This is a genomic window from Janthinobacterium sp. SUN206 (genome assembly GCF_030587305.1).
Lineage (GTDB): Bacteria > Pseudomonadota > Gammaproteobacteria > Burkholderiales > Burkholderiaceae_D > Janthinobacterium > Janthinobacterium kumbetense.
The window spans coordinates 286,837-402,179 of sequence record NZ_JAPWIB010000001.1 but is presented as its reverse complement, the minus strand read 5'-3'; the positions used below and the strand labels follow the sequence as shown (position 1 = coordinate 402,179).

Here is a 115,343-nt window from a genome sequence, read left to right as displayed (position 1 = left end):
ATCGGCGGCAGCGTCGACGTCGATTCCGGCATCGTTTCCAGGAAGATGGAGGACAAGCAAAAGGACGTGGAGTTGATCCTGCGCAAAGGCTTTAACGATGCCGACGCGCAAGGCTTGCGCGCAAACTTCAACGATGGCAAGCGCTTCTCGACGAATCTGCAACTGTCCTTCCAGAAGATCGGGCATTACGATATTCCCGGCAACAGCAAGGCCGGCGCGTGCAACAGCCAGCTCTTCCCTGCAACCGGCGGTGTCAACACCTTCCTGGCCGACAGTTGCCAGAAGGAAGCGCGCATCCAGCAAATCTACAACAAGGCGTCGCAACCGTTTATCGACCAGTTCATGAAGGAAAATCCGGACTGGGCGGACGGTGATTTTTCCTTCTACACCAATAATCCCACCTCCGTCTGGCAGCGCAAGACCTACGTCAATCCGGCCAATCCAGCCTACGTACCGGGTACGCCGTCGATGACCCAGAGCAAGATCAACAAGGACGTCACCCCCGATTACCACGGCACCCTGGGCAACAGCCATGCCAGCAATGCCCACTTTGCCGTCGGCACCACCTACTTTTTCGACCAGGGCTACGTGGCCGTCAGCCTCGACTCCAAGGAAAGCGAGTATGGCGTGCCGGGCTTTTCCATGGAAAACAAGTCGTTCGGGGCGAATTATGACGAGGGGTTACCCGTCGGCGTCGTGATCAAGCAGGATAAATATGCGCTGGAAGCCCGGCTGTCCAGCCCCGTTGCGTATCTTGAAAGCGTGCAACTGCGCATGTCACGCCTGAACAATGCATCGGGAGAGCGCCTGGGTTCCACCAAGGCGAACGATTACCAGTTCGACACGAATCAAGCCGAGCTTCTGCTGGCGCACCGGCGCGCAGGCCCCTTGAGCGGCATGCTGGGCTTGAGCCACAAATCCCGGGATATCGCCGGCAGCGGGCCGCAGTTGTACCTTCCCGACGCGAGCACGGTCAGCCGCGCGCTGTTCCTCAAGGAAAGCCTCGATGTCGACTGGGCCACCTTCGACGCGGGCTTGCGCCATGAAAAAGTCGAGCACGATATCCGCAAGAGCGGCTTCAAGACGTCGAGGAATGCGAGCAACTCGACACTCGAGGACAAGTCGTTCAGCCTGAACAGCTATAGCCTGGGCGCCTCGGCCAAGCTGGGCCAGCTGTTCGGCGCGAAGCTGCGCTATGCCTCGTCGGAAAGAGCGCCCGACGTCAATGAATTATATGCAAGCAACCGCCACTATTCGATCATGACCCAGGAAGAAGGCAACCAGAACCTGAAGGCCGAGCGCGCGAAGAATACGGAACTCACCGGCCTGTTCGCCAACCGCGGCTTCCAGCTGTCGGCAACGTGCTACGTCATGAAGTACGAGAACTACCTCTACCTTGGCCACTCTGGCGCCCAGATGGCCAATCGCCTGCCCTTGAAGTACTGGAAGCAGACGGATACGACGGTGAGGGGCTTCGAGATCGACGCCTCCCAGGCCGTGCAGCTTGGCGGCTACGGAAAACTGAACCTGTCCGCATTTGCCGACCTCGTCAAGAACAAGGCGGACAACCCGGACAAGCTGCGCGCGCACAACGACGGCGCCTACCTGCCCAATATGCCCACCAACCGCTATGGCGCGAATATGCTGTGGGAAAACAAGGGGTGGAAAGCCCGGCTGTCCGGCACCCGCTACGACAAGCAAAAGTACCTGGGCAAGAGCGTCAGCGAGGAAGTGCCGCTCGACGGCTACACCATGGTGAACTTCCAGGTCAGCCGCGCCCTGCAGGTAGCCAATTCGCCGTTTGCAGGCATCGACGTGTTTATCAGCGGCAGCAACCTGCTCGATGCGGATGCCAGGCCGCACAATTCCCCACTGAAATACATCGCGCCCTTGCCGGGCCGTGGCTTTCAAGTTGGCTTGAGCGCCAGGCTTTAAGGCACGCTGCCGTTTCGCTCCCGCCGCACCAGCGCCAGCACGCTGTCGCCCCGGTTGCCGTCGCAGCAGACGGCCACGCCGTCCGTGAAATCGGGCGCCGTCAGCCGCGTCAGGACACTGCCCGGCGGCATTTCCAGCGCCAGCCGGGCGCCCCGCTCCCACGCCAGGCGTACGGTACTGGTCCACTGCACGCGCTGCGCCATGTTGGCGGCCAGGCTGTCGCGGATGCGGGCCGGGTCGAACAACGCGCGCGCCGCGCTGCTGCTCAGGTAGACGAGCGAGGGGCGTCGCACGGTCACGCCCTCAAAAGCGGCGGCCATGTCGAGCGCCGCGCCTTCCAGCAGCGGGCAATGCGACGGCACGCTGACGGCCAGGCGTTTGGCCTTGCTGGCGCCGTGCGCCAGGGCCAGCGCCATCACGGCTTGCAAGGCAGGCTCGCTGCCGGCAATGGCGATCTGGCGCGGCGCATTCAGGTTGGCGACATACACGGGATTCGCGGCGCCATGCACTTGTGCCAGCAACGATTCGAGTTGCGCCAGATCAAGTCCGATGATGGCCGCCATGCCGTAGCCGGCCGGATACGCCTGTTCCATCAACTCACCGCGCCGCGCCACCAGACGCACGGCATCCGCAAAATCGAGCGCGCCGGCGACGACGGCCGCCGCATACTCGCCGATGGAAAAGCCGGCCACCATGTCGGGCAGCGCGCCGCGCGCCGCCAGCGAACGCGCCATCGCCACGCCCGCGATCAGCAAGCACAGTTGCACGGCCCGCGTCGACGCCAGCGCTTCGGCCGTGTCCAGCGCCAGGGAATCTTGGCCCAGCACGTCAGCCGCTTCGGCCAGGGCCGCCGCCACGGCCGCATCGTCGGGCAGCGCATGCAGCATGCCGGGATATTGGGCGCCCTGGCCCGGAAAGGTAAACAATACGCTCATGCCTGCTCCCAGGGCGTGGCCGTCAGCACGGGACCGTGGTCCGTTTTCAGCAAGACCCTGCCCCGCCCCGCCGCCCATTCCGCATACGCAAAGCCGCCATGGCCCGTGTCGATTTGCAGATCCAGCCGGCACGCCGTGACCGTGGCGGCGATGGCGCGCAGGGCGTCGGCCTGCGCGGCGTCCGGCGGCGCGGCGATGCGCAGCACGAGATCGAGGTCGCTGTCGGCGCGCAGCACGCGCAAGCCGCTCGCCAGGGCGAAGCCCACGCCGCCCGTCGGGCCCCAGGCCCAGCCCGTGGCGTCGAGCAGCGGCGCCACCAGCCGCAGCGCATCGAGCGCAGTACAGTCAAAACCGGACGGCGGGGTGTGCGCCAGCTGCGCCAGCATTTCCGGCGTCACGCGGCGCAGAACGGCGGAAGACTCCACTTCGCACGCATGCCGTTCGCTGCGCAGCCGACCGCGCAAGCCCACGGGGATGCGTCCGGGCGCGCTGCTGGCGCGCCGCACCACCAGCGGCGCCGCCTGCAGCCAGGTTGCGTCGGCCCAGGCGGGCAAGCATGCGTCGTCCGGCAGGCCGGACACCCACAGCAAGTCATGCGCGCGCCTGGCGTCCATCAAGCCACCACCGCCTTGACGGCGAAGAACAGCAGCGATGGTCCCAGCAAGCAGCCCAGGCCCGTATGAAACGTGGCCACCAGCGCGCCATACGGCACCAGCTTGCGGTCGGTGGCGGCCAGGCCGGCCGACACGCCGCTGACGGTGCCGGCCAGGCCGCCGAAGACCATCGCCGAACGGGGCGTTTTCAGGCGCAAAAAGCGCGCAGCGGCGGGCGTGCCCACCATCACCAGGATGGCCTTGATGAGGCCTGCCGCGATACTGAGCGCCATGACGTCCGAGCTGGCGCCGATGGCCGCGCCCGTGACGGGGCCGACGATGTACGTGACGGCGCCGGCGCCGATGGTGGTCATGCTGACGGCGTCCGAATAGCCAAACGCGTAGGCGACGCCGGCGCCGACGAGGAAAGGCAGCACCACGCCCAGCAGCAGCGCCACGACGCCGATCAGGCCAGCCTTGCGCGCTTCCGTCGCCTGCACCTCGAAGGCCGTGGCGACGATGGCGAAGTCGCGCAGCATGGCGCCGCCCATCAGGCCGATGCCGCCGAACAGCGACAAATCGGCCAGGCCCTTGTGGCCGCCGCTATGCACGCCGCCCCAGTACGCGAGGCCCAGGCCGATCACGATGGCGATGGCCGAGCCGTGCACGCGGCCCAGGGTCAGGTATTTCGACAGCGTCACCGAGACAAGCATGATCAGGCCGACGAAGGCGAAGGCCGTCACCAGGCCATTGTGGATGGCGGCTTTTTCAAAGATTTCAAGCATGACGGTGCTCCTTCATCAGCATCGAGTCGGCTTGCACGCGGTCGGCTTCGGCGACAGCGATGGCAGCGGGGCTTTCCGACCGGTTAATCAACGAAATCACGGCGCCGCACACGAGCACGGAACCGATGGCGGCCAGCACGGCCACGGGCCCGCCGCGCAGGGCTGCGACCACGTCCTGCTGCGCCGCCATGGCCACCACCACGGGAATATACATGGCGCCCCAGTATTCGACGCCCCGCTCCGTCATCTGCGGCAGCCACGCGCGGCGCTGCATGTAGAGCCGGGCGCAGATCAAGAGCAGCATGGCGATGCCCACGCCGCCCACGTTGGTCTTGACGCCCATCAGCTGCCCGAGCAGGTCGCCCAGGAAGATGCCGAGCAAATGGCACAGTGCCAGCAATGCGGTTCCGTAAATGATCATGATTGTCTCCGTTATAGGAATAGGAATGACTTGATGTCTTCTCTGTTGTTGCACCTACCACTGCTGCCCCAGCACCTCCCTGACTCTTGCCGACGCCTGGCGGTGCGGCGCGCCCAGGCGGCTGGCCAGTCCCCGCTCCGGATCGGCGCGGATATCGGCCAGCGCCGCCTGCAGGCTGGCGCGCACTTGCGCCAGATCAAGCTCCGACGGCCCGTCCGGCTGCGCCACCCGCAAGGTTTGCCACAACAGGCCCAGGGTGGCGTAGTTCCTGATGTCGTAGGCCATGGGCGCGATGGTGGCGGCCAGCGCTTCGAGCGCTGCCACGGTGCGCAGGGTGATGCGCGCGGCCGACGCCTTGCCCATCGCGTGCACCATCACTTGCGGGTCGTCGAGCGCGATCAGCCGGTTGGCCTGGTAGCCGTGGGCGAGGAAGGCGCCCGACATGGCCTTGCCGACGATCAGGCCGATCACGGGATGGCCCGCCAGGCGCGCCTCGGCATACGCGCCCGCCGCGCCGGCCAGCGCCTGGTGGATGCCATACGCTTCTTCGCGCCTGCCGTAGGCCTGGCTGGCCACGTCGATGACGGCGACGATGGGCCGTTTCACCGCCAGGTCGCGGTCCTCGGCAAGCACCTGCTGCACGGCGCGCGCCAGCTGCCACGCCTCGACCAGGCCGATTTCACCCGTGCGGGCGCGCGTAAAACGGTTGTCCGGATCGGGCAGCACGGCGAGGTAGCGCGCCGCTTCGCCCGCCAGCGGCGCGTCGACCACTCGCACCGAGGGCGGATAGCCGTCCAGCGGCGCAGCGTTGTTCGTGAGTGCCGCCAGCCAGACGGCGCCGCGGCTCGTGTCGGTAATGGCGTTCATGCTGCTGCTCCTTTGCTGTAGATCAAACGTACGGCTTCCGGCGTGGCTTGCGGGCCGGCGTCGACTTGCGCCAGGCGGGCCAGGTAGCCTTCCGCCTGGTCGCTGCGGTGCTGCGCCGGCACGCCGCGCGCGAACAATGCAGCCACGGTGGCGCGCATCTGCGCCGTGTCGTCTTCCACATAGGCGTCGGCCAGGCCGCTCTTAAAACGCTGCTCGCCGCCCGTCAGGCTCCAGATGAAGGGCTTGTTGCGCGAGTCGAATTCGTCCACGCCCGCCTCCTGCTCGATCACGGCCGGGCCGTTGAGACCCAGGCGCGCCTCGCGCGTGACGACCAGGTAGCTGCACAGGCCCGCCGCGATCGACATGCCGCCGTAGCAGCCCACGGTGCCGGCCGTGATGCCGATCACGGGCTGGTAGCGGCGCAAGTCGACGATGGCCGCATGGATGTCGGCAATCGCTGCCAGACCCAGGTTGGCTTCCTGCAGGCGCACGCCGCCCGTTTCGAACAGGATCACGGCCCGCGTCGGCACGCCGTTGCGGTTGTCGCGCGCCGCCAGTTCCAGCGCGCCGGCGATCTTCGCGCCGCCCACTTCGCCCATGCTGCCGCCCTGGTAGGCGCCTTCGATGGCCAGCACCACGGCCGGCTGGCCGTCGAACAGGCCCTTGGCCACCACCACGCCGTCATCCGCCTGCGCCGTCACGCCTTGTTTCGGCAGCCAGGGCGAAGCGATGCCGCAGAACGGATCGAGCAGTTCGCGCATGCTGCCAGAGTCCAGCAAGGCCTTGGCCCGGCTGCGCGCCCCCCGCTCGATGAAGCTGTCGCGCTCCAGCAATTGTTGCAATGTGCTCATGCCGCCCTCCCCGCTTGCAATTCTTCGTACGCTTGCTCGATGCGCATGCGCACCACGCCCGGCGTGGCGCCGCAATCGTTGATGACGATGGCCGCCGCCGGCAGCGGCTCGCCGCCGAAGACGCGCTGCAACAGCGCATCCCACACGGCGCCCTTGCCATCGACGGAGGTGTTGACGACGATGCGGGTCACGCCATCGTCGCCCGGCTGCAGCAGCACTTCCAGGTCGCCCGAACCGACGACGCCGGCCAGGGCGCGCCCCGCCACCGCTGGCCCGGCCGGGAATGTATAGTCACGCGTTTCCATGCGCTTCTCCTTCTGTCAATCGATCGAGGAACAGGGTGGCCGCCAGCAAGTCCGCCGCGCCGCCCGGCGACACGCCGCGATCCAGCGCCACCGCTTCCAGCGCCAGCAGCGCCTCGGTGCCGGCAGCCGTGGCCGCGCCGCCGGCGGCCAGCACCCGCGCCGCACCCGTTTGCAGTGCCAGCAAGGCCGCCTCGCCGCCGCGCGACAGCACGCAGGTGTCGTCCAGGCAGCGGAGAATGGCCAGCAAGGCGTTCAGGCGCGCCGTCGTCTCGCTGTCGCCGCGCAAGCGCGAGGCGTGCAAAGCGGGCAGTCCCGCACCCGTCACCAGGGGGAAACCGGCGCGGGCCTGGCCCCGTGCACCATCGACCTGATACTGGCGGCACGCCAGCTCGCCCTTGTTGCCGGTGGCGCCAGGCGCGCCACGGTCGTGCAAGCGGGCCAGCGCGCCGGCCCGCGCCGCCACGGCTTGCGGCGCCAGCGACGCGCCGCGCGCGCCCTGCTGCGCCGCCGCCGTCACCAGCAGGCCCAGCGCCCAGATGGCGCCCCGGTGCGTGTTCACGCCACCCGTGGCTGCCAGCATCAGCGCTTCGCCGTCGCGGCCGATGGCGCCGATGCGCTGGCGCAGGTCGTCGTCATCGTCACTTTCCCAGCCTGCCTGCGCCATGGCGGCAAACACGGGCTGCAGCACGCAGGCCGAGTGGCACATCAGGGCCCAGTTCAAGTCGGCGTGGGCGCCACGGCTGCGCAAATCGACGAGGCCCGGTTTCGGCGTCAGGGTCACTTCATCGAGCAGCGCCTGCAGCACTTGGCGCGCCAGGGCCGCAGGGCGTACCTGCACCGGCACTGTCGTCATCATTGTGGTCATCATTGTCATCATTACCAGCTCCTGAATTTGGCGGGTGGTTGATACAGGCCGTCGGACCATTCGACCAGGTCGGCGATGCTTTTCGCGGCCAGCAGCGAGCGGCTGGCGGCACCGCGCTGCACGCCGATATCCTCGGGCAGCGCGATCAGGCCGTCGGCGCGCAGTTTCGCCGTCGTCTTCGGGTCGTGGCGCAAGCCGATGGGCGTCACGCCAGCCACCGCCGCCAGCATGGCCTTGCGTTCGTCGAGCGAACGGGCCTTGTACAGGTAGGCGATGCCCTCCTCCGTCAGCACGTGGGTGACGTCGTCGCCGTAGATCATCACGGGCGCCAGCGGCATGCCGCTGGCCTGGCCCACGGCCACGGCGTCGAGCGATTCGACGATGGTCGGCTGGCCGCCGTCCTGGAACGTTTCGACCATCTGCACCACCAGCTTCTTGCCGCGCGCGAGCGGATCGTCCGTCTCGATCAGGTCCAGCCAGGCGGGCGTCGGATGGCGCCGGCCGTGCGGATCGTGGCCCATGTTGGGCGCGCCGCCGAAACCGGCCAGGCGGCCGTTGGTGACGGTGGACGAGTTGCCCAAGCCATCCATCTGCAGGGTGGCGCCGATGAACAGGTCGACCGCATACTGGCCCGCCAGCTGGCACAGGGCGCGGTTCGAGCGCATGGAACCGTCGCGGCCCGTGAAGAACACGTCGGGCCGGGCGGCCGCATAACCTTCCATGCCCAGCTCCGCGCCGAAGCAGTGCACGCTCTCGACCCAGCCCGTCTCGATGGCGGGAATCAGGGTGGGATGCGGGTTGAGCACCCAGTTGCGGCAAATCTTGCCCTTCAAGCCCAGCTGCTCGCCGTAGGTGGGCAAAATCAGTTCGATGGCGGCCGTATTGAAACCGATGCCGTGATTGAGCGACTGCACCTGGTGTTTTTCATACACGCCGCGGATCGCCATCATGGCCATCAGCACGTGCACGGGCTTGATGACGCGCGGGTCGCGGGTAAACAAGGGTTCGATGAAGAACGGTTTGTCGGACTGCACGACGAAATCGATCCACGAGCCGGGCACGTCGACCCGCGGCAAGTCGCTCACGTCGTCGACGATCTGGTTCACCTGGGCGATGACGATACCGTCGCGGAAGGCGGCCGATTCGACCAGGGTGGGCGTGTCCTCGGTGCTGGGGCCCGTGTACAGATTGCCCTGGCGGTCGGCCATGTAGCCGGCCACCATGACGACGTTGGGCGTGAGGTCGACGAACAGGCGCGCATACAGTTCGATATACGTGTGGATGGCGCCCACTTCCAGCAAGCCATCCTGCAGGAATTGCGCGATGCGCAGGCTTTGCGTGCCGGCAAACGAAAAATCGAGCTTGCGGGCGATGCCCCGCTCGAACAAGTCGAGGTGCTCGGGCAGGCTGACGCTGGGCATGATCAGGTGCAGATGGTGGATCTTGTCGGGGTTGACCTGGGTCAACATGCGGGCGAGGAAGTCGGCCTGCTTCTGGTTATTGCCTTCAAGAACGACGCGGTCGCCCGGCGCAAGCAGCGCTTCGAGCACGGCGACCATGTCGCCCTGTTGCAGCACGGGGCCGCTCGCGTACTGGCGCACGGCTTCCAGGCGGCGGCGCTTCTCCGTGCGCCGCGTATCCCATTGTTTTTGCCGCTGCGCTGGCGCTGCTGTGGCGGTTGACATCATGCCTCCGGAATGAGCTATCGAACCCCGACGATAGAACGAAAGCGTCACCGCGACAATCAACCTGCTACCATGTTCATTACCTTGAAGTTAATGAACTGCCATAAAAGAGGCTAGCCATGGCCATCAATGAAGAAATCACCTTGAAAAAGCTGGAAGTGTTTCTCAGCTTTATGGAATTGAACAACCTGGCGCGGGTGGCCGATGCGCTGGGCCAGAGCACCGTCAGCGTGCACCGCGCCCTGCATTCGCTGGAAGACGGCTTGCGCTGCCCCCTGTTCAAGCGCGAGGGCCGCAGCCTGATCCCCCTGCATGCGGCCTACACCTTTGCCGAATCGGCGCGGCGCGCGCTGGCCGAGTGCGAGGAAGGCGTGCGCAAGGTGCGCGAAATGTCGGGCATCAACCCCGTGCGCCTGAAGATCGGCTCGCTGTATTCTCTGACCCTGCACTGCATCCCGCAACTGGTGATCGCCCTGAAACTGCGCCGGCCGGGCCTGGACATCGACCTGACCCTGGGGTCGAACCGCGAACTGCTGCAAAGCCTGGCCGATGGCAGGCTGGACGCCATCATCGTCGGCGTGCAGGAAGATGAGCAGCATGCGGGCCTGGTGGCCGTGCCCCTGTTCCAGGACGACATCTTCCTGGCCGCGCCGCTGGCTTCGCCCTATGCCGGGGCCGCTTCCGTGGACTTGCAGGCGTTGCGCGACGACAAATTCGTCACGCTCAACGAGGGTTTCGTCACCTCGCAAAGCTTCAACCATGCATTCGAGCTGGCCGGTTTCGTGCCCGACACGGCCATGCGCGTGGGTGACATCTTCTCCCTGATCAACCTGGTCAGCGGCGGCATCGGCTACAGCCTGCTGCCCGGCCGAGTCCGCGCCTTCAGCTCGCGCATCGAACTGCTGCCCCTGGACGCCCGCTACGGCTCGCACCAGCAGATTACCCTGCTGATGCTGAGCAGCCGCGAGCGCGACCCAAATCTGCTGGCGCTGGCGGCGGAGTGCAGGTTGTATGGGCGTGGCGAGCGCGCAACTGATAGCTGAAATGGAGTCGCACGTCGAAACGGTGGCACAGGAGCGCCGCGCTGCGATGCTGGGGCGCATGGAAAACGGGGCCACTTGCAATCTTCAACTGGGCAGCATCAGCTCAAGTTGGAAATTCTCCGTGCATATAGGTTTTCCAGAGATTGTCGATAAAGTCGATCTCGACTTTATCGTGACATGCCTGCGCAATCAAGCCCATGTCGTCCGACACATATCCAGCAAGGTCGGAATTTTCAGTGACTTGATACACTTTCTTGAATGCGATCTCCCTGATCTCCTTCACCAGGGCGCCCTCGGGTGGACAAGATGAGCTCACTTTTTCGTAGCTGGCACACCATGCGCCATCAAACTCAAAAGAGTCCCTGGCGCACAATGCAGCATCCCAGTCAGTATCTTTCTGAAAAATAGTCTCAAAAAAAATACTCTTATTTATTGTCGCTAAAATTTCGCTTACGGTCGTCATCTCGATATTTCGTATTCATCTGTGTGGATGCCATTCGGCGTTTCGTGAGCCTGCGCGCCAACGATTGTTATGACCTGACGCCAAAACGCCCGCAAGCAGGTCAACGCGCCCATTATAGGGACTGACATGGACTGCTCACGGGACTGGAGCACGGTAACATTAAATCGCGCTATCCCAAGGCGCCGACAGCCGCACGGCGCAGTTGATGAGACCCACCATCGAATACGTCTGCGGGAAATTCCCCCACATCTCCCCCGTCACCGGATGCGTGTCTTCCGACAGCAAGCCCAGGTGATTGCGCGCCATCAACATCGTCTCAAAAATTTTGCGCGCTTCGTCTTTCCTGCCGATGCGCGCCAGGGCGTCGATGCGCCAGAAGGTGCAGATGTTGAAGGCTGTTTCCGGTTTGCCGAAGTCGTCGGGCGCTTCATAGCGGCGCATGTAGGGGCCGTCGCACAGCGATGCTTCCAGCGCATCGACGGTGGCGATGAAACGGGGATCCATGGGGTCGATGAAGTTAACTTCCGCCATCAGCAGGACGGAGGCGTCCAGGTCGCGTCCGCCCAGGCTTTCCGCGAAGGCTAGGCGCTCTTCGCTCCACGCTTCGCGCAGCAGGCGTTCACGGATCAGCACGGCGCGGCTGTTCCAGTGGTCGGCCCGGTCGTCCAGCCCCAGCTTGTGCGCGACTTTCGCCAGGCGGTCGCAGGCGGCCCAGCTCATCAGCATCGACGAGGTGTGGACCCTCGCCCGCGTGCGCAGCTCCCACATGCCCGCGTCCGGCTCCGCATGCAGGCGGAAGGCCTGGTCGCCCACGGCTTCCAGCGCGGCAAACTCGGCTTTTCCCGCCCGGTGGAACAAGCGGTGGTCGAGGAAGGCCTGCGCCGCGCCTAATACAATGTTGCCGTAGACGTCGTGCTGGAAGTGTTCCTGCGCCTGGTTGCCTACGCGCACGGGGCCGTTGCCCCGGTAGCCGGGCAAGTGGTCGAGCATGGATTCGGGCAGTTGCTCTTCCAGGCCGATGCCGTACAGGGGCTGGATGTGGCCGCCTTTCGAGCGGGCGACGATATTCGTCAGCCAGCGCAGGTATTCCTCCATGGTGCCCACTTCCGACAGGCTGTTCAACGCGCGCACGACAAAGAAGGCGTCGCGCAGCCAGCAATAGCGGTAATCCCAGTTGCGGCTGCTGCCCGGCGCTTCCGGGATGCTGGTGGTCATGGCGGCGATGATGGCGCCCGTGTCTTCATATAAAGACAGTTTTAATGTGATGGCGGCGCGGATGACCACGTCCTGCCATTCCAGCGGCACGGCCAGGCGGCGCGTGTAGGTGCGCCAATAATTGATGGTTTCCTTTTCGAAGATGCGCGCCGTCTCGTCGATGCCGCCGGCCAGGGTTTCATCGGGACCGAGAAGGAAGTTGGCCGTGCCGCCCAGCACGAAATACGTTTCACTCAGCACATAGTTGAGCGACACATCGGTGTTCAGGCGCAAGGTCTGTTCCGGTCCCACGTAGCGGATGTGGTGGCTGCCCTGCGTGATCTGCGGCGCCAGTTTGCCCCAGTCGTAGCGGGGGCGCAGGCGCACCCGGATGCGCATGGCGTGGTCGAGCGGACGCACCCGGCGGATCAGCATCAGCGGGCGAAACATGCGGTCCCGGCTGAGGAATCGGGGCGCGAAATCCGTGATTTCCACGCCGCGCCCCTGCGTATCGTACAACCGCGTGCGCAGCACGGCCGTGTTCGGCTCGTAGACTTGCTCGCTGCGGGCGAAGTTTTCGATGTCGATGGCCCACACGCTGCCGTTTTCAGTGTCGTCCAGCAAGCGGTTGAAGACGGGATCGCCGTCGAAACGGGGCAGGCACGACCAGACGACCTGCCCCGCCTGGTCGATCAGGGCACTGAAGGCGCAATTGCCCACAACGCCGCAGTTGAGGGATGCTGGCGCGGACGCGCCGCCGGGGGTGTCATCAGCTTGTTCATTGGATATGGTCATCGGCTACTCCTTGAAAGGGGATACGGACGCGGCCAGCAGCGCGGCGCGCAAGGCGCGCGGACTGGCCAGGCGCAGGGTGGCGGCGCTGGGGCCGCTGCCCACTTTCACGCCCTGCCCGCCTGCTTGTTGGACATAGGCAAAGCCTGCCTCGTCGGTGGTGTCGTCGCCCGCGAACACGGGCCGGCGGCCGGCGAACGGGGCTTCCTGCATGAAGGCGGCGATAGCGCCGCCCTTGTCCGTGGCGGACGGCTTGGCTTCCAGGACCATTTTGCCATGCAATAGCAATACCCCCGGGCACGCTTGCACGGCCGCCGTCATTTCTTGCATGCACAGTTGCTCGAGTTCCGGCGCCAGCCGGTAATGCAGGGCCACGGCGCCCCGCTTCCGCTCCACCAGCAAGCCGGGGTGCATCGCCGCCAGCGCCTGCGCGCGCGCCAGCACGGGCGACACGTCGGGCGTGGCCGCCACGCTGAACGTGCCATCGGCGCCACGCCGCTCCACGCCATGCACGCCGGCCACCGGCAACACCAGGGGCGCCAGCATGGCGTCGATCTGCGTCACGGGACGCCCGGAAATGAGGGCCAGCGCGCCCCCATGGCGTTCGGCCAGCAGCGCCAGCGCCTCAATGACGCCCGCTTCCAGGCGCACGCCGTCGGGCGTGGGCGCCAGGTCGACCAGGGTGCCGTCGAAGTCGAGGAAAACGGCTGTGCCGGGCGTACCCAGCAGTTGCAGCAAGGCTGCGCTGTCGTCAGGGGTCTCGACCATCAAATCATCCCCTTGCGCCGCTTGATGCGGCTGTGGGCATCGATCTTGGTCATGACCTTGTCGCGCTGGCGCAAACGGGCCGCGTCCAGCAGCATGCGCCCGGCCCAGCGGTACACATTGAAATGTTTCACGCGGGCCCGCATGCTCTTCATGCGCTCGCGCTGTTCCACGGGCGGCATCACGAGGGCGCGGTACAGGGCGTCCGCGCCCTGCTCGATGTGATACGGGTTGATGATCAGCGCTTCGTGCAGCTCGCGCGCGGCGCCCGTGAATTGACTTAAAACAAGTACGCCCAGCTCGTCGTCGCGCGCGGCGATGAATTCCTTGGCCACCAGATTCATTCCGTCATGCAAGCTTGTCACCATGCACACTTCCGAGGCGCGGAAATAGCGCTGCAAATCGTCCTGGCCGTGGTGCTCGGCTTTCAGCAGGATGGGCACGTAATCTCCGCTGCCGAAACGGCGGTTGATGCGCTCGACCATCTTGCGCACCCTGGCGTCAAAACTCTGATATTCATCAAGCGAAGCGCGGCTGGGAGCGGCGATTTGCACGAAAGTAAAATTGCCCACCATGCCAGGCTGCTGTTCCAGCATGCGCTCGACGGCCTGGAAGCGCTCGACGATGCCTTTCGTGTAATCGAGGCGGTCCACGCCGATGCCCAGCAAGTGGTCATGTGCCACGCCCAGCTCGCTGCGGATCTGCGCGCGGCAGGTGGCCACGTCGGGCTGCGCCGGGTCGTCCTCGGGCCAGGCGATGGAAATCGGGTAATCCTCGACCTGCGTCATCTCGCCGCCATATGAAATGGTCGACGCTTCCGGCTCGATGCGGGTTTCCAGGTAGCGGTCCACCGTTTCGAGGAAATTCTTGCGGTGGAATGGCGTGTGGAAGCCGAGGATAGTGCTGCCCAGCAAGCCGTCGAGGATTTCCTCGCGCCAGGGGCAAATGCCGAACGATTCGGAATTCGGCCAGGGGATATGCCAGAACGTGATGATCGTCGCCTTCGGCAAGGCTTCGCGCACCATGCGCGGCAGCAAGGCGAAGTGGTAATCCTGCACCAGCACGACGGGGTTGTCCGTCTTCGCTTCGGCGATCACGGCGTCGGCGAAGCGGCGGTTGACCTTCACGTATTGCTCCCAGTCGGACGAGCGGAACACGGGGCGCACATGGGCGATATGGCACAGCGGCCACATGCCCTCATTGGCGAAACCATAATAATAGCCCTGCTCTTCCTCTTCCGTCAGCCATACGCGGCGCAAGGTATAGCTGGGATTGTCGGGCGGCACGGGTACGTGGTCGAGCTTATCCACCGTCTCGCGGTCGGCGGAACCGGCGCCATGCGCGATCCACGTGCCGGAACAGGCGCGCATCACGGCTTCCACGGCCGTCACCAGGCCGCTGGCGGGACGTTGGACGGCGATGCCGGTATCTGTTTTCGTGTGGATGTACGGTTCGCGGTTCGACACCACCAGCACCTGGTCGCCCTGCAAATCGGCTTCCAGCAAGGCGCGCAGCTTGTCCGGCGTCCAATCGGACGACCAGCCGTTGTCGCCCTGGCGTTCCAGGTGGTATTCCTGCAGCAATTCGCGCAAATCGCCGATCAGCGGCTGCATTTCCGGCGGCGGCGCGGGCGCGGCGGCGGGTGCGGCGGCGGCCACGGCTCCATTACTTTTCGGCAACAACTCGCCCCGCAGAATATCTTTCACGGCAGACAGCCAGCCGCGCCAGCTCAAATGGGCCACGAACACGGTCATCAGGGAAATCAGCACGGCCAGCACGGCCAGGAAGGCAAAGATGAAACGCTTGGTATCCGTATTGCGGCGCTCGACAAAGCTCATGTCCTGCACCAGCACCAGCCGTCCCAGCTGGGTAGCGTCCTGCATGACGGGGGTTTCGCTGAGGTGGACTTGGCCCTGCGGCAATTGCGCGAGGGATTTGTACAGGCCGCCCGTGGGAGGCGTGCTCCAGCAGCCGATGGAGCTTGGGTATTGCGCGGACTGGTACAGCAAGTGGCCTGCATTGTCGCAAAAGCCGATGGCGATCAGGCGTTCGTCGCGCGTGGCGCCCTGGAACAGTTCTTTGACGCGCGTGGCGTCTTGCGCTGGCAGGTATTCGGTGAGCGAGGGCCGGAGGGTTCCAGCGAGCAATTCTGCCCGGCTGTCGAGGTCGCGCACATACCAGCGCAGGGTGATGTTGTCGAGCAGGGGTACCACGATATAAGCAAACAATCCCAGCACCAGGGCCAGTGGCAGGATGAAGCGCAAGGACATTCGGAGTGATCGTACTATCATCGTTTTCCTTTGCAAAAACAAAAAGCATGGCAAGTATGACTATGTTTCCACTGCGGCGACGCCCGTTTGCTTTCCGTAGCGAAACGTCAACGTGGCATGGCGCAGCGCAGCAATTTCTTCCAGTATCCACCTTGACGCAGGTCTTATCCGTACGGCAACGCACGCCCCCGTTACGCCATCTGCCCGTAAAATACCGCTTCCGACATCCATTTCACTAAAAACAAGGAGTTTTCGCCTATGGATCTCAGCACGTTCCACTCGCTGATGGGAGGCCCGCTGCGCTCGGCGCTGACCGTGCTCGTTTCCGCCCTGCTCGTCACGGTGGTCGCCATCGGCGTGCACCGGGCCGGCATTGGTTTGCTGAAAAGGCTGGCCAATGGCCGCCCGTTCACCACCAACGCCACGCGCGTGGCCTTCCGCGCCAGCCAGCTGTGCGTGATCGTCTTCGGCCTGCGCATGGTGCTGGCCGGCGCGCCCGACGACACGCCGGGCTTGCTGGCCATGTCGCATCTCGCCAGCGTGGCGCTGATCATCGCGCTGACCTGGCTGGCCATGCAATGCATCCAGGCCCTGTCCATCACGATTTCCGAAGTCAACCCCGTCGACGTGGCCGACAACCTGCGCGCGCGCCGCCTGATCACGCAAGCCCGCGTGCTCACGCGCAGCGCGCACGCCATCGTCGTCATCCTGGGCCTGGCCTTCGTGCTGCTGACCTTGCCCGGCGCGCGGCAGATCGGCGCCAGCCTGCTCGCGTCGGCCGGCGTGGCGGGCCTGGTGGCCGGTATCGCCGCCCGTCCCGTGCTCGGCAATTTCATTGCTGGGCTGCAAATTGCGTTTTCGCAACCCATCCGCATCGACGACGTGCTGATCGTCAATGGCGAATGGGGCAAGGTCGAGGAAATCAAGGGCACGTATGTGGTCGTGCGCGTGTGGGACGAGCGCCGCCTGATCGTGCCGCTGCAATGGTTCATAGAAAATCCGTTCGAGAACTGGACGCACAGCTCGTCCACCCTGCTGGGCACGGTGTTCCTGTGGCTCGATTTCAGCATCCCGCTCGAACCGCTGCGCGCGGAACTGACGCGCATCTGCGAGTCCGCCGCGCAATGGGATGGCCGCGTCTGCACCGTGCAGGCGACGGATTCGAACGAGCGGGCCGTGCGCGTGCGCTTCCTCGTCAGTGCGGCAGATTCGGGCCTCGCTTTCGAGCTGCGCTGCATCGTGCGCGAGCAGATGCTGGCCTTTATCACGGCTAATTATCCGCATGGCTTGCCCCGCTTGCGCTCCACGCACGACCCCATCGAGCTGCACGCCATGCAGGCGCAGAACGACAGCGTGTCGCTGTACAAGGCGCAGCACAAGGCTTGAAAAACCTGCGGCGCGCTGCCCTCGCCCGCGCGCCGCTAGAATAAGGCGCATGAGCACCACCGCCTGGTTCATCCTGATCGGCTGCCTGATGCTGGCGCGCGGCCTGGGCGCCGACGGCATCGCGCGCCTGCCCTTGACCTCGGCCATGGCTTACCTGGGCGTGGGCCTGCTGCTGGGCCCCATGTTCCTCGGCCTGTTTGCCTTCGACCTGGTGCGGCAGGCGCCCCTGCTGGAAACCCTGACGGAAATCGCCGTCCTCATCTCCCTGTTTTCCGCCGGCGTCAAGATGCCCGTGCCGTTCAGCCTGGCGCGCTGGCTGCCGTCGCTGCGCCTGGCGTGGCTATCGATGGCCATTTCCGTGGCCCTGGTGGCGGCCTTTGCATGCCTGGTGCTGGGCCTGCCCCTGGGCGCGGGCGTGCTGCTGGGCGCCATCCTCGCGCCCACCGATCCCGTGCTGGCCACGGACGTGCAGCTGCGCCATGCGGGCGACAGCGAGCAATTGCGCTTCATCCTGACCAGCGAAGCGGGCATGAACGATGGCAGCGGCTTTCCTTTCGTCATGCTGGGCCTGGGATTGCTGGGCTTGCATGAGCTGGGTCCCCATGGCGCCACCTGGCTGTGGCGGGATCTGTTCTGGGCCAGCGCGGGCGCCATCTCCCTGGGCGCGGCCGGCGGCGCGCTGCTGGCCTGGCTGGCCTGGCAGGTGCGCGCCAAGGAACCGAAACACGCGATGCTGGACGACCTGGCGGCCCTGGGCCTGATCGCCTGCGTGTACGGCGTGGCGACCTGGCTGCACGCGTGGGGCTTTTTGGCCGTGTTCTTTGCCGGCGTGGCCCTGCGCCAGACGGAACTGCGGCTGGCCGGCGCGCCGAAAGACCGGCAAGGCTTGCTGCAAGCGGGGGAAACCCACGCCGCGTCCGCCGCCAGGCCGCACGACGGCGAGGTGACGCTGACGGTCAGCGGCGAATCGCTCGTCTTCAAGGAACACCTGGAACGCCTGTCCGAACTGACCCTGGTGCTGTTGCTGGGCGGCGCCGTCACGGCCGCCGCCTGGCGCTGGCAGGCGTGGAGCGTGGCGCTGTTCCTGCTGCTGGTGGCGCGCCCGGCCAGCGTGATGCTCGGCTTGCTCGCTTCGGGCACCAGCGTGCGCCTGCGCGGGCTGGCCGCCTGGTTCGGCGTGCGCGGCATCGGCTCGCTGTACTACCTCAGCTATGCCATCGCGCATGGCTTGCCGCGCGGCCTGGCGCGCGACCTGGCCGACATCACCCTGGTCGTCGTCATCCTCTCCATCGTCGCGCACGGCTTGACGGTCAAGCCCCTGCTGGAACGCTATTGGCGCAAATAGGCGCCGGCTATCCCCGTTTGTCATTGCTGCACAGCAATGTTTTGTCAATCGCCCCTATGTCGGGCGGAAATGTTGTTAAGATAATTAAAAATGGCAAAAGAGAGAATCAATGAAACGACGAAGCGTGCTGGGACTGGGCGTCTCACTGGCCCTGCTGCAAACGGGCTGCGCCACCGATCCGGCCAGGCTGGCGTGGGAAACGGAATTTGACGGCTTCATGCGCGATGGACTGGCCCGCACGGAAACGCCGGGCATGGGCGTGGCCGTGGTGCGCGGCGAACAGACCCTTTTCGCGCGCGGCTATGGCTGGGCCGACATCCAGGCCGGCAAGAAGGCCGACGCCAACACGGTGTTCCATGTCGCGTCCGTCAGCAAGCTCGTCACGGCCGCGGCCGTCATGATGCTGCTGGAACAGGGCGCCTTCCAGCTGGACGACAAGGTGGCGGCCTACCTGGACTTCCCGCTCATGCACCCGAAGTTTCCCGACGTGCCCATCACCTTTCGCCATCTGCTCAGCCACACCTCGGGCATTTCCGACGCCGTGTACGAAAAAACGACGGCGTTTGCCGTGCAGGGCGACCCGCGATTACCGCTGCGCGACTTCGTCAAGGGCTATCTGTCGCGCGGCGGCGCCTGGTACGACGCGGATGTGTCGTTTGCGGCACGGCCCGGCACGGAATGGCGCTACAGCAATGTCGGCATCGCCCTGCTCGGCTATCTGGTGGGCCGCGTGAACCCCGATGGCCTCGACGCCTTTACGCACGAGCACCTGTTCGAACCGCTGGGCATGGACCATACGGCGTGGAGCCTGGCCGGCTTGCCGCGGCGCGCCGTCGTCGCCCAGCCGTATGTGCACAAGGAGCCGGGCCTGCAAGTGCTGCCGCCCGTCGGCTATCCGGACTGGCCGGCGGGACTGCTGCGCAGCTCGGCGCATGACTTCGCCCGCTTCCTGGCCATTTTCAGCAATGGCGGCCGGGTCGATGGCCACCGCTACCTGCAAGATGCCACCCTGCAACTGTTTTTCGCCCCGCAAGCGGCCCCCGTCGTGCCCGCCGATTCATCCGTGCGCCAGGCCCTGGTGTGGCTGCTGCGCGACGTCGACGGCAAGCCGCTGGCCACGCACAGCGGCGGCGACCCGGGCGCCGCGTCCGTCGTCTGCGTCGACCGCGCCAGCAAGACGGCCGTGCTGGCCTTCGCCAACGTCAGCGCGGACAAGGAGTTTCGTTCATTCCAGAAAGAAGTCGTGCTGCGCCTGCTGGCCCATGGGGGCAGCGGCGCGCCGGCGGCAAAGAAAGCCTAGGCGCCGAACCAGCCGCGCAGTTTCTCGGCGGCCCGTTCCTTGACGTCGGCCGTGATGTAGGTGGCGACCGTGGCGACGGCCGCCGCCAGCACGGCCAGGTCATCCGCATAGCCGACGACGGGCGTGATGTCGGGAATCGCGTCGATGGGCGAAATGAAATAGCCGAGCGCGCCGTAGATGGCCGTCTTGGCCCACAGCGGCGTGTTCGGCTGCTGCGCCGCGTAGTACAGCCACAGGGCTTTCTCGATGACTTCGCGCCCCGCCGTCCTGGCAAACTTGACGACCTTGTCCCAGAAGCTGTCATCTGTGTATTTCTTTTCATACTGCTTGTCAGCCTGGGGGGCGTGGTCTTCTTCCAGATTCTTTTTTCTGCCAAACATCTGCTGCTCCTGTCTGCCGCGCACGGCGTTACGAATGCGCACCTTAGCATAACGGCGCGCCGGGCGCGCGGCGTGCAAGGTAAGCTATCGTCATGGAAATATCCGCCACCACCACGGCCCGCGCCGCCGGCCTGCGCTACACGGGCGACCACCAGCGCGGCATCGCCCGCCTGGGCAAGCCCGGCAAATTCCGCTACCGCGACGGGGACGGCCAGTTCCTGCGCGATGCCGCCGCGTTGACGCGCATCAAGGCACTGGCCATACCGCCCGCCTGGACGGACGTGTGGATCTGCCCGCACGCGACGGGACACCTGCAGGCGACGGGGCGCGATGCGCGGGGCCGCAAGCAATACCGCTACCATGCGCGCTGGCGCCAGGTGCGCGATGAAGTGAAATATGAGCGCATGCTCAGCTTTGGCCGCGCCCTGCCCGCCATCCGCGCCGCCGTCGCGCGCGGTATGCAGCTGCCCGGCTTGCCCCGTGAAAAAGTGCTGGCCACCATCGTGCACTTGCTGGAATTGACGATGATGCGCATCGGCAACGAAGAATATGCGCGCACCAATAAATCATTCGGCCTGACGACCCTGCGCACGCGCCACGTGCAGCTCGACGGCAGCGCCGTGGCCTTCCGCTTCAAGGGCAAGAGCGGCGTGCGCCACGATATCCGCCTGAGCGACCGGCGCCTGGCCAGGGTGCTGCAGCGCATGCGCGAGCTGCCGGGGCAGGAACTGTTTCAATATGTCGATGAGGATGGCGCGCGCCACGGCGTCGATTCGGGCGACGTCAACGATTACCTGCGCGCAGTGACGGGCGAAGACTACACGGCCAAGGATTTCCGCACCTGGTCCGGCACCCTGCTGGCCGCGCTGGCCCTGCAGGCGTTCGAGCAGGTCGATTCCGAGGCGCAAGCGAAGAAAAACATCGTGCAAGCGATCGAGTCGGTGGCAAAAAAACTGGGCAACACGCCGACGATCTGCCGCAAGTGCTATGTGCACCCGGCCGTGCTGGAATCGTATCTGGATGGTAGCTTATGGGAAGGCATGCGCGCGCGGGCGCGGCAGCAATTACAGGAAGACTTGCCGGCGCTGGCGCCGGAAGAAGCGGCCGTGCTGGCCTTGCTGCAGCAGCGCCTGCAGGCCTGACCCCATCAAGCCTGGCGGGCCGGCTGGGGCTGGCACTGGGCCGACAGGGTGAGGGCGTCGCTGCGGCAGACGGGCAAGGCGCCGTGGCCTGCATCGCGCGCCACGGGCGCCGGGGCGGCATCGTCCGTCCGCGCCTCGTCCGTATTCATCAAGGTGGCCGCCAGGGTCGAGAAAGTAAACAGGCAGATCAGCAGGAACGGCTTGTTCACGTGGATGGACTGGACTGGCTTTTGCATCGCATACTCCGTCGGACTGGTTGGCTGTTGCAGCATGAACATCATCATCGCGTGTTTCCGCAAGGCATACAATCAGACAGTTTCGACAAGATAAGTAGGACAGCGCTGACAGGCTCAGCCATAAAAACCCGTGTCGGCGGATTTGACACCGGCACCACCCCGCCTCAGCCAAACCCTTGTTTTTACAGCACATTTTGTACGGGAACGCTTCCTGCTTGACCTCTTGCCTGGGCACGCTTGGCGCCAGTCAACGGGGGAACGATCATGGGTTTTATCAAACAGGCGCTGCTGGCGCTGCTGCTCTGCGCCATGTCCGCCGCGCACGCCACCCACATCGGCTACACGGCAACCGCGCTGGGCGGCACGCAGTGGCGCTACGACTATACCGTCAGCAATACCACCCTGGGCGTGCCCATCGGGGAATTCACCTTGTTCTTCAGCGTGGGCCGGTATGCCAACCTGCACAAGGTTTCCACGGCGCCCGGCTGGGACGTGCTGCTGGTGCAGCCCGATCCCGCCATCCCCGCCAGCGGCTACCTCGACGCGCTGGCGCTGGCCGGCGGCATCAATCCCGGCGCCACGGCCACGGGCTTTTCCGTCACCTTCGACTACCTGGGCGCGGGCAGCCCCGGCGCCCAGCCGTTTTCCATCCTCGACCCCGTTTCCTTCATCGAACTCGACTCCGGCAGCACGCAGCCGGCCGCCATCGCCCTGCCCTCCACGCCCTGGCTGCTGCTGGCCGGCGTGCTGGCCATGCTGTGCCTGCGCCGCCGGCAGCTGGCCGCCGCCGTGCTGGCCCCATTGCTGACCCTGAGCCTGTGCGCCTGCGGCGGTTCGAACGATCCGACGCAGCCGCCTACGCCGAAAGTCATGCTGGCGGCGGATGCGGATACGCTGGGGCCGGACACGGCCGTGCCCCTGGCGGCCAGCGCGGACGCCGGCCAGGCTGCCGGCCCCTTCACGGTGACGGCACTGCGCAAGGTGGGCGAGCAGCGCATCAACCGCCGCACCTACGACTACACGTTCCGCATCAGCATCCGCAACAATGGCAGCGAAGCGGCAAGCAACGTGCGCGCCATCCTGGCCAGCGTGCCCGCCGGCGCCGGCATCGTGGACGACAGCGTGCTGGCCGGCGGCATCGACGCGGGCGCGACGGTCACTCCCGACGACACCATCACCCTGCGCATCGACCGCACGCGTCCGTTCGAGCTTGGCGGCCTGGCGTGGAACATCACGTCCGGCGCCAGCGTGGCCCTCGACCCCGTGCGTCCGGCGCAGGTGGTCAGCCTGCCGCTGGCCGAACTGGGCTTTCCCGCCGGCGCCGACAAGGTCGCGGCCAGCGGCGCCGTGACGGACGTGCTGCTGAAAGATGGCAGCCTGCGCTTTTCCACCCCGGGCGACACGGGCGAAGACCAGCACGCGCAGTTTTTTGTCACCAAGGGCAACATCGTCACCACCCTCGACCTGCTGATCCAGAGCGAGCTGCCGACCGCCCTGCAAGTGTATGTCGAGCCGCTCGAGAACGGCTCGCTGCCGCCCGCGCCGCCGAAGCTGGCCATCGGCGGCCTGGGGCCGAACAATACGCTGCAGCCCGGCGGCCTCTCCTTCCGCCTCGAGGGCGTGGCGCCGATGAACCTGCGCAACGACAGCGGCGGCTTCCTGGCGGCGCAGAGCGGCGCGCCGGTGGCCATCCATTCCTACTGGGTCTTTCATGCGGACACGGGCAGCTTCAGCATCAGCGCCACGGCCATGCAGCAGCTGCTGAACGTGCTGCCGGCCGGCGCGCTGCAGCTGCACCTGAATTTTGTCACGCAGGATGGCGAATTTGCCGTGTCGTACGCGCTCACCGTCATCAAGGCCGCCACCGTGCTGCAGGGCCAGATGCGCACGCCGGCAGGCGGCAACGCCAGCGGCCTGGCCGGCAAGAAAATCTTGCTCACTGGCTATAACTTCCACCTGCGCCGCGTGGCCGTGATCGACGCAGCGGGCGCCTTCCATTTCGACGGCGTCATTCCCGACACCTACCAGCTGACCCTGAACGACCTCGACCATCCGAATGTCGTCGGCATCAGCACGGCCATCTTCCCCACCAGCACCATCGTCAACGTCAGCATCACCTACCCGTATGCCGGCGTCCCCGGCTTGCAGGCGGCGACGGCGCCATGGACCGCCGCAGCCGTGACGCAGGATGGCGCCGCGCCGCCGGCGCGGCAAGCGGCGCAGGCCATGGCCGTGCCGGCGCCGGCCACGCCGCAGGCTGAGGACGAGGACGGCACGCAGTCCTTCACCGCCACCGCCGGCCCGCAAAACCAGACCGTCGTGCGGCCCTTCAGCTACACGGTACCGAAAGGCACGCAGGACGTGGGCGTGAAAATCACCGTCAGGACGGCGGAATATCCCACCTACACGACCCAGCAAAGCCAGTACAACGATACCTGGTCCTACGTCGTGGTCGGCTTGCCGGGCGTCGACCTGGCAAGCATGGGCGCCGTCAACCAGTCGCACTTCACGCAAGGCACCACCGTCAGGACGGAATGCGTGGATGTCAGCCAGCAAACCAGGACGGGGCCGCTCGTCATCACGGGCGCCGCCAGCGCTACGAATATCGGCGACAGCCTGCTGGCCACGCTCACCACGGTGGAACTGAGCCTGGCCTGCAAGGGCTTGAAGATCACGCGGGCGCGCTTGTTCCCCATCAATGCGGACCTGCATCCCGTGCTGCAGCCGCGCAATCTCACGCACAACCTCCCCGGCCCCTACGTGTCCGTGCCGCAAAACACGCCCGACCGGCACACCATCTCACTGGAAGTGCGCTATTCGCCGGAGCGGGTCAACTTGACCGAGGTGAATATCGGCATGTCGGCCGACGGCGCCAACCCGGCCTTCAGCACGGTCAATCTGCTCGACCAGGCCAACATCCGCGGCAAGGACAGGATCACCTTCCCGCGTCTGAGGCTGCCCGACTTCCCGGGGCCGAAAATCGACAGGAAAGCCGTGCTCACCGTCCGCCTGAAGGGACGCGTCGGCAATGCCAACGCCGTGTCGGATCCCGCGGAAGGGGGGCAAGTGGCGCTCAAGGGCGACACGGCGTTCATCCCGCTGTATCTTGCCCACAACGAAGCGGCGCTGGCGAAGCGGCGCTACGGGCCGCGCGATGACGGCGGCGATTCGTGGGCCACGCGCCTGACCATCGCCTGGCTGGCGGGAAAACCCTACCGTTTCAACGATATCAGCGGCCAGCACGTGACGCAGGAGGCGTCAGGCCGCTCCATCCTCGACCACGACGGCCACAGCGATGGGCAGCAGATCGACATGCGCTACGCGGATGGCGCGGGCGGCTATTCGGACGAGCTGGGCGGCCTGGGCAATGGCGCCGCCATTTTGCAGCTGATCAACGATGCGGAAGCGGAAGTGGCGGCCGGCTTGCCGAAAAAGCCGAAACTGGCCAGGCTGGGCGCGTGGATCACGGCCAACCGGGCCATGCTGACCCTGGAAGCGGGCGCCGCCAGCACGCGCGTCGTCTACATCGGCCACCGTTTCATCAAGCTGGCCCTCATCGACGGCTGTTTCGCCAGCCCGCCGCACGCGCGGATACCGGGCGTGCCGGTGTGGACCAAACCCCTCAAGGTGAGCATCGACCCGTCCCACTTGCACCACTGGCATCTAAGCATGACGGCCCATCCTTGAACAGCCGGGCGGCGCCCCGGGCGTGTTCAGGCAGGCAAGTCGGACAGTTCCAGCTCCGAAAACCCCGCCCGGCGCCGCGCTTCCAGGTTGAAAGGGCCGCGCAGGGTGGGCGCTTCGTAGCGCAGCGCAAGCTCCGCATAGGTGGCGCGCAATTCCAGCCCCCGCTGATCGCACAGGTAGCCGTACCAGCGGTTGCCGATCTCGACGTGCCCCACTTCATCGCGCAGGATGATGTCGAGGATGGCGGCGGCGGCCATGTCGCCCGCCTGCGCCAGCTTGGCGCGCAGCGGCGGAATCGCGTCCAGGCCCCGCGCTTCCAGGGTGCGCGGCACCAGCGCCATGCGCGCCAGCACGTCGCCGCGCGTCTTGTCGACCATTTCCCACAGGCTGTCGTGGCCGGGAAAGTCGCCATACGTGTGGCCCAGCACCTGCAGGTGCGCCTGCAGCATGGCGAAATGCGTCGCTTCCTCTTTCGCCACGCGCAGCCAGTCCGTGTAGTACTCGGCCGGCAAATCAGGGAAGCGCCACAAGGCGTCGAGCGCCAGGTTCATCGCATTGAATTCGATGTGCGCCAAAGCGTGAACGAGCATGGCGCGTCCTTCCGGCGTGATCATCGAGCGCCGTCCCACCAGGCGCGGCGGCACCAGTTCCGGACGCGCGGGCCGGCCCGGCACGGCGCCGGATGGCGCCAGCGGCGCCTTGACGTCCAGCGCCAGCCCGGCTGCGGCCATGGCCGCCACCATCGCCACCTTCGTCGCCGGGTCGGGTTCGAGCAGGCAAGCGAGCGCAAACGTGCGCAATTCCGCTGGCGCGGTGGAGGTCAAGGGAGATGGTTGCATGGGGCTGCTTTCTGGCGCGTTGCTTGGTAAGGCGCGCAGTGTATCAAATTGCCTGCCCCACGAGCCAGTCGGACAGCGCCTGCACTCTGGCTGGCAGCGGTGTGCGCGCGGCGTGCACGAGGTAATACGCCTGCGGGCTGGCCAGGTTGAATCCGCCGAACGGCAAGACCAGCTGACCGCTGGCCAGCCACGGTTGCACCAGCTGACGCCGGCCCATGGCCACGCCCGCGTGGTGGATGGCCGCCTGCGCGCACAGGTCGGCGCGGTCGAAGCGCAGGCTGCGCGCGGGCAAGTCCACGCCGGATGCCTGCCCGTCCAGCCACAGGCGCCACTCGGCATCGGGCGCGCAGGCGGGCCAGGCCAGGGTGTCGTGCAGCACCGTCGCGCCAGGCAAGTTGTGTGGCGCATCGAGCAAGCCGTGCTCGCGCGCATACTGCGGGCTGCAGACGGGCGCCAGCCATTCATCCATCAGCTTGCGCGACACGAGGCCGGGAAAGTGGCCGTCGCCATAGTGCAAAGCCAGGTCGACCTGGCCGGCGCGAAAGTCCACGCTGTCATTGCCCACACGCAAGTCAATCGACACGTCCGGATACTGTGCAGCGAAGCCCGCCAGGCGCGGCACCAGCCAGCATTGCGCGACCGACGGGCGCGCATGCACGGTGACGCTGCCCGCCAGCGCATCGCTGCCGGCAAGGGCCGCATGCAGGCTGTCCCAGCCCGTTTGCAGGGCCGCGAAGATGCGCTCGCCGTCTTGCGTCAGCCTGACCTGGCGCGTCAGGCGTTCGAACAAGCGCAGCCCCAGCCCCGCTTCCAGCCGCGCGATACGGTGACTGACGGCGCTGGGCGTGAGCGCCAGTTCCTGCGCCGCCAGCGCGAAACTGGCGTGGCGCGCCGCCACGAGAAAGGTGTGCAGGTTGGCGAACTGGCTGGCCGTGAGCGTGGCCCCAAGCGTGGCCCTGATCGGCGCGCCGGCCGGCATCAAGCGGCTCCGGCCGCCAGCAAGGCGCGGCCGCGCGCCACGTAGGCGGCCATCTCCTGCTCCGGCACCATGCTGCCGCCCGTGCCCCACACCAGATGCGTGGCCGTTTCCAGGTGCTGCTGGTATTGCGGCGCGGCCAGCACGGGCGGAATGCCGGCGAAACCGGCCACGGCGGACGGTTCCAAACGCAAGCCTTGCGTTTGCTCAAGCGTCGCCAGCAAGCGGTACAGTTCTTCATCCGTGACGGTGGCGTAGCCGTCGATCAGCCGCTGCATGGCGCGTCCGACGAAACCGGACGGGCGTCCCACGGCCAGGCCATCGGCGGCCGTGACATTGTCGATGCCGATTTCCTGCACGCTGATTCCCTCGTGCAAGCCCGTGTGCACGCCCAGCAGCATGCACGGCGAGTGGGTCGGTTCGACGAAGACGCAGTGGACGGCATCGCCAAAGGCCAGCTTCAAGCCGAAGGCCACGCCGCCGGGGCCGCCGCCCACGCCGCACGGCAAGTACACGAACAGGGGGTGCTGCGCATCGACCGCGACGCCGCTTGCGGCGAACTGGGCTTTCAGGCGCTGGCCCGCCACCGCGTAGCCGAGAAACAGGTCGTGCGAGTTTTCATCGTCGACGAAGTGGCAGGTCGGGTCGTTCTCCGCCTGCCTGCGCCCTGCTTCCACGGCCACGCTGTAGTCGGTCGCGTATTCGACGACGGTGACGCCGTGGCTGCGCAGCTTGTCCTTTTTCCATTGCCGCGCGTCGGCCGACATGTGCACGGTGGCGCGAAAGCCCAGTCGCGCGCTCATGATGCCGATCGACAAGCCCAGATTGCCCGTGGAGCCGACGGCGATCGCATACTGGCCAAAGAAGGCGCGCACGGCGTCGCTGGCCAGCACGCTGTAATCGTCGCCCTCCTTCAGCAAGCCGGCGTCGAGCGCCAGCGTTTCCGCGTGCTTCAGCACTTCATAGATGCCGCCGCGCGCCTTGATGGAACCGGAAATGGGCAAATGGCTATCCTGCTTGAGCCATAGCTGACCGCTCGTCATGCCTGACGCCAAACCCAGCGCCGCCTGCATGGCGGGCAGCGGCACGACGGGCGACTCGATGACGCCGCCGCTGGCCTGCGTTTCCGGAAACGCCTTGGCCAGATATGGCGCAAAGCGCGCCAGGCGCGCGCTGGCATCCGCCACATCGTCCGCCGTCAAGCCCACGTCGTGCAAGGCCTCGGCCGCCGGCGCAATGCGGGGATTGAACCAGCTCAAGGGCTGCAAGGCCATCAGTTCTGTAATCAGGGGAAATTTTTCGCACAGCGCGGCGATGGCGGAAGTGGGCAGCATGGCAACCTCGTGAAGGAACAAGCCATGATTAGACCGCATCCGGGCGCTGCTGGCAAAGGATGCTTGATCAGCCAACAGGTGACGGGAGATCACCTGTGATGCCGCAACAGAAAAAAAGGCTATTTACCAGGAGCGAGCGCCCTGGATTTTCTGCTGCTCAAGAACGATGCAATAAACACGGCTGGAAAACAGGCCAGCCACAGATAGCATCCGGCGCCGAATCCCAGCACCGCGTAAGAACCATTATCACTAGGAATTTCTTTAATGCCAAAGGTGGTCAGTGCCAGCACAAAGCCAAAAAAAACGGCCAGCATCGCGGCACTGGGCTTCTCTTTCGAAAAATACATGGCAAAAATAAGCAGCGGATTGGCAAACCAGGCAAAACTGCCGGCCAGCGGCCCTAGCCAGCCGAGCAATAACACGCCCCCGCCCAGCAAGACTTCGTGGGAGTCCACGATTGCCGTTAAAAACAGGGATGCCACATATGCAACAACGCTCAGGGACAGCACGATGGCGGCGGCATCTTCGCCGAGTATTTTTTGATATTTCACAGGTTTCCGATGGCACGAACGGGAGTAGCAGGACGACGATGAATTAACCAGGAAAAGTAATCCCCTTACGGCTTTAGCGGCACGGCGCCCACTTCATACCACACCCGCAAACCTCGCCATCGCACGCCTGTGCGGCAAACGCCGAAAACCGGACGCCATGCAGCATAACAAATTACCAAGAAGAAACATGCGTACATTGTCACAAGCACCTGGCCAGCGCCGATGCGGCGCATACGGCAGACGCCTTCCCCTCCCGCGTCGGCAACGGGAAGGCGCCATTGCTGTTAGAACTTCAGCTGCAGCCCCAGATCAATCGACCGGCCCTCGGCCAGCAAGGCTTGCAGCGCCCCGCCATTCGCCTTCAAGCCCGACAGGTACACGCCGCCCAGCGGGTCCGCGTAGGCGCGGTTGAACAGGTTGCTCACGCCCGCGCTCAGGCTGGCCATCTTGTTCAATGCCACGCTGCTGCGCAGGTTGACGAGGGCATAGCCGCCCGTTTCCGGTTCGAAGCGGCGCGCATCGACCTTGTCCTTGCGGGCCACGATCTTCGTTTCGATGCGGTTGCTCCAGGCGCCCAGCTTGTGCTCGACGGCCAGCAAGGCGCTGAACGGCATCATGCGGTACAGGTCGCCGCCATCGCTGCGCTTGCCCCGCGTATAAGCGGCATTGCCCGTCGCCATGAAACGGCCCCAGCGGGCACTGCTGGCCAGCGGCAGTTGCCACGCCACATTGGCGCCGTACAGCTTGGCGTCGTGGTTGGCAAAGCGCAGCAAGTTGCCATTCGCGCCCATTTTCATGTACGGATGGAAAGACGCCAGCACGTCGACATCGATGTAATTGTCGACCTTGCTGTAATAGGGGTTGACGCGCACGAACCAGCCCTCCTCGCCGCCGCCATGCCAATCGGCCGTCAATGCCGCCGTGTAAGCCGTCTCGGGCTTGAGGTCGATATTGCCCACATAGCCGTTGCCGTCGCCAAACCAGTTGGTCATGGTCATGGCCATCGAACCGCGGCCCCAGGAATAACGCTCGTACAGATTGGGCGAGCGCACCTTGCGCGCCAGCGCGAATTCGTAGCTGCTGGCCGCATCGGGCGTGAAAGTGGCTTGCGCCGAGGCATCGATATTCGTGTCGCGCTGGCTGCGGCTGCGCGCATTGAAAGCCTTGGCGGCCATCAGGTCCGGCATGTTCATCATGTTGGTGCCGTACGATTGCACGTCGCCCGTGTCCATGCGCACGGATTCGCCGCGCACGCCCAGCACGCTGGTCCAGCGCGCATCGTGGCGCGTTTCCAGTTCGCCAAACAGCACGGTGCGGTCGCGCTTGCCGTCATTGATGTTCAGGTAGGTGCGCGGACCCATCATCATGGAGCCGGGCACGGCCGGCCAGTAATCGTCGAGGCGGAAGCCGTGCCACTCCTGGCCCAGGCGCAACTCGCCCGCCGCCGTCGGCAAGCTGGCCATCAGCGCATAGCCCGTGTTGCGTCCATGTGTGAGCATCGGCATCGAGCCCTTGCGCTCGCTGCTGAAGAAGCCCATCTCGTGGTCCGTCTGCTGCCAGTAGGCGCGCGCGTCCAGCACGCCCCATCCGAATTCGCCCTTGTAAGCGAGATTGGCGAACTGGCCATGGTTATCCGTCATGTCCATGTACTGGTTGGGAAAACCCTGGTACGGGATGTGCTGCACGCCGGCGCGCAGGGTCAGCTGCTGGCCCTGGCCTTTCGCCGCCAGCACGATGGACTGGTTGATGCTCTCGAACATGCTGGCCAGCACCGTGTTGCCATGCCCGTCTTCATAGCTGTGGCCGCGCGTGTAAGCGCCGCTGTAGCCGACGCTCAAGGTGTCGCTGGCGGCCGACGCATTCACGCTGGTCGCCACGCTGTTGTTGACGCTGCGTCCCGAGACGGCAAAGCTGCCTTGCGACAGCAAGCCTGCACCGGGCTGGGCGAACACTGGCGCGTTCGACTGCACCTCGATGGTGCCGGCGATGCTGTCGCCGCCCGCGCTGACGGGCGTCACGCCCGCGATCAGGCGGATGCGCTGCACTTGTTGCGGATCAATGTAGGACAGCGGCGCATTCATATGATTGGCGCAGGCGGACGTCAGTTCCATGCCGTCGATGCGGATCTTGATACGGTCATCCGCGAAACCATTGACTACGGGCAAGCCGGACACGCCGCCACCTGCCGCCACGCTGTAGCCGGGCGTGCTCGACAGCATCAACGCCGTGTCGGCGGCAGGACGGTAGCCGTCGCCTATGGCCGTGACGATGACTTTCATTTCGGGCAACACAGTGGTGCCGGCTTCGCTACGCGTTTGCGCCACGGCAGGCATGGCGATGGCGAGGGAAATCAATAACGGTAAATGTTTCATGGTGCTGCTTTCAGTTTCTGTATGGGCAAGACGAACAGGCGCCAGCGCACGACAAGTGCGAGGCAAGGCCGTTCAGGGAAAGGACAGATCAGAAAGCGGCGGGCGGGCCACGGGGCTGGACGGGCGTCCAGGCGAACAATGGCGTGGCGGATTGGTAAAACAACTCGGGCAGCAAGCCCGTGATGAGTTCGCCGGAAGCGAGCACGAGGGAGGTGGGCGGTATCGCTAGGGTGTCGGCATGCATGCTGCAGCACGGGCAATCGCCCATGCGCATGCCGCCCTTGGCGGGATCGGGTGTGTCCGTGGACAATTTCACGGGCAGCATGTTCATGCCGCCCGCCACCGAGCAAATCTCGAAGCTGGGCACGGCCTGGCCGCTGGCGACCGTGAACGCGCGCGACAAGGTGGGGGCGAGCGCGGCCATGAGGATGGCGAGGCACGCGATCCACAGGACGACGACGGCGCGGCCTTGGCGAATAAACATGGCGGCATTATAGCGACCGCCCTGCCCTGCAGCCAGCCATGTGGTCAAAGAAACTTTACAAAGCGTCCAGTTTCTTGATCTCGGCCTGCAAGTCCTGTTCGCTGAGCGGCAAGTAGCCCTCTTCGCTATCTTGCTGGGCCAGAATGATGGCTTGTCCCTGCGGCGACAGGGCCAGCTGCAAGTACGCTTTCACCAGCGGATCGAGCCTATTCCTCGGCGCGCGGTTCACGTACAGCTGCACGGGCATGGTCAGCGGGTAATTGCCGGCGCGCACGGTGGCCTTGTCAGGACCGTAGTATGGCGCGCCCTTGGCCGCCGCCAGCGGCAGCACGCGCACCTGGTCCGAGATGGGCGCCGCATTGACCCAACCCAGCACGGCGATGCCATAGCGGTCGGCGGCCACGGCGCGGATCACGGCTTCGCGCGAGGCCAGCGCCTCGTACCTGGCGGCAAACGGACGCTTGCCGAAACGCGCATGGCGCAAGCCCGTGGCGAAGCCGCCATCGTCGCGCAAGCCGTAGGCGTGGATGCGGCGCGGCGCCCAATCCCCTGTCGCACCCAGCTGCGACCACAGGTTGGCGTCGCCTCCCGGCGCGCCTGCCGTGAATACCTGGCCCAGCTGCTCCATCGTCAAGCCCGCCAGCGGGTTGTCGCGGTGCACGTACACGGCGGGCGGCGTTTTGGCCGGCGGACGGGGACCGTGGCCGTTGTAGCCGATGCGCACGGGAGTGGCGTCGTAACCGAAGACTTGCCGGAAGGCCGCCTGGTCGCCCGGCCACATGTCGCGCGTCAGCGGCGCAAACGCCGTGGCGCCCGCCGTCAGCGCGGGCATGCCGGCCGACGAGCCTTCCATGCGCAGGCTGAAGCGCACCTGCGGATGCTGGCGCGTAAACAGCGCGTTCAACTGCGTCATCACTTCTTCCAGGCCATCATTGCCGACGATGGCCACCGTGCCGTCACGGTTCACATAGGTTTGCGCGGGATCAACGGCCAGGGGCGCGGCCTGCACGGCGGACGCCAGCACGCAGCAAGCGGCCAGCGCGGTCTTGTTCAACGGCGTCATTCGAGTTTCTCCAGTTCAGCCCTGGCTTGCGCGGCCGTCAGGGGCAGGTAGCCGCCGGGCTGCGCGGCGATGATGGCCTGTCCCTCGCGCGACAGCACCAGGCGCAGGTATTCCTTTGCCAGCGGATCGACGGCGTGGCCCGGCAAGCGGCGCACGTACAGGTACACGTAGCGGCCGTACGGGTAGCGTTGCGCGACCACTTCCTCGTCCGTGCCCGTCGTCGCCCGGCCATCCGCGCCCACGATGGCCAGCTGGCGCAGCTGCGGGTGCTGCACGCCTAGCGCGGCCACGCCGATGCCGGCCGGGTCTTGCGCGATGCGGCCCGTGATGGCGGCCGTGTTGCCCAGCTCTTCGTGGCTGGCTGCCAGCGCCCGGCCCTGGAAGTGTTCACGCTGCAAGTAGTCGCCAAAGCCCGTGTACGCGGCCGTGCCGTACGGGTGAATCGCGCGCTCGCGCCATTCGCCGCTCAAGCCCAGCTGTCCCCAGCGGCTGACATCGCCGCCTGGATTGCCGATAGATAAAATTTGCGATACTTGTGCCGCCGTCAGCCGCGTCAAGGGATTGGCGCGGTTCACGTACACGGCCAGGGACGTGGCCAGGTGCTCGCCCGGCGTGGATGCCGTGTGCGCGATGCGGATTTCCAGCGCGTCGCGCCCCACGATCTTGCGGTATGGCACCAGCTCGATGGGATTGATGGCGCGGCCCATGGCGCCGAACAGCACCTTGTCGTGCATCAATAGCGGCACGGCGCTGCTGGTACCCTTGCCGTCAAACCCCAGGACGATGCCCGGATGGCTGGCCGAAAACAGGGCATTCCACTGGCCAACGACGGTAGCCACGTGTTCGGCGCCGCCTATCATGGCCGCGCCCGTCTTGCGGTCCAGGTAACCGGCCGTGGCCGGCACCTTGACGGGCTGCGGCGCGTAGGCGGACAAGGCGGGGTCGAGTGCGGCTGCGCCCGCTGCCGATGCGGACATGGCCAGCATCAGCGCCGCCAGCAGCAAGGATGGGCTATTTGCCATCGCTGGCCCAGTCCACGGCCGCGTCGAACAGGCGCAAGCCGGCCGGCGACAGATTCGTGAAGGTTTCATTGTCGAGGAAGAAGCTGACCCGGCGGGCGGGCGCCAGGCTGTCGTAATCCATGGTGGCGCCCTGTTCATAGCCAAAGATGGCGGCTTTTTCCGGATCGCCATAGATGGTGGCGATGGTCGTGGCGCCCAGGCCAGGCTTGCCCCAGCTCATGGTCGCCTGCTTTTGATAAATATCTACCGTGCCGGCCGGCAAGCCGCCTGCCAGCGCGTGCGGCGCGTTGACCAGCCACACATAACGCGACTTTTCCACCGTGCCATAGTCCACGCCGGCCCGCTTGCCCGTCATCGACAGGTCGTCATACAAATCGTTTTCCCACGTCAGCACGGGCACCGTGACGTTGCGGTAGGCGCCCAGCAGGTCGCGGCCCCGGATGGTCGACGACAGGATCACCAGGTCCTTGCCTTGCGCGCCGGACACGGGCGCGTACTGGCTGTGCAGCGTGACGGCATAGCCGCGCGATTCCAGATGTTCCTTGATTTTCTCGTCGAAAGGCAGGCTCTTGCCTTCCAGGCGCACCACCAGCAACACCTGCTTGCCAGGTGCAATCTGCGCCGCCTGCACATGCAAGGTGCCTGCCAGCAGTGCCGCCGCCAGCGCGGTTTTGACGAGACGCATCACAGGTCCACCTTCATGCTCAGCTTGATGGCGCGCGGCGCACCGGACGCCAGACGCGTGCCTGCGCCAGCCCAGTAACGCTTGTCGGCCGCATTTTCCACGTTCAGCTGCCACACGACGGCTTTGTGCATGACCGTGCTGGCATAGCGGGCGCCGGCGCTGAACAAGGTCACACCGCCCAGGAATGCCTGGTTCAGGTCGTTGACGGGACGGGCGCTGTAGTAATACGCGCCGCCATTGACGGACAGGCCAGGCACGGCGTCGAATGCGTAGGCGAGGAAGGCGCTGGCCGTGCGTTTCGACGCGTTTTCAGGCGCCTTGCCGTTGTAGTCGGCGTTGATGTGCTCGAATTTCGGGTCGAGGAACTGGGCCGAGGTTTGCCACGACAACTGGCGCGTCAGCTTGCCTTGGGTCGACAGTTCCAGGCCACGGTAGCGCTGTTCGCCATCCGAAGTGAACACATTGCTGCTGTTGGTGTAGTAGCCGGGACGCGTGATGTCGAACAGCGCGGCCGACACCAGGGTGCCGCCCGGCGTCAGCCAGCGCGCGCCCAGTTCCTTCTGTTTGCTCACGCCGGGCGCCATCTTGACGTTCTGGTTGACGGTGCCCGTCGGCCCCGTCTCGCCCTCTTCTAGCCCCCGCGCCGACGAGGCGTAGAACGAGATGGCCGGCGTCAGCTTGTAGACCAGCGATACCATGGGCGTGGTTTTGCTGACGTCATAGTGGCTGGCGCCCTGGTCGCTTTGATAGCTGGTGCGGCGCACGCCGATGACGCTTTGCCACTGCGGGCTGAAGACCATGCGGTCGAGCGCATACAGGCCCGTGTCGCGCGTGTCCAGCGCGGCCGTCGTCGGCGAAGTCGGCTTCGGGCCGAACACGACATTTGTCACGGGCACGGGGTTGTACAGGTTTTGCGAGGCGATCGTATAGTTGCTCTGGTAAATAGGGTCTTGCGACTTGTCCGTGCGCGAGGCGCCCAGGGTCAGTTCATGGGCAATGAAACCCGTATTGAAAGTGCCGGCCAGTTCCGCGCGCAGCAAGTCCGACGCCGTCACGTGATGCTGCATATTGCCCGTGATGCGGCCCGCTCCCGTGGCCAGCGCCGCCGCATTGTTCAGGCGGAAAATGGCCAGGCGGCGGTCGCGCGCCGTTTCCGAGTGACCCGCCTCGACCGTCAGGGCCCAGCCATCCGTGATGGCGTAGTCGGCGCGCAATTGCGCGTTTTTCGTCTGCGCCTCGAAATTCGACCAGTCGGGGCCGATCAGCTTGCTCGGGTCGACGGCGCGCGGCAAGCTGATCACGCCTTTCACGGCGGCCGGCAAGGCCACGCCCGCCTGCTCCGTCACCCGGCGGCGGTCGTATTCCAGGTCCGCTTTCAGCAGCAGCTTGTTCGTCACGCGCCAGTCCAGCGCAGCGGACACGAAGCTGCGGTTGCCGTTGCCCACATTATCCAGATAAGAACCCAGGGTGCCGCCAGCGGCGTTGATGCGCACGCCGAATTCCTGCTCCGCGCCAAAGCGGCGGCCGATGTCCACGTTTGCCACGGCACTGCCCCGGTCGTCGAGACTCAGGCCCATGCTCGTGACGGGCTTGCTGCCCGCCCGCTTGGTGACGAAGTTGACCACGCCAGCCGGCGAGGTGAAGCCGTAATACAGGGCAGAAGCGCCCTTCAGCACTTCCACGCGCTCCTTGTTTTCCATGGGTACTTGCGAAAAGTTCATGATGGGCAGCGAGCCATTGAGGCGGTAATTCGTGCGGTTTTCCACGGCGATGCCGCGCACCACCAGCTGATCCCAGGTATCGCCGCCGTTTTGCTGGCGCGTCACGCCAGCCGTATTGCGCACGGCGTCATACAGGCCGGACACGGCTTGCTGTTCCAGCAATTCGCGCGTGATCACGTTGACGGTCGATGGCACGTCCATGATGTTGGCGCCACGGAAGCTGCCCGCCTCGGTGGTGGTCGGCACCAGGCCTTGCGCGCGCGCCCCCGTCACCTGCACCGCCTGCATGACTTTCTCATCGCCAGCCGTCAAGTCGTCCTGGCCGTTGGCGCCATTGGCGGCGCAGGCCGTGTGGGAAGCGAAAGCCAGCGACAGGGCGGCTGCCACTGGAAGTAGTTGCAAGGAAGGAAAAGCTGCGCGCATATAAACGGGTCTTTCAACAGAGAACAGTGATAGAAGGAAACTTCAAGTTACCGCTCATAATATCCGTAACGAGAATCATTCGCAATAAATAAGTGACAATTCGTGAGAATCAGAGAATTTCATAAGATAAACAGTCCGCCAGGCCGCCTGTTATCACTTGAACACGTTTGGATTTTGCAGACACAGCCGCAAAGAGGCATACTGACAGTCACGGCGTGCAAGATGTGCCGCCCAACAAGATCAAAAGGTAAGTTCGTGAATACAATCGACAACAAAAGCGTGCAGACGAAAACATTTCGCTGGAAACGCTGGCAGCGCTGGGCCGTTGGCACAGGCTGCGCCCTGGCCGCCTACAGCGCGGCCGGCTTCTGGCTGGTGCCCTACATCATCAAGCACCAGCTGCCCAAATTTGCCGAGAAAGAACTCGCGCGCCAGGCCAGCATCGCCGACGTGCGCTTCAACCCGTTTACCCTGCGCCTGGAAGCGGACCAGATCGCTTTCAAGGAAGCAGTCGGCGCGGATGGCAAGGACGGCGCACCGCTGCTGTCCATCGGCGCCCTGGCCGTGCAACTGGAATGGAAATCCATCGTGCGCCGCGCCTGGAGCCTGGCGGAAATCCGCATCACGGCGCCGCAAGCCCAGCTGACGATCACGCCGGAAGGCAAGTTCAACCTGGCCGAAGTGCTGGCCACCTGGCAACGTAATCACCCGGAAAAAAGCGAAGGCGGCATGCCGCGCCTCGTCATCGCCCACTTTGCGCTGGAACAAGGCAAAGTGGATTGGCACGACCAGAAGGCGGGCTATGCGGACAACTTCACGCCCATCAACTTTACGCTCGACAATATTTCGACCCTGCCCGACGCCAACGGCAGCTACAGCCTCAGCGCCGACGCGGCGCGCGGCGGCAAGCTGCACTGGCGCGGCACGGCCTCGCTCAGCCCGATCCGGGGTGAAGGCGAACTGATATTGAACGACGCTTCCCTGCCCGGCCTGGCCGCGTATCTGAAAGCCTATACGCGCGCCACGGTGACGAGCGGACAATTGTCGGCGCGCCTGCCCTACGCCTTTTCCTATGCGGACGGCAAGCTGGAAGCGAGCGTCAAAGGCGCGGGCCTGGCCCTGCACGACTTGGCGCTGGTGCGCGACGGCAAGGGAGAAGCATTTACTTCGCTCAATACTTTGGGCGTCGCCGGCGTGAACGTGGACCTGGCGCGCCAGAGCGTCACCGTGGATAAAATCAACTTGTATGGCGGCAAGGTGGCCGTACGCCGCGACAGCAAGGGCGAGATCGACGTGGCGAACCTGATGCTGCCGGGTAATCCCGCGCCTACCGCCACCGCGCCAGCCGCACCAGCCAAGCCTGGCAAATGGAAGGTGGACTTGAAACAGCTGGCGTTGGCCAATGTGGACGTGTCCGCCATCGATGAAACCGTCTCGCCAGCCTTGCAGCTGAGCGCGAAACAATTACAACTGCAGCTGCAACTGGGCTTGCAACAAGGTCCAGCGGGCATGGCCACCGTGATCGACGGCGCGAGCTTCAGCCTGGCCGACCTCGCCATGCAGCGAGGTACGCAAACGCCGTTCAAGCTGGCCCAGTTGGGCTTTACGGAAGGCAAGATCGACCTGGCGGCGCATGCCGTGCACCTGGGTTCCGTAACGGCCAGCGGCGCGCAGATCGACTTGGCGCGCAACCGCCAGGGCGAATTTGCGATTGCGCAAAAGCTGCCCGTGTTTACCTCCGGCAAAACCGACCCGGCCAAGGACGCGCCATCCGCGCCGTGGTCCACCAAGGTAGACAAGGTAGAGCTGAGCAAGTTCGGCGCCCGTTTCGACGATGCGGGCACGGGTATCAAGGGTAATCTGCAGGATGCCAGATTGTCCCTGCAGAACGTCAGCAACGACATGCAGCAGGCGCTGCCGTTCGAGCTGGGCGTGGGTTTGCGCGAAGGCGGCTTGCTCACTGCCAACGGCAAGTTCGTGCCGGGCACGGGCGCCGTCGATGCGCAATTGAATTTGAAACAGCTGACCCTGGCGCCGGTGCAACCCTTGCTGGCGCAACATCTGAAACTGAAGCTGGCGGGCGGGTCGCTCTCCGGCAGCGGCCGCCTGACGACGGGCGGCGGCGCGCCGAAAGCGCCGAAAGTACGCTATGTGGGCGGCGTGGACATCGCCGGCCTCGTGCTCAATGAAACGGATGGCAAGCGCTTTGCCTCGTGGAAAAGCGTGCGCGCCGACAAGCTGACGGCCAGCGTGGGCCCCGATTTTGTCGACATCCCCGAATTGCGCGTGGTGGAACCGAACGCCCAGCTGATCATCGAAAACGACCGCAGCCTGAACGCGCAGCGCTTGCTGGTGAAAGCGCCGGAACCGGCCGCGCCAGCGCCCGCGCCGTCGGCCGCCGCCACGCCGGCCGCCGACGCCGCCTTCCCCGTGCGCGTGCGCCGCGTGCGCCTGCAGAATGCCAAGCTGGACTTTGCCGACTTGAGCTTGCGGCCCCAGTTCGCCGCGAAGATATATGAATTGAATGGCGTCGTCACGGGCCTGTCGACGAAGCGCGATGCGCGCAGCCAGATCGAACTCGACGGCCGCATCGACGAATTCGGCCTGGCCCGCGTGCGTGGCCAGCTCAATCCGTTCGCGCCGACCGACAATACGGACTTGAACGTGGTGTTCAAGAACGTCGACATGGTGTCCGCTTCGCCGTACACGATGAAGTTTGCCGGCTACAAAGTGGCTGAAGGCAAGATTTCGCTGGACTTGCAATACAAGGTGCGCAACCGCCAGCTGGACGGCACCAACCAGATCGTGCTCGACAAGCTGACCCTGGGCGAGCGCATCGACAGCCCGGACGCCTTGAAACTGCCGTTGGAACTGGCGCTGGCCATCCTCAAGGATAGCGACGGGCGCATCGACCTGGGCTTGCCCGTGTCGGGCGACATGAACGACCCGCAATTCAGCTATGGCGCCCTGATCTGGAAAGCCGTGGGCAATGTGCTGACGAAAATCGTCACGGCGCCGTTCCGCGCGCTGGGCAACTTGCTGGGCATCAGCGCCGACAAGCTCGAAGCCATCGACTTCGACGCGGGCAGCGCCGTGCTGCTGCCGCCGGAACGGGAAAAGCTCAAGCAGGTGGCGCAAATCCTCGCCAAGCGCGAACAGCTGAAGCTGGCCGTGCCGGGCCAGTACAGCGACACGGATGCGGCCGCCCTGCGCGCCCAGGCCGTGCGCCGCGCCGTCGCCGCCAAGGCCGGCATCAAGCTGGAAGCGGGCGAGGAACCGGGACCGTTGAACCTGGGCGAACGCAAGATACGGGGCGCCCTGCGCGACCTGTACGGCGAACGCTTCGGCAAGGCCGAGCTGGACAAGCAAAAAAAGGCGGCGGAATCGGCCGTACCAGCCACAGCGGCGACAGCCTCCGCTCCGGCGGCGGCCAAGATTCCCGTCTGGCAACGCCTGGGCAAGCTGATCGAGGGCGAGCCGCAAGTGGCCGACACGGGCGCCTTCTATAACGGCTTGCGCGAGCAGCTGGAAGCCAAACAGCCCCTGCCTGCCGACGCCTTGAGCAAGCTGGGCGCCCAGCGCAGCGCGGCCATCCTGGCGGCCCTGCAGCAGGACGGCACGCCGGCGGCCAGGGTCAGCGCGGGCGCGCCGGAAAAAACGGATGCCGCACCGGGCAAGCTGGTGGGATTGAAGCTGGGACTGGCCACGCAATAAGACACGGAGAGAATCTGACGCATGAAAAACCTCGACAAGGTAGCGCCCTATGCATCGTCTGTTACACAGGGCGACTTGTGCACCATGACAACGCTCGTCGCTGAGACACAGGTATCGGCAAAAGACAGCATTGCATTTGCTGAAAAGACGCTGCTGGCGAACTATGTATACGGGAAAAATGGCACGTACAAGCTGATTTATACGGTGGTCGAGATTGATGGCAATATCGACAACTACATCGAGGATGACGGCATCTTGCCGACATTGTTCCTGAGTCCGGATCAGGAAAACTATGTGTCCGTCATCCCCTATCATCCTGACAAGGAACTGGAAATCAGCATTCCCATCTTTAATCGTGAAGACGTGGAAATACCGAAGGGCAGCCGTCCATTTACAGGAACCTTCTTTGGAACAACGGAAACCTGTTCGATATTTCACGATGTGGATTTCTATGACAGCAAACCCGATAAGATCCTGGCCATCGAATTTATCAATGGAAAACTAAAAAAGAAAAACAATATCAAGATCCCATTGCCCGCAAATAACAGAATCAGCATTGCCAACAAGGCGATTCATTTGCTGGCCAATGAAGACAGCCTGCTGCTGCACCGGGAGCTTGATGAAAAAGGCAATGTGATTCGCCATCGCGAAATCGACTCGGATGGCGTCTATGTTTTGCAGATATTAAGCGCTTCCTTCGATGGGAATTCTTATCTGCTGGCGCAGGAAAAAGACAAGCTCGTTATCCAGAAAATAGATGAGAATGGTGCAAGTGCCGTCATTGAATTGGTGGATTTTGCTGACCCATTGTTCAACACATGGCAACCAGTCAACATCGCCGACGACACTTTCATCACCCGCTTCAATAGCGAGTTTGGAAATGGCTGGCTGACCACGAAAAATGATCAGTTATTGGAAATCTTCTATAGCAAAGGTGAACAGGGCTACAGGAACTTGCTGACCAACGAGCTTTTGTCCATACCCCGTGACAACTTGATCATTTCAAGCATCAACAAGACGAGCGATCGTGCTTATGCGGTAGTGCTCTACCCGATGGCAGACGATAACGCGGGCAATGCCGAACTGATCGTCTTGAATCGCCGCTTGCAATAAGGTCGAACGCTTCAATGGCAGCGCATCCGCGGCATGGGCGGTCCATGCCGCGGATGCGTAGCGCTTACTTCCCTTTCCCCGCCTCCTTCACCGCCTCGTCCGGCAAGGCAAACGCCACCAGGCTGTCGCCCATCTTCGTGCCCAGCGAACCGTGGCCGCCGGCCATCACCACCACATATTGCTTGCCCGTCTTGTCGGAGACATAACTCATCGGCGTAGCTTGGCCGCCGGCCGGCAGGCGGGCTTTCCATACGGTCTTGCCGTTGCGCACGTCGTAGCCGCGGATGTAGTAATCGAGAGTGCTGCTGAGGAAGGCCACGCCGCCGCCCGTGGTGCTGATGCCGCCCAGGCTGGGCACGCCCAGCGGCAAGGCGATGGGCACGGGAGCGCTGTCGCGCGTGGTGCCGTTCTTGTGCATCCACACTTTTTTCATGGTGCGCAAGTCGACGGCGGCGATATAGCCCCAGGGCGGCGCCTGGCATGGGAAGCCCAGCGGCGACAGGAAGGGCTTGATTTCCACGGCAAACGGTACGCCCGTCTGCGGCTGCAAGCCCATTTCCGTGCCCGTGCCGCCCGGCGCATTGGCTTGCGCACGCGGCACCAGGCGTTCCAGGAAGCCCATGTAGTCGGGGTTGACCAGCAGCAACTGACGCACGGGATCGACGGCCGCCCCGCCCCACTCGAAGATGCCGAGCGGACCGGGCGAAATGATGGCGCCCTTGATCTTGCCTTCGGCCACCGTTTGCGGCGTGAACGGCCCTTCATAGCGGTGCTGGCGGAAGATGATGCGGCACGCCAGCTGGTCGAACGGCGTCGTGCCCCACATATCCGTTTCGCTGATGTTTTTCTCGGGCAAGAACGTGAGGGCCGAAAATGGCTGCGTGGGCGACAGCTTGTCGCCGGGGGCCGCGTTGGCGGTCGGCACGGGTTTTTCCGGCGCCGGCACGACCAGGCTGCCGTCGCGCCGGTCGATCACGTAGATATCGCCGCGTTTCGTCGTGGCCACCACGGACGGTACCTTGCCTTTCGGCGTGTCGATGTCGACCAGGGTCGGTTGGCCGCCGATATCCATGTCCCATATGTCGTGGTGCACGGTCTGGTACACCCAGCGCACCTTGCCCGTCGCCAGGTCCAGCGCGACGATGGCGCTATTGTATTTCTCGCCATGGGGGTTGCGGTTGCCGCCCCACGTGTCGGGCGTTTCGTTGCCCATCGGGATGTACACCATGCCCAGCTTTTCATCCACGCTGGACACGCCCCAGGAATTCGGCGAATTGTTGGTGTAGGTTTTCCCCTCGGCAATCGGCGCCGTGTCGTCCGGGTTCGAGGCATCCCAGTTCCACATCAGCTTGCCCGCGACGGGATCGTAGCCGCGGATCACGCCAGACGGCTCCTCGGTGGAAAAATTGTCGGTCACGCTGGCGGCCATCACCACCACGTTTTGCGCCACGGCCGGCGGCGACGTCGGCATCAGGAAGCCCCGCTTCTTCATGCCCATGCCGTGGTACAAGCCGATGACGCCATTTTCGCCAAAGCTCTTGCACGCCTCGCCCGTATCGGCATTGACGGCGATCAAGGTCGCATCCATGGTGGGCGCGAAGATGCGGCGCGGGCATTCCATGCCGGCCGCTTCCGGCGCCGGGCTGTCCTTGGCGCGGCCCGCATTGACGTCCCAGTAGGCGACGCCGCGGCAAATCATGTGCTGGTAGCTGGACGCGTCGCGATTGATCTTCGGATCGTGGCGCCAGATTTCCTTGCCCGTGTCCGGGTCCAGCGCGATGACGATGTTATGGGGCGTGCACAGGTACAGCATGCCGTTCACTTTCAGCGGCGTGACTTCGTTGGCGATCTCGCCCGGATCCGTCGGCCCCTTGAAGTCGCCCGTGTTGTAGACCCACGCCTGTTTCAGCTGCGCCGCGTTGGCCGGCGTGATCTGCGCGGCCGGCGCATAGCGGTCGCCATAGCCGGAGCGGCCATATGCGGCCCAGTCGTTGGGCGCCACGCCGGGCGCGAAATCGCCTGCGGGCACGGCGGCCATGTTCTCGGCCGGCACTTCGCCATGCAAGGTGTAATAGTCCTGGAACAGCGAGAACACGCCCACGGCGGCCGTCAGCACCACGGCGGCGGCCAGCGCGCTCTTGCCCGCGTCGCGCGGTTTCGCCCCGGCCGTCAAGGGCGGATCGAGGCGGCGGTCGATGAACGGCAGCAGCAGCCAGACGGCGGCGGCGAACCAGATATCGAGGCGCGGCAGCAATTGCCACCAGTCGAACTTCACTTCGATCACGGACCAGATCAGGGTGCCGAACAGCAGCAGCGCAAGGAAGAGCTGGGCGCTGCGCCGCCTATTCCACACGAGCGCACCGGCAACTATCATGCCGATACCCGCCACGACGTAATACCAGGAACCGCCGAGGCTGACGAGCCAGGCGCCGCCGCCAACGAGCGCCAGGCCCAGCAAGATAAAGATGACTGCGGTGATGACAAGCAAGGGTCCAGGCCGGGCAGAGGCAGTCATGATGCTCCTTTACAAGAGTCAGTCGGCGGCACGCGCCTGCGCACCGTATTTGATGGCAATCAATGAAATTACATTTTTTCACTAATTGACAAAGCGTGCCACACGCCAGAACGCCCGCCGCGTGCCGTGTGGCTTTTTATACACGACATGCGCGTTCAGCCATCTTCCGCGATGCGATTTTGATGAAAAACATAAATTAAAATAGATAAACAACAAATTTCTCGAATAAAACAAATTTTTTGGCGTAAAATGAAAAAACTCATCCAGGCAAAGTATTTTTCTTGAATTTCACTTCATTGGAGCGGCGCCCATCATGACCATCGCTAAACGGCTGTACGTCTTGATCCTTTCCGTCGTCCTGGGACTGGCCGCCCTGGCGGGCTTTGGCATCTACCAGATGGACCGCGTGTACACGGCGGCCAGCTATGCCACCGTCAACACGGTTCCCAGCCTGCTGACCCTGAACCAGGCATTCGTGCCGTTCACGCAGATGCGCACGGCCGTCTGGCAGCACATGGCCAGCAAGGACGCCGCCAGGCGCGACAAACTGGAAGCGGGCATCAACGAGGCGCGCGCGGCGGTCGGCAAGGCGCTCGACCAGTATGAAAAGGAAAACATTTCAGATGAGCAAGACAAGGCGCTGCTGGCCACGGACCGTGCCGTGCTGCTGCGCTACGACGCCGTGCGCGACAAGGTGCTGGCGCTGTCGAAGGCGGGCGAACTCGACGCCGCACGCGACTTGCTGATGGCAAGCCAGCCCCTGATCAAGGAACTGGTCGACGCCCTCGCCGCTCATCACCGCTACAACGAAACCCTGGCCGCCAGGGGGGCTGCCGACGGCGCCGCGGCCGCGGCCAGCGCGCGCTGGATTTCCTGCAGCCTGGCCCTGGCCGTGACGGCCCTGGTGGCCGGCATGGGCCTGCTGCTGGCGCGGCGCATCGCCGCCTCGCTGGCCGATGCCATCGGCGTGGCCCGCACCATCGCAAGCGGCGACCTCAGCGTGCAGGTCAGCGCCGCCTCGCACGACGAGGTGGGCCAGCTGATGACGGCCCTGGCGGAGATGAGCGCCAGCCTGGTGCGCATCGTGGCCGAAGTGCGTGCCGGCACGGACACCATCGGCACGGCGTCAAGCCAGATCGCGGCGGGCAACCTGGATCTGTCGGCGCGCACGGAGCAGCAAGCCGGCTCGCTGGAAGAAACCGCCTCGGCCATGGAAGAATTGACGGCCACCGTGCGGCAAAATGCGGACAACGCCCGCCAGGCCCGGCAAATGGCCGTCAGCGCCTCGGACCAGGCGCAGCGGGGCGGGCAAGTGATGGGCGACGTGATCCGCACCATGCAAGCGATCGACAGCTCGTCCGCCAAGATCGCCGACATCATCGGCGTCATCGACGGCATCGCCTTCCAGACCAATATCCTGGCCCTGAACGCGGCGGTGGAAGCGGCGCGCGCCGGGGAACAGGGACGCGGCTTTGCCGTCGTGGCAACGGAAGTGCGCAACCTGGCGCACCGTTCGGCGGTGGCCGCCAAGGAAATCAAGGCACTCATCGGCGACTCCGTGCAACAGGTACAACAAGGCGGCAAGCTGGTCCAGCAGGCTGGCGCGACCATGACGGAAGTGGTCGACACGGTACGCAGCGTCACCGGCATCGTCAGCGAAATATCGGCCGCCAGCGTGGAGCAAAGCACGGGCATCGAGGAAATCAACCGCGCCATCGCGCAGATGGATGAAGTCACGCAGCAGAATGCGGCCCTGGTCGAGGAAGCGGCGGCGGCATCGCAATCGCTGCAGGAGCAGGCGGCCAAGCTGGCCGACGTGGTGGGCACCTTCAAGCTGGCGCAAGGACAAGCCGGCGCGGCGCCCCGCGCGCCTGCCGCCCGGCGGCCCGCACAGCACAAGGCCACGCTCAGGCTGGTCGCCACGCGCCACGCGGGCCAGGCCAGGAACACGACGCCGGCCGGTGCCGATGCCGGCGACTGGGAAGTATTTTAGGTCCGTCCTCACGCAGGATCACGCGCATCGTCCGCACTGGAGCACCGCCATGAACGCCTTTCTCTCCATCCACCCCTTCCTGCGCTGCGAAGACCTGTCGCTGATGCGCCCGGCGCTGGCGCTGGCAGGCTTGCTGTTGCTGCTGGCCGCCCTGCTCTGGCGCCGCACCCGCTGGCGCCAGGCCGGCCGCGCGCCAGCGGCCGGCGCCAGCACGCCGTCCGACCTGCATCAACTGCTGCAGATGCGCAAAGCGGCCCCGCCGGCCAGGGGGGCTGACAGCGCACCGCCGCCGCAAGCGCCCAGGGCGCCGGGCGCGCCGCCATTCGAACTGGCCCGCCTGGACGCCATGTTCGGCCACGACCGGCGCCTGCAGGGCGAGATTCTGGCCCTGTTCGTGGCCGAGACGCGCGACCGCCTCGCCGGCATCGCCCATGCGCTGCGCTGCGAGCGGTCCGCCCCGGCGCGCGTGCTGGCGCAGGAAATTCTCGACGGCAGCCTGGCCATGGGCCTGCTCCCCTTGCAGGCGCTGGCGCGCCAGGCCGTGCATGCGGGCTTTGCCAACGATATCGGTGCGCTGCGCCGCCTGCATGCGGAACTGCTGATGGCGCTCGACACGCTGTCGCAAGCCGTCACGGCCCTGCAAACGGGCGCGGTGCTGGCCGAGGAGCGCAGCGGCGCCGGCAGCCGGCCATGAGCCCGGACGTCGGCGTGGCGCGCCAGCCCGGCCCAGAACCAGCCAGGTTTTTATTGAATTCATCTAATTCGTTAAAATTGATTTTTTGAGCGCGATTGCGTATCATCTCCTTCAACTTCATCCGCGACCAGACAGCCCATCATGCACACTGCAGACGTTTGCACTACCCAAAAGGCCGCCGAAATCCTCGGCATCTCGGTGACATCCGTGCAGCAACTGGTCGAGGCCGGCGTGATCGAAGCCTGGAAGACCAAGGGCGGCCACCGCCGCATTCCCCTCGCGGCCGTCGAAGCCTACAAGGGCAATCCCGGCCAGCCGGGCCAGGACCAGCGCGCCGCACGCGCGGGCCGCCCCGCCCCGTCGGGCCGCCCGCCGTCCATCCTCGTCATCGAAGACAATCCGATCGAACGGGCGCTGTATGAAAAGCAGATCGGTTCCTGGGGCTTGCAGGCGGACTTGCGCTTTTGCGAAAACGGCTACCAGGCGCTGATGGAAATCGCCCGCGACCAGCCCGACATCCTGTTGGCCGACATCATCATGGAAGGCATCGACGGCTACGAGGTGATCCGCACCATCCTGGCCGACCCGCTGCTGGCGGACATGCACATCGCCATGCTGTCGAGCCTGACGCCGGAGGAACTGCAAGAACGGGGCGGCGTGCCGCCCGGCGTGGTGTTCTTTGCCAAACCCGTCAATTACGACGAGCTGCGCGGCTATCTGCGCGCCTGCTGCGCCGGCCATGCGCGGCGCAACAGCCTGGCCGCCTAGCCGGCCACCGCCTCCCCCCCGCCACGGAGCCGCCATGCCAGCCTATCGCCACATCGATCCTGCCGTGCTGTTCCAGGCCACCGGGCGCGACCTGGAGATGTTCCGCGCCCTGTCGCAGACCTACCTCGATACGGCGCCGGCCATGTTTGCCCGCGTCGAGCAGGCCGTGCGCGGCGGTACGGCGCAAGCCATCGTGCACAGCTGCCATACCTTGCGCGGCACCGTCGTCCTGCTGGGCGCCGGTGCCCTGGCGGCGCGCCTGGCGGAATTCGAGCAGCTGGTGCGCCACCAGGGCGTGCCGGCAGCGAACTGGCTAGCTGAGACGGCGGCGCTGGTCGGCGCGGTGGAGCAGGAGGTACGCCGCAGCATGCTCGACTACACGGGCGCGCAGGCATGAACGCGCGCCAGGCCGCCCTGCGCCTGGTGCACCGCTATCGGCCGCGCACCACGGCGGCCGTCGTGGGCCTGGTGCTGGTGGGCCTGCTGGCGCTGCGCATCGTCGTCTCCGGCGTGCTGCTGCACCGCGAAGCCGTCGACGACTGGAAACAGGACTTGTCCAAGCTGTCGCTGCTGCTGGCGGAAAACACGGCGCAGAGCATGACGGCGGCCAGGCTGGTGCTCGACGGCGTCAGCCGCGACATCGATGCCGCCGCCCCGGCAGACGCGCAAGCGCTGGCCGCCGCCGTCGGCACCCCGGCCATGCAGCAGATGCTGCGGCACAAGATCGGCGGCGTGCCGCAGGTGGACGGGGTATCCATCGTCGGCGGCGATGCCAAGGTGCTGGCCTTCAGCCGCGCCTTTCCCGCGCCGTCCATCCGCCTCGACGAGCGCGATTACTTCGAGTATCACCGGCGCCACCCGGACGGCGGCATGCATGTCAGCGCGCCCGTGCAAAACAAGGGCGATGGCGCCTGGACCTTCTATATCAGCCGGCGCATCAGCGGCACGGACGGCCGCTTCCTGGGCGTGGTGCTGGTGGGCCTGTCGTGCGACTTCTTCAGCACATTCTTCCAGAACACCAGCATCGGCGAACACACGGCCTTTTCCCTGTACCGCAGCGACTACACGCTGCTGGCCCGCTGGCCGGCCGTACCCGCCATGATGGGCAAGCGCAACCTGACGGGCAGCACCTACCGCCTGCTGGAACAGGGCAAGACCGATGGCGTGCTGCAGGTGGACTCGCCGCGCGCGGCCGACCAGGGGCGCGCGGTCGACCGCCTGGCCGCCATACGGCTGGTGCGCGACTATCCGCTGGCCATCAACGTGACCGTGACGGACGACGTCTACCTGGCGGGCTGGCGGCGCATGCTGCTCACCATGGGCGGCGCGGCCATCGTCAGCCTGCTCGTGCTGGCCGCGGCCGTCGCGCTGATCCTGGCCCTGCTGCGGCGCCAGGAGCGCGACGCGGCCACGGTGCTGGCGCTGCAGGAGCGCGCACCACCAGCGGATGCCGCCAAGCCGCCGGAGCAGGAGATAGCGCAGGGCGCGCGCATCCTGCTGGTCGAGGATACGGCGCTGAACCGCCAGCTGGTGTGCCTGCAGCTGGGCACCTGCGGCTACGCCATCGACACGGCGGAGAACGGCGCGCTGGGCCTGCAAGCGCTGGCCGAACAACAGTACGACCTGGTCCTGATGGATTGCATGATGCCCGTCATGGACGGCTACCAGGCGTGCCTGGCCCTGCGCGCCCGCGAAGCGGCCAGCGGCGCGCCGCGCCTGCCCGTCATCGCCCTCACGGCCGGCGTCACGGACGACGACCGGCAGCGCTGCGCGGCGGCCGGCATGGACGATTACCTGTCCAAGCCCTTCACGGCCGCCCAGCTGCGCGCCATGGTGGAACGCTGGCTGGCGCGCTAGCCCGCGGCGGCCGCCTGGCGGCAAATTGGCCACACTATCACCTGCGTAGTCATGCGCAAAAGTTGTTCTCCGTGCATATCGGGTATAGCATCGCCACATGACCTACCACACAGATGCGGCGGCAGTGCACAGGCGATTGATCGAATGGCTGTTTTTGCTCCTCGGGCTGCTGATCGTGGCTGCCGCCCTCGCCTACGCGCACCTGGCCGAAGCGTCGCGGCACGATGCGGCCGAGCGCGAACGGCTCAGCGTGCTGACGGCGCTGCTGGCAAAAAATATCGAAGTCGACCTGGCGTCGACCAACCTGGTGCTCGACGGCGTGATCCGCGACTATCTTGCCGCCGGCGCCGCGCCCGACGCCGGGCAAGCGCTGCCCCGGCGCCTGGCCGCGCTGGTCGACGCCATGCCGGGCGTGCGCACCATGCTGGTCATCGATGCCGGCGGCAAGCCGGTCGCCACCAACATCCCGGAACTGGCCGGCCAGGATTTTTCGCGCCGCGGCTACTTCCAGACGGCGCGCGACGCCCCCGATGCGCGCATGCTGTACATCTCGGCGCCTTTCCTGTCCTTCAAGCGGGACCTGGTCATCACGGCGGCGCGCATGGTGCAGGACCGGCAAGGCCGCTTCGCCGGCGTCGTCGTGGCCACCTTCGACCCCGACTATTTCACGGCCAAGTTCCGCACCGCCATGTATGCGCCCGACGTCTGGGCCGTGGTCGTGCATGGCGACGGCCGGCAATTCCTGAACTATCCCCCCAGGAACGCCAATGGCGGCAATGTGGACGCGCCCGGCAGCTTCCTGCGGCGCTTTCGCGACAGCGGCTTTCAGGCGGGCGTGCTGAGCGGTGTCGAGATTGCCGGCGCCGGCGGGTCCGCCTCCCCCCGCGTCATGGCGATGGCAACCATCGCCCCCGCCGCGCTGCACATGGACCGCGCCCTGATCATCGGCCTGAGCCGCGAAGAAGCGGCCATCGCCGCCCCGCTGCGGCGCCAGGCGCTGGGCTACGTGCTGGGCTTTGCCATGCTGGCGCTGGCCGCGGCCAGCCTGCTGTTCTGGAGCCAGCGGCGGCGCCGGCAGCAGGCGGCCTGGCAGGTGGAACAGGAAAGGGAACGCCAGGCCATGCAAGCCGTGTCCGACAGCGAAACGCGCTTTCGCACCCTGATCGAAGATGCGCCCGTGGCGATTGCCATCCTGCGCCATGGGCGCTTCGTGTATTCCAACCCGCGCTACCGCCACCTGCATGGCTATGCGCCCGAGGATGACCTGAGCGGCCTGGCCTGGCGCACCATGCTCACGGCCGACTCGCAAGTGGCGCTGGCAAGCAACGAGACGCTGATCGAGGCCGATTCGGCCAGCGAACAGGTGTTTGAAGCCGTCGGCCTGGACAAGCAGGGCCGGCCCGTGCCCACCCTCAAGACCAGCACGCGCGTGATGCTCAAGGATGGGCCGGCCACCTTGATCTTTGCCCAGGATATTTCCGCGCAAAAGCAGGCCGAGGCGGCCATGCTGCTGGCGCGCGACGGGGCCGAAGCGGCCAACCGCAGCAAGGCGGAATTCCTCGCCAACATGAGCCATGAAATCCGCTCGCCGCTGAACGCCATCCTCGGCATGGCCTGGCTGCTGGAAAGGGGCCGCCTGGATGAAGAGGGACTGTTGATGACGCGCAAGATCCGCGCCGCAGGCCAATCCCTGCTGGGCATCATCAACGACGTGCTGGACGTCTCGAAAATCGAGGCCGGCCACATGCGCATCGAGCAGGCGCCGTTCCGCCTGGCCGAAGTGATCGAAAAGATTGCCGCCAGCATGGGCGTTGCCGCGCACGACAAGCCGATTGAGGTGCGGATCGGGCCGTTGCCCGACGGCATTGACCACATGCTGGGCGACGCGCTGCGGCTGGAGCAAGTGCTGGTCAACCTGGGCAGCAATGCCATCAAGTTCACGCCGCAGGGCACGGTCGAGCTGCTGACCACGCTGGACAGCCGCGACGGCGACGCCGCGGTGCTGCGCTTTTGCGTGCGCGACACGGGCATCGGCATCGCCCCCGAGGTGCAGGAAGCGATCTTTTCCGCCTTCGCCCAGGCCGACAGTTCCACCACGCGCCGCTTCGGCGGCACGGGACTGGGTCTGACCATCTGCCGCCAGCTGGTCCGCCTGATGGGCGGCACCCTGCAGCTGAAAAGCGGCCTGGGCCAGGGCAGCACATTCAGTTTCACGGTGCCCCTGCAATTGATGCCCGCCGGCGCCCTGTCCTCACCCGACATGCAGGGCCTGCATGTCTTGCTGGCCGATGACAACCCCGGCACGCGCGAGGCGGTGGACGCCGTGGCGCGCGGCCTGGGCTGGAGCGTGCATGCCGTGTCCGGCGGCCAGGCGGCACTCGATTATGCGCTGGCCTGCGCCGAGGGCGAGCGGCCCGGCGTCGTGCTGCTGGCCGCCCGCATGCCGGACCTGGACGGCGAAGCGACGGCGCGCGCGCTGCGCGAATACTTGCCGCCGCAGGATTGCCCCGTCGTCATCCTGGCCGCCAGCGGCGCGCCGGCAATGGCGCCGGCACGGCGGCGCACCGACCCGGTCTATGCCGCCGATGCCATCCTCAACGAGCCGGTGACCGCTTCCAGCCTGTACAACGCGGTGATGGCTGCGCGCCAGCAGCGCGCCAGGGACGCCGGCCTGGACGCCAGTCTGGTTCCGCTGGAAGAGCGCCAGCTGGCCGGCGTGCGCGTGCTGGTGGTCGACGACAGCGAAATCAACCGCGACGTGGTCAGGCATATCCTGTGCGACCAGGGCGCCGTCCCCTCGTTCGCCTGCGATGGCCAGCAGGCGCTGGACTGGCTGCTGGCCCACCCCGCCGACGTCGACATCGTGCTGATGGATGTGCAGATGCCCGTCATGGATGGCTTGCAGGCGACGCGCGCGCTGCGCCAGTTGCCGCAGTTCCAGGACTTGCCCGTGGTGGCGCTGACGGCCGGCGCCTTCCAGACGCAGCGCACGGCGGCACTGGAAGCGGGCGTGAACCATTTCATCAGCAAACCGTTCGACGTGCCGCAGACCATCGCCCTGGTCGCGCGCGCGCACCGGCGTCATGCGCAAGGGCTGCCTGCCCTGCCGCCTGTCACGGCCGAAATGGCAATGACCGAGCCGCCGGCCGGCGCGGCGCCCGCGATCGACCTGGCGCAAGGGATGGCGCAGTGGCTCGATGAAGCACCCTACCGCCAGCACTTGTTGTGTTTTAGCAACACCTACGGCGACACGGTCGGCGCCATGCGGGCCCTGCTGGCGGCCGATGCGCGCGGCGACGCGGCCGCGCTGGCGCACAAGCTGGCCGGCGAGGCGGGCAGCCTGGCCCTGCCCGCCACCCTGCATGCGGCCCGGCATGCCGAACAGCTGCTGCACGCCGGCGACGATGCGGCCGCCGCGCTCGACACACTGGAGCAGGCGCTGGCGCACGCCTTCGAGGCCGTCGCCGGCTTCACGGCACGGCCGCCGCCGCCCGACCAGGCGCCCGTACCAAAAACGCAACATGGCCAGGCATGCCAATGATAAACTTGCCAATATGAAATTTTGGGAGACGCCATGATCTGGTGCAGGGATTTACTGCTGAGAGCCTTGATGCTGGGCCTGCTGCTATTCGTCGTGGGCGAATCGCTGTCCTACTGGACGCCGGAAATCAGGAAACTGCTGGCCTGGCGCCCTTTCTGACGCTTAGCCTTCGCGGCCATCCACCCTGGCGCGCCACAGGTACGGCGCATACACGCACGCATACAGGCCAAAGGCCAGCGACCAGCAGGCGCCCGCTGCCAGCAGCAGCGGCATGGCCAGCGTTGCGGGACCGACGGCGGCCAGCAGGCGCGCCAGCGCGCCCAGCTGGATCAGCCAGTACATCGCCGCTTCCGCCCTGCCGCCTTTCAACGGCCGCCCTGTGTGGCCCAGGGTGGTGCGCGTCATCATGCCGATGATCAGGCCCGCCATCGAGCCCACCGTCAGCGCGTGAAACGCGGCGCTGGCCGGCAGCAGGCCCAGGCTGGCGGCCGCCAGCAGCGCGAAGCCGATGCCTATCCACGCATACGACAGGTGCAGGATCCACAGCAGCGGCACGCGCAAAGTGCGCTGTGGCTGCCAGGCCAGCAGGTTGGTCAGCGAGACGCCGGCAGCACAGAAAGCCAGCGGCGCCGTCAGCCAGGCCGGCGCGCCGGCCAGCCACGCGATCGCGGCCGCCGCCATGCAGGCCACGGCGATCAAGGCCCGCCGCGGGCTGGCCACCGGCGTGCTGCCAGGCGCGCCATTGCGGGTAAACATGGGGATCACGCGCGCGCCGATCACCGATTCGATCAGCACGATGATGAAGATGGCCGCCTGCACGGGCAGGAACAGCGACAACGGCAGCCAGCCCAGCACGGCCGCATGGAACAGGCCGTTGGCCAGCGCCAGCAAGGCCAGCAAGCCGACGAGGAACAGGTTGCGCGTATTGCCCGAGCGGCGCAGCACCCGATACAGGGGCCAGGCGGCCAGCGGCAGGAACAGCCAGTCGACCAGCGCCGTCAGCAGGCTGGGCCCGCACAGCATGGCCACGCGCCCCGCCAGCCACAGCGCCGCCAGCGCCATCAGCGGCGCGCCGTGCGGCGTGGGCAAGCCCGTCCAGTTGCGTCCCGCCGTGTACAGGAAGCCCACGACGACGGCCAGCGCGAAGCCGAACACCATTTCATGCATATGCCAGCCCAGCCCCACGTGCAAGCCGCCCGCCAGCACGCCGAAGTAGCTGGCCAGCCACAGGGGAATGCTGATGGCCGCAAACACGGCCGCCAGCAGGTAAAACGGGCGGAAACCCAGTTGCCAGACGGCGTGGCCGGCATGCCAGGGCGCCGCGCCGGGGGCGGCGGGAGAAGGAGATTGTTCGCTGATCGGGGTGATGGCCATGATGGGCTCGCATTTAAAGATATATTCAATATACTACTTTAAAAGCGCAGCTGCCGCCATCGGCAAAAGGATTAGACGGCTAGCCCGCAAGGACTAGCCGCCGGCGCAGGCTACTTGCCCTGGCGGTGTTCGACCGCGTACACGGCCGCCTGCACGCGGCTGGTGAGGTTGAGTTTTTTCAGCACGTTCTGCACGTGGATCTTGACCGTGCTTTCAGCCAGGTCCAGCGTGCGGGCGATGCCCTTGTTGCTCTCGCCGCGCGACAGGCAGTCGATGATTTCCTTTTCGCGCGGCGTGAGCTTGTCGAGTTCCGACACGGGCTCCTCGCGCCGCGTGCCCGCCTGCAGCTGCGCCACCAGCTTGCCCGTCATGGCTTCGGCGATGACGACTTCGCCGGCGGCGGCGCGGCGGATGGCGCGCACCAGGTAATCGGCGTCGATATTCTTGATCAGGTAGCCGCAGGCGCCCGCGCGCAGGGCCGTCGCCAGGTCTTCCGCATCTTCGGACACGGTCAGCATGACGATGGCCGTGTCCGGGCAATCGTGCTGCATCAGCTGCAGCGCTTCCACGCCGGACATGCCGGCCATGTTCAGGTCCAGCAGCACCACGTCGGGCTGCAACTGGATGGCGCGCTTGATGCCTTCCACGCCATCGGCCGCCTCGCCCACGACGGAAAAGTCCGTATGCCGCTGCAGCAGCGAGCGTATGCCGCTGCGGAACAGCGCGTGGTCGTCCACCAGCATGACGGTGATCGGTTTATCGGGTGTCTCCATTTTTTTGTACTTTCAGGTGGTTACTTAGGCGGCGCGGCGCTGTTCGCGCGACAAATGCAGTTCGACGGTGGTGCCGCCGCCAGGACAGGCGTGCACGTCGAACGTGGCGTCGATGCGCTGCGCGCGCTCGCGCATGATATGGATGCCGACATGGCTGTCGCCCTTTTCCAGCACGGCGCAAGCGTCGAAGCCGACGCCATTGTCGCTGATCGTCAAGGTAAAGTCCTGGTGGTCGGCGAGGCGCACCTCGACGTGGCTGGCCTGGGCGTGCTTGCGGATGTTCGACAGCGCTTCCTGCACGATGAATAATAACTGCAATTGCTGCTCGCGGGGGAATGGCGCGCCGTCGACATCGGCCAGCAGCTCGGCGTCGATGCCCGTCTGGCGGCGGAATTTGTCCACCGCGGCGCGCAGGGAGCCGATCAGGTCATCTTCCATCAGGCGGCTGCGGAAATTGGCCAGCAGTTCGCGCACGTCTTCATAGCTTTCCTTCACGCCCGCATGCAGGGCCGGCACGATGCCCGCCACCTCGTCGAAACGGGCGTTGCGCACGGAGTCGTCGAGCATCTGCACTTGCAGGTTGAGGAAATTGAGGCTTTGCGCGATGCTGTCGTGCAGCCCCTGCGCCACCAGGTTGCGCTCTTCGGAAATGGCCATTTCGCGTTCGCGCGCAGCCAGGCGCAGGTTTTCCAGCGCGATGCCCAGCAACTGGCCCAGCGTTTCCAGCAAGGCCAGCTCGCGCGCGGAAAACACGCGCGCATGGCGGAAATGCAGGTTGAAAAAGCCCAGGTGCTGTTCATGCGCGTAGATGTGGAAAACGGAGACGGTGGCAAAGCCCTCGCGGTGGCAGCGCAGCTCGTGCGCCTTGTCGATACGGCGCATGTCGTGCACCTTCGCCACCTTCATCTCGACGGCCGTGCCACACAGGCAGTCGCCCACCTTCAGGCAATGCTCGGACGCCACCAGTTCTTCGGACAGGCCGTGGTGCACCACCATGTGCAGGTTGCCCCGCTCGGCGTCGAGCACGCGCACGGTGGAGCCGTCGGCCTCGAAATAGTCGACGATGCGCTGCATGAAACCGCCGCAGATGTCTTCCAGCGGCTGCGGGCGCTGCAGGAAGGCGGCGCTTTCGTACAGCAGCGCCAGTTCGCGGTTGCGGTATTCCAGCGTGGCCGTCTTGCTGCGCACGCCCTCTTCCAGGTTGCCGTACAGCGCCTGCAGGCGGTCGGCCATCTGGTTGAAGCCACTGGCCAGCTGGCCGAATTCGTCATTGCTCTCGACGGCCAGGCGCACGCTGAAATCGCGTTCCTTCATGCGCTGCATGCCCAGCCGCAGGCGCGTGACCGGTTCGATGATCAGCATGAACATCAGGTAAATCATGCTCACCGTGCCGATGACGGCCATGCCGACCAGGATCAGTTGCGAGGCGCGCAGCCAGAAGGTGCGCTGTTCGCTATCGTGTTCGATCAGGCGCACCAACTGGTCGACCTGGCCCACGAAGGTGTCGGCGTCATGCTCGAACTGGCGCGCGCGCGCGCTGGAATCGGCGGCCAGGGCGGCCGGACGCAGGGCGCCGCGCCAGGCGGTGCCGATGCGCTCGAATTCGGATTTGATGGCGCTGCTGGGCGGCAGGAACAAGGGACGCTGCGGGTCGCCATGGCCGATCTTGGCCAGGGTCTCGTCGATCAGCAGCACTTGCTGGCGCGCCTGCTCGCCCGCGTCGCTGGCAAGCAAAAGGGTCAGGCGGTAAGTCTGCATGCGCAGCCGGCCCGTCTCGTTGATGGCGGCCGAACTGCCTTCGAGCTGCCACGACAGGAACAGGGTGCAGCCGATGGCACTCAGGGCCAGCACCAGCATGAGCAGCAGCGCGCCGACGATCTTGGTCGACAGCTTCTGCCAGGAGGAAAACATCGCTTTAAATTTCATACACCCTTTACTTGGCACCGCACCGTTCAGCCTCCGGTTTGGGCCATAAAACGGATAATCTTGTCCGGCTGCGTGTTGAAATCGTGCTGCTGCGGCTTGAGTTCGATGGCGGCGCGGATCGCCGCTTCGATCTCCGCATCCGTGGCCCCGCCGCGCAGCATGGGGCCAAAGGCGAATTTTTCTTCCTGGCCCAGGCACAAATACAGGGTACCATCGACGGACAGGCGCACGCGGTTGCAGGTGGCGCAAAAGTGCTGCGACATGGGCGTGATGAAACCGATGCTCGAGCGCCCGTCGGGGGTCGCCATATAGCGCGCCGGCCCGCCACCGAGCTCCATCGCCTGCGGCACCAGGCCAAAGCGGGCCGCCAGGCGCTCGCGCACGGGACCGAGCGGCATGTAGCGGGCATTGCGGCCCGTGCTGCCCATCGGCATGGCTTCGATCAGGCGCAGAATGAACTGCTGCTCGATGCAGAAGGCCGCCATGGCCTCGATCTGGCTGTCATTGACGCCGCGCATGGCCACCATATTGATCTTGATCGGGTCGAAACCGGCCCCCTTGCCCGCCATCAGGCCATCGAGAATCGGCTGCAGGCTGTCGCGCCCCGTGATCTGCTGCATGCAGGCGCGGTCCAGGGAGTCCAGGCTGACGTTGATGCGGTCCACGCCAGCCGCGCGCAGGGCCACGGCGTGCTTGCCCAGCTGGGTGGCATTCGTCGACAGCGACAAGTCCTGCAAGCCGGGCAGCGCGGACAGCCGCTGCGCCAGTTCCGGCAGATTGCGCCGCAACAGGGGCTCGCCGCCCGTCAGGCGCACGCGGCGCGTGCCGAGGCGCACGAAAATACCCAGCAGGCGCTCGATCTCGTCGAACGTCAGCCAGTCCTTCGGCTCTTCGAAACCGCGAAAGCCCTTGGGCATGCAATAACTGCAGCGCAAATCGCAGCGGTCGGTGACGGACAGCCGCACATAATCGATCGAACGGCCAAAACGGTCCTGCAACTTGACGCTACCCATGACGCTACTCCTGTTTCTTCCTTGATTGTAAAGGCTGGGGCACGATCTGGCTGTGCCCCAGAAGGCCTAGCGGCCTACGCCTTCCGGTCTATTGCACTAACGGACTGGCTGTGCCTTCCAGCTCGATGCCGGCGATCTCCGCGCGCCCCACCAGCAAGTGCAGATACTGGTGCACGGCGCGCTGCCACGCGGCACGCGACAGGCGGTCGGCGATCTGCGCCTGCACCGCCTCGTAGGCGATGGCCTGGCCTTCGACCCGGCGCAGCACCTGCACGATGTGGTAGCCGAAGCGCGTTTCCAGCAAATGGCCAGCCAGCGCGCCCTCTTCCAGGCGGAAAAGCAGCGCGTCGAACTCCGGCACGCTCTGGCCCGGCGACAGCTGGCCCAGGTTGCCGCCCAGGGCGCCCGAGGGGCAGTTCGAATACTGCGCCGCCAGTTCGCCGAAGCGCTCGGGCGCCAGCTTCAGGGCGTCGAGCACGGCTTGCGCCGTGGCCCGCAGCAGTTCCAAAGGCGCCTCCGGCGTCACCTGGAACAGGATGTGGCGCGCCTCGACCAGCGCGCCGCTGCTAAACAGCTGCGGACGCTGCGCATAAAAGGTGCGGCAAGCCGCATCGTCGGCGGGCGGCACGCGCACTTCCTGCGCGAACAGCGCTTCGATGCGGTCGTCCAGGCTACCGCCCTGCACGCCGAGGCGTTCGGCCTCGTCTTGCAGCAGCCGGCGCAGCACCAGTTCATGCACGGCCTGTTTCAGCGGATTGCCGGCGCCGTCGTGATGCGGCAATTCCTGCGCGATGTCGGCATCGTCGATATCGATGCCATTGACGGAGATTCCCATGATGTAGCTCCTTTCTTAACGGCGGCGCACCAACTGATAGGCGCGGCCAAGATAGCCGATGGCGCCAAAGCCGCTCCACACGTGCACCAGGCGGGTGAACGGGAAGATGACGAACAACGACATGCCCATGAACAGGTGCAGCTTGAACACCAGCGGCGCATCGACGATGAAGCTGGCCGCGTCGCCGCGGAAAGTCACGATGTGCTGCGCCCAGTTCATCAGCAAGACCATCATGTGGCCATCCATGTGCGAAGCCGAGACGAAGATCGACGACAGGCCCAGCAGCAAGGTCAGCAGGATCCACACCATCACCAGCTTGTCGCCGACCGTGGTGACGGCGCGCAGCCGTGCATTGCCGAAGCGGCGCGCCAGCAGGATCAGGATGCCGGCCAGGCACAGGCCGCCCATCACGCCGCCGGCCGCCATGGCCACGCCCTGCTTCAGGCTATGCGACACGCCCAGCGTGTCCCACACCCAGACGGGGGTGAGCAAGCCGGCCGCATGGCCGAACAGCAGGCCGATGATGCCGATGTGGAACAGAATATTGCCCAGGCGCAGGCTGCCGCGGTGCAGCAACTGGCTGGAATCGGACTTCCACGTGTATTGCTCGCGGTCGAAACGGATCAGGCTACCCAGGAAAAAGATGGCCAGCACGATGTATGGATAAATGCCATACACAAATTGATGCAAATAATTACTCATGATGTACTCTCCTCATGCGGGCGCAGGCGGCCAATTAAGCGGCGCGCCGCGGCTGCGGGTGAAAATGCACGGGATGGACGCCGCCCGCGACCTGGCCTTGACCCTGGCGCAGCAACGGCTCGACGCCGTCCGCACCGGGACCGAAGGTTTCCAGCGCTTCATCCATGTCGCGCACCGGCGGTTCAGCCAGCATTTCGGCCGCCACGGGGCTCAGGCGTTCTAGCAAGGTGAAGACGGGCGCATACGGGCTGCCGTTGGCCGTCAGCTTGCGGCCGATGTGCGCCAGCACGTGGACGGCGTCGCCCAGCAGCGGCGCCGAAGCCGCCTCGTCGAGCTGTGCCAGGAACTCCAGGAACAGGGGCACGAAGTCGGGCAAGTCGTCGCCCACCATTTGCAGGCCGTGGCGCTTGTATTCCTCCATCAGGTCGACCATGGCCTGGCCCCGGTCGCGTGATTCGCCGTGGATATGCTCGAACAGGTGCAGCGAGTGCGACGGATTGCGGTCGAACGTGGCCACGTACTGCTGCTGCAGGTCGATCAGGCTGCTGCTTTCCAGGTGCGCCAGCAAGGGCCGCAGCAGCGCGTGCTGTTCCGGCACGGCCGCCAGCGCGGCATCGAGCTGCGGCAGGTGTTCGATCAGCTCGGGCTCGGGATACAGCAGCAGGCGAGAAAGGACTTGGTAGTGATGCATAGCGTGTTCCATATGAACTCCTTAAGCGCCGGGCGCCGTTTTGCGCGACTTCGGCATCTGCATGAAGATGGCCGAACCGTGTTTTTTCTTGCCGAACAAGGTAGGCTCGCTGACTCCGTCCGAGCAGCCGTTGCCGAAGCTGAAACCGCACGAACCCTTCTCGTTGAAGCTGTCCTCGGCCATTTCCTTGTGGCTGCTGGGGATGACGAAGCGGTCTTCGTAATTGGCGATGGCCATGATGTGGTACATGTCCTCCACCTGCGCCTTGGTCAAGCCCACCTGCTTCAATACCGTGAGGTTTTCCACCTTCTCGACGGTCTTGCTGCGCATGTAGGCACGCATGGCCAGCATGCGGTCCAGCGCCGAGACGATGGGCGGCTGGTCGCCGGCCGTCAGCAGATTGGCCAGGTACTGCACGGGAATGCGCAGGCTTTGCGTATCCGGCAGCATGCCGTTCACGCCCAGCTTGCCCGATTCGGCAGCCGCCTGGATCGGCGACAGCGGCGGCACGTACCACACCATCGGCAAGGTGCGGTATTCCGGATGCAGCGGGAACGCCACTTTCCACTCGACGGCCATCTTGTAGACGGGCGACTTGACGGCCGCTTCCAGCCAAAGATCCGGGATGCCCTGGCGGCGCGCCTCGGCGATGATGGCCGGGTCGTGCGGATCGAGGAACAGATCGAGCTGCGCCTGGTACAAGTCCTGCTCCTGCGGCACGGAGGCGGCAGCCTCGATCTTGTCGGCGTCATACAGCAGCACGCCCAGGTAGCGGATGCGGCCCACGCACGTTTCCGAGCACACGGTCGGCTGGCCAGCTTCGATGCGGGGGAAGCAGAACGTGCACTTCTCCGCCTTGCCGGACGACCAGTTGTAGTAAATCTTCTTGTACGGGCAACCGGAGATGCACATGCGCCAGCCGCGGCACTTGTCCTGGTCGATCAGCACGATGCCGTCGTCTTCGCGCTTGTACACGGAGCCGGACGGGCAAGACGCCACGCACGTCGGGTTCAGGCAATGCTCGCACAGGCGCGGCAAGTACATCATGAAGGTGTTTTCGAACGTGCCGTACATCTCCTTCTGCATGTTGTCGAACAGTTTATCTTTACTGCGCTGGGCGAATTCCCCGCCCAGGTCATCCTCCCAATTCGGACCCCACTCGATTTTCTCCATCTTTTTCCCCGTCAGCACGGAGATGGGACGGGCCGTCGGCGGCGTCTGCGACAGCGGCGCGCTTTGCAGGTGCTCGTAGTCGTAGGTGAACGGCTCGTAGTACTCGTCGATGGCGGGCAGGTTCGGGTTGGCGAAGATATTCGCCAGGATTTTCAGACGGCTGCCCTGGCGCGGCTCGATCTTGCCCGCGTCCGTGCGGCGCCAGCCGCCATTCCACTTGTCCTGGTTTTCCCACTGCTTCGGATAGCCGATGCCTGGCTTGGTTTCCACGTTGTTGAACCATGCGTACTCGACGCCGTCACGGCTGGTCCACACGTTCTTGCAGGTGACGGAACAAGTGTGGCAGCCAATGCACTTGTCCAGGTTCAGCACCATGCCGATTTGCGCTCTGATTTTCATACTATGCTCCTTCTTCCTGCAACGGGCCTTCGAGCCAGTCGACCTTGTTCATCTTGCGCACCAATACGAATTCATCGCGGTTGGAGCCCACCGTGCCGTAGTAATTGAAACCGTACGCCAGTTGTGCGTAGCCGCCGATCATGTGCGTCGGTTTGGGCACGGCGCGCGTCACCGAGTTATGGATGCCGCCCCGCTTGCCCGTCATCTCCGCGCCAGGCACGTTGATGATCTTTTCCTGGGCGTGGTACATCATCGTCATGCCGGCCGGGATGCGCTGGCTGACGATGGCACGCGCCGTCAGGCTGCCATTCACGTTGAACACTTCGATCCAGTCGTTATCGACGATGCCTGCCGTCTGCGCATCGGTTTCCGACAGCCACACGTGCGGTCCGCCGCGCGACAGGGTCAGCATGCGCAGGTTGTCCGAATACGTGGAGTGGATGCCCCACTTCTGGTGCGGTGTCAGGAAGTTCAGCGCCAGTTCCTTGTTGCCGTTCGGCTTGGTGCCCAGCAGCGCTTCCGTCGTCTTCGTGTTGATGGCCGGCTTGTACACGCACAGCCCCTCGCCGAAATCGCGCATCCACAGGTGATCCTGGTAAAACTGCTGGCGGCCCGTCAGGGTGCGCCATGGGATCAGTTCATGCACGTTGGTATAGCCGGCCGTGTAGCTGACTTCTTCGCTTTCCAGGCCCGACCAGGTGGGCGAGGAAATGATCTTGCGCGGCTGCGCCTGCACATCGCGGAAGCGGATGCTGTCATGCTCGCGCGGCAGCGCCAGGTGGGTGTGCTCGCGTCCCGTGATGGCGGACAGCGCGGCCCAGGCTTTCACGGCCACGTGGCCATTCGTTTCCGGCGCCAGCGACAGAATCATTTCGGCCGCATCGATGGCCGTATCGAGGCGCGGCTGGCCCTTCGACACGCCCTCGTCGAGCACCGTGCGGTTCACGCCGCGCAGTACCTCCACTTCATGCCCCGTTTTCCAGGAAATGCCCTTGCCGCCGTTGCCGATGGTTTCCAGCAGCGGGCCGATCGAGGTGAATTTCTTGTAGACGTCGCGGTAATTGCGCTCGACCACCGTCATGTTCGGCATGGTCTTGCCGGGAATGGCGTCGCATTCGCCCGCGCGCCAATCCTTGGGATCGAATGGCTGGCCCAGTTCGCCCGGGGTGTCGTGCATCAGCGGCGTCAAAATGATGTCTTGCTGGGTGCCCAGCAGCTCGCCGCCGATTTCCGAGAATTTCTCGGCGATGCCCTTGTAGATTTCCCAGTCCGATTTCGATTGCCACAAGGGTTGCACGGCTTCCGACAAGGGGTGAATGAACGGATGCATGTCCGACGTGTTCAAGTCGTCCTTTTCATACCAGGTGGCCGTCGGCAGCACCACGTCGCCGTACAGACACGTGGTCGACATACGGAAGTCCAGCACCACCAGCAGATCGAGCTTGCCTTCGGCGGCCGGGCGCACTTTCACCTGCTTCGGCGTGAGGCAGTCGTCTTCGTCGCTGAGCAAGCCATTCTGCGTACCAAGCAGGTATTTCAGGAAGTACTCGTGACCCTTGCCCGAGCTGCCGAGGATGTTCGAACGCCAGACGAACATATTGCGCGGGAAGTTGGCCGGGTTGTCCGGGTCGTCGCACGAGAACTGCAACTGGCCTGCCTTGATCTGGTCGAGCGCATACGCGGCCGGCGCCTGCCCCGCCGCCTTCGCGGCCTTGGCCACTTCCAGCGGATTGGTTTGCAGCTGCGGCGCCGATGGCAGCCAGCCCATGCGTTCGGCCTTGGCGTTGTAGTCGAGCAGGGTCAGGTCGCCCGTGCCGCCGGCCGCCGATGGCGAGGCGATGTCGCCCGTTTCCAGCTTTTCATGGCGCCATTGGCTCGTGTGGGCATAGAAGAACGAGGTGCCGTTCATCTGGCGCATTGGGCGTACCCAGTCCTGGGCAAAGGCCAAAGGCGTCCAGCCCGTTTGCGGACGCAGTTTTTCCTGGCCCACGTAATGGGCCCAGCCGCCGCCCGACTGGCCGATACAGCCGCACATCATCAGCATGTTGATGATGCCGCGATAGGTCATGTCCATGTGGTACCAGTGATTCAGGCCGGCGCCCACGATGACCATGCTCTTGCCGCGCGTCTGGTCCGCGTTTTCCGCGAACTGGCGTGCCACGGTGATGACGTCGGCGCGCTTCACGCCAGTGTGCTTTTCCTGCCATGCGGGGGTGTACGGCACGTCGTCGTCATAGCTTTCGGCCACGTTTTCGCCGCCCAGGCCACGGTCGATGCCGTAGTTGGCCAGGGTCAGGTCAAACACGGTGGTCACCAGGCCCGTGCTGCCGTCGGCCAGGCGGATGGTTTTCACCGGCACCTTGCGCAGCAGCATGTCGGACGCATCCTTGCCGCCGAAGTAGGCAAAGCCCACTTCCGTGACGGCGTCGCTGTCGTTGATCATGGAGAGCATTGGCACGATGGGCGCGCCGCTGCCGCCCGCCTTCTGTTCCAGGTTCCACTTGCCCGACTCACCCCAGCGGAAGCCGATGGAGCCGGCCGGCGCGGTGATCGCACCCGTGGTTTCATCGATGACGAGGGTTTTCCATTCCGGATTGTTGGTTTCGTCGAGGTTGTTGTCCAGGTGCGAAGCGCGCAGGAAGTAGTCGGGCACCAGGGTGCCGTTATGCTCCTTGAGCAGGACCAGCATCGGGAAGTCCGTGTACTGGCGCGCATAGTCGCGGAAGTAGGCGCTCTGCCCTTCCGAGTGGAATTCCTTGAGGATGACGTGGCCCATGGCCAGCGCCAGCGCGGCATCCGTGCCCTGCTTGGGCGCCAGCCAGATGTCGCCGAACTTCACCATTTCGCCGTAATCGGGCGAGATGGCCACGGTTTTCGTGCCCTTGTAGCGCACTTCCGTGTAGAAGTGGGCGTCCGGCGTGCGCGTCATCGGCACGTTCGAGCCCCACACCATCAGATAGGTCGAGTTATACCAGTCGGCCGATTCCGGCACGTCCGTCTGTTCGCCCCACACTTGCGGGCTGGCCGGCGGCAAGTCGCAGTACCAGTCATAGAAGCTCAGGGCCACGCCGCCGATCAGCGACAGGTAGCGCGTGCCGGAGGCATAGCTGACCATGGACATGGCGGGAATCGGCGAAAAACCGACGACGCGGTCCGGGCCGTATTTCTTGATCGTCAGCGCATTCGCGGCGGCGATGATTTCATTCGATTCGTCCCACGTGGCGCGCACGAAGCCGCCCAGGCCGCGGATGGACTTGTACTGCTGCGAGCGCACGGGGTCCTGGCTGATCCAGTCCCAGGCCGTGACAGGGTCCATGGTCTTGCGCGCTTCGCGCCACATTTCCATCAGGCGGCCGCGCACCATCGGGTATTTCACGCGCTGCGCCGAATACACGTACCAGGAATAGCTGGCGCCGCGCGGACAGCCGCGCGGTTCGTGGTTGGGCAGGTCGGGCCGCGTGCGCGGGTAATCGGTTTGCTGGGTTTCCCAGGTGATCAGGCCATTCTTGACATACACCTTCCAGCTGCACGAGCCGGTACAGTTCACGCCATGCGTGGAGCGCACGATCTTGTCGTGCTGCCAGCGCTGGCGGTAGGCGTTTTCCCAGGTACGGTCTTCATCGACCACGGTGCCATGGCCGTTTGAAAACGGCTCGGCGGGCTTGCTAAAAAATTTCAGGCGGTCCAGAAAGTGACTCATGCTACCTCCACATTGCGCCGCAGACAGCGGCGCCAGGTCTTAAAAAACGCTGCAAGCAGGATGGCTCAAGCGTCGATACAAACAGTCTATCGATGCGCCGTGCCCGGCGGTATTGGCAAGAAGTCGGTTTCCGGCACCAGGAATGCATAGATGGGTAGTCACTATTGCCTATGGGCGGCAAGGCGGCGCTGCGGTATACCTGTCGTCATCGTTCAACACAGAGAAAGAGCACCATGTCGATTACCGATTACGCCAGCCTGCTGCGCAGCGCCCGCAACCAGGAACAGCCGCAACGCCTGCTGTTCACCTTTACCCAGGCGCAGGCCCAGCCTGGCGGCCAGGGCAAGTCCCTCACGCCCGTGATGTGCGCCGACAAGCTGCCCGAGGAACTGGACAGCTTCGAAACATTGAAGGAGGAGTCGAAACAGATGCAGACGCACTGGGACGTGGTCTTCGTGGCGGGACTGGCGGGCCAGGACGGCCAGCCGCCGGCGGCGCAGGAATGCGAGGCGCCCCTGCGCGCCATGGTGACGGCCATCGAGCAAGGCCGCATCGACAGCCTGCTGGCGTTTGACCGCAGCGGGGATTTGTTACGTTTTAGCTGAATCCGGCCAAGGGCGCTCGTGAAGGTGGCGCGCCCTTTCGATGGGACAGACCAGCGGCAAAAACTGCTGCTGGCGCGCCGAATACGCCATCAGCGCCCCGCTGTCGATATCGAAATACCATCCATGCAATTTCAATAATCCCTGCTCCACCCTGCGCTTCAGCCATGGATAGGTGAGCAGGTTGTCCAGCGACTGCAGGATGCTGGCCAGTTCGCACGCATGGTGCTGTTCCGCCGACGAGCGGTGCGCCAGCTCGCGCCGCACTCGCTGCGCCACCGGTTCGGCAATGCGCATCCACTGTCCCACGAAGTCCGTTTCCTGGCCTTCCGCGCGCGGCTGCGGTTCCAGCAGCGCGCGGATGCCGCCGCAGCGCGCATGCCCGAGCACGATGACCCTGGCCACTTCGAGCTTGCAGACGGCAAACTCGATGGCCGAACTGACGCCGGGCGGCGCGTCGGGCGTGCACGGCGGCACCAGGTTGGCGATATTGCGCACGACGAACATGTCGCCCGGATCGCTGCCCGTCAGCAGCATGGGATCGACCCGCGAATCGCAGCAGCCGATCAGCAGGGTCGAAGGCCGCTGCCCGTCGCGCAGGCTGTCGTACAAGGTTTGCGGCTCGCTGAAATACTGCTGCTGAAACAGGCTGAAGCCGTTGACGAATTTTTCCAGTTCTTCCATGACTACCTCTTACTGAATACAACGCCCGGCAAGCAGGACTTGCCAGGCATTCTGACGCTAACTAGCAAGGCATCGGCGCGTTTTTACGGGCATAGCACCACCAGGTGATCGCGATGCAGCTGACATAAAAGCCGATGAAGCACCACAGGGCCGCGTCGGGGCTGCCCGTCAGCGAAATCGAGGTGCCATAGCTTTTCGGGATGAAGAAGGCGCCATACGCGGCCACGGCCGAGGTGAAGCCCAGGACGGCAGCGCCTTCCTTGTTGGCGTCGACGATGGCTTGCTCCTGCTCCGCCTTGCCCTTGCCGGCGGCCGCGCGCTGGTGTTCCGTCAAGAAGATCACGGGGATCATGCGGAAGGTCGACGCATTGCCGATACCGGTGCCGGCGAACAGCAGCATGAACATCCAGAAGAAACCGGTGAAGCTTCCACCCACGCCGGCTTGCGGCATGAAGTACAGCACGCCCAGCACGGCGCCGATCATCAACAGGAACGACCATAACGTGACGCGGGCGCCGCCTAATTTATCGGAAATCACGCCACCGGCCACGCGCGCCAGCGCACCGACCAGGGGGCCGAGGAAGGCGTAATCGAGCGGGTTCACGTCGGGGAACTGGATCTTGATCAGCAGCGGAAACGCGGCCGAATAACCGATGAAGGAGCCGAAGGTACCCGTGTACAGCCAGCACATGAGCCAATTGTGCTTGCGCTTGAAGATCACGGCCTGTTCCGAAAACGAAGCCTTCGCCGACGCCAGGTCATTCATGCCGAACCAGGCCAGCAAGGTGGAGAGCGCAATGAACGGCACCCAGATGAAGCCCGCGTTTTGCAGCCACATGTCCTTGCTCACGCCATTCTTGACCCAGGTGAGCGAATCGCCGCCCCAGGCGCCGAAGACGGCGAAGGTGATCACCAGCGGCACGACGAACTGCACCACCGACACGCCCAGGTTGCCCAGGCCCGCATTCATGCCCAGCGCGAAGCCCTTGCTCGCCTTCGGGTAGAAAAAGCTGATGTTGGCCATCGACGAGGCGAAATTGCCGCCGCCGAAGCCGCACAGCAGGGCCAGGATCAGCATGGTCGGATAGCCCGTGTTCACGTCCTGCACGGCCAGGCCGATGCCGATGGCGGGAATCAGCAGGGACCCGGTGGAAATGGCCGTCCAGCGGCGCCCGCCGAAGATCGGCACCATGAACGAATAAAAGATGCGCAAGGTGGCGCCGGACAGGCCCGGCAAGGCCGTCAGCCAGAACAGCTGGTTGTTACTGTAGGTGAAGCCGATGTTGGGCAGGTTGACCACCACCACGCTCCACACCATCCACACGGCGAACGCCAGCAGCAGCGCGGGAATCGAGATCCACAGATTGCGCGCGGCCGTGGCCTTGCCTGTCGATTGCCAGAAACTGGGAGTCTCAGGCTCCCAGGTGTTAATCATATAGCGGCTCATGCTTTTGCTCCTGCAGGTTGAGGGATAGGTGCCGCGCGCAGCGGCTTGAACGAGAAATACATCCAGACGAGGGAAACGCAGACGGTGCCGTACAAGAGCATGAAGGAGCTCGAACGCACGCCGGTGAAGTCCACCAGGGCACCGAACATCACGGGCAGGATGAAGCCACCGAGACCGCCGGCCAGGCCGACCACGCCCGAGACGGCGCCGATGTTGTCGGAAAAATCATCGCCGATGAACTTGAAGACGGACGCCTTGCCCACGGCCATGGCGATGCCGACGATGAACAGCAGCACGGTGAACCACAGCGGCGACAGGCCGATATGGAAGGCCAGCGGCCCGGTGACGGTTTCCACCACCATCTGGGTTTGCGGATATGACAGCAGGAAGAAGCACACCCAGCACACCCACATCACGGCCCAGGTGACTTTCGCCGCACCGTATTTGTCGGAAATCCAGCCGCCCACGGCGCGCAGCACGCCGCCCGGCAGCGAGAAGCAGGCGGCCAGCAGCGCCGCGTGCTTCAGGTCGAAGCCGTATTCGGCCACGTAGTACTTGGTCATCCACAGGGCCAGCGCCACATAGCCGCCGAACACCACCGAGTAATACTGGCAGTAGCGCCACACGCGGGGATCCTTCAGCACCTTCATCTGCGCCGAAAAGCTCTCGCCCGACGGCGCCAGATGCGATTTGTCCGAGTACGAAAACAGCCAGAAGATGATGGCAGTGGCCAGCATGGTGACCGCATACACCTTGGGCAGCATTTGCCAGCCGAAAGCGGCGACGATGCCGGGCGCGACGAACTTGGTCAGCGCGGAACCGGAGTTGCCGGCGCCGAAGATGCCCATCGCCAGGCCGCGGCGCTCCTTTTCATACCAGCGCGCCACGTAGGGCGTGCCGACGGAAAACGAACCGCCCGCCAGGCCCACGAACATACCCAGCACGAGGAAATGCCAGTAGGCGGTGGCGTAGGAGATCAGGTAGATCGGCACCACGCTGGCCAGCATCAGCCAGAAGAAGACGCGGCGTCCGCCGTATTTGTCCGTCCAGATGCCCAGGGGCACGCGCACGAGAGAACCCGTCAGCACGGGCATGGCGGCCAGCAGGCCGAATTGTGTTTCAGTTAAGCCCAGGCTGGTCTTGATGGGAATGCCCAGTACGGCAAACATCATCCAGACTGCAAAGCAGATGGTAAATGCGAAGGTGCTGCTGACCAACACGGAAAACTGCTTGCGCCGCATGCCGGGTTCGACTGCCTTGTTACTACTGTTGTTCTTAGTGCCATCTAGGGTAGCCACGATGTTTCTCCATGAATGCACTGGCCGTCTGGCCAGCCGTCCCGACCAGCTTACGTGGCAGAGGGGAAAGGCACTATCGGTCACAGGGTGATTCTGGAAAGGCAATCTGGATAGCCGTATCGGCAAAAGTGACTAGACAGGGAGGCGCCGCACTAGGCTGAACGGCAGGCCAGGCTCGTGCGGACCGTCGCCCTGCCCAGCCTGGAAAAGCAGGCCCGCGGGCAGTCCAATTCCCGCCACGCCTTGATCTGCATCAAGAACATGAAATTGCCTGGCGAAACCGCCTTGCCGCATCACCGCTCTATCCTATTCGCCTCCCGCCGCCTGCATTCCCCAGTAGCGGCAAGAGCTTCACCAAGAGGAGTTACCATGAAGATATTCTTTTTCACTATCCTGTTGCTACTTTTACAGGCGCTCCCGGCATCGCCACGCGCCAGCGGAAGGCTGCCCGCGCTGGCCGCCAGCCAGTCGCAAACTTCCGTTTCCGGCCTTTCCGCAGGCGCATTCATGGCTGTGCAATACCAGGTCGCCTATTCGGGATCGGTGATCGGCGCGGGCATCGTCGCCGGGGGGCCGTATTACTGTGCCACCGGCATGGCCACACGTACCGCACTGTGCATGGGCTGGATGAGTCCTCTTGAACCGTGGCCGCAGCGAATGCTGCTCGCGGCCGAATATTTCGCCACCATGGGCCTGATCGACCCGCTCGACAACTTGAGGCACGAGCGGATCTACATATTCAGCGGCCTGAATGACAAAGTCGTGGTACCGCCCCTGGTCGACGCTACGGCCGTTTTTTTCAGGGATGCCGGCGTTCCCGCCGAAAATATGCTGTACATCAAGAATGTTCCTGCTGGACATGCCATGATATCGCCATCGTATGGCGGCGACTGCGCCACGAATGGGGACCAGTACATCAACCACTGCGAGGTCGACGGCGCGGCATATGACCAGCCTGGCGCGATACTCAAGCACATCTATGGCGACTTGAATCCGCCGGTGCGCAAGCGCACGGACAAGGCGAAAAGCTTCAATCAGCGCGAATTTTCCATGGGCTGGACCAGCCTGGATGCCGATGCCCATGTGTATATCCCCGCCATCTGCCTGCGCGAGCCCGGCTGCCGTATCCATGTGGCATTTCATGGTTGCGAGCAGACCCAGGCGGATGTGGCCGATGCCTTTTATGAAAAAACCGGCTATAACGATTGGGCTGACAGTAATAAAATCATCATCCTGTATCCGCAGCTGCGGCGTGTCGGCATCCTCAACCCCCTCGGATGCTGGGACTGGATCGGCTATACGGGGCAGAACTACGCGTTCCGCTCGGGAGCGCAGATTTCCGCCGTGCATGCGATGCTGACGCGGCTGATGTCCGCCCCGGACTGAGCGCGGATGATTGCCGCCCGCTTCTTCGTCCGGGCGGCAAGGCGCAAACCCGTCGGCGCCTCATGCGATTTACCGGCGTGTTTGCCGGCGTGGCGAGAAAGACGCATGATGATGGCAGCGGCCTGCATGACCGCGCATGCCCGCTGGGCGATATCGACAAGGGAAAACCCGACTGGAAAGGAGCATTCATTGATGTATTACGCAGGAAACAGCGCCGCACAGGGTGACGAGAGCACCGTGCTGGTCCGCACTGCAAGACCCGAAGAGATCGACGCCATGCTCGCCTGTGATGCGTACGCGCAGGCGCACGCCAGCCGGGGCGATGCCGTACGCGCCGCCGTCGGCCAGGGCCACTGCCTGGTGGCTATGCACGCGGGCCAGGTGGCCGGCTATGTCCTCACGCACGACGACTTCTTCGGCTACGGCTTCGTCTCGCTGGTGGTGGTCGCCCCCGGGCAGCAGCGGCGCGGCGTGGGGCGGCGCCTGCTGACGGCGGCCGAAAGTGCCTGCCATACGGCCAAGCTGTTCACCTCGACGAACGAGAGCAACCTGGCTGCGCAACGGCTGTTCGCCAGCGCCGGCTTCGTGCGCAGCGGCCAGATTGACCATCTCGACGAGGGAGACCCGGAGCTGGTGTACGTGAAATGGTGCCGCTGATCGATCGCGCCTCATCCCGACGACGTATGGCGCGGCGCGGCAAAGGCGGCTATGCTGGCGCCATCGTCAATCAACACCGACAACATCACGCATGGATTATCTGAGCCTCAAGCATTTCCACATGGGTTGCGCCGCCGCCAGCGGCTTTCTTTTCCTCTTGCGCGGCGCGTGGATGCTGCGCGCCTCGCCCGCCTTGCAGCAGCGCTGGGTGAAGATATTGCCGCACCTGGTCGACACGGCCCTGCTGGCCAGCGCCATCACCCTGGCCGTGTGGAGCGGCCAGTCGCCGGGCAGCCAGCCGTGGCTGGCCGCCAAGCTGTGCGCGCTGGTGGCTTACATCGTGCTGGGCACCTTCGCCCTGAAACGTGGCAAGACGCCTGCCGTGCGCGGCACCGCCTTCGCGCTTGCCATGCTGGTATTCGCCTACATCATCGCCGTGGCCGTGACCAAACAGGCCTGGCCACTCTGATACATCAGAAGAGGTAGCGCAGCGTGACGCTGGCGTTGCGCGGCGCGCCCCAGTAACCCTGGTTGTACATGCCAAGCTGGCTGTAGTAATGCTTGTCGAACAAGTTGTTGACGTTCGCCTGCAGCGACAGCTGGCGCGACAGCGCGTACTTCGCCATCAGGCTTGCCACGGCGTAACCGCCCTGCCCCACGCGCTTCGTGCCCTTCGGCCCGGTGGCGTCACGGTAGGCGCCGCTCTGCCAGTTCACGCCGCCGCCCACCGATAACGCGCGCCAGTCGCCAGGCATCTGGTAAGTGGAAAACACGCGCGCCAGCGTCTGCGGCACATAGCTGTTCAGGCGCCCGCCCGTGTTGTCCTCGGCCGCCGCGTGCGACACGCTGGCCGAGACGTTCCAACCCTGCGCCAGCTCGCCCGAGACATCCAGTTCCACGCCCTTGCTGGTGGTGCCGGCCGCCGCGTAATACGCCTGCGTCAGCGAATTGCCAACAAAATGCCCCGTGTCCTCCTGCGCCAGGCCATCTTGCGCGATGCGGAACACGGCCAGCGCCGCGTTCAATCGGCCGCCGAAATACTCGCCCTTCACGCCCGCTTCCACATTCTTGCCCTGCACGGGATCGAGGTAGCGGCCGAGCCGGTCCTGATAGCCCTGCGGCTTGAATATCTTGCTGTAGCTGGTGTACAGCGCATGCTGCGCGTCGATATCCCACACCAGGCCCGCATACGGCGTGACGGCATGCTTGGCATAGGCGTAGCTGCCGCCCCAGTCATCGACGTGGTCCGCCTTGTAGCGGCTGTAGCGCGCGCCGACGATCAGTTTCAAGGGATCGGCCAGCGAAAAGCGCGCCGTACCGTAGATGCCGCGCTGCTGCACCGTGTCGAGCAACTGCCAGCGCGAGAAACTCGGCGTGTTCCAGTCCGGCTCCGGCGCCACGCCCTGCCACTGGTAGAAATTGCCGTAATCGACGCTGCTGCCGGCAATACCCGGATTGCTGGAGAACTGGTTGCTGCCCGAGACGCCGAACGCCAGGTCGTGCGTGCGCCCCAGCAGTTGCACGGGGCCCTGCACATAGGCGTCGACGCTGTCCTGGCGCCGCGTGCCCGAGTAAAACCCGGCGTAGCCCGTCACGCCTTGCCCCGTGACCTTGTCCGGCCAGGTATTCGCGAAAAGCTCGGCAGCCGAATAATTGCCCCAGCCGTGATTCAGCATGGCCGTCAGGTTCCAGCCCTTGCCCAGGTCCTGCTCCAGGCGCAAAAAGGCCGTCTGGCTGGTGCTGAACCAGCGGCTCCAGGTGGTTGCCGTGGTGGCGGAACGGGGCAAGGTGGCCCGTTCGCCATCCGCATACCACAGCGGCAAGCCGCCATACATGCCGCCGCGCGGGCGATTATCCTGGTACTCATAGCCGGCAATCAGCACGCTGCCGGGCGCCAGGTCCGCTTCCACGGTGGCATACGCCATGGCCTTCTTGGCGTGATACAGGCTCACATACGATTCGCTGTCCTGGTAGCTGGCCACGACACGCCCGCGCACCTTGCCATCGCTGCTCAATGGCGAGGAGACGTCAGCGCTGGCGCGCGCATTGCTCCAGGAACCCAGGCTCAGGGTTGCATTCCCGGCGAGCTGACTCGATGACGCGCGCTTGCGCACCAGGTTGATGGTGGCCGACGGCTCGCCCGCGCCCGTCAGCAGGCCCGTGGCGCCGCGCACGATCTCGACCCGATCGTAGGCCGTCATGTCCAGGGTGCTGTCACCCACGCTGAACGCATTGTCGACCGTGGTGGGGATGCCATCGTATTGATAGCTGGCGATGGAAAAACCGCGCGCGAAGAACGAGGTGCGGTCGCTGTCGTAGCGATTGATGGCCACGCCGGCCGCGTTTTGCAGCACCTCTTCCACCGTTTGCAGGTTCTGGTCATCCATCTGCTGGCGCGTGACCACGCTGACGGCTTGCGGCGTCTCGCGCACGGACAGGCCCAGACGCGTGGCCGAGCGCATGGTCTGCGTCGTATAGGAACCGCTGCCTTCCGTCGCGCCGTTCGCATCAAAGCTGGCGCTGACCTTCATCTCGGGCATGGTCTGGCCGCCATCGGCCGCCGCCACGTCGAGCACATAACCGCCGTTCGCCTGCGGCACGGCGCGCAAGCCCGAGCCGGCGACGATGGCGCTCAGCGCTTGCGGCACGCTGTAGCTGCCCGCCAGGCCGGCGCTGCGCTTGCCCGCCACGGCGGCGGCCTGGTAGGAAATCATGGTGCCCGTCTCCTGGCCAAAGCGCACCAGCACCTGTTCCAGGGTACCGGCGGGTATCGCCAGCTCGATGCGCGCCGCATTGGCTGCCTGCGCAAGGGGTACGGCGGCCGAGGCGCCGCCGGCGGCGAGCAGCCACAGGGCCTGACTGACGGCCAGCGCCGCCACGCTGCGGCGGCATGTGCTGGAAATGGAAGAGGCGTAAATAGGTGTTGTGCTGGGCATGCGGACTGTTTTCCTGAAAGTGAATGAAGGGTTCACTCGCTATGTCACGCGAAAATCGAAAACCCCTCATTTTTTCGGAAAATAATCACGGGTGCTTCCGATGCGGCACCACGCTCACCCAGAAGCGCGTGCTCTGGCGCACGTCGACGGGCAAGGTGCGCGTCAGCATGTCGAGCACTTGCGTCGTGTCGGCCAGCGGATAGATGCCCGACACGCGCAGGTGGGCGATGGCGGGATCGCAGGCCAGGCGCCCTTGGCGATAGCGGGCCAGCTCGCCGACAAAATCGGCCAGCGGCATGTCGTGCGCCACCAGCATGCCGGCCGTCCACGCATCCGCACCGGCAGGCAAGGTTTGCACGCTACCGATCTGCGCCGCCGTGAAGCTGGCTTGCTGGCCGGCCTGCAGCCTGCGCACGGCGGCGGGCGCCTGTTCCGGCAGAATATCGACGGCGCCCGCGAACACACCCAGGTGCGTGCGTCCCCGTTCCGCGCGCACGGCAAAACGCGTGCCCACAGGCTGCAAGCGGCCTTGCGCCGTGCGCACGAAAAAGGGACGGCCAGCCGCATCGCGCGCCGTGCTGACCATGATCTCGCCTTTTAACAAGGTCACCAGGCGCTGGCCCGCATCGTAGCGCACGTCGATGCTGGACGCCGTGTTGAGAGCGATGCGCGTACCGTCTGCCAGCACGAGGTGGCGCAGCTCGCCCGTGCCGGTGCGGTAATCGGCCAGCCAGAAGGCCGCCTGTTCGTCGCCGCCCGCCAGCCAGGCGCCGCCGCCCACGGCCAGCAGCGCCAGCAGCTTGAGCGACTGCCGGCGCGCCGCGTTGGCCTGCGCATGCGCGGGCTTGCGCGCCAGGGTGCCGTGCGCCAGCGGCGCCGGCAAGGCACGCATGCGCGCCATGCAGCCTTCCACGTGCTGCCAGGCTTGCTCGTTTTCCGGGTCGCTGCCGCGCCAAGTGCGCCAGGCCTGCTCCACTTCGGGCGTGGCGTCTCCGGCCTGCAAGCGCACCAGCCATTCGACAGCCTGCAGGCTGGCCGCTTCCGGCCTCAGGGCGCCCATCACGGCGCCGACGGGGAAAAGAAGCACTGGTGCATGGCTTTGACCAGGTGGCGCTGCACGGTGGCCAGCGAGATGTTCAGTTCCAGCGCGATGGCCGCCTGCGGCATGCCGTCGAGCTGCGACAGCAGAAAAGCGCGGCGCACGGCGGGCGCCAGGCCGTCGAGGCGGCGGTCGATGTCGAACAGGGCTTCGAGCAGGATCGCCTGCGCCTCGGGATCGGGCGCGCACTGCGCGGGCAGGCTGGCCAGGGTTTCCAGGTAGGCCGCTTCCAGGTCGCGGCGGCGGTACAGATTGCCCAGCACGCCCTTGGCCACGGTGGTGAGGAAGGCGCGCGGCTCGCGCGCGGCGATGGCCTCGTCACGGTTCAGCAGGCGCATGAAGGTGTCGTGCGCCACGTCGGCCGCGTCAAACGCGTTGCCCAGCTTGTGCCGCAGCCAGCCTTGCAGCCAGCGGTGGTGATCGTGGTACAGGCTGCCCACCTCCTGGTGAACGCCGGGTTGGGCTGCCGACACGTTGTATGCTCCCTGGGTCGCAAATAATAATGATTCGCATTCTATATCTAGGCGGTGCTGCGGCGCAAGCGGCCTGCAAATGCCAGTTTGACGCGATTCTTTCCAAAATTGCCAGGCTGGCCGCGTCCGCCGGCGCAATGCACGGTGCAAGTTCTACCGGGCGCGCCCCGGTACGCGGCAATGATAGTATTGACAACATCACCCAGCCGGCCATCCTGGCCTGGCGTCCCTCCATTGAAAGGCAAACATGCTGTTATCTGAACTGCTGACCAAGCTGACCTGCGGTGACCTGGAAGGCGAGGAGCTCGACGCGGCCGTCACCGCCATCACCAACGCGCCGTCCGCGCCACGCGACGAGTGGATCGACAGCGATGCGCATGCCTACGCGGTGGCGATCCTCTGGCACCTGGCTGGCTATACGGCGTCGGGCGACAAGCTCGATGAGCTGCACGAACAGATACAGGACATGTTCGACGAATTCCCCGACTTTCCGTACGCAATGCTCGAGGGAGGCGACGGTAGCGCGCTGCCCTATTTCGAGTGGCTGGACGCGGAACTGGCGCAGCGCGCCGTGGACGAAGGCGGCTATGACCTGATCCAGATCGACGGCAACGGCACCGACCAGATGGATGCGCTGGTCGTGTACCGGCGCGATACAAACGACATCATCCAGGCGGCGGCATTGATGGGAGTGACGATAGGCCGCCCGCTCACCTACTATCGCGGCATCGAAGCGATGGTGGGCAAGCGGCCGGGGTAAGGATCAACGCCTATTGCATCGGCAAGGCCGCCACATCGACGGCCGGTGCCTGGCCCGTGGCCGGACGCGTGAAGTTCTGGCTGGTTTTCACGTAGTCGGCAAAGAAGCCGCCGTTACGCAGGTAGAACTTACCGTTTTCCAGGCCGCCCGCGTAATCCATGCGCTGCCCATTGGTGGCCGTGGCGTCGCCCGTGAACCTTCCCGCCGTCACTTCCGACCAGGCGCCTGAAACGTTCCTCGCCCACTGGTTGCCGAACTGGACGCGGCGCTCCGTATAGCCCAGGGTATCGATGAAGTTCTCGAGGAAGGAATGCACGCCCGTCAGATACGTGGAAATCGCCGGGCGCTTCCACGTGGCGATGTAGCGCCACTTGCCCGTCTCGGGCGCGTAGAACCAGGCCGAGTAGTCGCTGCCGCCTTTGCCGTCGGGCCGCGTGCGCGTGATGAAGCGGTACGTGGTGCCGGCCGCCCAGTTGTACGACAAATAAGTCTGGCCGCCCGTGCCTTCGCCGCCGAACGCGTTATCGACCACGCCGGCGCCCTTGCTGACCAGGGTGGTCTTCGCGCCATTGTCGGCGTCCCAGACGGAAAACAATATCCAGCGCTCGCTGGGCGACTTGACCTGGATGCCCATGTAGCCCTGGCCAAAGCCGTTGGCCATGAAATAGGAGCCGATGACGTCCTGGCCCTTGGGTATCGTCATCTCGTTATAGAAATACTCGGTATTGGCCGGCACCGTGTAACCCATGTGCACGGACGGGCCGCGCCGCGACCAGTAGTAATTGGCCGGGTCGTTGGCGTAATTAAGCGCCGCGTTCGCAGTCACCTTCAACGCGGCGACGTCGCCAAACGTGGCTTTTGCGCGCGTCACCCCCTGCAAGTCCACCTTCACATAGCCGGCCGCCGGCACATTGACCGTGCCCACGGCATAGGTCTTGCGGGCCTTGCCGGCCAGCTTGACGTCGAACGGCGCGCCATTGATCTTCACGCGGATGGTGCTGTTGCCGCCATCGGCCAGGCTGGCGTCGAGCGCCACCTGGACGGGGCCCGCGCCGGCCACGCGGAAATACGTGCTGGCGACGGCATCGGGATTGCTCCAGCCGGCCAGGCCATGTTCGCCGATGACGGCGCCCTTGTCTCCGCTGGTGATGAAGGCATTGCCGGCCAGTTCCACGGTGGCGGGCGTGACCGCTGTGGCCACGCCAGTGGCCAGCAAGGCGGTGCCGCCCATGTCCGGGGTAGCGGTGGCAGTGGCGCCGCCGCAGGCTGCCAGCAGCAAGGGCATGGCGGGAAGAACTGCGCAGAGTAATGAACTTCTGTGTTTCATCAACGTCTCCTGGTAGTACGGCGTGCAACAGGCGCAAGAAGTCCTGCGGCGTGCGCCGCGGTTGAAAAACGGATCGGGACAGAAAAAACCCGCTACGGCGGCAAGCGCGGTAGCGGGCGAATGGGGCTTAGTACTTGCCGTCGAGGGCGAAGACAGGCTTGCGCGATTTCCACTGCCCGCCCGTGAAGTCCGGGAAGTCCAGGGTCTGGAAGTTGGCGGCGATCGATTGCTCGGACAGGGGTGTGATGGCGCTCCACGTCACGGCATCGTAGATATCGATCGGCATCGGCGCACTGGCCTTCAGGGCTTCGACAAAGGCGTGGATGACGAAGAAGTCCATGCCGCCGTGGCCCGCGCCTTCCGCTTGCGCGGCATATTTGCGCCATACCGGGTGCTCATACTTGTCCTGGTAGGTCTTGAAGTCATCCCACTGGTGCGGCTTGCTGACGCCCTCGATATGGATGGCATTGTTCAAGTCCATCCACAGGCCGTCCGTGCCTTGCACGCGGAAGCCCAGGGAATACGGGCGCGGCAGGCTCGTATCGTGCTGCAGGATGATGGTTTCGCCGTTTTCGCACGCCAGGGTGGTGGTGACCACGTCGCCCAGCTTGAATTTCACCTTGGCGTTCGCATGCTGCGCGCCGCCCGGCTGCTTGACGATATAGTCGTGCAAGCCGCGCGCCTTGGTGGCGAAGGCGTTGATGCGCGTAAAACGGTTGCCGCGGTTGATGTTGGTGTACATGGCGCATGGGCCGATGCCGTGGCTCGGATACAGTTCGCCATTGCGCTCGACCGAGTGCTGCGTGCGCCAATGGGCTTCCGACCAGCCCTTTTCGCCGAATTCCACGCCGCCGCCATACGGCTTGGCCGGATTGCCGCTGTTGAATTTGACGGCGCGCAAATCGTGCTGGTAGCCGCCCTGCAGGTGCAGCAGTTCGCCGAACAGGCCCGCGCGCACCATCTGCAGCGCAGCCATCACGTCGCGGCGGTAGCACACGTTTTCCAGCAACATGTACGGCGTGCCCGTTTTCAGCTGGGTGTTCAGGACATCCCAGTGGTCTTGCAGGGTGATGCCGGCAACCACTTCGCAGCCGACGGCGATCTTCGCCTGCATGGCGGCGATCGCCATGGGCGCGTGGAATTCCCACGGCGTGGCGATGATCACGCCATCGAGGCCGCCCGCGTCCAGCATGCGCTTGTATGCTTTCTGGTCGCGGTCTTCGCCATACGTGCGCGGACGGGGCTTGCCGGCTTTGGCCACCTGGCCCAGCGCGTGTTTCAGCATGATCGGCTCGATATCGCACAGGGCGACCACTTCCACGTCGTCGCGGCGCACCAGTTCAGCCAGCAGCACCTGGCCGCGCATGCCCGTGCCGATCACGCCCAGGCGGACCTTGTCGCGGCCGGCCACGGGGGCGGCGTTGGCGTCGCCGGGCAGCAGTGCGCTGCCGGCCATGGCGCCACCGGCCAGCGCGGCGCTGGCGGAGAGGAAATTGCGTCGATTGATTTGTGTTGTCATTGGTCTCTACTCGCTTCCATTGGTAATGTTCGTCGCCGGCCCGCCATACAGCGGGCCGGCTGCAGTTTAATAGGTGTATTCAGCCGTGAAGCGCACCGAACGCGGCGCCGTGCGTCCATCGACCTGCAGGTAATTGCGGGAGATGGCGCCATGGTCTTCGCGCGTTTCGGTGTAGCGGGTCACGGTCTGGCTGTTGAACACATTGAAGACGTCCACTTTCAGGCTCAGGCCCTTGACGGCGCTGGGAGTATAGGCCACATTCATGTCCAGCTGGGCTTGCCACGGCAGGCGGCCCTGGCTGCCGCGCGGCGCCGGCTTGCCGTTGCAATAGAAGTAGGAATCGCCGTAGTCTTTCTCGAACCTCAGGTTCGCGGGCAGCGCGCCGATGCAGTTGCGCGGTGCGCCCGAGGTCAGCGACAGGTTGGCGCCCACCATCACGTCCGGGATGACCTGCATGAAACCGTAGGCCTTGAAGGCGTGGCGATGGTCGCCCGGCAGGTAGCCATACGCGTTGTACATCAGTTCCTTGTGGTCGTCGCTGACCGTCAGGCCCACGTCGCCGCCGCCGATGCTGTCCGTCTGGCCTTCCATATTGCCCTTCAGGCCGGACAAGGTGTAGGTCAGCTTGCCGTACCAGCCATTCGTGTACGGGTGCTCGATGAACATGTTCAAGGCGCGGTAGGTGCGCGATGGCAGCGGGTTGCCCCATTCCGCCGCCGAAATATCCACGCGGCGCAGGCCCTTGCCATCATCAAAGTCCACCATCAGGCTGTTGTCGCGGCCCGGGTTGATGATGGCGCACTGGAAGCCGCTCCATTTGCCCGTGTCGACGCCGTTGCGCGTGGCCCAGGCTTGCAGCGGACGCTCGTCGCAGACGTCGTCGTTGGTGTCGTTCAGCTTGCGGTACAGGAAGCTGGCGCCCACCACCAGCTTCTTGCTCAGGGCGCGTTCGAAGCCCAGCGAGAATTCATCCTGCGACAGCGGCTTCAGGCCCACGGCCGTCACCTCGCGCGCGTCGCGGCTCTGACCATACGCGTTGTTGGCCGAATACGGCTTGCTGATGGCGTGCAGGCCCGTCGGCGCGCCCGTGACGGGATCGACGCCCGTGTAGGTGAACATCTCGCTGGTGGCCAGGAAGGGGCTGGCCATGTTGCTCGACAAATTCGATGGCACCGGCAGGTGGTAGCGACCGCCGTTGGCGAAGAATTTCAGGGTGCCGTCGCCCAGGTAATCCCAGGTGGCGCCCACGCGCGGGGCGATCATGTTGCGCTGCGAAATGAAGGCCACGCCATCGGTGCTGTAGTTGGTAAACTGTTCGCGGCGCAGGCCCAGGTCCAGCAGCACCCGTTCCGTGACCTGGTAGTGATCCTGGATGTACTGCGCCGATTGCACGCTGGTCGGACGCGCCAGGTTGGCGTTCAATTCCTTGCTGACGTAATAGCCGTCCTTGCCGTAGCCGTTGCCCTGGGCCGGCGTTTCAAAGGCGCCGTTGATCAGGAGCGTCGGATCCTTGACCTTCTGGTACTTCCAGCGGTAGCCGCCGGCCAGGCTCAGGCCCACTTTCGATTCCACGTCGATGCGGTCGATGCCGCCGCGCAGCGAATGCTTGCCCAGCTTGTATTCCAGGTCCAGGCGCTTGGCTTTCTGGCGGTCTTCCGACGACGGGTCGACCAGAGTACCGGTCACCATTTGCGGATTGGTGTACGTCAGGCCAGGCACCTGGGTCGATTCATTCGACGACGTTTGCGCCAGCAGCGGATTGTAGCCTTCCGGGGTACGGCGGTGCGAAGTGCGCGACTGCCCCATCATCGCCGTCACCGTCAGGTTGTCCGTCAGGTAGCCCGTGTACTTGAAGATGTCGACATTCGCGCCCGGCGCGGCCGACGAGCCGCAGCAGTTGATGGTGGTCTCGCTCCCGCCGCCAGCCACGTTGTTGCGTTTCAAGGTGGCATAGTCAAAACCATAGCTCTGGCTGTCCGTAGTCGTGCGGTCATACAGCTTGGTATATTCAAAGTGATGGTCGTCCGTCAGGTTGTAGTCCAGCTTGGCCATCATGCGGTCAACCTTGCTCTTGCTCTCGCGCCAGCCGTTCGGCAGCACCTTGTCCACCAGGTCGTCGCGCGCACCGGCGACGGCGCCGCCGTCCGTGCGCGTCTGTTCCAGCGCCACGAAGGCGAACAGCTTGTTCTTGATCAGCGGTCCGCTGCCGTACAAGCCGACCACCTTGCTGGTGCTGCCGTTATCGCGGTTCCAGTACTTCAAGGTGCCATCCGTGTCCGGATTGGCGCCCGTGTTCGGGTAGTACCGGTTTTCCGTCGTGCCCTTCAGCGAGCGGGGGATGATGGAGACCTTGCCGCCGAATTCGACCTTGTTGCCGCCGCTCTTGGTGGTGATGTTGATCACGCCGCCCGTGGAGCGGCCAAATTCCGAACCGTAGCCGCCCGACAGCACCTGCAGGTTGGAGATCGCGCCGAACGGCAGCTCCGACGCGCCCACCTGGGTCAGGAGGTTGGTGATGGGGAAGCCGTTGACGTAGAACGCGTTTTCGGACTGGCCCGAGCCGCCGATCGACGGTGCATTGCCATACACGCTGTTGGTGCCGCGCGCCACGCCCGGCGTCAGCTGCACGATGGACGCGACGTCGTTGCCGACTGGCAGCGCCTTCAATTCCTTGGCCGTGAAGATCACGCCATTGTTGGTGTTCGACACGTCGATCGGATTGCGCGACGCCTTCACCACGACAGTCTGCTCCTGGCCCACGGGGCCAGCCGCGCTGGCCGGACCGAAGTTCGCTTCCGCGCCGGCGCCGATCAGGGCCTCGACTTCCTGCGACGCTTCCACCGAACCGGCACGCAGCACGCGCACCGCATAGCGGCCTGGCGGCATGGAGTTGGCCACATAGCGGCCCGACGTATCCGGCGTCAGGCTGCGCTGCACGCCCGTCGCCAGGTTTTCCAGCACCACGGTGGCGCCGGCCGGCGCGCTCACTTCGCCGAAAATGGTACTCGTGGCGTTCGACTGTGCCCAGGCCTGGCCTGGCACGCCGGCCGCCAGTGCGATCACGATCGCGGCGGCGCGGCTGATGTCGCGCAATTTGAGTCGGGTGCTATGCATGATGTCTCTCCGTCTATATCGAGGGTTATACGCGCCCTCCCCGCTCCAGGGCGGAGTCGGGGGAGCGCAATTTTTATGGTGGTCGTCGGCCGGTGCAGCCAGGCAGCTGCACCTTTCGGGAAATCAGTCCGTATCGGCTGATTTTCGTTTTCTTGGGATTACTTTAAAAAGAAAAATAAGTATCGTCAACAAAAAGAAAGTTAAAACGGTAATTTATCGCTCAATCGAGCAAATAAATGCAATTTATCTTTCGATTCAATCAGTGACGCGTCGAATAACTTTCGTTATCGTGGTGTGGCAGATACACGCGTCTGCAGGAAGGTGGCAAACAGAGGACGATACGGGCGGGAATCAGGGGAGGAAAACACGAAAGACGACAGGGCAAACGTCTTTCGCTTACGTTTATCTTTCGTATTGTGCATTTCGGAACATTGTCTTTTCTTTTCCATGGCAAAACCCCGGCCCGCCACAGGCAAGCTGGCGGACCGGGGCAGTGTCACGCCTTAAAAGAACTTGTAGCTGGCCGACAGGGCAAACTGGCGGCCGAACAGGTCCTGGCTATGGTTGTAGCCTTCCCAGCCGTTCGGGTCGTAGTACGGCTGCTTGTTGAACGCGTTTTTCACGTTCAGGCCCACGTCCAGGTGCTTGATCGGCTTCCAGCTGAATGCCAGGTTCACCGTCGTGTACGAGGGCGCCCCCTTGCACTGGCCGGCCGGCAGCGCCACGGAGGCGGCGGTGCAGTTTTCCGGCGTGTTGTCCTTGTCCCAGGGGCCATACGCCCAGCGCGTCTTGCCCGAATAGTTGATGAAGACACTGCTGACGAAGTTGCGGTAGCTCCAGTCGGCGTTGACGGTAGCGCGGTAGCGCGGCGAATCGTAGTAGCCGACGGTGTTGCCCTTGATGTCGCTGCCGTCTTCGCTGTCGTGGGTGTCGCGCTTGCGGATGGTGGCCGCAATGCCCGTACTCAGCTTGCCCATGTCTCCCAGCGAAAAGCGCGTGCGCGCATCGATGTCGACGCCGTCCATCAGGGTGCGGCCACGGTTCGAATACGAGTTGATCAAGCCGCCCAGGTTGCCCACCGAGTAGCCGGGCACGCCGCCAGCGCACACGCCCGCGTTGGCGGGATTGGCGCACATGGCCGCCACGGCCGCCACATTGCCACGGTCAGCGTCGGTCAGGTCATTGCGGATGGCGCTGGGCGTGCCGGCTAGGGTCGGACCGTATTTGTCCACCAGTTCCGTAAACAGCTCGTTGAAGTCCTGGCGCACGATTTCGTCGCGGCGGTTGATGAACCAGTAATCGATGGAGATGCTCACATCCTTGGCCGGCTGCAGCACCAGACCGACGGTGGAAATCTTGGCCTTCTCCGGACGCAGGTTCTGGTTCGGCGGCGTCAGGCCGCCCACCGTCGTCGAGCAATTCGAATTGAGCAGGCTCTTGCCCAGGTCCGCATCCGTCGCCACCTTGGACTTCATCAGCGCGCGCGCCATGGCATTCGTTTCATCGCAGCGCACCGTGTCGCGGATGCCGCCCACCTGCGCAAAGACGCCGCCCGTGCCCGATTCGGCCAGGTTGGGCGCGCGGAAGCCTTCAGAATACGTCCCGCGCAGCATCAGGTCGGGCCGCGCGCGCCAGATCACGCCCAGCTTGGGCGCTAGGTTGGCGGCGAAATGCGGATATTTGTCCAGGCGCGCGGCCGCATTCACTTCCAGTGTGTCGGAAAGCGGCACCACCACCTCGCCAAACACGGCGGCGATGGTGCGCCGGCCGTCGAACCAGGAACCGCCCTGTTGCGTGATCAGGCCATTGGCCGCATCCGTGTTGCCGGGCGTGAGAAAACTCTCCCGCATGACGTTGGTGCCCACGGCGGCGCGCACTTCGCGCTCGCCCAGCTTGAACAGGGTGCCTTCCAGCTTCGCATCCCAGGTCATCAGCTTGGTCCACGATTCGATGGCGAAGGTGGGATAGGCGGCGCGCAGCAGCGCCGCATTGGCCTCGCTGATTTCGCCGAACTTGTAGGCGGGATTGTCCGAAATGAACGTGCGGCCGCTGACGGGGTCTTTCGTGAACGGGCCGAATGCCTGTTCAAAACCCTTGATGTTGATGTTCGCCGTCTGGAACAAGGTGGAATGGCTGCCCGCCACGCTGAGCGCCGTTTCAAAATCCCAGCCGCCGCCGATGCTGCCGCGCAGGCCGACGAGCGCGCGGTAGTTTTCATCGACGTTCTTCTGGCCGAAGTGGCCCGTCGCATCCTGCAGCAGGTAGTTCAAGCCGGCCGCGCCGCCCATCTTGGCCACCATGTCGGCATCGAGCTTGCCTTTCAGGTAGACGTTGTTGGGACTCAGGAAAGGCGTGGCGAAGGTGTTCAGGGTATTGCCCGTGTTGCGGGCGAACCAGTTGTTCGTGCTGCCGCTGTTGAAGCTGGACGGGCCGTTTTCGCCGCGCATCTTGATGTGGGTGAAGGCGCCTTCCGCGAACGCTTCCAGGTCGCCGCCCAGTTTCAGCCGGCCGCTCAGATACGCCGTGGCCCGCTCCGAGGTAGGCCCCGTGTCGAGCTGGTTGGGCAGCGCATTCCACACGCAGCGCGTGCCCGACGCTTCCGTGATGCTGGTGTTGCAGCCAGGCGCGGCGCGCTGGGTGCGGGCATTGTTGTTGGCCTTGTCGAAGACAAAGAAGGTCCCCGGGTTCATCGTGCCCGGTTCGCTGCCGACGCCCACGCGCATGTTCGGGATGAAATTGGGATTATTCGCATAAAAATACGCGGGACGCTTCTGCCAAGTGTCGGCCAGCGCGATGCGGTCGCGCTGGTAGACGTTCACGGAACCGTAGATGTTGTAGCCGTCGTTGGCCAGGTCGCCCAGGCCATACAGCACGCTGGCCTGGCGCTCGCCATAGGACTTCACGCTGGGCGAAAACTCGCCGTTGGCGCGCGCTTCCAGCCCCTGATACGACTTCTTGGTGATGACGTTGATGACGCCGGCCACGGCATCGGAGCCATACACGGCCGACGCGCCATCCGTGAGGATTTCCATGCGCTCGATGGCGGCGGCGGGAATGGCGTCGATATTGACGAACATGGTCTGGAAACCGGCCGGCGCGCCATAGAACGACAGGCGGCGGCCATTCAACAGCACCAGGGTGCCCTGCGCGCCGAGGCCGCGCAGGTTCGCCTGCGAACCGCCGTCCGAGCCCGTGAACATCGAGCGGAAGTCCTGCTGCGCCGGACGGGCGGCGGGCAGGTTGTCGAGCACCTGCAGCAAGGTGAGCGCGCCCATGTTCTCGATCTGCTTGGCGTTGATCACCTGTACGGGCGACGCCGTTTCCGCGTTGATGCGCTTCAGGCTGGACCCCGTCACTTCGACGCGCGTCAGTTTCTCTTCCTCCGCTGCCAGCGCCGTTGACGCCAATCCTACCGCCACCATGGCGGCCATCAGTTTTTTCAAGTGCATTCCCATCTCCCTTTTTATCAGTGATTTGTTTTCGTCAGGTTGCAAGAGCCCCTCCCCGGTCCGAAGAGGGGCTCGTTTTTGGTGAAATGATGAAGTGAAGTTGCTTAGCGCGGCTTGACGGTCGCGCCTTCCGTGCCGGTCAGCACGGCGTTGGCCCAGTTGCCGCAGACTTGGGCCGGGTGGGCGCCGCGTGCGCCCAGGGTGCGCAAACTGAGCTGGCTCAGGCCGCGCACGTCGATTTCGGGTTTGACCACCCCGGGAGCCGTGACCAGGCCGCTGTCATACAGCAGCCGCTCACCGCTCCAGACCTGGAATTGCAAGCCGCCCGCGCTGCGGCAGCTATCGTCCACGCCCAGGTCGGCGCGCAGCAGATTCCAGTTGCCCGCCAGTTGCAAGTCGATGCGGCTGGCGGGGCCCACGCCGAGGCCCTTGCGGAACCACAGCCCGTTCATGCGCATTTCGGCTGCCTTGCCGGCTGGCCTGTCTTTCGCGATATGCTTCGGCAGCGCCAGGTCCGACAGATAGCGCTGCACCTCCTCGCCTTCGGCCACGCGGTGCTCGAGCACGCGGAATTCGGACAGGGTGACGGGCGCCACGTCGGTCGCCAGCGCCGCATCGAACGCGCGCGCCACCGGTGCGCCTTGCGCCGCCGTGACCATCGGGTCGGTGGACGCCGCGCCATCGCCTTCCGGATTTTGCGTGCTCATCACGCGGAAGCGCAGCAGGCGCCCGGCCGTGGCAGGGAAATTGATCGTCTGCGTGCCCTGTTCCAGTTTCAGGGTGCCACGCGCAAGCGGTGCGCCCCACTCTCCATTGTTGTCGCCGATGTAGATTTCATAGTCGCGCACCTGGCCATGCTTCCAGTGCTGGTCGTTGCGCGGCGCCAGTTCGATGCCGTCGACCAGGCGCCGCTCCGTAAAGCCGATCACCCATTCGTGCGGCCCGCTCTTCACGGACGGACTGCGCACGGTGCGGAACCACGTCTCCGGCTTGCCGTCGAAGGCGTTTTCCAGCGGATAGCCATTTTCCTCAAACGGACGTCCCACCACCTGCATGGCATCCGCCGGCAAGGCGCGGCCCGGCACGGGTGCGGCCGGGAAATCTGCATCGATTCTCGCCACGGCCAGCGCGCCGGCCACTTGCAAGGTCAAGGCCTGGCGGATATCCTGCGCCGCCACCTTCACGTGCAGGGTGCCCTGGCGGTCGGAAGCATCGAAATACCAGCCCTCTGCCGCCTTGTCGTAGACGGCGCGGTTGCCGGCTGCCGCGATCAGCCGTTCGCCGGCCCGCACGGCGGCCGGGGCCTGGCCCGCCAGCATGCGCAGCGCGTAGCCGCGGCGCGCTTCCTGGCCCTGGTACTGGCCATCGACAGCGCCGATGTCGACCTGCACGTCGCCGCCCGTCTGGCGCATGCGGATGACTTGCTGGCTGAAGGCGCCGCCCTGGTACTGGCGCGTGTTGCCATCGTCTTCATACAGCGTGTATTCGGAATCGCCGTGCGGGTAGATATCGAGCGTGAGCTGATCCTTCGGCTTCTGGCCGTCGTACAGCATTTCCGGATACATGGGCAGGATGGCGCCGGCCCGCACGAACACGGGCAACTTGTCCAGCGTGACCTGCATATCCAGGTCGCGCCCTTTCGCGTCCGCCATGGCCTGGCGGCCGTCCCAGTAGTCGTACCACGTGCCCTGCGGCAGGTGGATGCCCTTGCGCCAGCCGCCGCTGACGGCCTGGCTGCGGTAGACGGGCGCCACCAGCACGTCGCGGCCCAGGAGGAACTGGTATTTATAGGCTTCCGTGTAGGCGGCCGGGTCTTGCGGGTAATCCCACATCAGGCCCCGCACCAGCGGCGCGCCCGATTGCTCCGCTTCGCGCACCAGCGTATACATATACGGCGTCAATCGCATCTTGAGTTTCAAGTAGCGGCGGTTGATGTCGCGGTACGGCTGCTCGAACCACCACGGATGCTTGCGCTCGGCCGCGGCCCAGCCGGACATGCCCATCAGGACGGGCGTAAAGCTTTTCCACTGCAAGTCGCGCAGATAGGTTTCCGGGCTGCCGCCAAAGATGGCGTCCACGTCGCCGGACGCATACGCCTGGCCGGACAGGCCCGAGCCGATCAGGGTCGGGATGTGCCAGCGGATGTAGTCCCAACTGGCGCTCTGGTCGCCCGTCCACGCCACGGCGTAGCGCTGGATGCCGGCCCAGCCCATCACCGTCCACAGGAACGGACGGCTGTCGGAGTTGTTCAGGATGCCGTCGTAGGCCGACTTGTTCGCATCCATGGCGAACTGGTAGCCCTTGCCCGTCCACGCCACGTCCAGCTTTTGCACGCGGCTGCCCGCCTGGCCCACTTCCCACGCGATCTTGTCGACGCCGTTTTCCGTCCACAGACCCGTGCGGAAGCCATAGCCGGCCAGGCCCTTCACGGTTTCCGGCAAATTCGTGTAGCCGCAGCCATAGCCGTCGTTGGGCAGAATCCAGCCGCCCGGCATGTCGTGCTCGCGGTACTGGCGCGCCACGCTTTCCACCACGTCCGGCGTCTTGCCGGTCGGGCCATCGGTCCAGCCCTTCGGCACGGAACCGGGCTTTTTCACGTTGTCGCCATCGTTGTAGCAATCGGCGTCGCCGTATTCCAGCGCCCAGCGAGGCAGCATGCGGGCGCGGCCCGTCAAGTCCGTGTAGCGGGCGACGACGTCGCGCACGTCCTTGCCGACGAAGAAATACGCGTCATAGCGGCCTTCCGCGTGCTGCAGCGAGATCTGTTCCTTGTCGCGCAAGTCGTAGTTCCCGTCGGACCAGGTATTGCGCAGCATGCCCCAGCCCCGTGAACTCATGAGAAATGGCGCGGGATTCGGCCGGTCGCCCTCTTCCCAGCCGCCCGAATACGACACGGGCACCTGCTTGCCCTTGAATTCGAAGCGGCCATTCTGCTGGCCGCCGCCAAAGTATCGTTCGCCGGGCAAGCTGGAAAGCACCTGCACGCCCTGCTTGTCGTCGAGCGACAGCGGCTGCACTTCGCGCCACAGGGGCACCGCGTCGCCCTTGCGGTACAAGGTAAAGCGCAGCGGCTTGCGGTCGATGCGCAGGCTCAGGGCTTCGGTGCTGATCAGGATATGGCCGGGCTGTTCGTCGATCTGGTATGCCACCTGTGCGGCCGGCTGGCCCACGACGATGGGCGCGGCCTTATCGCCGGGACCCGTCAAGCCCCCCTTGCCGCCCGCCTGGATGCGCAGCACGTCCGCCTGCGGCAGGCTGATACGCAGCTGCATGCCCGTGTCGCTGCGCACCTCCCAGCCCAGCGCCTCGCCCTTGGCCACGTCGGCCGGGTGCACGGCGGAGAGCGACTGCAGATTGCCGATGGTCGCGGCCTGCAAGCCAGGCGCAGACAGGGTGGCAAGGGCGGCGAGGACACAGGCGGCAAGGAGGCGGCGGGGAAGCGGGAGAGGTTTCATCGGCTGGCTTTCAGAAGTAATTCAATGAAATTACTTTAAGAAGAAAAATAAATATCGTCAACCAAAAGAAAGTTTTGGCGCCAATTTATTAATAAAATACCTAAAATCAGCTCATTTATCTTACGTTTTACTAAAAAATTACGATACATACTTTCGTTATCGTCGCATTTCAGCGACATGCCGCGCCGCCACACGCTTTCACGCTGCACTGCAGCACGCTCCGACACCGTTAAAACGACACTATTTCGCAAGTCGATTAAAAATTTACTTTCGTTTTACTTTCGTATTTGACTTTTCGAAATTTAGTATTTATGCTTTCTCCAACAAACACTTTACTGACACTCCATGACTACCCTTCTTCAGCGTGACATTCAAACCTGGCGCGACATCGGCGGCCTGCACACGGCCGAGGAAATCGCCCACCAGCCAGCCATCTGGCGCGCGCTGTCCGGCATTTTGCGCAACGAGCAAGCCAGCCTGGCCGCCTTCCTGGGCGACGCGCTGTCCAATCCGCAGCAACGCGTCATCCTGACGGGCGCCGGCAGCTCGGCCTATGTGGGCGAAATCGTCGTCGATACCCTGAACGCGGCCTGGCCTGCGCAGATCCGCGCCATCGCGACCACGACCCTGCTGACACACCATGAGCTGTACCTGGAAGCGGATGCGCCCACCCTGCTCGTCTCGTTTGCCCGCAGCGGCGACAGCCCGGAAAGCCTGGCGGCCGTGGAACTGCTGCGCCAGGTCGTGCCCGGCGCGCGTTTCCTGAACATCACCTGCAACGCCGACGGCAAGCTGGCGCGCCAGGGCGCCAACGACGGCAACACCTATAACCTGCTGATGCCGGAAGGCAGCTGCGACCGCGGCTTCGCCATGACCAGCAGCTTTACCAGCATGCTGCTGGCGGCCCTGTCGGTGCTGGGCAAGGACACGGATTTGCAGCGTCTGGACACCCTGGCGCAACTGGGCGAGCAAGCCTTGCGCGACTGGTCGGCCCCCGTGGCGCAGCTGGGTTCAACACCCGTGCAGCGCGTCGTCTACCTGGGCAGCGGCCCGCTGGAAGCGCTGGCCAAGGAAGCGGCCCTGAAAATCCTGGAATTGACGGGCGGCCGCGTGATGGCGATGGCGAATACGCCGCTGGGTTTCCGCCACGGCCCGAAATCGGCCGTCACCACGGAATCGCTGGTGATCCTGCTGCGCAGCAGCAAGCCGCTGGCGCGCCAGTACGAAGACGACCTGCTGAAAGAACTGCAGCGCGACAGCGTGGCGCAGCGCTGCCTGACCGTAGGCATCGGCGGCGACTTATCTGCCAACTTAGCGGCCGATGCGCCGGCCTGGCCCGACGCCTGGCTGGCCCCTCTGTGGCTGCTGATGGCGCAGCAATATGCACTGCACCAGTCCGCGCTGCTGCAACTGCGCCCCGACAATCCATTCGCCGGCGGCATCGTCAACCGTGTCGTACAGGGCGTCACCATCTATGGCCATGACCAATTCTAATCACATCGCCGGCTACCACGGCATCGACATCGGCGGCAGCAAGATGGAGCTGGTCGCCTTTGCCGACCGCGACGGCGCGCTGGCCGAGGTGTTCCGCGAACGGGTGGCCACGCCGGGCGACGATTTTGCCGCCTTCGTGCAGGCCATCGTCGACCTGGTGGCGCGCGGCGACGCCGCCCTGGGCACGACGGCGCCCGTCGGCATCGGCTTGCCCGGCGTGATCGACAGCGCCAGCGGACGCCAGCTCAGTTCCAACGTGCCGGCCCTGAACGGCCGCCTGGTGGCGCAAACCCTGCAACAAGCCTTGCAGCGCCCTGTCGCCATCGGCAACGATTGCCAGTGCTTCGCCCTGTCGGAAGCGCAGGGCGGCGCGGCCGACAATGCCGCCAGCATGTTCGGCGCCATCCTCGGCACGGGCGCCGGCGGCGGCTATTGCGTGGGCGGCCAGCTGCTGCGCGGCTTTAACGGCGTGGCCGGCGAATGGGGCCACTGGAGCCTGCCCGCCACCCTGCTGGCGCAGCACGGCCTGGCCGAATACCCCTGCCCGTGCGGCAAGGCGGGCTGCCTGGAACGCTATGTCTCCGGACCCGCCATGCGCAAGCTCCACGCGCATTTCGGCGGCGACGGCGCCGAACCGCTGGCCATCGTAGCGCGCGCCAACATGGGCGACGCCGTGGCCCAGCGCACGGTCGCCGTGCACCTCGATGTGCTGGGCCACGCGCTGGCCGGCCTGGTCCTGGCCTACGACCCGCACGTCATTGTGCTCGGCGGCGGCTTGTCCAAGCTGCCGCACCTGTACGACAAGCTGCCGGCCGCCGTCAAGCGCCACCTGTTCCCCGGCGTGCACGTGCCGCCTATCCTGCCGCCCCGCTTTGGCGACGCCGGCGGCGCGCGCGGCGCGGCCCTTTTGATACGACAACATACAAAGGCCTAAACATGATGACGCAAGCGGAAAACCCGACTTTTACCCTGTCCCCGATCCAGCAAGTGATCAAGGCGCACCGCCGCGGCGAGCGCGTGGGGCTGTACGCCGTCTGCTGCAGCCATCCGAGCGTGCTGCGCGCCGCCATGCGCGTGGCCAGCGAATACGACACCGTGCTGCTGGTCGAAGCGACCTCGAACCAGGTCGACCAGTTCGGCGGCTACACGGGCATGACGCCGGCCGTTTTCCGCGACACCATGCTGGCCCTGGCCCGCGAACAGGGCTTCCCCGCCAGCCGCCTGGTGCTGGGCGGCGACCATCTGGGTCCGAACGCCTGGCAGCACCTCGATGCGGCCACCGCCATGGACCATGCCGAAACCCTGATCGCCGCGTATGCGTCGGCCGGTTTCCATAAAATCCACCTCGATTGCAGCATGCGCTGCGTGGATGACCCCTTGCAGCTCGACGATGAAACCGTGGCTGCCCGTTCCGCGCGCCTGTGCATCGTCGCCGAGGAAGCGGCCGCCGCCGCAGGCTTTGCGCCGCCCGTCTATGTGATCGGCACGGAAGTGCCGATTCCTGGCGGCGAAGCGTCGCTGGCGCAGGCCGGCGCCGTCACCAGCCCGCAAGCGGCGCGCCGCACCCTGGACGTGCACCGCCGCGCCTTCCTCGACAACGGCCTGCATGGCGCCTGGCGCCGCGTCATCGCCATGGTGGTGCAGCCGGGCGTCGATTTCGACCAGAGCAGCATCCAGCACTACGATGCGGATGCCGCCGCCGAGCTGTCGGCCTTTGTCGCCGAGCAGCCTGGCCTCGTGTTCGAAGCCCATTCCACCGACTACCAGCGCGAAACGGCGCTGCACGCCATGGTGCGTGACCATTTCGCCATCCTGAAAGTGGGCCCTGCCGCCACTTTCGCCCTGCGCGAGGCGCTGTTCGCCCTGTGCCAGATCGAGGAAGAACTGCTGCCGGCGCACGCGACCTCGCAGCTGATGCAGGTGCTCGACGACGTGATGGTGGCCAAGCCGAAGAACTGGATCAAGCATTACCTGGGCACGCCGGAAGAGCAGCGATTGATGCGCCGCTACGGCTTGAGCGACCGTTGCCGCTACTACTGGGGCGAGCCGGAAGTGGCGGCCGCCGTCGGCAAGCTGCTGGCCAACCTGGACGCCGTGGCCATTCCGCTGCCGCTGCTGAGCCAGCATTTGCCGGAACAGTACCTGGCCGTGGTGCAGGGCAGCCTGCAAGCGCAGGCACCGGCCTTGATCGAGCACAAGATCGGCAGCTTGCTGGCGCAATATGCGCGCGCCTGCAACCGCAATGCGGCAGTCCCCGTCATTGCCGAAGCGGCAATCTGTTAAGCTCGGTATTTTCATTTTTTACTGAGCCCGCCACCATGCGAAATACCAGCCAACGCCGTGAATCCATCCTCCAAATGCTTGCCCAGCAGGGCTCGGTGCAGGTGACCGATCTGGTGGAAAAGCTCGGCGTGTCCGCGGTCACCATCCGCAGCGACTTGAATGCGCTGGAAGCGCAAGGCATGGCCACGCGCAGCCACGGCGGCGCGACCCTGACGCGCACGCCGCCGCCCGAGCACACGATACGCCAGAAGGATGCCATCAACCACGAGCAGAAGGAGCGCATCGGCGCCTACGCGGCGCGGCTGGTGGAACCGGGCGACAACATCATCATCGACTCGGGCACCACCACCATCTCGCTGGCGCGCCATCTGCGCGACGCCACGGGCGTGACGGTGGCGACGAATGGCCTGAACATCGCGTGGGAACTGGCCGACGCGCCCGGCGTGGACCTGATCCTGACGGGCGGCCTGCTGCGCAAGCAATCGCTGTCGATCCAGGGCAGCCAGGCCGAGACCTGTTTGCAGGCGTACAGCTTCGACAAGCTGTTCCTGGGCGTGGACGGCTTCGACCTGCAGTTCGGCGTCACCACCCACCACGAAGCGGAAGCAAGCCTGAACCACAAGATGGTGGAACGGGCGAAGAAAATCATCGTCCTCACGGACGCCTCGAAGTTCGGCCGCGTCAGCCTGCACCGCATCGTGCAGCTGGACCGCGTCGATACCGTCATCACCGATGCCAGCATCAGCCAGGAGTACCGCGAAGGGCTGCAAAAGCTGGGCATCGAACTTTTTATAGCGGAATAACACATGCTGAGCGGCAGAATCCTTACCCCATCTGGCTGGATCACGGGCACCATCACCTTTGACCAGCGCATCGTCCAGATACAAGAAGACCCTGCCGCCGACAGCGCGCTGACCATTCTGCCCGGCTTCATCGACCTGCACGTGCACGGCGCGGCCGGCGTCGACATCATGGAAGGCGACGACGCGGGCGCCACCGTGGCGCAGGTGCATGCGCGCCACGGCACCACGGCCCTGCTGGGCACCACCCTGACGGCGAAGGAGCCGTCGATCCTGCGCGCCCTGCAAGGCCTGGCCGGCGTCATCGCCGAGCGCCCGGCCAACGGCGCGCGCATGCTGGGCGTGCACCTGGAAGGCCCGTTCCTGAATTTGCACCGCCTGGGCGCGCAGCCGCCCGACGTGGTGCAGGCCAGCCTGGCGCTGGTGCAGCGCTTCCACGCCATCGCCCCCATCAAGGTCTTGACCATGGCGCCGGAAATCCCCGGCCACCTGGAACTGATCCCGCAGCTGGCGGCCATGGGCATCCGCGTGCAGATCGGCCACAGCGCCGGCACGTATGACGAAGGCGTGGCGGCGCTCAACGCCGGCGTCTCCGGTTTTACCCACCTGTACAACGGCATGACGGGCATGACCCATTACGACCCGGGCATGGTGGGCGCGGCGCTCGCGCACGCCGAATACGCGGAAATCATCCCCGACCTGCAGCACGTGGCCAAGGGCGCCCTGCGCGCGGCCCTGCGCGCCATCCCCCGCCTGTACGGCGTGACGGACGCCACCTCGGCCACCGGCATGCCGGACGGCGAATACGGCCTGGGCACGCAGCGCGTCTACAAATGCCTGGGCTGCGTGCGCCTGGCCACGGGCTCGCTGGCCGGCAGTGTGCTGACCATGGATCAGGCCCTGCGCAATTTCGTCGACCTGGGCCTGGATCTGGCCGACGCCTCGAACCGCTTGTCGCTGTACCCGGCCGACTACCTGGGCGAATCCGAACGGGGCCGCCTGGCGCCCGGCGCCTGGGCCGATATCGTCGTCCTCGATTCCACATTACAGCCAGTGTCCGTCTTCGTCGAAGGCGCGGCCATCGATCTTTCCACCCGCTAGATTCAGTCTCTAGACCCAGCCCCCAACCTCAACCCCGTCCCGGAGTTTTCATGCACGACACGTCACACAAGGCCCCCGTGTGGGCCATGCGCTACCTGCTATTTATTGCCGGCATGGGGGGATTGCTGTACGGCATAGACATCGGCATCATCGCCGGCGCCCTGCCCTACCTGGAATCGACGGCGTCCGTGGCGTGGAAACTGACGGCCCAGCAGCTGAGCTTTATCGTTGCCGCCGTGCTGCTGGGCTCCGTCCTCTCCTCGCTGTTCGCCGGCGCCCTAGCCGATATCCTCGGCCGGCGCTGGGTGATGTTCCTGGCCGGCGCCCTGTTCAGCGCCAGCATCCCGCTGATCGCGCTGGCCGACGGCTACATGCCGCTGCTGCTGGGCCGCCTGCTGCAAGGCATCAGCGGCGGCTTGATCGGCGTCGTCGTGCCCCTGTACCTGGCCGAATGCCTGCCCGCGCAGCAGCGCGGACGGGGCGCGGCCCTGTTCCAGCTGCTGCTGACCATCGGCCTGGTGGCCGCCGCCCTGATCGGCCTGCTGCAGGCGCAGACGGTGGAAACGGCCACGCAGGTGGCGCAAGCGCTGCCGGAAGCGGGCCGCATCGCCGCCATCTTCACGGCCAAGGACCACGCCTGGCGCAGCATCTTCTGGGTCTGTCTGACACCCGGCCTGGTGTTTACCATCGGCGCGCTGCTGCTGGCCGAATCGCCGCGCTGGCTGGCGCAACGGGGCCGCATTGAGCAGGCGCGCCAGTCGCTGCTGCGCACGCGCCTGCCCGCCGACGCCGACATCGAACTGCGCGAGATGCAGGATACGCCGGAAAATACGGCCAAGGCCGGCGGCAAGGCCAGGGATCCGCTGCTGAGCCGCCGCTACGTGCTGCCCTTCCTGCTCGCTTGCCTGATCCTCGCCTGCACGCAGGCGACGGGCATCAATTCCATCCTCGCCTACGTCGTCAATATCTTGAACCAGGCGGGCCTGTCGGGCGCCTCGGCCAACATGGCGGACGTGTTGTTGAAGGTGCTGAACGCCGTGATGACGGTGGTGGCCGTGCTGCTGGTGGACCGCAAGGGCCGCAAATTCCTGCTGATGCTGGGCACGGGCGGCATCGTCGTCTCGCTGCTGGCGGCCGGCCTGCTGTTCCGCGGCGCCGAAGCGCACCTGGCCGACGTGCGCCCTGCCATCGCGGCGCAGGTGCAAGCGGACAGCCTGGCCTTGCACCTCGATGCGGCCACCTTGGCGGCCCTGGGCGCGGCAACCGACGGCACGCCGCAGCAGCTGACCATCGCCTACGCCTACGGCCCGTTCACCAACGTGAAAAGCCTGCGCAGCGACGATCCCGTGCTGCGCCAGGTGACGATCGCCCGCGCGGACGCCGTGCAGGCCGACAGCGTGATCGGCGTGTTCTTCCGCAAGCTGCATCTGAACCCGTTCGCCGACCCGGCCGCCGGGCGCGAGGCGCCGCTGCGCATCGAGAAGGCCAGCCTGGGCCCCGTGCCCTCGTCCACGCACGGCTGGCTGGTGGCGGTTGCCATCTGCGTGTTCGTTTCCAGCTTTGCCGTGGGACCGGGCGTGTGCGTGTGGCTGGCCCTGTCCGAGCTGATGCCGACCCGCATCCGCTCGAACGGCATGAGCATCGCCCTGCTGGTGAACCAATTCGTCTCGACGGTGATCGCCGCCATCTTCCTGCCGACCGTGGGCTTGCACGGTTATTCGACGCTGTTCTTCTTCGGCGCCGGCTGTACCGTGCTGTACTTCCTGGCGGCGGCCTTCCTGCTGCCGGAGACCAAAGGCAAGACACTGGAAGAGATCGAGGCGCACTTTTCAAAGTAAGCCAAAGTAACCATTTGTAGCAGTCTCCTTTCCAGCCCCGGCCGCTTCCGGGGCTGTTTTTTTACCCGCAAGACAAGCTTCCGGGCTGGCGCGCACGCCAAAGTACGGTTTTCCTTCTGGAATCTTGGCCGCCTGGGCTAGAATCTGGCTGCGTCGTGCTACTCACGAGGCGGCAATGGCGCCATGACAAAAACCACCAGGAGACACAGTGAGCTTATTTAGAACCAAGAATTTGGATGACATGATTGCCCACAGCAAGAAACCAGGAGGTCTGGCCAAGGTGCTGGGGCCCTTCGACCTTGTCCTCATGGGCATCGGCGCCATCGTCGGCACGGGCATTTTCGTGCTCACCGGCACGGGCGCGCTGACGGCCGGCCCCGCCCTGTCGCTGTCGTTTGTCGTGGCGGCCGTGGCTTGCTGCTTCGCCGCCCTGTGCTACGCGGAATTTGCCTCCACCGTGCCGGTGGCCGGCTCCATCTACACCTACAGCTACGCCACCCTGGGCGAGCTGGCCGCCTGGATGATAGGCTGGGACTTGCTGCTCGAGTACGGCCTGGCCGCCGCCGCCGTCTCCGTCGGCTGGTCCGGCTACTTCCAGTCGCTGCTGTCGGGCTTTGGCATTACCCTGCCCGTCGCGCTCACCGCAGCGCCGGGCGCGCTGCCCGGCGTGACGACCTTCATCAACCTGCCGGCCCTCGTCATCATGCTGGCCCTGACGGCCATGCTGGGCTGGGGCGTGCGCGAATCGGCGCGCCTGAACAACATCATGGTGGCCATCAAGGTGGGCGTGGTGCTGCTGTTTATCATCTTCGGCGCGCGCCACGTGCAGCCGGCCAACTGGCAGCCCTACATGCCGTTCGGCTACCACGGCATGCTGAGCGCCGCCGCCCTCGTCTTCTTCGCCTTCATCGGCTTTGACGCCGTCACCTCGGCCGCAGAGGAAGTCAAGAAGCCGTCGCGCGACCTGCCCATCGGCATCATCGGCTCGCTGGCCGTGTGCGCCGTGCTGTACGTGGTGGTGTCGGCCATCATGACGGGCATCGTGCCGTACCAGAAATTCCTCGGCGTCGACCATCCCGTCTCGCTGGCCCTGCAGTATGCGGGCGAAAACTGGATCGCCGGTTTCGTCGACCTGGGCGCCATCCTCGGCATGACCACCGTGATCCTCGTGATGGCGTTTGGCCAGACGCGTATCATCTTCGCCATGTCGCGCGACGGCTTGCTGCCCAAGCGCCTGTCGACCGTGCATCCGCGCTTCCACACGCCGTTCTTCGCCACCTGGCTGGTCGGCATCGTGTTCGGCCTGATCGCCGCCGTGATCCCGCTCAACATCCTGGCTGAGCTGATCAACATTGGCACCCTGGCCGCCTTCACCATGGTGTCGGTTGCCGTGGTGGTGCTGCGCAAGAAGCGTCCCGACCTGCCGCGCGCCTTCCGCTGCCCCGGCGTGCCGTACGTGCCGGCGCTGGCCGTGATCCTGTGCGTGGGCCTGATGAGCTTCCTCAGCTGGGTCACCTGGGTGGCCTTCACCATCTGGCTGGTGATCGGCCTGGTCATCTACTTCGGCTACGCGCGCCGCCGTTCGCTGCTGCACCCGCCGCAGTAAAAAATCCCCTGCAGCGACATTTCCTGTCGCTGCCCCAGTTAAGATGGCGGTCTCGCAACCCTGCAGGCCGCCATCCATGCAACCTTCCCCCGACCTCATCGCACAGCTGGACCGGAGCACGGACCAGCTCAAGCGCGCGCGCCTGCGCAGCATGCAGTGGCTGGCCGTCGGCTTGCTGCTGCTGGCCGCGCTGGTCTTCGCCGTGGCCCGCTCGCAGCGGGACGGCCACCCCGCCTGGGGCTACGTGGAAGCGTTTGCCGAAGCGGCCATGGTGGGCGCGATCGCCGACTGGTTCGCCGTCGTCGCCCTGTTCCGCCACCCGCTGGGCATCCCCCTGTGGCATACGGCCATCATCCCGAACAGCAAAGCGGACATCGGCCGCAGCCTGGGCGCCTTCGTGGAAAACCATTTCATTACCGAACAAGGCATCGCCGAACGCATCGTGCAAGCCGACCCCGCCGCGCGCCTGGGCGCCTGGCTCGGTGACGAGACGCACGCGCGGCAGCTGGGCATGGCCGGCGCCGGTGTCGCCAGACAGCTGCTGGCGATGGCCGACCACGACAAACTGGGGCGCCTGTTGCGCGAGCAGGCCAGCAGCTACCTGGGCCAATTGAATGTGTCGGACGTGGCGGCCGACTGCATCGATGCGCTGATCGCCGACGGCAAGCCGCAGGAATTGCTGGACTTCCTGCTCGACCGCAGCGCCACCTACCTGGACGATGAGCACCACCACGCCGCCATCGGCGACTTCGTGCTGGGCGCCTTCCAGATCGAGAACGCGCTGGTGAAAAAAGCCGTGAAAGCGTATGAACCGCGCATGATCGCCTCGCTGCAGAAATTCGCCCTCGCCGTGCGCGTCGATCCCGCCCACCCGCTGCGCCAGCGCATCGCCGGCTGGATCGCCGACAGCGCGCTGCACCTGAAGGCCGACCCGCAGTGGCAAGCCACGGTGCGCCGCTACCAGCTGCAGCTGATCGCCAGCGATACGGTGCAAGCCATGCTGGGCGACGTCTGGAACCACCTCCGCACGCGCCTGCTGGCCGACCTGCACGCCGACCAGCCCGTGCTGGCGCAAGCCATTGCCGGCCTGGCGCAGAACACGGGCAAGGTGCTGGGCGCGGACCAGGCTGCGCGGACATGGCTGAACGATGCCATCGTCGCCGGCAGCGGCGCGCTGGTGCGCCGTTACCGGGGCGAGGTGGGCGCCTTCATCGCCGCACGCCTGGACCTGTGGAGCAAGGACGAAATGAGCGAGCGCATCGAACTGGCCATCGGGCGCGACCTGCAATTCATCCGCATCAACGGCACCGTCGTGGGCGGCCTGGCCGGTTTGCTGATTTATACGGCTACCCAGCTGTTTTAGGCCGCCTTCACCAGCGCGGCACGGCACTGGCCGGCGCCGCATGCGAGGGAAAATGCGGCAGCACTTCCTGCGCCAGTTCCTGCAGCACCTCCGCGGCCGGGCGCTGGCCATGCTGGATGCCCAGCGCCGCATGGTTGACGCCCGCTTCGCGCCATTCACCGAGCAAGTCGATCAAGCCCCTGCGCCCCGTGCGCAGCACATAGCCGCTGCGCACGGGCGTGCACGGGTAATCGGGGTCGTCCACCAGGTCCAGCCACTCGTTGCACATGTGCGGACGAAAGCCGCCATCGGGTATGCAGGCGCGCCAGGCGCGGATCTTGTCCGCCAGCCGGCGCGGCCCGTCCGGCGTATCCGTCGCTTCCGGATACGTCAGCCATCCATCGGCGTGGCGCCCGATCCACTCCAGCGGCTGGCCCGAGGAGCTGGTGACGACGAGGGGAATGGCGCCCGCCACGGGCTTGGGCAGCAGTTCGAGGCCCGCCAGGCTGCCCAGCGGGCCGTCGATGCTGGCGGGACCTGCCTGCAGCAGCTGGCGGAACATGTGCACGGCCTGCGCATAGCGCGCGCCGCGCGTGGCATACGGCACGCCATACGCGGGAAATTCGCTGGCCCGGTCGCCCGACGCCGTGCCCAGCACCAGGCGTCCGCCCGACAACTGGTCGATGCTGGCGGCCGCCTTGGCCAGGTCGATCGGATGGCGCAGGGTGAAAATGGCGCTGCCCGTGGCCAGGGCCAGCGAGTCCGTGCGCGCCGCCAGATACGCCAGATAGGTCCACGGGTCGAACAGCTGGCCCGCATCGCCGAAGCGCGGGTCGAACAGGGGAATGTCGCGCACCCAGGCGGCGGCAAAGCCTTGCCGGTCCATGGCGGCGACCAGGTCGGCCTGGCCCGCCAGCGCCTGCATGTCGCCCTGGTAAAAGCGCAGCGGCAGATAAATGCCGAGGGTGAGCGCGCCGGGCGCGAACATGCGGCGGTAGCCTGCATGGTGGGCAAACGCGTGCGAGGACGCGCCGCCGGTATCGATCGTCATATTGTTCCTTGATGTAGGTCAAGCGCCCGTGGCGGGCGCAGGAAGCGTGATGCCCAGCTGCACGGCCGGGCGGGCCGCCACGCGGGCGTACCAGGCGGCCACGTGGCGCCAGGCGGAAAAATCGAAGCCGACGATGCGGGCGATGTGCAGCCAGCCGAAGCTGGCGATGTCGGCGATGGAATAGTCGTCGCCGGCCAGGTAGGCGTGATCCGTCAGGCGGCCGTCCATGGTGGCCAGCGCGGCGTCGCACAAGTGGCGGAAGTGCGCCGTGGTGGACACGTTCGCGCCTGCGTCCGCGATCTCAAAGTGCACGCGCTGGCCCAGCATCGGCCCCATGCTGGCCGCGTGAAATTGCAGCCAGGTGATGGCGGCCCAGCGCAGCTGCGGCTGCGCCGGCAGCAAGCGCCCCGTCTTTTCCGCCAGGTACAGCAGGATGGCGGCCGACTCGAACACGGTGATGCCCGTGTCGTGGTCGACCAGCACGGGAATGCGCCCGTGCGGATTGAGGGTCAGGAAGGCGGGCAAGCGGTGCTCGCCCTGTTCGATGCGCACATGGCGCAATCGATAGGGCAAGCCCAGTTCGGCCAGCGCGATGGTGGCCTTGAAACCGTTGGGCGAGCTGTCGGTATAGAGCTCCATCATGACGCCGCCTCCTGGCGCGCGGCCTTGCCGGGCAGGATGGCGATGGCGCAGGCCAGGCCCGCCGCCACCAGGCAGGCGGAAACGAGGATGGCGCCGCTGTAGCCTTGCGCGGCCGTGCCGCCGCCAGCCAGCACGGCGATGCTGACCGCCACGCCCACGGCCAGGCCGACGGCCGAGCCGACTTCCTGCGTGGTCGTCAGCATGCCGCCCGCCAAGCCATGGTCCGCTTCCGGCACGCCGTCGATGCCGGCCACCGTCCAGGCGGGAAACGCCAGGCCATAGCCGATGCCGGCCAGTACGGTGCCGGGCAGGATGGAGGCGACCCACGACGCCAGCGTGGCCAGCGACGCACCCAGCATGGCCAGCCCGCCGATGAACAGCAGCATGCCGCCAACGATGACGGGCTTGGTGCCGCAGCGGGCGATCAATACCGGTCCGGCCCACGCGCTGGCCAGCGTAAAGGCGACGGCCATCGGCAGCAAGCCCAGTCCCGTGCGCGTGGCGGAAAACCCCAGCACTTCCTGCATAGCCAGCGCCACGACGACAAAGGTGGGGCCGAGGGCCGTATTGGCCAGCAGGGAGACGACATTCGCGCCGCCCGTCGAGCGGCGCAGGAAGACGGCCAGCGGCATCAGCGGCGTGGCCACGCGCCCCTCCACCCAGACGAACAGCGCCAGCAAGGCCAGCGCCAGCGCGACCAGGGCAAACGTGAGCGGATGGGCCAATCCCACATGCTCGCTATTGGCAAAGGCAAACACCAGCGTCGCCGCGCCCGACGCCACCAGCAGCGCGCCCCACACGTCGAGCGAGCCGCCAGCCGCGGCGGCATCGGGCCGGCCCTGGGGCAAGGCCGGCGACAGGGCCAGCACCAGCAAGCCGACGGGCACATTGATCCACAGCACCCAGCGCCAGCCCAGCAGGTCCGTGATGAAGCCGCCCAGTATCAGTCCCGCGACAAAGCCGCTGGCCGCCACGGCCGTCCAGGCGCCGAGCGCCCGGTTGCGCTGCGCCGGCTCGGGAAACACGGCCAGCAGCAGCGAGAACGCGGCCGGCGAAAACATGGCGGCGCCGAAGCCCTGCAGCGCGCGCGTGGCCACCAGCATGGCCGGGCTGTGCGAAAAGCCGCCCAGCAGGGAGGCGGCCGTGAACAGCAGCAGGCCCGCGATGAAGACGCGGCGGCGGCCAAACAGGTCGGCCGCGCGCCCGCCCAGCAGCAGGAAGCCGGCGATGGCCACGCCATACGCATTGATCACCCATTGCAGCCCGCCGGGCGTGAAGCCCAGGCTGTGCTGAATTTGCGGCAAGGGGATCATGGTGATGGAAAAATCGAGCAAGGCGACGAATTGCGTGGTGCACAGCAAAAGCAGGCAAAGCTGCCGATGTGAAAGTAACATGGAGATCCTATCGATATAGTTTTACTCGACGTCAAAAGAACACCGAACTCCCCTATAATGCGTTTTCCAAGAGAGAAATAGAAACGATGTTTTTTCGCGCTTAACTTTAGAAAAACTATATCGATGACGCATCCTTTACCGCTCCAGGCGCTGCGCGCCTTTGTCGAAGTGGGCCAGCGCGGCAGCATCAAGGCGGCCGCCGAAGCGCTGCACGTGACGTCGGGCGCCGTCAGCCAACAGATCCGCCTGCTGGAAGAACGGGTCGGCATGCCCCTGTTTACGCGCGAACGCCAGGGCTTGCGCCTGACCGAGGCGGGCGCCAGGGTCCACCCCGCCCTGCTGGGCGCCTTCGCGCAGATCGCCGGCGCCAGCCAGGCGCTGGAAGACATGGGCGCGCGCCAGACGCTCACCGTCAGCACGGTCGCCACCTTTGCCGCCGCGTGGCTGGTGCCGCGCCTGGGCCGCTTCAACCAGCGCCATCCCCATATCGAAGTGCGCGTGGAAGCGACATCCGCGCTGGTCGACCTGCGCCGCGACCGGGTCGACGTGGCCTTGCGCCACGGCCTGGGCGACTATCCGGGCTTGCAGGTGACGCGTTTGATGGCGCCCGTGCTGGTGCCCGTCGCCAGTCCATCCCTGATGGCGGGCCAGCCGCCCATCGCCACGCCGGCCGATTGCCTGCGCTACCCGCTGCTGCACGACACGGACCGCGCCGACTGGCCCCTGTGGCTGGCCGCGCATGGCGCGCCGGACGGCAGCGAGGATGCGGCGCGGGCGCTGCGCGGCTCGGCCTTCGAAGATGATTTTCTGTTGATACGTGCGGCCGAGGCGGGCCAGGGCCTGGCCCTGGTGCCGCAGCTGTATGCGCAGGAAGAAATCGCCGCCGGGCGCCTGGTGCAAGTGCTGGACTTGCCGTGGCCCGCGCGCTTTGCCTACTATCTGGTGACGCGGCCCGACGCAGCCACGCGCCCTGCCGTGCAGGCATTCATGGCATGGATTTGCGAGGAAGCGCAGGCCACGCGCTAGAACACATCGCCGCCGGCCGCGCACGACACCACGCCGCACGCGGTGCTGAACAGCACAGGCACGCCGGCGCGTCCCATGGCGATGCAGCTTGCGGCGGGCAGCACGGCCAACAGCAGCGCCAGGTAGGCGAGCGCCTGCAGGCGGCCCAGGGCCGGTCGCACAGCGCCCGCGGTATCGCGCGCCATGCCGCGCCTGAACGCCGTATTGCCCCTGCAGGCATCTGCCCTGCCGCTTGTCATCCAGTTCGTAAGCATGTCCCTCTCCTCGATTCCGGTTACCGGCCTGTCCCGCCGGCTTGAACGGCCTGCACGCCTGCTGCTCAGGCTGTAATGGCATTTTGCTGCATAAATTTACCAAATACAATAAATAAATCCAAAAAGAAACAATTTTTTTGGTTTGCCAGCATGCATCGTGGCGCAAAGAAATCCGCCTTGACAGAGTGTAGAATGGGGCACTGGACACTGGCACCGCCATCGAGTCCGGGTATCGCCGCATGGAAAATTCAATTTTAATTATTGCAATCAGTAAATTCGTTGGAATGCATTTCGTATATGCAACAAACGGACTTGGCCATCCCGGCGGCAGGCTGCAGGCCGCAGGCATCCGGCCAAACTTGATGTAGATCATAATTTTTTGAACAAGCTCTTGCTATCCTGTAAAAAAATGACGGGAGCCCCGGATGAACAAGATGCAGTCGAGCAATGCGGAGCAAAAGTTTGCACATGAGCGCCTGGGCAGCGCCTGGCAAGGCGTGCCGGTTCCCGGCTATCCGGAAAGCGCACCGGAAGGCGCCACGCTCGACCTGCTGCTGAACGCCTGGCTGGGCAAGTTCACGGGCGGCATTTCGCCGGCCGCGCTGAGCAACGCGTATGCCGACTGGCTCAGCCACCTGGCGCTGGCGCCATCGAAGCAGCAAACGCTGCTGCAGGAAGCGTGGAAGAAGATCGGCCGCTGGCAGCAATATGCCTGGCAATCGGCCCTGACCGGCGGCGGCGCCGAACCGCCGTGCATCGCGCCGCTGCCGCAGGACCGGCGCTTCGACGACCCGGCCTGGCAACGCTGGCCCTACAATCTCGTCTACCAGGGCTTCCTGCTGCAGCAGCAGTGGTGGCACCGCGCCACCACTGGCGTGCGCGGCGTCTCGCCGCACCACGAGGATGTCGTCACGTTCACCGTGCGCCAGTGGCTCGACATGCTGGCGCCGTCGAACTTCCTGCTGACCAATCCCGTGGTGCAGCAAGCCACCCTCGCGAGCGGCGGCGCCAGCCTGGCGCGCGGCATGGTCCACGCGGCCGACGACTGGCGGCGCGCCGCCATGGGCGCCGGCGCGGCCGGCGAAGCCACGTTCAAGGTGGGCGGGAACGTGGCCGTCACGCCGGGCAAGGTGGTCTACCGCAATGACTTGATCGAATTGATACAGTACGCGCCCGCGACAGAGAGCGTGCATGCCACGCCGCTGCTGTTCGTGCCCGCCTGGATCATGAAGTTCTATATTCTCGACCTGTCGCCGCACAATTCGCTGGTGCGCTACCTGGTGGGCCAGGGCCACACGGTGTTCATGATTTCCTGGAAAAACCCGCAGGAAGAAGACCGCGAACTGTCGCTGGAAGACTACCGCCAGCTGGGCGTGATGGATGCGCTCGACGCCGTTGCCCGCATCACGGGCGCGCCGCAGGTGCACGCGGCCGGCTACTGCCTGGGCGGCACCCTGCTGGCGATCGCCGCCGCGACGATGGCGCGCGATGGCGATGCGCGCCTGGCCAGCCTCACCATGCTGGCCTCGCAGGTGGACTTCAAGGAGCCGGGCGAACTGTCGCTGTTCATCGACGACAGCCAGGTCAGCTTCCTGGAAGCGGCCATGTGGAAGCAGGGTTACCTCGATACGAAGCAGATGGCGGGCGCCTTCCAGTTGCTGCGCTCGAACGATCTGATCTGGTCGCGCCGCTTGAACCACTACCTGCTGGGACAAGATGAACAGGACAGCGACCTGATGGCCTGGAACGGGGATGCCACGCGCATGCCCTGCCGCATGCATTCGGAATACCTGCGCCGCCTGTTCCTGCACAACGACCTGGCCGAAGGCCGCTACCGCACGGCAGGCCGCCACATCGCCCTGCCCGACATCGATGCACCGATCTTTGCCGTCGGCACCCTGACGGATCACGTGGCGCCGTGGCGCTCCGTCTACAAACTGCAGCTGCTGACCGACACGGACGTCACCTTCCTGCTCACCTCGGGCGGCCACAATGCGGGCGTCGTCTCGCCGCCGGGCCAGCCGCGCCGCAGCTACCAGCTGGCCACGCACCGCCACGACGCGCCCTATGTCGACGCGGACAGCTGGCAGCGCGACGTGCCGCACCATGACGGTTCCTGGTGGCCCGCCTGGCAAGCCTGGCTGGCGCAGCAAGCGGGCGCGCAAGTGGCGCCGCCGGCCATGGGCCCCGACCTGGGTGACGCGCCGGGCAGCTACGTGCTGCAGACCTGACAACTGACAACCGAGGAAACGCCATGCCCTACACCTCCCTGCTGGTCCACGTCGACAATTCCCGCCACTGCGCCCAGCGCATCCGCCTGGCCGTGCGCCTGGCCATCGCCGAAGGGGCGCACCTGATCGGTTCGGCCATGAGCGGCATCTCGCGCTATGCATATGGCGGCGGCGTCAACGCGCTGCAGTTTGCGCCGGCGCAGATGCAGGCGCTGCGCACCCAGGCCAGTGTAGCCTTGCACGACTTCGAGCGCATCGCGCGCGAGGAAGGCCTGGGCGCCTACGAAACGCGCTTCGTCGACGACGACGCGCAAGGCGCGCTGCTGCTGCAGGCGCGCTATTGCGACTTGCTGATCCTGGGCCAGACGGATGCGCAGGATACGCCGTCGCGCGTCATCGCCGGCACGGCCGAATACCTGATGCTCCATTGCGGCCGGCCCGTGCTGATGGTGCCGCACGCGCCCTCCGCCGCGCCGGCCGGCGCCGCGCAGCATCCGCTGCTGGCCTGGAACGGCAGCGCCGAAGCGCTGCGCGCCATCACCGATGCGCTGCCGCTGCTGCAAAAGGCGCGGCAAGTCACCCTGGCCGTCGTCAATTCGCACGCCCAGCCGGCCGCGCACGGCGAGCAGCCGGGCGCCGACCTGGCCCTGTACCTGGCGCGCCACGGCGTCAACGTCGAGGTGCTGCAGCACGACACGCCGCCGGGCCAGGACGTGGGGACGGCCCTGCTGGCCATGGCCGCGCAGCGGCGCTGCGACCTGATCGTGATGGGCTGCTACGGCCACATGCGCCTGCGCGAAGCGCTGCTGGGCGGCGTCACGCGCACGGTGCTGCAAGAGACGACGTTGCCGGTGCTGGTGTCGCACTAGCGCGGCCGCCCGTTCCTTCAGCCGACCTTCACCCGTCCCTCATCCGCGCTTCATGCGCGGCGGCGACACTGCTCATGCCCTTACCCACACCAGGAGTACAGCATGAGCAAGACACCCGGCGCCCCCGCGCATTTCCACGCCCGCAGGCACTTTCTGTCGGGGATGACGGCGCTGGCCGGCCTCGCCGCATGCGGCGGCAGTTCGCTGCCGCGCGCACCCGGCGTGACGGACCGGCAGATCGGCGTCGCCCCCGGCGTCAGCCTGCACGTGCGCGACTGGCCATCGGCACGGGGCGGCAGCGACGACGTGATCGTGCTGCTGGCCGGCCTGGGCGCCAATGCGCATGCGTTCGACAGCCTGGCGCCCGCGCTGGCGCGCCGCCACCGCGTGCTGGCCATCACGCGGCGCGGCTACGGTTCATCGAGCAAGCCAACGCCCGCCAGCGACGCCAGCTACTCTCCCGCCACCCTCGTGGCCGACCTGCTGGCCGTGCTGGACGCACTGAAGGTTCAACGCATCATCCTGGCCGGCCACTCCATCGCCGGCAACGAGCTGACCCTGTTCGCCGGCAGCCACCCGCGGCGCGTACGGGGCCTCGCCTACCTGGACACGACCTTCGATTACCTGGCCAGCGGCGGCTATGAAGAACCCGCACCGACGCCCTACGATGAACCGCCGCCCGGCCCGGCCGACCTGGCATCGCTGGACGCCTTGATCGCCTATGCCAGACGGATCAACAAGCAATGGTGGCCCGCGCTGGAAGCGAACTGGCGCGATGCGCTGGAAGTGCTGCCCGACGGTTCGGTGCGGCCGAACACGCCGCCCGCCATCGCCAGGGCCATGGACGTGGCGGCGCACAATTTTTCGCCCGACTACCGCCGCGTGCGCGTGCCGGCGCTGGTCGTCACCGTCGATCCCGGCACCTTGCGCAACCTGTTTCCATGGCTGCTGCAAGCCGATCCCGCCACCCGGGCCGCCGCGCAGGAAGTACTCGACTTTATCCGGCCCCTGCGCCTGGCTGACGGCGAGCGCCTGGCCGCCGCCCTGCCCGGCAGCAGCCACCTGGTAATGCGCAACGGCTTCCACAGCGATTTCTTCATCGAGTACGAGAGCACGGTGGTCGATGCCATCGAGGCCATGCGCTGGGAAGGTCTACAATAGGCGTGCAGCCAGCCGCCGCGCAGTGCCTTTTCGAACACGGCGCGGTCTTCTCCGTTTCCCTTGTCCCAAGGAGTTCCGCATGAGCAAGCAAGCCACCATCGTCCTCGTCCACGGTTTCTGGGGCGGCGCCGCCCACTGGAGCCGCGTCATCGTCGAATTGCGGCGCCACGGCCACACGGCCATCCGCGCCGTCGAACTGCCCTTGACGTCGCTGGCCGACGACGCCGAGCGCACACGCAAGATGGTGGCGCAGGTCGATGGTCCTGTGTTGCTGGTGGGACACTCCTACGGCGGCGCCGTCATCAGCGTGGCCGGCAATGCGCCGAATGTGGCGGGCCTCGTGTACATCGCCGCCTTTGCCCCCGACGCGGGCGAAAGCCCGGGCAGCATCACGCAGGAACACCCGCCCCTGGGCGCGGCCAGCCTGGAAGGCGACAGCGACGGCTATCTGTGGGTCAAGCCCGAGCAATACCATGACAGCTTTTGCCAGGACCTCGACGCGGAAGAAGGCGCCGTGCTGGGCGTGGTGCAGAAAGCGCCGCTGGCCAGCACCTTCGGCGACACCGTCAGCGACCCGGCCTGGAAACATAAGCCCAGCTGGTACCAGGTGTCCAGTGCCGACCGCATGATTTCCCCCGTCAACCAGGAGCGCATGGCGGCGCGCCTGCAAGCGCGCAAAGTCATCACCCTGAACGCCAGCCACGCGTCGCTGGCCTCGCGCCCCGTGGAAGTGGCGGCGCTGATACTGGAGGCGGCAAGCGCGCTGGCCGCAGCGTAAGCTTGCCGGCTACAGCCAGCCTTCGCGCTTCAGGCGGCGGTGCAGCCACCAGCAGCCGGCGATGATGACGACGATCACGGCCGGATAGCTGCCGCGCCACTTCAGCTCCGGCATGAATTCGAAGTTCATGCCGTACAGGCTGAAGACCATGGTGGGCACGGCCAGGATGGCGGCCCAGGCGGCCAGGCGCTTGACGACCTCGTTCTGGCGGATGGAAATTTGCCCCAGCGCCACCTGCATGGCCGAATTGACCAGCTCGCGCATCTGCCCCGCCGTATGCGTGACCCGTTTGACGTGATCGAGAATGTCGCGGTAATAGATGCGGTTTTCCTTGGGCACGATATCGCCATGGAAACGGATCAGCTGGGTGCAGATGTCATGCAGGGGATTGACGGCCGCGTCGAGCTTCAGCAGTTCCGTCTTGAGCTGGTAGAAATCCTGCAGCTTGTCTTCGCTCAAACTGGGCTTGAACAGCTGCAGTTCATGGTGCTGGAAGCGGGCCTGCAGATGGTCGATGCACGGCTGGTACTGGTCGACGATGAAATCGATGATGGAATACAGCACGTAGCCGGGACCGCTGGCCAGCTTCTCGGGCATGCTTTCCTTGCGTTCGCGCAACTTCGCATAGCCGGCCGAAGCGCCGTGGCGCACCGTGATGATGAAGCGGGGACCGAGAAAGACATGGGTTTCGCCGTAGACGATGGCCTCGCCATCCAGGGTGGCCGTGTGCATCACCATGAACAGGGTGTCGCCGTACTCTTCCAGCTTGGGGCGCTCGTGCGCGCCCTGCGCATCCTCGACGGCCAGTTCGTGCAGGCCGAAGGCCGCTTGCAGCGCGTGCATGGCCGTGACGTCGGGGCTGGCCAGGCCGATCCACACGAAACAATCGGGGTCGCCGAGGAAGTCGCCCACCTTGTCGATATCAAAGTGCGCGATCTTCTTGCCGTCGCGATACGCTTCGCAATTGACGACGGCGGCGTGGGTACTCAGGTCCATGGTGTTTTTCGGCCAGGGGCAACAATATTGGGGGGCCAGTATAGCGGAAAGCGCATGATTGCCATGCCAATCCGGCTACCGCATTGACATTCGGGCACGTCAATGTAAAATGAGAACCATTCGCATTTAAGAAGAGCCTGCATGCGCCAGCGGCACGGGACTTCCGCGCCAACCTGGAGTGTGCTGTGACGTATGCCGTATCGCCTGCCGCCGATTCTCAAAGCCCCATGTCATTGAGTCAGCTGTATGGCCAGCACCATCCGTGGCTGTTGCGCTGGCTGCGCGGCAAATTGTCCTGTACGGATCACGCGGCCGACCTGGCGCAGGATACCTTCATCAAGCTGCTGGCCACGCCCGGCGAGCGCGCCGTCACCCTGCGCGAGCCGCGCGCCTACCTGACCACCGTGGCGCGCCGCCTGCTGATCGACCATTACCGCCGCCAGTCGCTGGAGCAGGCCTGGCTGGCCACCCTGGCGCAGCTGCCCGCCCCCGTCACGCCGTCGGCGGAAGACCGCTTGCTCATCCTGGAAACCCTGCACCAGATCGACGCCATGCTCGACGGCCTGGGGGCGAAAGTGCGCACGGCCTTCCTGCTGTCGCAGCTGGAAGGCATGGCGTATGCGGACATCGCCACGCGCCTGAAGGTGAGCGAGCGCACCGTCAAGCGCTACATGGTGCAGGCGTTCGAACAATGCATCCTGCTGCTGGCCTGACATGAGCGCGGCCCTCGATGCGCGCGCCGCGCGCGAAGCGGCGCACTGGATGATGCGCCTGCAAGGCGGCGAACTCGACGCTGCCGCGCAGCAGGGGCTGGCCCGCTGGCGCGCCGCCCACCCCGACCATGAAACGGCGTGGCAGCGGGCCGAGCAAGTGTGCCGCACCTTCGGCATGCTGCCCCCGCCGCTGGCCATGCCCTTGTCCAGGCAAGTGCTGGACCGCCCGTCCGGCGCGCAGCGCCGCGCCATCCTGAAGACCCTGGCCGTGCTGATCGTCGCCGGCCCAGCCGGCTGGGCCATGCTGCGCGTGGCGCCATGGCAGGCATGGACGGCCGAGCTGCGCACGGCGACAGGCGAAATCCGCCACCTCACCTTGGCCGACGGCAGCGGCCTGAGCCTGAATACGGCCAGTGCCGCCGATGTCGCCTTCGGCGCATCCCTGCGCCTGGTGCAGCTGCGCGGCGGAGAGATACACGTGGCGACCAGCCCCGATCCCCTCGGGCGTCCCTTCATCGTGCGCACCAGCAACGGCAGCATCCGCGCCCTGGGCACGCGCTTCACGGTGCGCCAGGACGACAGCCTGCTGGGCGCGCGCAGCCACGTGGCCGTCTCGCAGGGCGCCGTGGAAGTGCGGCCCGCCGAAGGCCGGCCCGTCACCGTGCAGGCGGGCTGGCAAGCCAGTTTCGATGACACGGCCGCCGGCGCGCCGCAGCCGCTGGCGCCGCACGCAGCGGCCTGGCTCAAGGGCTTGCTGTACGCGGACGACACGCCGCTGGACCAGGTGCTGGCGCAGCTGGCCCGCTACCGCCACGGCGTGGTGCGCTGCGATCCGGCCGTGGCGCGGCTGCGCGTGTCGGGCGTGTACCAGCTGCGCGACACGGACGCCCTGCTGGCCCTGCTGCAAGCGTCGCTGCCCATCCGCGTACGGCGCCACAGCCGTTGGTGGATTTCTGTCGGGCCCGCATAAAAATTTTTGAGAACAATGTCCCTTTCCGTCATGTGCCCCGTCAATCCACACAGGACCAACACATGAACGAAGGGAAACAAGCAATGAAGCACTACCGCCACACCAGCATCACCCTGGCCCTGCTGGGCAGCCTGGCCTTGACCGCGCCCGCATCCGCCCAGCAGCAACCGCAGCAGGCGCCCGCGCGCCACTACCAGGTAGCCGCCGGCCCCCTCGGCGCCGTCCTGTCCGCGTTTGCGGCCGACGCCGGGGTCAGCATTTCCGGCGCCGCCGGCCTGTATGCGGGCTTGAACAGCCGCGGCTTGAACGGCAACTACCAAGTGGCCGACGGTTTCGCCCGCCTGCTCGATGGCAGCGGCCTATACGCTGTCGACCAGGGCGGCGGCCACTACGCCGTACGCAAGCTGCCCTCGGCGGCCGACGCGGCCACCCTGCCCGGTATCGCCGTGCGCGCCACGGCCGAGCGCAGCACGAGCACGGAAGGCTCGGGCTCGTACACGACGCCGGCCACGGCCAGCGCCACGGGCCTGGTGCTGTCGCTGCGCGAGACGCCGCAATCGGTCAGCGTCATCACGCGCCAGCGCATGGACGACCAGGACTTGCTGACGGTGCGCGACGTGCTGCGCAACACGCCCGGCATCGCCGTCAACCAGTTCGACACGGAACGCAGCACCTTTTCCGCGCGCGGCTTCGACGTCGACAATTTCCAGTACGACGGCGTGCCCACCACCTATAAGGTGCAGTATTCGGGCGGCGAATCGGAAATGGATTCGCTGATCTACGACCGCGTGGAAGTGACGCGGGGCGCCACGGGCTTGCTGACGGGCGCCGGCTACCCGTCCGCCTCGATCAACCTGGTGCGCAAGCGGGCCAGCGCCAGGCAATTCGAAGGGCAATGGTCGCTGGCGGCCGGCTCGTGGAGCGATTACCGGGGCACGCTCGACCTGGCTGCGCCGTTGAATGCCGACGGCTCCGTGCGCGGCCGCGTGGCAGGCGCCTGGCAGGACCGCAAGTCGTTTACCAATGGCTATTCGAACCAGCGCCAGCTCGTCTACGCCACCGTCGAAGCGGACCTGGCGCCCGGCACCGTGGCCATGCTGGGTGCCAGCTACCAGAAGAACGACCCGAAAGGCAGCAACTGGGGCGGCTTCCCCCTGTGGTACAGCGACGGCACGCGCACGAATTTCGACCGTTCCGTCACGACGGCGCCCCGCTGGGCCGCCTGGGCCACGGAACAGACGAATGTGCACGCCACCGTGGAACACGCGCTGGGCCAGGGCTGGAAAGCGCAGGCGCAAGCCATGTACAGCAAGCACACGGAAGACACGCCGCTGGTGTTCCTGGCCGAACGGCCCGATAGAATCACGGGCCTGGGCATGCTCGGCTATCCGAACCGCTACATCGGCGCGCGCGACCAGATCAGCGCCGACATGAAGCTGTCCGGCCCGTTTACCCTGGGCGGACGCCAGCATGAAGTCATCGTCGGGGCCAACTACACGGTGCAGCACGCCGAGTTCAGCGTCAAGGAAGCGCTCGACCCTGAACCGATCGGCAATTTCCTCGCCTGGGATGGCAGCTACCCGCAGCCGGCCTGGGGCGAACTCGTGCTGTCGGAAAAATACACGACCAAACAATATGGCGCGTATGGCGCAGCGCGCCTGAATCTTGCCGAGCACACCAAGCTGATACTCGGCGGGCGCTTGAGCCGCTGGGACAAGGACCGCATCGGCTTTGACGGCAGCGCCCGCTTTGCCTTCGCCAAGAGCAAATTCGTGCCCTACGCGGGCGTGGTGGTGGACCTGAACGACACCTATTCGATGTATGCCAGCTACACGGACATCTTCCGCCCGCAGGAAAACCAGGACCGCACGGGCGCCTGGCTGGACCCGCTGACGGGGCAAAGCATGGAAGTGGGCTTGAAGGGAGAACTGGCCGGGGGCCGGGCCAACGGTTCCATCGGCATCTTTGAAATCAAACAGGATCAGCTGGCCCAGCCGGACGGCGCGCATAGGATTCCCGGCACCACCACGCAGGCGTACTACGCGGCGCGCGGCGCCACCAGCCGCGGCATCGAGGGGGAATTGTCTGGCCGCTTGGCGCCGGACTGGAACGTGACGGCCAGCGCCAGCCACTTCCGCGCCAGGGACCGCGAGCAACAGGATATCAACACCCTGTCGCCCCGCTCGACGGCGCGCCTGTTCACCACCTGGAAGGTAAAGCCCGACCTCACCGTGGGCGGCGGCGTCAACTGGCAAAGCAAGTTCTACTTTGACGACGAAGGCCCGAACGGCAAGGAAAGAGTGACGCAGGAAGCCTACAGCACAGTCAGCCTGATGGCCACGTACCAGCTGTCGCGCCAGTTGACGGCCCAGCTGAACGTGGAAAACGCGCTGGACAAGAAGTACATCAACATCAACACCTACGCGCAAGGCACGTATGGCGTGCCGCGCAGCGTGCGGGGGACGTTGACGTACCGGTTCTGACGAGACGCGGCGCTACCCCGTCGAAATGACCATGTTCAAGGCGCGCCGCAATTCCTTCAGCCGGGGCGGCTTGCCCAGCACGCAGTTGACGTACTCCGGGTAGTCGCTGTCGGCCGCCAGGCGCTGGCCCCAGCCCGTGAGCATGATGATGGGCGTGGCCGGCGAATGCTGGCGCACGGCGCTGGCCACCTTGCGCCCGTCCACGTGGGGCATGCCGAGGTCCGTGATGACCACCGCGAAATGCTCGCCCCTGTCGCAGGCGACCAGGAAGCAGTCGATGCCGGCCTGGCCGCCATCGGCGGACACCACGTCGTGGCCGTCGATTTCCAGGATGTCGCGCAGGGACTTGAGCACCATCGGGTCGTCGTCCACCACGAGGATGCGCAGGCGCGGCGGCACGGCGTGGGCCGTGTCGGGCACTTCGATCCCCTCGCCTTCCGCGCAGGCGGGAAACGCCAGGCGCACCGCCGTGCCCTGCCCCGGCGCCGTGACGATGTCGATGCCGGCCCCATGGCGCTCCATCATGCCGTACACCATGGCCAGGCCCAGGCCCGTGCCCCGCTCGCCCTTGGTGGTAAAAAACGGCTCCAGGCAGCGGCGGCGGGTATT

89 protein-coding genes (2 of these 89 only partly in view) are annotated in these 115,343 nt (G+C 65.4%); 37 read left to right on the top strand and 52 right to left on the bottom strand.

What is annotated here, in order from left to right; genetic code table 11:
- Nucleotides 1-1,935, top strand: the 3' portion of a protein-coding gene (locus tag O3300_RS01635) for a TonB-dependent receptor (protein WP_305051793.1). It extends 369 nt beyond the left edge of the window; only the last 1,935 of its 2,304 coding nucleotides appear in the window; the start codon falls outside the window, past its left edge; its stop codon occupies nt 1,933-1,935.
- Here O3300_RS01635 and mdcH read toward each other — a convergent pair.
- From mdcH to mdcA, 9 genes are read right to left on the bottom strand one after another with little or no spacing between them, the layout of a single operon-like run.
- Nucleotides 1,932-2,870: a malonate decarboxylase subunit epsilon gene (gene mdcH, locus O3300_RS01630; protein ID WP_305051792.1), complete on the bottom strand. Its 939-nt coding sequence runs from the start codon at nt 2,868-2,870 to the stop codon at nt 1,932-1,934. The two genes, O3300_RS01635 and mdcH, sit on opposite strands and share 4 nt — an antisense overlap.
- Nucleotides 2,867-3,484, bottom strand: coding sequence for a malonate decarboxylase holo-ACP synthase (locus O3300_RS01625; RefSeq protein ID WP_305051791.1), 618 nt, complete (start codon nt 3,482-3,484; stop codon nt 2,867-2,869). The genes mdcH and O3300_RS01625 overlap by 4 nt, the downstream gene beginning before the upstream one ends.
- Nucleotides 3,484-4,248: a malonate transporter subunit MadM gene (madM, locus tag O3300_RS01620; protein WP_305051790.1), complete on the bottom strand. Its 765-nt coding sequence runs from the start codon at nt 4,246-4,248 to the stop codon at nt 3,484-3,486. The genes O3300_RS01625 and madM overlap by 1 nt, the downstream gene beginning before the upstream one ends.
- Complete coding sequence (madL, locus tag O3300_RS01615) at nt 4,241-4,669, bottom strand: malonate transporter subunit MadL (protein WP_305051789.1); 429 nt, start codon at nt 4,667-4,669, stop codon at nt 4,241-4,243. The genes madM and madL overlap by 8 nt, the downstream gene beginning before the upstream one ends.
- Before the next feature lie 54 nt (nt 4,670-4,723).
- Nucleotides 4,724-5,536, bottom strand: a complete 813-nt coding sequence (gene mdcE, locus O3300_RS01610) for a biotin-independent malonate decarboxylase subunit gamma (RefSeq protein WP_305051788.1) — start codon at nt 5,534-5,536, stop codon at nt 4,724-4,726.
- Complete coding sequence (locus tag O3300_RS01605; protein ID WP_305051787.1) at nt 5,533-6,387, bottom strand: biotin-independent malonate decarboxylase subunit beta; 855 nt, start codon at nt 6,385-6,387, stop codon at nt 5,533-5,535. Before O3300_RS01605 ends, mdcE begins: the two co-directional genes overlap by 4 nt.
- The gene (locus tag O3300_RS01600; protein WP_305051786.1) at nt 6,384-6,692 is read right to left on the bottom strand and encodes a malonate decarboxylase subunit delta; all 309 of its coding nucleotides are present in this window, start codon (nt 6,690-6,692) and stop codon (nt 6,384-6,386) included. Before O3300_RS01600 ends, O3300_RS01605 begins: the two co-directional genes overlap by 4 nt.
- The gene (locus tag O3300_RS01595; RefSeq protein WP_369812254.1) at nt 6,679-7,560 is read right to left on the bottom strand and encodes a triphosphoribosyl-dephospho-CoA synthase; all 882 of its coding nucleotides are present in this window, start codon (nt 7,558-7,560) and stop codon (nt 6,679-6,681) included. The genes O3300_RS01600 and O3300_RS01595 overlap by 14 nt, the downstream gene beginning before the upstream one ends.
- 8 nt (nt 7,561-7,568) lie before the next feature.
- Nucleotides 7,569-9,242, bottom strand: a complete 1,674-nt coding sequence (gene mdcA, locus O3300_RS01590) for a malonate decarboxylase subunit alpha (protein ID WP_305051785.1) — start codon at nt 9,240-9,242, stop codon at nt 7,569-7,571.
- A gap of 119 nt (nt 9,243-9,361) precedes the next feature.
- Between mdcA and O3300_RS01585 the strand changes: the two genes are divergently transcribed.
- Nucleotides 9,362-10,285, top strand: a complete 924-nt coding sequence (locus O3300_RS01585; protein ID WP_305051784.1) for a LysR family transcriptional regulator — start codon at nt 9,362-9,364, stop codon at nt 10,283-10,285.
- A gap of 103 nt (nt 10,286-10,388) precedes the next feature.
- Here O3300_RS01585 and O3300_RS01580 read toward each other — a convergent pair whose 3' ends face one another.
- The 4 genes from O3300_RS01580 to O3300_RS01565 form a co-directional block, all read right to left on the bottom strand.
- Nucleotides 10,389-10,748 (bottom strand): hypothetical protein, encoded by a 360-nt coding sequence (locus O3300_RS01580; protein ID WP_305051783.1) that lies wholly within the window; start codon nt 10,746-10,748, stop codon nt 10,389-10,391.
- Nucleotides 10,749-10,907: 159 nt separating this feature from the next.
- Nucleotides 10,908-12,737: a glycoside hydrolase family 15 protein gene (locus O3300_RS01575; protein ID WP_305051782.1), complete on the bottom strand. Its 1,830-nt coding sequence runs from the start codon at nt 12,735-12,737 to the stop codon at nt 10,908-10,910.
- Nucleotides 12,738-12,740: 3 nt separating this feature from the next.
- Complete coding sequence (gene otsB, locus O3300_RS01570) at nt 12,741-13,502, bottom strand: trehalose-phosphatase (RefSeq protein ID WP_305051781.1); 762 nt, start codon at nt 13,500-13,502, stop codon at nt 12,741-12,743.
- A complete protein-coding gene (locus O3300_RS01565) occupies nt 13,502-15,790 on the bottom strand; it encodes a trehalose-6-phosphate synthase (RefSeq protein WP_305051780.1) in 2,289 nt (762 codons plus the stop codon). The genes otsB and O3300_RS01565 overlap by 1 nt, the downstream gene beginning before the upstream one ends.
- A 237-nt stretch (nt 15,791-16,027) precedes the next feature.
- Between O3300_RS01565 and O3300_RS01560 the strand changes: the two genes are divergently transcribed.
- From O3300_RS01560 to O3300_RS01550, 3 genes are all read left to right on the top strand, one after another.
- A complete protein-coding gene (locus O3300_RS01560; protein ID WP_305051779.1) occupies nt 16,028-17,155 on the top strand; it encodes a mechanosensitive ion channel family protein in 1,128 nt (375 codons plus the stop codon).
- Between the two features lie 49 nt (nt 17,156-17,204).
- Nucleotides 17,205-18,500, top strand: a complete 1,296-nt coding sequence (locus O3300_RS01555) for a sodium:proton antiporter (RefSeq protein WP_305051778.1) — start codon at nt 17,205-17,207, stop codon at nt 18,498-18,500.
- A 109-nt stretch (nt 18,501-18,609) separates the two neighbouring features.
- Nucleotides 18,610-19,800, top strand: coding sequence for a serine hydrolase (locus O3300_RS01550; protein WP_305051777.1), 1,191 nt, complete (start codon nt 18,610-18,612; stop codon nt 19,798-19,800).
- Here O3300_RS01550 and O3300_RS01545 read toward each other — a convergent pair.
- On the bottom strand, nt 19,797-20,180 hold the full coding sequence (locus tag O3300_RS01545; RefSeq protein WP_305051776.1) for a YkvA family protein: 384 nt from the start codon (nt 20,178-20,180) through the stop codon (nt 19,797-19,799). The two genes, O3300_RS01550 and O3300_RS01545, sit on opposite strands and share 4 nt — an antisense overlap.
- A gap of 92 nt (nt 20,181-20,272) precedes the next feature.
- On the opposite strand from O3300_RS01545, the gene O3300_RS01540 reads away from it, so the two are divergent.
- A complete protein-coding gene (locus O3300_RS01540) occupies nt 20,273-21,322 on the top strand; it encodes a DNA topoisomerase IB (protein ID WP_305051775.1) in 1,050 nt (349 codons plus the stop codon).
- A gap of 5 nt (nt 21,323-21,327) precedes the next feature.
- On the opposite strand, the gene O3300_RS01535 is transcribed toward O3300_RS01540, so the two are convergent.
- On the bottom strand, nt 21,328-21,558 hold the full coding sequence (locus O3300_RS01535; protein ID WP_305051774.1) for a hypothetical protein: 231 nt from the start codon (nt 21,556-21,558) through the stop codon (nt 21,328-21,330).
- A gap of 264 nt (nt 21,559-21,822) precedes the next feature.
- Here O3300_RS01535 and O3300_RS01530 point away from each other — a divergent pair, with 264 nt between their 5' ends.
- Nucleotides 21,823-25,245 carry a hypothetical protein gene (locus O3300_RS01530; RefSeq protein WP_305051773.1) on the top strand — a complete coding sequence of 1,141 codons (3,423 nt, stop codon included), beginning with the start codon at nt 21,823-21,825 and terminating at the stop codon, nt 25,243-25,245.
- 26 nt (nt 25,246-25,271) lie between these two features.
- Here the strand turns inward: O3300_RS01530 and O3300_RS01525 are convergent, their stop codons facing one another.
- The 10 genes from O3300_RS01525 to O3300_RS01480 form a co-directional block, all read right to left on the bottom strand.
- Nucleotides 25,272-26,084 carry a ferritin-like domain-containing protein gene (locus tag O3300_RS01525; protein WP_305051772.1) on the bottom strand — a complete coding sequence of 271 codons (813 nt, stop codon included), beginning with the start codon at nt 26,082-26,084 and terminating at the stop codon, nt 25,272-25,274.
- 43 nt (nt 26,085-26,127) lie between these two features.
- Nucleotides 26,128-27,063: a DNA-binding transcriptional regulator DsdC gene (gene dsdC, locus O3300_RS01520; protein ID WP_305051771.1), complete on the bottom strand. Its 936-nt coding sequence runs from the start codon at nt 27,061-27,063 to the stop codon at nt 26,128-26,130.
- A complete protein-coding gene (locus O3300_RS01515) occupies nt 27,063-28,394 on the bottom strand; it encodes a D-serine ammonia-lyase (RefSeq protein ID WP_305051770.1) in 1,332 nt (443 codons plus the stop codon). Before O3300_RS01515 ends, dsdC begins: the two co-directional genes overlap by 1 nt.
- Before the next feature lie 119 nt (nt 28,395-28,513).
- The gene (locus tag O3300_RS01510; protein WP_289909669.1) at nt 28,514-28,945 is read right to left on the bottom strand and encodes a hypothetical protein; all 432 of its coding nucleotides are present in this window, start codon (nt 28,943-28,945) and stop codon (nt 28,514-28,516) included.
- 284 nt (nt 28,946-29,229) lie between these two features.
- Complete coding sequence (locus O3300_RS01505; protein WP_305051769.1) at nt 29,230-31,317, bottom strand: TonB-dependent receptor; 2,088 nt, start codon at nt 31,315-31,317, stop codon at nt 29,230-29,232.
- 88 nt (nt 31,318-31,405) lie between these two features.
- A complete protein-coding gene (locus tag O3300_RS01500) occupies nt 31,406-31,801 on the bottom strand; it encodes a DUF2946 domain-containing protein (protein WP_143451320.1) in 396 nt (131 codons plus the stop codon).
- A 55-nt stretch (nt 31,802-31,856) separates the two neighbouring features.
- Nucleotides 31,857-32,864 (bottom strand): PstS family phosphate ABC transporter substrate-binding protein, encoded by a 1,008-nt coding sequence (locus O3300_RS01495; protein ID WP_305051768.1) that lies wholly within the window; start codon nt 32,862-32,864, stop codon nt 31,857-31,859.
- A complete protein-coding gene (locus tag O3300_RS01490; RefSeq protein ID WP_305051767.1) occupies nt 32,861-33,886 on the bottom strand; it encodes a PstS family phosphate ABC transporter substrate-binding protein in 1,026 nt (341 codons plus the stop codon). Before O3300_RS01490 ends, O3300_RS01495 begins: the two co-directional genes overlap by 4 nt.
- Nucleotides 33,876-34,571 (bottom strand): hypothetical protein, encoded by a 696-nt coding sequence (locus O3300_RS01485; RefSeq protein ID WP_305051766.1) that lies wholly within the window; start codon nt 34,569-34,571, stop codon nt 33,876-33,878. Before O3300_RS01485 ends, O3300_RS01490 begins: the two co-directional genes overlap by 11 nt.
- A complete protein-coding gene (locus O3300_RS01480; RefSeq protein ID WP_305051765.1) occupies nt 34,571-36,715 on the bottom strand; it encodes a TonB-dependent siderophore receptor in 2,145 nt (714 codons plus the stop codon). Before O3300_RS01480 ends, O3300_RS01485 begins: the two co-directional genes overlap by 1 nt.
- 255 nt (nt 36,716-36,970) lie before the next feature.
- Between O3300_RS01480 and O3300_RS01475 the strand changes: the two genes are divergently transcribed.
- Both O3300_RS01475 and O3300_RS01470 read left to right on the top strand, forming a co-directional pair.
- Complete coding sequence (locus tag O3300_RS01475) at nt 36,971-40,429, top strand: DUF748 domain-containing protein (RefSeq protein WP_305051764.1); 3,459 nt, start codon at nt 36,971-36,973, stop codon at nt 40,427-40,429.
- Nucleotides 40,430-40,450: 21 nt separating this feature from the next.
- Nucleotides 40,451-41,542, top strand: coding sequence for a hypothetical protein (locus O3300_RS01470; protein WP_305051763.1), 1,092 nt, complete (start codon nt 40,451-40,453; stop codon nt 41,540-41,542).
- Between the two features lie 64 nt (nt 41,543-41,606).
- On the opposite strand, the gene O3300_RS01465 is transcribed toward O3300_RS01470, so the two are convergent.
- Nucleotides 41,607-44,057 (bottom strand): membrane-bound PQQ-dependent dehydrogenase, glucose/quinate/shikimate family, encoded by a 2,451-nt coding sequence (locus O3300_RS01465; protein WP_305051762.1) that lies wholly within the window; start codon nt 44,055-44,057, stop codon nt 41,607-41,609.
- A gap of 313 nt (nt 44,058-44,370) precedes the next feature.
- Between O3300_RS01465 and O3300_RS01460 the strand changes: the two genes are divergently transcribed.
- The 7 genes from O3300_RS01460 (at nt 44,371) to O3300_RS01430 (ending at nt 53,069) form a co-directional block, all read left to right on the top strand.
- Nucleotides 44,371-46,050 (top strand): methyl-accepting chemotaxis protein, encoded by a 1,680-nt coding sequence (locus tag O3300_RS01460; protein WP_305051761.1) that lies wholly within the window; start codon nt 44,371-44,373, stop codon nt 46,048-46,050.
- 49 nt (nt 46,051-46,099) lie between these two features.
- Nucleotides 46,100-46,744 carry a hypothetical protein gene (locus tag O3300_RS01455; protein WP_305051760.1) on the top strand — a complete coding sequence of 215 codons (645 nt, stop codon included), beginning with the start codon at nt 46,100-46,102 and terminating at the stop codon, nt 46,742-46,744.
- Between the two features lie 141 nt (nt 46,745-46,885).
- Nucleotides 46,886-47,512, top strand: a complete 627-nt coding sequence (locus tag O3300_RS01450; RefSeq protein WP_099664209.1) for a response regulator — start codon at nt 46,886-46,888, stop codon at nt 47,510-47,512.
- Between the two features lie 34 nt (nt 47,513-47,546).
- Nucleotides 47,547-47,909, top strand: a complete 363-nt coding sequence (locus O3300_RS01445; RefSeq protein ID WP_305051759.1) for an Hpt domain-containing protein — start codon at nt 47,547-47,549, stop codon at nt 47,907-47,909.
- Nucleotides 47,906-49,369 carry a response regulator gene (locus O3300_RS01440; protein ID WP_305051758.1) on the top strand — a complete coding sequence of 488 codons (1,464 nt, stop codon included), beginning with the start codon at nt 47,906-47,908 and terminating at the stop codon, nt 49,367-49,369. The genes O3300_RS01445 and O3300_RS01440 overlap by 4 nt, the downstream gene beginning before the upstream one ends.
- A 97-nt stretch (nt 49,370-49,466) precedes the next feature.
- Entirely contained in the window at nt 49,467-52,910 is a 3,444-nt protein-coding gene (locus O3300_RS01435; protein ID WP_305051757.1) for a response regulator, read from the top strand.
- A gap of 33 nt (nt 52,911-52,943) precedes the next feature.
- A complete protein-coding gene (locus O3300_RS01430) occupies nt 52,944-53,069 on the top strand; it encodes a hypothetical protein (RefSeq protein WP_257218626.1) in 126 nt (41 codons plus the stop codon).
- 3 nt (nt 53,070-53,072) lie between these two features.
- Here the strand turns inward: O3300_RS01430 and O3300_RS01425 are convergent, their stop codons facing one another.
- The 9 genes from O3300_RS01425 to O3300_RS01385 all read right to left on the bottom strand — a co-directional run bounded on the left by O3300_RS01425 (nt 53,073) and on the right by O3300_RS01385 (nt 65,496).
- The gene (locus O3300_RS01425) at nt 53,073-54,284 is read right to left on the bottom strand and encodes an NnrS family protein (RefSeq protein ID WP_305051756.1); all 1,212 of its coding nucleotides are present in this window, start codon (nt 54,282-54,284) and stop codon (nt 53,073-53,075) included.
- A gap of 110 nt (nt 54,285-54,394) precedes the next feature.
- Entirely contained in the window at nt 54,395-55,057 is a 663-nt protein-coding gene (locus tag O3300_RS01420) for a response regulator (protein WP_034781594.1), read from the bottom strand.
- A gap of 24 nt (nt 55,058-55,081) precedes the next feature.
- Nucleotides 55,082-56,983, bottom strand: coding sequence for a type IV pili methyl-accepting chemotaxis transducer N-terminal domain-containing protein (locus O3300_RS01415; RefSeq protein ID WP_305051755.1), 1,902 nt, complete (start codon nt 56,981-56,983; stop codon nt 55,082-55,084).
- A 26-nt stretch (nt 56,984-57,009) separates the two neighbouring features.
- Nucleotides 57,010-57,996, bottom strand: a complete 987-nt coding sequence (moaA, locus tag O3300_RS01410; RefSeq protein WP_251348986.1) for a GTP 3',8-cyclase MoaA — start codon at nt 57,994-57,996, stop codon at nt 57,010-57,012.
- Between the two features lie 88 nt (nt 57,997-58,084).
- Nucleotides 58,085-58,831, bottom strand: coding sequence for a peptidylprolyl isomerase (locus tag O3300_RS01405; protein WP_305051754.1), 747 nt, complete (start codon nt 58,829-58,831; stop codon nt 58,085-58,087).
- A gap of 15 nt (nt 58,832-58,846) precedes the next feature.
- On the bottom strand, nt 58,847-59,533 hold the full coding sequence (gene narI / locus O3300_RS01400; RefSeq protein ID WP_305051753.1) for a respiratory nitrate reductase subunit gamma: 687 nt from the start codon (nt 59,531-59,533) through the stop codon (nt 58,847-58,849).
- A 34-nt stretch (nt 59,534-59,567) separates the two neighbouring features.
- The gene (narJ, locus tag O3300_RS01395) at nt 59,568-60,236 is read right to left on the bottom strand and encodes a nitrate reductase molybdenum cofactor assembly chaperone (protein WP_305051752.1); all 669 of its coding nucleotides are present in this window, start codon (nt 60,234-60,236) and stop codon (nt 59,568-59,570) included.
- Between the two features lie 9 nt (nt 60,237-60,245).
- Nucleotides 60,246-61,796, bottom strand: coding sequence for a nitrate reductase subunit beta (gene narH, locus O3300_RS01390; protein WP_099664219.1), 1,551 nt, complete (start codon nt 61,794-61,796; stop codon nt 60,246-60,248).
- A 1-nt stretch (nt 61,797) separates the two neighbouring features.
- Nucleotides 61,798-65,496, bottom strand: coding sequence for a nitrate reductase subunit alpha (locus O3300_RS01385; RefSeq protein ID WP_289909647.1), 3,699 nt, complete (start codon nt 65,494-65,496; stop codon nt 61,798-61,800).
- Nucleotides 65,497-65,729: 233 nt separating this feature from the next.
- Between O3300_RS01385 and O3300_RS01380 the strand changes: the two genes are divergently transcribed.
- Complete coding sequence (locus O3300_RS01380; RefSeq protein ID WP_099393481.1) at nt 65,730-66,101, top strand: ribonucleotide reductase subunit alpha; 372 nt, start codon at nt 65,730-65,732, stop codon at nt 66,099-66,101.
- Here the strand turns inward: O3300_RS01380 and O3300_RS01375 are convergent.
- From O3300_RS01375 to O3300_RS01365, 3 genes are all read right to left on the bottom strand, one after another.
- Nucleotides 66,087-66,782: a carbonic anhydrase gene (locus O3300_RS01375; RefSeq protein ID WP_077403725.1), complete on the bottom strand. Its 696-nt coding sequence runs from the start codon at nt 66,780-66,782 to the stop codon at nt 66,087-66,089. The genes O3300_RS01380 and O3300_RS01375 overlap by 15 nt on opposite strands.
- Before the next feature lie 61 nt (nt 66,783-66,843).
- Nucleotides 66,844-68,229, bottom strand: a complete 1,386-nt coding sequence (locus O3300_RS01370) for a NarK family nitrate/nitrite MFS transporter (RefSeq protein WP_305051751.1) — start codon at nt 68,227-68,229, stop codon at nt 66,844-66,846.
- Complete coding sequence (locus O3300_RS01365) at nt 68,226-69,470, bottom strand: nitrate/nitrite transporter (RefSeq protein ID WP_305053119.1); 1,245 nt, start codon at nt 69,468-69,470, stop codon at nt 68,226-68,228. Before O3300_RS01365 ends, O3300_RS01370 begins: the two co-directional genes overlap by 4 nt.
- Before the next feature lie 426 nt (nt 69,471-69,896).
- On the opposite strand from O3300_RS01365, the gene O3300_RS01360 reads away from it, so the two are divergent.
- From O3300_RS01360 to O3300_RS01350, 3 genes are all read left to right on the top strand, one after another.
- The gene (locus tag O3300_RS01360; RefSeq protein ID WP_305051750.1) at nt 69,897-70,913 is read left to right on the top strand and encodes a depolymerase; all 1,017 of its coding nucleotides are present in this window, start codon (nt 69,897-69,899) and stop codon (nt 70,911-70,913) included.
- Nucleotides 70,914-71,105: 192 nt separating this feature from the next.
- Nucleotides 71,106-71,570 carry a GNAT family N-acetyltransferase gene (locus O3300_RS01355; protein ID WP_305051749.1) on the top strand — a complete coding sequence of 155 codons (465 nt, stop codon included), beginning with the start codon at nt 71,106-71,108 and terminating at the stop codon, nt 71,568-71,570.
- A 91-nt stretch (nt 71,571-71,661) separates the two neighbouring features.
- Entirely contained in the window at nt 71,662-72,039 is a 378-nt protein-coding gene (locus O3300_RS01350) for a SirB2 family protein (protein ID WP_305051748.1), read from the top strand.
- 4 nt (nt 72,040-72,043) lie between these two features.
- Here the strand turns inward: O3300_RS01350 and O3300_RS01345 are convergent, their stop codons facing one another.
- From O3300_RS01345 to O3300_RS01335, 3 genes are all read right to left on the bottom strand, one after another.
- Nucleotides 72,044-74,506, bottom strand: a complete 2,463-nt coding sequence (locus O3300_RS01345; protein WP_305051747.1) for a TonB-dependent receptor — start codon at nt 74,504-74,506, stop codon at nt 72,044-72,046.
- Between the two features lie 85 nt (nt 74,507-74,591).
- Nucleotides 74,592-75,566, bottom strand: a complete 975-nt coding sequence (locus O3300_RS01340; protein WP_305051746.1) for a FecR domain-containing protein — start codon at nt 75,564-75,566, stop codon at nt 74,592-74,594.
- On the bottom strand, nt 75,566-76,078 hold the full coding sequence (locus tag O3300_RS01335; protein WP_305051745.1) for a sigma-70 family RNA polymerase sigma factor: 513 nt from the start codon (nt 76,076-76,078) through the stop codon (nt 75,566-75,568). Before O3300_RS01335 ends, O3300_RS01340 begins: the two co-directional genes overlap by 1 nt.
- Before the next feature lie 247 nt (nt 76,079-76,325).
- Between O3300_RS01335 and O3300_RS01330 the strand changes: the two genes are divergently transcribed.
- Nucleotides 76,326-76,838, top strand: coding sequence for a hypothetical protein (locus O3300_RS01330; protein WP_289898156.1), 513 nt, complete (start codon nt 76,326-76,328; stop codon nt 76,836-76,838).
- A 10-nt stretch (nt 76,839-76,848) separates the two neighbouring features.
- On the opposite strand, the gene O3300_RS01325 is transcribed toward O3300_RS01330, so the two are convergent.
- The 5 genes from O3300_RS01325 to O3300_RS01305 form a co-directional block, all read right to left on the bottom strand.
- Nucleotides 76,849-78,165, bottom strand: coding sequence for a DUF3472 domain-containing protein (locus tag O3300_RS01325; RefSeq protein ID WP_305051744.1), 1,317 nt, complete (start codon nt 78,163-78,165; stop codon nt 76,849-76,851).
- Between the two features lie 127 nt (nt 78,166-78,292).
- Entirely contained in the window at nt 78,293-79,684 is a 1,392-nt protein-coding gene (locus O3300_RS01320) for a Gfo/Idh/MocA family protein (protein ID WP_305051743.1), read from the bottom strand.
- 66 nt (nt 79,685-79,750) lie between these two features.
- Complete coding sequence (locus tag O3300_RS01315; protein WP_305051742.1) at nt 79,751-82,798, bottom strand: TonB-dependent receptor; 3,048 nt, start codon at nt 82,796-82,798, stop codon at nt 79,751-79,753.
- A gap of 503 nt (nt 82,799-83,301) precedes the next feature.
- Entirely contained in the window at nt 83,302-86,247 is a 2,946-nt protein-coding gene (locus O3300_RS01310) for a TonB-dependent siderophore receptor (protein ID WP_305051741.1), read from the bottom strand.
- 104 nt (nt 86,248-86,351) lie between these two features.
- Nucleotides 86,352-89,702, bottom strand: a complete 3,351-nt coding sequence (locus O3300_RS01305; protein ID WP_305051740.1) for a TIM-barrel domain-containing protein — start codon at nt 89,700-89,702, stop codon at nt 86,352-86,354.
- A gap of 345 nt (nt 89,703-90,047) precedes the next feature.
- Here O3300_RS01305 and O3300_RS01300 point away from each other — a divergent pair, with 345 nt between their 5' ends.
- The 8 genes from O3300_RS01300 to O3300_RS01265 all read left to right on the top strand — a co-directional run bounded on the left by O3300_RS01300 (nt 90,048) and on the right by O3300_RS01265 (nt 100,187).
- A complete protein-coding gene (locus tag O3300_RS01300; protein WP_305051739.1) occupies nt 90,048-91,196 on the top strand; it encodes an SIS domain-containing protein in 1,149 nt (382 codons plus the stop codon).
- Nucleotides 91,183-92,130 carry an ROK family protein gene (locus tag O3300_RS01295; protein WP_305051738.1) on the top strand — a complete coding sequence of 316 codons (948 nt, stop codon included), beginning with the start codon at nt 91,183-91,185 and terminating at the stop codon, nt 92,128-92,130. Before O3300_RS01300 ends, O3300_RS01295 begins: the two co-directional genes overlap by 14 nt.
- Before the next feature lie 5 nt (nt 92,131-92,135).
- Entirely contained in the window at nt 92,136-93,479 is a 1,344-nt protein-coding gene (locus tag O3300_RS01290) for a D-tagatose-bisphosphate aldolase, class II, non-catalytic subunit (protein ID WP_305053118.1), read from the top strand.
- A gap of 35 nt (nt 93,480-93,514) precedes the next feature.
- Entirely contained in the window at nt 93,515-94,282 is a 768-nt protein-coding gene (locus O3300_RS01285) for a DeoR family transcriptional regulator (RefSeq protein WP_034781637.1), read from the top strand.
- Nucleotides 94,283-94,285: 3 nt separating this feature from the next.
- Nucleotides 94,286-95,380 carry an N-acetylglucosamine-6-phosphate deacetylase gene (locus O3300_RS01280; RefSeq protein ID WP_305051737.1) on the top strand — a complete coding sequence of 365 codons (1,095 nt, stop codon included), beginning with the start codon at nt 94,286-94,288 and terminating at the stop codon, nt 95,378-95,380.
- Between the two features lie 50 nt (nt 95,381-95,430).
- Nucleotides 95,431-97,218, top strand: coding sequence for an MFS transporter (locus tag O3300_RS01275; protein ID WP_305051736.1), 1,788 nt, complete (start codon nt 95,431-95,433; stop codon nt 97,216-97,218).
- Nucleotides 97,219-97,426: 208 nt separating this feature from the next.
- Nucleotides 97,427-98,824: an amino acid permease gene (locus O3300_RS01270; RefSeq protein WP_305051735.1), complete on the top strand. Its 1,398-nt coding sequence runs from the start codon at nt 97,427-97,429 to the stop codon at nt 98,822-98,824.
- 76 nt (nt 98,825-98,900) lie between these two features.
- The gene (locus tag O3300_RS01265) at nt 98,901-100,187 is read left to right on the top strand and encodes a DUF445 domain-containing protein (protein ID WP_305051734.1); all 1,287 of its coding nucleotides are present in this window, start codon (nt 98,901-98,903) and stop codon (nt 100,185-100,187) included.
- A 7-nt stretch (nt 100,188-100,194) separates the two neighbouring features.
- On the opposite strand, the gene O3300_RS01260 is transcribed toward O3300_RS01265, so the two are convergent.
- The 3 genes from O3300_RS01260 to O3300_RS01250 are packed head-to-tail and all read right to left on the bottom strand — an operon-like array spanning nt 100,195 to nt 103,253.
- Entirely contained in the window at nt 100,195-101,217 is a 1,023-nt protein-coding gene (locus O3300_RS01260; protein WP_305051733.1) for an LLM class oxidoreductase, read from the bottom strand.
- An 18-nt stretch (nt 101,218-101,235) separates the two neighbouring features.
- The gene (locus tag O3300_RS01255) at nt 101,236-101,859 is read right to left on the bottom strand and encodes a glutathione S-transferase family protein (RefSeq protein ID WP_305051732.1); all 624 of its coding nucleotides are present in this window, start codon (nt 101,857-101,859) and stop codon (nt 101,236-101,238) included.
- On the bottom strand, nt 101,856-103,253 hold the full coding sequence (locus tag O3300_RS01250; protein ID WP_305051731.1) for an MFS transporter: 1,398 nt from the start codon (nt 103,251-103,253) through the stop codon (nt 101,856-101,858). The genes O3300_RS01255 and O3300_RS01250 overlap by 4 nt, the downstream gene beginning before the upstream one ends.
- 123 nt (nt 103,254-103,376) lie before the next feature.
- On the opposite strand from O3300_RS01250, the gene gcvA reads away from it, so the two are divergent.
- On the top strand, nt 103,377-104,279 hold the full coding sequence (gene gcvA, locus O3300_RS01245; RefSeq protein ID WP_305051730.1) for a transcriptional regulator GcvA: 903 nt from the start codon (nt 103,377-103,379) through the stop codon (nt 104,277-104,279).
- Here gcvA and O3300_RS01240 read toward each other — a convergent pair.
- Nucleotides 104,276-104,533, bottom strand: coding sequence for a hypothetical protein (locus O3300_RS01240; protein WP_305051729.1), 258 nt, complete (start codon nt 104,531-104,533; stop codon nt 104,276-104,278). The two genes, gcvA and O3300_RS01240, sit on opposite strands and share 4 nt — an antisense overlap.
- A 434-nt stretch (nt 104,534-104,967) precedes the next feature.
- On the opposite strand from O3300_RS01240, the gene O3300_RS01235 reads away from it, so the two are divergent.
- The 4 genes from O3300_RS01235 to O3300_RS01220 all read left to right on the top strand — a co-directional run bounded on the left by O3300_RS01235 (nt 104,968) and on the right by O3300_RS01220 (nt 109,572).
- Nucleotides 104,968-106,764, top strand: a complete 1,797-nt coding sequence (locus tag O3300_RS01235) for a PHA/PHB synthase family protein (protein ID WP_369812279.1) — start codon at nt 104,968-104,970, stop codon at nt 106,762-106,764.
- A gap of 23 nt (nt 106,765-106,787) precedes the next feature.
- Complete coding sequence (locus O3300_RS01230; RefSeq protein WP_305051727.1) at nt 106,788-107,633, top strand: universal stress protein; 846 nt, start codon at nt 106,788-106,790, stop codon at nt 107,631-107,633.
- A gap of 102 nt (nt 107,634-107,735) precedes the next feature.
- A complete protein-coding gene (locus O3300_RS01225; RefSeq protein WP_305051726.1) occupies nt 107,736-108,794 on the top strand; it encodes an alpha/beta fold hydrolase in 1,059 nt (352 codons plus the stop codon).
- Between the two features lie 79 nt (nt 108,795-108,873).
- A complete protein-coding gene (locus O3300_RS01220) occupies nt 108,874-109,572 on the top strand; it encodes an alpha/beta hydrolase (protein WP_305051725.1) in 699 nt (232 codons plus the stop codon).
- A gap of 9 nt (nt 109,573-109,581) precedes the next feature.
- Here O3300_RS01220 and O3300_RS01215 read toward each other — a convergent pair whose 3' ends face one another.
- Nucleotides 109,582-110,568 (bottom strand): magnesium and cobalt transport protein CorA, encoded by a 987-nt coding sequence (locus tag O3300_RS01215; RefSeq protein ID WP_099664247.1) that lies wholly within the window; start codon nt 110,566-110,568, stop codon nt 109,582-109,584.
- A 185-nt stretch (nt 110,569-110,753) separates the two neighbouring features.
- Here O3300_RS01215 and O3300_RS01210 point away from each other — a divergent pair, with 185 nt between their 5' ends.
- From O3300_RS01210 to O3300_RS01200, 3 genes are all read left to right on the top strand, one after another.
- Complete coding sequence (locus O3300_RS01210; RefSeq protein WP_305051724.1) at nt 110,754-111,281, top strand: sigma-70 family RNA polymerase sigma factor; 528 nt, start codon at nt 110,754-110,756, stop codon at nt 111,279-111,281.
- Between the two features lies 1 nt (nt 111,282).
- The gene (locus tag O3300_RS01205; protein WP_305051723.1) at nt 111,283-112,251 is read left to right on the top strand and encodes a FecR domain-containing protein; all 969 of its coding nucleotides are present in this window, start codon (nt 111,283-111,285) and stop codon (nt 112,249-112,251) included.
- 62 nt (nt 112,252-112,313) lie between these two features.
- Complete coding sequence (locus O3300_RS01200; RefSeq protein WP_305051722.1) at nt 112,314-114,734, top strand: TonB-dependent receptor; 2,421 nt, start codon at nt 112,314-112,316, stop codon at nt 114,732-114,734.
- A gap of 12 nt (nt 114,735-114,746) precedes the next feature.
- On the opposite strand, the gene O3300_RS01195 is transcribed toward O3300_RS01200, so the two are convergent.
- Nucleotides 114,747-115,343 carry the final stretch of an ATP-binding protein gene (locus tag O3300_RS01195; protein WP_305051721.1) on the bottom strand. 1,923 nt of this gene lie beyond the right edge of the window, so only the last 597 of its 2,520 coding nucleotides appear in the window; its start codon lies beyond the right edge, outside the window; it ends in the stop codon at nt 114,747-114,749.

Excerpts from the sequence above, each read along its gene's own strand:
- mdcH (WP_305051792.1), bottom strand. The coding sequence starts at position 2,870 with ATGAGCGTATTGTTTACCTTTCCGGGCCAGGGCGCCCAATATCCCGGC.
- O3300_RS01625 (WP_305051791.1), bottom strand. The coding sequence starts at position 3,484 with ATGGACGCCAGGCGCGCGCATGACTTGCTGTGGGTGTCCGGCCTGCCG.
- madM (WP_305051790.1), bottom strand. The coding sequence starts at position 4,248 with ATGCTTGAAATCTTTGAAAAAGCCGCCATCCACAATGGCCTGGTGACG.
- madL (WP_305051789.1), bottom strand. The coding sequence starts at position 4,669 with ATGATCATTTACGGAACCGCATTGCTGGCACTGTGCCATTTGCTCGGC.
- mdcE (WP_305051788.1), bottom strand. The coding sequence starts at position 5,536 with ATGAACGCCATTACCGACACGAGCCGCGGCGCCGTCTGGCTGGCGGCA.
- O3300_RS01605 (WP_305051787.1), bottom strand. The coding sequence starts at position 6,387 with ATGAGCACATTGCAACAATTGCTGGAGCGCGACAGCTTCATCGAGCGG.
- O3300_RS01600 (WP_305051786.1), bottom strand. The coding sequence starts at position 6,692 with ATGGAAACGCGTGACTATACATTCCCGGCCGGGCCAGCGGTGGCGGGG.
- O3300_RS01595 (WP_369812254.1), bottom strand. The coding sequence starts at position 7,560 with ATGATGACCACAATGATGACGACAGTGCCGGTGCAGGTACGCCCTGCG.
- mdcA (WP_305051785.1), bottom strand. The coding sequence starts at position 9,242 with ATGTCAACCGCCACAGCAGCGCCAGCGCAGCGGCAAAAACAATGGGAT.
- O3300_RS01585 (WP_305051784.1), top strand. The coding sequence starts at position 9,362 with ATGGCCATCAATGAAGAAATCACCTTGAAAAAGCTGGAAGTGTTTCTC.
- O3300_RS01580 (WP_305051783.1), bottom strand. The coding sequence starts at position 10,748 with ATGACGACCGTAAGCGAAATTTTAGCGACAATAAATAAGAGTATTTTT.
- O3300_RS01575 (WP_305051782.1), bottom strand. The coding sequence starts at position 12,737 with ATGACCATATCCAATGAACAAGCTGATGACACCCCCGGCGGCGCGTCC.
- otsB (WP_305051781.1), bottom strand. The coding sequence starts at position 13,502 with ATGGTCGAGACCCCTGACGACAGCGCAGCCTTGCTGCAACTGCTGGGT.
- O3300_RS01565 (WP_305051780.1), bottom strand. The coding sequence starts at position 15,790 with ATGATAGTACGATCACTCCGAATGTCCTTGCGCTTCATCCTGCCACTG.
- O3300_RS01560 (WP_305051779.1), top strand. The coding sequence starts at position 16,028 with ATGGATCTCAGCACGTTCCACTCGCTGATGGGAGGCCCGCTGCGCTCG.
- O3300_RS01555 (WP_305051778.1), top strand. The coding sequence starts at position 17,205 with ATGAGCACCACCGCCTGGTTCATCCTGATCGGCTGCCTGATGCTGGCG.
- O3300_RS01550 (WP_305051777.1), top strand. The coding sequence starts at position 18,610 with ATGAAACGACGAAGCGTGCTGGGACTGGGCGTCTCACTGGCCCTGCTG.
- O3300_RS01545 (WP_305051776.1), bottom strand. The coding sequence starts at position 20,180 with ATGTTTGGCAGAAAAAAGAATCTGGAAGAAGACCACGCCCCCCAGGCT.
- O3300_RS01540 (WP_305051775.1), top strand. The coding sequence starts at position 20,273 with ATGGAAATATCCGCCACCACCACGGCCCGCGCCGCCGGCCTGCGCTAC.
- O3300_RS01535 (WP_305051774.1), bottom strand. The coding sequence starts at position 21,558 with ATGCAAAAGCCAGTCCAGTCCATCCACGTGAACAAGCCGTTCCTGCTG.
- O3300_RS01530 (WP_305051773.1), top strand. The coding sequence starts at position 21,823 with ATGGGTTTTATCAAACAGGCGCTGCTGGCGCTGCTGCTCTGCGCCATG.
- O3300_RS01525 (WP_305051772.1), bottom strand. The coding sequence starts at position 26,084 with ATGCAACCATCTCCCTTGACCTCCACCGCGCCAGCGGAATTGCGCACG.
- dsdC (WP_305051771.1), bottom strand. The coding sequence starts at position 27,063 with ATGCCGGCCGGCGCGCCGATCAGGGCCACGCTTGGGGCCACGCTCACG.
- O3300_RS01515 (WP_305051770.1), bottom strand. The coding sequence starts at position 28,394 with ATGCTGCCCACTTCCGCCATCGCCGCGCTGTGCGAAAAATTTCCCCTG.
- O3300_RS01505 (WP_305051769.1), bottom strand. The coding sequence starts at position 31,317 with ATGAAACATTTACCGTTATTGATTTCCCTCGCCATCGCCATGCCTGCC.
- O3300_RS01500 (WP_143451320.1), bottom strand. The coding sequence starts at position 31,801 with ATGTTTATTCGCCAAGGCCGCGCCGTCGTCGTCCTGTGGATCGCGTGC.
- O3300_RS01495 (WP_305051768.1), bottom strand. The coding sequence starts at position 32,864 with ATGACGCCGTTGAACAAGACCGCGCTGGCCGCTTGCTGCGTGCTGGCG.
- O3300_RS01490 (WP_305051767.1), bottom strand. The coding sequence starts at position 33,886 with ATGGCAAATAGCCCATCCTTGCTGCTGGCGGCGCTGATGCTGGCCATG.
- O3300_RS01485 (WP_305051766.1), bottom strand. The coding sequence starts at position 34,571 with ATGCGTCTCGTCAAAACCGCGCTGGCGGCGGCACTGCTGGCAGGCACC.
- O3300_RS01480 (WP_305051765.1), bottom strand. The coding sequence starts at position 36,715 with ATGCGCGCAGCTTTTCCTTCCTTGCAACTACTTCCAGTGGCAGCCGCC.
- O3300_RS01470 (WP_305051763.1), top strand. The coding sequence starts at position 40,451 with ATGAAAAACCTCGACAAGGTAGCGCCCTATGCATCGTCTGTTACACAG.
- O3300_RS01465 (WP_305051762.1), bottom strand. The coding sequence starts at position 44,057 with ATGACTGCCTCTGCCCGGCCTGGACCCTTGCTTGTCATCACCGCAGTC.
- O3300_RS01460 (WP_305051761.1), top strand. The coding sequence starts at position 44,371 with ATGACCATCGCTAAACGGCTGTACGTCTTGATCCTTTCCGTCGTCCTG.
- O3300_RS01455 (WP_305051760.1), top strand. The coding sequence starts at position 46,100 with ATGAACGCCTTTCTCTCCATCCACCCCTTCCTGCGCTGCGAAGACCTG.
- O3300_RS01450 (WP_099664209.1), top strand. The coding sequence starts at position 46,886 with ATGCACACTGCAGACGTTTGCACTACCCAAAAGGCCGCCGAAATCCTC.
- O3300_RS01445 (WP_305051759.1), top strand. The coding sequence starts at position 47,547 with ATGCCAGCCTATCGCCACATCGATCCTGCCGTGCTGTTCCAGGCCACC.
- O3300_RS01440 (WP_305051758.1), top strand. The coding sequence starts at position 47,906 with ATGAACGCGCGCCAGGCCGCCCTGCGCCTGGTGCACCGCTATCGGCCG.
- O3300_RS01435 (WP_305051757.1), top strand. The coding sequence starts at position 49,467 with ATGACCTACCACACAGATGCGGCGGCAGTGCACAGGCGATTGATCGAA.
- O3300_RS01430 (WP_257218626.1), top strand. The coding sequence starts at position 52,944 with ATGATCTGGTGCAGGGATTTACTGCTGAGAGCCTTGATGCTGGGCCTG.
- O3300_RS01425 (WP_305051756.1), bottom strand. The coding sequence starts at position 54,284 with ATGGCCATCACCCCGATCAGCGAACAATCTCCTTCTCCCGCCGCCCCC.
- O3300_RS01420 (WP_034781594.1), bottom strand. The coding sequence starts at position 55,057 with ATGGAGACACCCGATAAACCGATCACCGTCATGCTGGTGGACGACCAC.
- O3300_RS01415 (WP_305051755.1), bottom strand. The coding sequence starts at position 56,983 with ATGAAATTTAAAGCGATGTTTTCCTCCTGGCAGAAGCTGTCGACCAAG.
- moaA (WP_251348986.1), bottom strand. The coding sequence starts at position 57,996 with ATGGGTAGCGTCAAGTTGCAGGACCGTTTTGGCCGTTCGATCGATTAT.
- O3300_RS01405 (WP_305051754.1), bottom strand. The coding sequence starts at position 58,831 with ATGGGAATCTCCGTCAATGGCATCGATATCGACGATGCCGACATCGCG.
- narI (WP_305051753.1), bottom strand. The coding sequence starts at position 59,533 with ATGAGTAATTATTTGCATCAATTTGTGTATGGCATTTATCCATACATC.
- narJ (WP_305051752.1), bottom strand. The coding sequence starts at position 60,236 with ATGGAACACGCTATGCATCACTACCAAGTCCTTTCTCGCCTGCTGCTG.
- narH (WP_099664219.1), bottom strand. The coding sequence starts at position 61,796 with ATGAAAATCAGAGCGCAAATCGGCATGGTGCTGAACCTGGACAAGTGC.
- O3300_RS01385 (WP_289909647.1), bottom strand. The coding sequence starts at position 65,496 with ATGAGTCACTTTCTGGACCGCCTGAAATTTTTTAGCAAGCCCGCCGAG.
- O3300_RS01380 (WP_099393481.1), top strand. The coding sequence starts at position 65,730 with ATGTCGATTACCGATTACGCCAGCCTGCTGCGCAGCGCCCGCAACCAG.
- O3300_RS01375 (WP_077403725.1), bottom strand. The coding sequence starts at position 66,782 with ATGGAAGAACTGGAAAAATTCGTCAACGGCTTCAGCCTGTTTCAGCAG.
- O3300_RS01370 (WP_305051751.1), bottom strand. The coding sequence starts at position 68,229 with ATGAGCCGCTATATGATTAACACCTGGGAGCCTGAGACTCCCAGTTTC.
- O3300_RS01365 (WP_305053119.1), bottom strand. The coding sequence starts at position 69,470 with ATGCGGCGCAAGCAGTTTTCCGTGTTGGTCAGCAGCACCTTCGCATTT.
- O3300_RS01360 (WP_305051750.1), top strand. The coding sequence starts at position 69,897 with ATGAAGATATTCTTTTTCACTATCCTGTTGCTACTTTTACAGGCGCTC.
- O3300_RS01355 (WP_305051749.1), top strand. The coding sequence starts at position 71,106 with ATGTATTACGCAGGAAACAGCGCCGCACAGGGTGACGAGAGCACCGTG.
- O3300_RS01350 (WP_305051748.1), top strand. The coding sequence starts at position 71,662 with ATGGATTATCTGAGCCTCAAGCATTTCCACATGGGTTGCGCCGCCGCC.
- O3300_RS01345 (WP_305051747.1), bottom strand. The coding sequence starts at position 74,506 with ATGCCCAGCACAACACCTATTTACGCCTCTTCCATTTCCAGCACATGC.
- O3300_RS01340 (WP_305051746.1), bottom strand. The coding sequence starts at position 75,566 with ATGGGCGCCCTGAGGCCGGAAGCGGCCAGCCTGCAGGCTGTCGAATGG.
- O3300_RS01330 (WP_289898156.1), top strand. The coding sequence starts at position 76,326 with ATGCTGTTATCTGAACTGCTGACCAAGCTGACCTGCGGTGACCTGGAA.
- O3300_RS01325 (WP_305051744.1), bottom strand. The coding sequence starts at position 78,165 with ATGAAACACAGAAGTTCATTACTCTGCGCAGTTCTTCCCGCCATGCCC.
- O3300_RS01320 (WP_305051743.1), bottom strand. The coding sequence starts at position 79,684 with ATGACAACACAAATCAATCGACGCAATTTCCTCTCCGCCAGCGCCGCG.
- O3300_RS01315 (WP_305051742.1), bottom strand. The coding sequence starts at position 82,798 with ATGCATAGCACCCGACTCAAATTGCGCGACATCAGCCGCGCCGCCGCG.
- O3300_RS01310 (WP_305051741.1), bottom strand. The coding sequence starts at position 86,247 with ATGCACTTGAAAAAACTGATGGCCGCCATGGTGGCGGTAGGATTGGCG.
- O3300_RS01305 (WP_305051740.1), bottom strand. The coding sequence starts at position 89,702 with ATGAAACCTCTCCCGCTTCCCCGCCGCCTCCTTGCCGCCTGTGTCCTC.
- O3300_RS01300 (WP_305051739.1), top strand. The coding sequence starts at position 90,048 with ATGACTACCCTTCTTCAGCGTGACATTCAAACCTGGCGCGACATCGGC.
- O3300_RS01295 (WP_305051738.1), top strand. The coding sequence starts at position 91,183 with ATGACCAATTCTAATCACATCGCCGGCTACCACGGCATCGACATCGGC.
- O3300_RS01290 (WP_305053118.1), top strand. The coding sequence starts at position 92,136 with ATGACGCAAGCGGAAAACCCGACTTTTACCCTGTCCCCGATCCAGCAA.
- O3300_RS01285 (WP_034781637.1), top strand. The coding sequence starts at position 93,515 with ATGCGAAATACCAGCCAACGCCGTGAATCCATCCTCCAAATGCTTGCC.
- O3300_RS01280 (WP_305051737.1), top strand. The coding sequence starts at position 94,286 with ATGCTGAGCGGCAGAATCCTTACCCCATCTGGCTGGATCACGGGCACC.
- O3300_RS01275 (WP_305051736.1), top strand. The coding sequence starts at position 95,431 with ATGCACGACACGTCACACAAGGCCCCCGTGTGGGCCATGCGCTACCTG.
- O3300_RS01265 (WP_305051734.1), top strand. The coding sequence starts at position 98,901 with ATGCAACCTTCCCCCGACCTCATCGCACAGCTGGACCGGAGCACGGAC.
- O3300_RS01260 (WP_305051733.1), bottom strand. The coding sequence starts at position 101,217 with ATGACGATCGATACCGGCGGCGCGTCCTCGCACGCGTTTGCCCACCAT.
- O3300_RS01255 (WP_305051732.1), bottom strand. The coding sequence starts at position 101,859 with ATGATGGAGCTCTATACCGACAGCTCGCCCAACGGTTTCAAGGCCACC.
- O3300_RS01250 (WP_305051731.1), bottom strand. The coding sequence starts at position 103,253 with ATGTTACTTTCACATCGGCAGCTTTGCCTGCTTTTGCTGTGCACCACG.
- gcvA (WP_305051730.1), top strand. The coding sequence starts at position 103,377 with ATGACGCATCCTTTACCGCTCCAGGCGCTGCGCGCCTTTGTCGAAGTG.
- O3300_RS01240 (WP_305051729.1), bottom strand. The coding sequence starts at position 104,533 with ATGCTTACGAACTGGATGACAAGCGGCAGGGCAGATGCCTGCAGGGGC.
- O3300_RS01235 (WP_369812279.1), top strand. The coding sequence starts at position 104,968 with ATGCAGTCGAGCAATGCGGAGCAAAAGTTTGCACATGAGCGCCTGGGC.
- O3300_RS01230 (WP_305051727.1), top strand. The coding sequence starts at position 106,788 with ATGCCCTACACCTCCCTGCTGGTCCACGTCGACAATTCCCGCCACTGC.
- O3300_RS01225 (WP_305051726.1), top strand. The coding sequence starts at position 107,736 with ATGAGCAAGACACCCGGCGCCCCCGCGCATTTCCACGCCCGCAGGCAC.
- O3300_RS01220 (WP_305051725.1), top strand. The coding sequence starts at position 108,874 with ATGAGCAAGCAAGCCACCATCGTCCTCGTCCACGGTTTCTGGGGCGGC.
- O3300_RS01215 (WP_099664247.1), bottom strand. The coding sequence starts at position 110,568 with ATGGACCTGAGTACCCACGCCGCCGTCGTCAATTGCGAAGCGTATCGC.
- O3300_RS01205 (WP_305051723.1), top strand. The coding sequence starts at position 111,283 with ATGAGCGCGGCCCTCGATGCGCGCGCCGCGCGCGAAGCGGCGCACTGG.
- O3300_RS01200 (WP_305051722.1), top strand. The coding sequence starts at position 112,314 with ATGAACGAAGGGAAACAAGCAATGAAGCACTACCGCCACACCAGCATC.